This window comes from bacterium (genome assembly GCA_020444325.1).
GTDB lineage: Bacteria > Bacteroidota > Ignavibacteria > SZUA-365 > SZUA-365 > BM516.
In genome coordinates this window covers 1-115,343 of record JAHLLD010000010.1, presented here as the reverse complement: position 1 = coordinate 115,343, position 115,343 = coordinate 1, and the positions used below count along the sequence as shown (strand labels likewise).

Genomic DNA, 115,343 nt, shown 5'->3' with positions numbered 1-115,343 from the left:
GGATTCTTCTGACGCTGTGCGCTGCCTTTTTTCTCTGCTACAGCGGTATCGGGAGCGGTTTTCCGGGATTTCGGCGCCTTTTTCGGCGTGCTCGTCCTGGTCTTGGCCATGAATGTACTCCGGTTTCAGGATTTGTTTAGACTCAGTTACTAAACCGTTTCAGGGTGGGAAAAATTCCCTGTTTGAGTACCGGAAACGGTCGTTCCGGATCGAGAATGTCTGTCTGTGAGAACTCCGGGAGAACATAAAAGATAGGACAGGGGGATTACATCCGCAATCGAGCTTCCTGATCAGCTTTGATTCGTGTGCCGGAGCGGAGCGGGACGGGGTTGCGTATCACGTCATGACAAAATCGTAATGGAAAAATCTCCCATTCGTACTTGACCATTCCTACGGGGATTTCTATTATTGAGACAATCTGATACAACACCATGTATCTGACGGGTTATCGCCGATTGCGGTGCGGAAGATACACCATCTTATACGGAGGTTCTATGAACGAATTCAGTTACGAATACGGCAATTCTGGCGGATTCGAGATGATTGGAGTCGGTTGGATTATCTTCTGGCTGCTCATCGTCGTGCTGATGATTGTCAGTATGTGGAAGATTTTCACCAAGGCGGGACAGCCCGGGTGGGCAGCAATCGTTCCATTTTATAACCTGTTCATTCTGCTGCGTATCACAGGAAGACCGGAATGGTGGATCATCCTCTGGCTCATCCCGTGCGTGAACATTGTCATACAGATACTTGTGTATATAGACCTGGCTCGGGTGTTTGGCAAATCGACCGGTTTTGCTATCGGACTCATTCTCCTGCCATTCGTCTTTTTCCCTGTACTCGCCTTCAGTGATGCGGAGTATGGGGGCTGACCGGACTGCAGTTCGACGGGGTGCGGCCATGCGCCGCGCCCCGTTCGAAGCACTCGGCCGTCTTCTCGGTCCGCGTGGTACCGTTCTCGTTTTGCTCCTCGGTATGCTCGCCGCAGGCGCACTCTGGCTCTACATCATCGTTCCTTACACGCCTCTCACCACCATCCCCTGTCCTTTCGAATACGTCACAGGCTATGAATGCGCGGGCTGCGGACTGCAGAGTTCGCTGATGAATCTCTTCAGTCTGCGCTTCAAATACGTGCTGATGGCGAATCTCCTCAGTCCCATACTTCTGCCGCTGTTTTTCATAATGATCGTATCGTGGACAGCAGAATTGCTATTCGGACAGAAGGTGTGGCACATGCGCATGCCTCGCCCTGTCATAGCGGGACTCGTTGTTGTGCTTCTGCTCTATACCGTTCTCCGCAACATTCCCTCGCTGCACGTCTGGTAGGTGGCACGTGTTTGCGCTGCACGAATGGTGGCGCAACACACGTGATGGTGCGGCACGTACCGCGGTGTCACTCCCCATCCGGGGACTTCTCGCCAGCGCTTTTCCCTTCCGCGAGTTTTTTCAGTTCATCCAGGGTCTTCCAGGCGTCGACAGGACTCAGACTGTTGATATCCAGTGCACGCAGGCGGTCTTTGAGTTCCATATCGCTGGCTTCAAACAGACTGATCTGGTACTGTGAACCTCGCTGTGAGAGCTTTTGCCGGGCCTCCTCTTCGGACGACGCGGCGAGCACGGTGAGATCCTGCCCCTCCAGCGATTTGAGCACGGTGCGTGCACGGTCGATCACGGCCTCTGGAAGCCCGGCCATCTGGGCGACCTGTATGCCGTAGCTGTGATCCGCAGTGCCGCGTGAAACATTGCGCAGGAATATCACTTTGTCCTGATACTCGCGGACCTCCACCTTGTAATTGCAGATATGAGGGAAGATATCCGCCATTTCGTTGAGTTCGTGATAATGCGTGGCGAACATCGTTTTCGAACGGCATTCGGGATTGTCATGAAGATGCTCGGTTATTGCCCATGCGATGGAGATACCGTCGAAGGTCGAAGTGCCGCGGCCGATTTCATCGAGCAGAACGAGGGACTTGGGGGTGGCATTGTTGAGAATATTTGCGGCCTCATGCATTTCGACCAGGAAGGTACTTTCTCCGGCCGCAATATTGTCGGATGCGCCGACACGGGTGAATATGCGATCGACGATGCCGATCGATGCTTCGGAGGCCGGGACAAAGCTGCCGATCTGCGCGAGGAGCACAATCAGACCTGTCTGTCGCAGGTACGTGCTTTTCCCGCTCATGTTCGGCCCGGTAATGATCATGATCTGCTCGTCGGTATTCAGCAGAACATCGTTGGCGACGAAATGCTCGCCGGGTGGAAGCATGCGCTCGACGACGGGATGCCGTCCCCCGCGAATAAGGATCTCGTCACTGTCATTGACAGTGGGACAGCTGTACTGCAATTCAAGCGCGGCGACCGCGAGCCCGTTCAAACAGTCGAGCACCGCGATGCCACGGGAGAGCGATTGAATACGCTCTGCCGTCGCGGCCACTGCCAGCCGCAGCTCATTGAACAGCTCCGTCTCCAGCGTGAGAATCTGCTCACGCGCGTTGAGCACTTTGTCCTCATATTCCTTGAGCTCGGGAGTGATGTATCGTTCGGCGTTGACCAGGGTCTGACGTCGTATGAACGTATCGGGCACCTTGTCAAGATTTGCTTTCGAGACATTCAGATAATACCCGAATGCCTTGTTGTACTCGAGCTTGAGCGAACTGATCCCCGTTTCCTGGCGCAGTTTTTCCTGGTAACTGCGCATCCACTCCTTGCCATGCAACGCGATGTCACGAATCTCATCGAGCTCAGCGTGAAACCCGGGGCGGATGACGCCACCGTCCACAAGATTGAGGGGAGGATCGTCTACCAGGGTTTCATCGATCAGCCTTGCGACATCTTCCATAGGTTCGATTTGTCCATGCAGCGAGCGCAGGAGGGGGGCGTCCCGCTCGCCCACGGCGTCGCGAAGCAGCGGAATGCGCCGCAGACTGCTGCGCAGCGCCCCGAGTTCTCGAGGTGTGGCACGGCCGGTGCATACGCGTCCGATCAGACGATCAAAGTCCACGATTTCCCCGAGCAGCGCCGTAATCGTTTCGCGCTGTTCATGTGCCGCCGTCATTTCCCGCACCGCTGCGAGGCGCTGCTGAATGGCGTCAATGCGCTTGAGCGGATGCGTCACCCAGTATTTGAACAGTCGTCCGCCCATGGACGTCGACGTATGGTCGAGAATGGAAATCAGCGTGCCGTCTTTCCCGCTGTCACCGATTGCAGTCAGGATCTCGAGATTTCTTCTTGTGGACGCATCGAGAGTGATGTATTCGTCGATCGGATAGTGCCTGATGCTGCGCAAATGGGGGAGACGTGCCTTCTGTGTTTCCCCGAGATAGTGTACCGCCGCACCGGCAGCGATAATGCCTGCATTCAAATCCTCGATGCCGAAACCCTTGAGTGTCTGCGTCCGGAAGTGTTCAACGAGAATCTCATACGCGGTATCGCGGCCATACAGCCAGTCGTCCATTTTTGTGATCGGCACACGAAGCGGATTGCGACCGAACAGATCGTGAAAGTGTTCGATATCGCCCTTGGCCAGCAGCACCTCGCTGGGTGCGATGGTCTCGAGCTGATCGCGAAGCATGTGTTCATCCATCTCCGCCGTGAAAAAATCCCCGGTGGATGCGTCTACGAACGCCACGCCTGCATTCCCATCCTTGAACGCAATAGAGGCGAGGAAATTGTAATGTTTGTGATCGAGCAGTTTGTCAGTAAACACCACACCAGGGGTGACGACCTCAACGACATCCCGCTTGACGATACCCTTGGCTTTTTTGGGATCCTCCAGCTGCTCACACACCGCGACGCGGAGTCCCGCCCGTACGAGTTTCGGCAAATAGCTATCGAGTGCATGATGGGGAAAACCTGCCAGCGGCACTTCACTCGCCCCGCCATTCGACCGCTTCGTCAGCGTTATCCCCAGCACCTTTGCGGCCGTCAGCGCATCCTCCTCAAAAGTCTCATAGAAATCGCCCATACGAAACAGCAGTATGGCATCCGCATACTCCGCCTTGATCCGCTGGTACTGTTTCATCAATGGTGTGGGCATGGGGTTATCTTGGGGGCACTAAGACACGAAGACACAAAGACACAAAGGGTTTTATAATATAACGCGTTTTATTCCATTCTTCAGAATGGGGACGTTGAAGTTCATCAGAAAGCCAAGTCGCAGCTGCATGAGTTTCAGGTATGTGAGGAGTTGTGAGCGATGGACCATCAGCAATGTATCAACGGATTTAATTTCGACGATCACACAGTGCTCTACCAGCAGATCGAGTCGGAAGCCGTAGGCGAACTCCTTTTCTTTGTAGCGCACTGGAATGATGACCTGTTTTTCAACTTCCAGGCCACGCTGTTCAAGTTCAAACGCAAGACTGCGTTCGTAGATAGATTCGAGCAATCCCGGCCCCAGCGTACGGTGTACCTCAATCCCTGCATCAACAAGCTGCGTTGCGACTCGTTCCACCGCAACATCAAGCTTGGTGTACGTCTTCATAACATTTCTCCCTATAGTATTTTAATAATTCCCCTTCGTGTCTTCGTGTCTTTGTGCCCCCAAGATCAAATGAACAATGACGTCAGTTCGAATTTTTCGGCGTCGACCAGGCCGCGGTCAGTGACTTTGAGCGCGGGGATGGGGGAGAGAGCGAGAAACGACAGCGTCATGAACGGATCAGGGAGTCGGCAGCCGAGCTGATGCGCAGCGCTGTTGAGCTGGTCGACTTTTCCGCGAACGAAATGCAGCGGCTGATCGGAGACGAGCCCGGCCACGGGAAGAGCCAGTTCCTCGAGAACGCGTCCGTCATTGACGATACATTGTCCGCCGCCGAGTTGGACCAGGCGCAGTGTGGCGATATACATATCGAGATCATTTGTGCCGACGACGATGATATTGTGCGCGTCGTGCGCAACGGTGGAAGCCAGCGCACCACTCTTGAGTCCGAAACCGCGCACGAAGCCGATGCCGATGTTGCCGGTGGCATGATGTCGCTCGATGACCGCGAGCTTGAGAATGTCGCGTGCCGGATCTGCGAGAACCATGTCGTCTTCGATCCGGGGGGTATCGGTGGCGGCGGTGGTTATGATCTGCCCGGGGACGAGTTCAATGACTTTAATCCTGCTGTGCGGTACCTGGTACACGCCGAGATGTCCCGGTTGGAAGTCGGCGTCGACATGCATGCTGTCTTTCATCTTCTCGAGTTCAGGCGCGGCTTCCGGTGTGAACAGCGTTTCCCCGTCGCGTGCTACCAGCCGGCCGCCGTAATACACGGATCGAGCGCGGAAATCCTGGAGGTCGTCAACCACAACGAAATTGGCGCGTCTGCCTGGAGCGATGGCGCCGTGTTCGCTGAGCCGATAATGCCGCGCTGTGTTAATCGTCGCCATCTGCAGAACCGTCATCGGATCAAGTCCGACACGTATGGCTTCGCGGACATGGTGATCGATGTGTCCCTCATCTTCGAGATCCGCAGGATGTTTATCATCCGTCGCAAATGAAAACTGGGCGGCGTTCTCACGGGTGACGAGCGGGAGGAGGTCATGGAGATTGCGTTCCGCCGTTCCTTCCCGCAGCAGAATATGCATGCCGCGACGCAGCTTTTCACGTGCTTCGTCAATCGTCGTGCATTCGTGATCACTGCGCACCCCGGCGAGGATGTACGCATTGAGCATGGGACCGGTGAGCCCGGGTGAATGTCCGTCCACCGGTTTCCCGCTGGCTGCTCCGATTTTCTGCAGTTCGCTGTCCATCCCGAGAAAAACGCCGGGAAAATTCATCATCTCCGCAACCCCGGCCACATGGTCCTTGCGCGTGTACATGAGTATGTCCATCGGACTGATTTTCGCCCCAGCGGTTTCCAGCGGAGTGGCAGGGACGCAGGATGACATCATGACGAAGAGATCGAGCGGAAGTCTGTCGGCTGCATGGAGCACGTAATCAATGCCATCGAGTCCGACAACATTCGCGAATTCATGCGGATCAACAACCGCGCCCGCTGTCCCACGTGGCACGACGGCGCGGCAGAATTCCGCCACCGTAAGCATGCTGCTTTCGACATGAATATGACCGTCCAGCAGTCCCGGCACCAGGTAGCTGCCGCCGAGATCGATGATTTCCTTGCCCTCGTATTCTCCAATTCCCACGATGATGCCGCCTGCAACGGCGACGTCGCCCTGGTGAATTTCTCCACTCAGGACGTTAATGATGTTTCCGTTGCGGAAGACGACGTCTGCGGGGGTCTCCCCACGGGCAACGGCGAGATTGTGCTTCAGCTGTTCCATTGGTACCTCCTTGGGAGTCTGTACTCAGAACTACGGACTTTTTGGTGAAGAAATCAATATCTGTGTGAAGCCCCATTCATACAGACCAGATGCGCATGCAGGAGGGACCAACACGGCGCAGCGTAGGCAGCGGCGTGAGAGTGTGCATCTGAAGCGCTTTACTCAGGTCGGGAGGACGATGCGGAACGTCGTTCCCTTGCCGGGAGAGGTCTCCTGCACGAAAAGTTTGCCGCGATGATAGTCCTGCACAATGCGGCGGGCAAGACTCAGTCCCAATCCCCAACCCCGTTTTTTCGTACTGTACCCCGGCCGGAAAATATCTTTCTTCATGCGCGTGTCCATGCCCTTGCCATTGTCGTGGACATCAATGACGATATGACGCGACGTCGCATTGACACGATATTCAATGCGTCCATCAGTCGATTCCATGGCATCCAGCGCATTTTTCATCAGGTTTTCAAACACCCATTCGAGCAATTCCCCGTTGTAGCGTGCGGAAACAGCGTCGATTTCCGGGACAATGATTTCCACTTTCTTTCCGAACTGTGGTGTCCTTCTACGATAGTACTCGGCGCTTTTCCTGATGGTATCCATCAGATTCTGCTCCTCAAGCTGGGGACGGGAGCCGATTTTCGAAAATCGCAGGGCAATGCGATTGAGCCGGCTGACATCTTTCTCCATTTCCGAAAGCGTCTGCCGCATGGCCTGGGGATCGTCTTCCTGCTCCCTGAGCAGCTCGAGCCAGCCGAGGAGGGATGAGAGTGGTGTCCCGAGCTGATGGGCGGTTTCCTTCGACATTCCCACCCAGATATTCGCCTGTTCGCTCCGCTTGATATAGCTGAAACCCACGTACCCGATGAGGATGAACATCGCGGCCACGAGAATCTCAATGTAGGGCAGGAGGCGAAGCTCCTTGACGAGATCGGATTCATCGTAATAGATGTAGTTGCAGATCGCAGTATCGCCATAACTGACGATCAGTGGATCATTGGAGGCCGCCATGGCCTGGCGCTTGTCTTCGAGAAAGATCTGGATTTCATCAGGCGTCATCGTGCTCGAATCGACCTCGATGTTCCGAATGCTTGCAACCGCGTTGCTGGTATCGGTCAGCATCATCGGGAAATCCAGCTTGCCCACTTCCCCTGTCACGATATTGTAGGCAAAGGTGAAATCACCGTTCTCGGAGGTCCCGTTCGCCACAAAATCCAGTGCCTGGATATAGACATCCCGTGCCGCGATTTCCCGCTCCTGGAGTTTTTCGACGATGCTCTGCGTGTAGAAGAGCACGGCAATGACAATTCCCATCGCCAGAACGACGAGTACAATCTTGAAATTTGCGGAAACGGGCCTGCGCTGCATGTTTTGTCCTGTTCGTGACAAATTCCACTTACACTACGAAACTCGGAAGGCCAATCAAAGGGCAAAAAATGCGACCGCACCAGGCTGGAACTTCCTTGATTTTCAGATGATTTCAATATATGGTGAACAACCCACATGAAGATAGCAGACGCGTATGGCACAACCTCTCGTTTCCATCATTATCGCGACATATAACCGGGCTGACCTGCTTCCCCGTGCGCTTGAATCCGTCATGCTGCAGTCATGGCAATACTGGGAACTCTGCATCATCGACGATGGGAGCACGGACGATACGCCGAAGCTCCTGAAAGAATTTGGCACAGGTGACGGTCGCATCAGGGTGTTCCGGCAGGAAAATGCAGGACCGTCCGCAAGCCGAAATCTCGGATTGCAGCACTGTTTTGGCGATTACATTGCCTTTCTCGACAGCGATGATGCCTACGCGGTCGATCATATCGCGCTTCGCGTCCGCGAAATGCGCATGCATCCCGAAACCGATATGCTATACGGGGGCTTCCGGGCTATCGGAAACGATACGCAGCTGATGGTTCCGGATATGTACAATCCCGGCAGGGAAGTGCCAATTGAGAACTGCATCGTGGGTGGGACATTCTTCGTCCGTCACGGCGTCATCGAAAAGGCAGGTGGCTGGCAGGATGGCTATGCCGAGGATGCCCAGCTCTTCCAGCGTATTCGCGCGCAGTTCCGCGTCCGTCATGTCTCCTATCCCACCTACCTGTATCATCGTGACAGCATTGACAGCCGCTGCAGTCAACTCCGGTAGTGCGCAGAAACGGGATGCGCAGAAACGGGATGCGCAGCGCAGAAGCCGCTCGCATCGGCAGGGGGACTCCACATTACCTTTGAATACGACGCGAGTACTCCGTATATTTAGAGTTCGTAATGAGTTGCGGCAAATCAGCAGCAGGTTTTCATGCTCATCAGTATGACAGGATATGGAACGGCAACCATCGTCAATGGCAAGACCAGTGTGACGGCGGAATTGCGTTCAGTCAACAGCAGATTTTATGAATTCAGCGCCCGGCTTCCCAAGTATATCCAGACACGGGAACTGGAACTCAAGGACGCGGTGCGTGGAAGAATCAAACGCGGCAAAGTGAACCTCTCGGTCGCCATCGACAAGCATGCTGATGGGGAACTTCCATTGCAGGTAAATGAAGAAGCCGCGCGGGGCTATGTTTCGCTGCTGAAAACCCTGCAGGAAACGACCGGCATCAAGGAAGAACTGCGCCTTGAAAACCTGCTGAAGTTTTCCGACATCTTCACGACGGAGGAGCAAGCCGAGCTCAGTGATGATGAGTGGGATCTCGTGCTGCAGGCAGTGGACGGTGCAGCCGAAAACCTGTTTGCCATGCGCTCACAGGAGGGACGTGAACTTGCGGAGGATCTTCGTCAGCGTATCGTGGTCATGGACAAAGCGATGGACGAGATTGAGACGCTGAAAGCCGGCCGCAGCGAGGTGGAATATCAGCGCCTGAAAGAGCGCCTTGGCAACCTTATCACGGACGAGAAGGTGGATCGTGACCGCCTGGAAATGGAAATCGCCTTGCTGGCGGACAAGATGGATATCACCGAAGAACTGGTGCGCTTTCGCAGTCACACCAAGTTTTTCCTTGAAGCACTCAATGCGGATGAATCAGAAGGACGCAAGCTGTCATTTCTGCTTCAGGAGATGAATCGCGAAGCGAATACCATCAGCTCGAAGAGCTACGACGCCGGTATTTCACATATCGTGGTCTCCGTCAAGGAAGAACTCGAACGCATTCGCGAACAGATACAGAACATCGAGTAGGCTCCATGCTCTTTGTCCTCTCCGCTCCGAGCGGCGCTGGAAAGTCTACAATAGCGCGCCGCATTCTGCGGGAATTTCCGCAGCTTTCCTTCAGCACGTCCGCAACGACGCGGGAGCGCAGGCCGAAGGAAAAGCATGGAAAGGAGTATTTCTTTCTCTCCCGTGATGAGTTCGAACGCCGCATTGCGACAGATGATCTCATCGAATGGGAAGAGATTTACGGCAACCTCTACGGCACGCTCAAGTCGGAAGTCGACAGGGTGCTCGAGGGGAATGGACATCTGCTCTTTGACATTGACGTCAAAGGAGCACTGTCCATCAAACAGCGCTACGGTACACAGGCGGTGCTGATTTTCATACAGCCCCCAAACCTTGACGTTCTCCGTGAGCGCCTCATGCGCCGCGGAACTGACAGCGCCGAAGTGGTAGAACGGCGCATGCAGCGCGCGGAATGGGAACTCTCCCAGTCCGGCGCCTTCGATTACAGCGTTGTCAATGACGATCTTGCCCGCTCCGTACCGGAAGTCATGGGCATCATTCGTCGGCATCTTCAGGATATACAGCAATAATTCGTTTATACAGGAGGACTCATGTCACTGCAACCTCTGGACCTTACCGCCATCGATTCGCACGCGGAGAATATCTACGAAGCCATCGTCGTGCTCTCGAACCGTGCACGTCAGATCAACGAGGAGATGAAAATTCGTCTCAACCAGGAACTCGAAGCGTTCACGCCGCGTGGCGATTCTGAAGAAGAGATCGAATCGAACCCCGAGCAGACGCGTATCAGCATTGAATTCGAAAAACTGCCGAAGCCGACGCAGAAAGCAGTGGAAGATCTCATGGCTGACCGCGTTTCCTACCGTTACAAGGAAGAGTGAATCTCGCAGGGAAACATATCATCGTCGGAGTCACGGGAAGCATCGCCGCCTACAAGTCGGCACTGCTCGTTCGTGAGCTGGTGAAAGCCGGGGCCGAAGTGCGCGTTGTCATGACGCCTTCGGCCCGCGAATTCATCACGCCGCTGACGCTGGCCACGCTCAGTGGCTCGGATGTCGTTCTCGACATGTTTCCCGCCGATCCCGCACAGGGCACCTGGCACATTCATCTCGGTGTCTGGGCAGATCTCATGCTCATCGCACCGGCTTCCGCAAATACGCTCGCAAAGCTTGCCCACGGATTTGCGGACAACGCGCTCACCTCGCTCGCGCTCGCTATCCGCTGTCCTCTGGTCGTGTCTCCCGCCATGGATACCGACATGTATGTGCACACTGCAACGCAGGAAAACATCGACATTCTGCGCACACGTGGCGTGGGCATTATCGAACCGGAAAGCGGAGAACTCGCCAGTGGTCTCACCGGACCGGGACGCCTGCCGGATATTCCCGTTCTTGTGGAAGCAGTGCAGGCAAGCATTGCGGACCATAAGGCGCATCCTGAGGGAAACGCTGACCTCGAGGGACGCACGGTGCTCGTAACTGCGGGTCCCACGCAGGAAGCCCTCGACCCTGTCCGCTATCTCAGTAATTACAGCTCCGGGAAAATGGGCTTCGCCGTCGCCGAAGCCGCGGCGCGCCGTGGCGCGACCGTGTATCTCGTTGCAGGTCCCGTTTCCCTGCCGACTCCCACTGGGGTGAAACGCATCGACGTTCGCAGTGCCGCAGAGATGTACGATGCTGTCATCGGGCGTAAAGATGTGGTGGATATCGCGGTGCTCGCTGCGGCCGTGGCGGATTACACCGTGGCCGAACCTGCGGCGCAGAAGATCAAGAAGTCGTCGGAGGCGGACCAGGGCATGCAGCTCGAACTGGTGAGAACCAGGGACATCCTGGCAGCACTCGGTGCGAAGGGATCAAGCGGCGTGCTCGTTGGCTTTGCCCTCGAAACGGAAAATGAAGAAGCCAATGCGGAGCGAAAGCTCCGGGAGAAAAACGCAGACATTATTGTGCTCAACAATCCACGCACCGAGGGAGCGGGGTTTGGTTCGGACACCAATGTTGCATCTCTTCTTTTCGCCGATGGTCGTGCCATGGAAAAGAGCGGCCTGCAAAGCAAGCGGCAGCTGGCGGATCTCATTCTTGACCGGGCACGGGCCTTGCTGGACTGACACCGCGAACTTCGACTATCTGCTGGATTTTTTGCCCGACAATCGTAATATTTTCCCTCCAATGTCATTCTGAAAACCGTGTCAGATATTTCCCGCTATTTTCGCCAGCAGAAAGAACGCTACGGAGAGACCCTCTATCTCGAAGATCAGGTTCTCCGTGACGCGGAACTTGCTGCGCAGGGACTGACAGAAGAAGGAGGCGAGGTGACCGAAACCTGGACCACCGCACGCAGCATCCCTGAACTCAACGACATGATCTGCAACTGCATGAAATGTGCCCTCGGCGAGACGCGGAATCAGTTCGTCTTTGGTGTGGGGAATCCGCAGGCCGATGTCGTGCTGGTGGGCGAGGCGCCTGGAGCGGAAGAGGACAAAAAGGGAGAACCGTTTGTGGGACGGGCCGGGAAATTGCTGGACAAAATTCTCGAAGCGGTTGATTTCAAACGCGAAGATGTCTTCATCTGCAACATTCTCAAATGCCGTCCCCCCAACAATCGCGATCCCCTCGCCACGGAAGTCGAGCAATGCGAACCCTATCTGCACAAGCAGCTTGAACTGCTGCAGCCCAAGGTCATGCTCGCTCTGGGACGCATCGCGGCGCAAACGTTGCTGCGCACAAACGATTCACTTACAAAGCTTCGCGCAGGGACGCACACCTATCATGGCGTCCCCCTGATCGTCACGTACCATCCCGCCGCATTGCTCCGCAACCCCAACTGGAAGCGTCCCACCTGGGAGGACGTGCAGAAATTCCGCGCACTGTACGACGAGTTGTCCGGGAAGCAGAGGGGAGGCGGCAATGGCCAGTGATGTTCCTCCCCCGCAGGAGCCGCAACACGGAGGTTTCAATACATCTTCGGGACAGGGTGATTCGCGGGCCTTCACGGGGCGGAAAGAACGGGACGGCAGTGGGGCGCAGAAAGCTGGACGTGTGCCGCCACAGGCGGTCGATGTCGAGATGGCCGTGCTCGGTGCCATGCTTCTGCAGCCGGAAGCCACCGTTTCGAACGTGTTTTCACTGCTGACGCGTGAAGCGTTCTACAAGGAAGCGCATCGCACTATTTTCGACTGCATCAGCCGGCTCTTCGAAAAGCAGGAACCCATCGATTTGATTACCGTCGGTGAGGATCTGCGCCGGAATGATCAGCTCGAGGGCATCGGCGGGATGTACTATCTGACCGAGATGACCAATGAAGTCGTCTCTCCCGCACACGTCGAGCATCACTGCCGCATCGTGCTCGAAAAAGCGATCAAACGCAACCTCATCGAAATCAATACCGGCATTGTCAGTGACTGCTATCTCGACAGCAGCGACGCGTTCGAGCTGATTGATCAGGCGGAAGAGAAAATCTTCAAGCTCTCCGAACAGCATATCAAGCAGAGCTTCACGCAGGTGCGTACCATTGTCAAACCACTGCTGAACCGCATCTGGAAGATTTCACAGGAACATACAGGGGTGACGGGCGTCCCTTCGGGGTATGATGTGCTGGACGAAAAAACCGGCGGTTGGCAGCAGACGGACCTTATCATCCTCGCGGCTCGTCCTTCAATGGGAAAAACCGCTCTGGCACTGTCCATGGCGCGAAACGCTGCCATCGACAACGGTGCTCCCGTCGGCATCTTCAGCCTGGAAATGGCCAGCGAACAGCTTGCGCTTCGTCTGCTGTGTGCCGAGGCCAGGGTAAACATGCAGCTCGTGCGCACGGGACGCATCCGTGAACAGGATTTTCAGCGGCTCGCCAGCTATGTCGGGAAACTCGAGCGTGCGAATATTCTTATCGACGATACTCCCGGCATTTCCATTCTCGAGCTGCGTGCCAAAGCGCGTCGCATGGTGCATGAGCATGGTGTCCGTCTGATTATGGTCGATTATCTGCAGCTCATGTCCGCTCCCATGATCCGGGAAAGCCGCGAGCGTGAAATTGCGAGTATCAGCCGTTCACTGAAGGGACTCGCGAAGGATCTCAATGTCCCTGTCATTGCGCTCTCACAGCTCAACCGCAGTGTCGAACAGCGGACTGGAGGAAAACCCATGCTGGCCGATCTTCGTGAATCCGGTTCCATCGAGCAGGATGCCGATGTCGTCATGTTCATCCACCGCAACAAGGATCAGGATGTTCCGCCCGAAGAGCAGGGGAAGGCCACGGTCATTATCGCAAAACAGCGTAACGGTGAGATCGGCGAGGTGGACCTCGCCTGGGTCTCTGATTACGCCCGCTTCGAAAACCTTGAGACCCGCATCCCCCACGACGCACTCCCGCCGCCGGAAGAAGAAGTGAAATTCTGAGCGGCAACGTCAGGCTCAGGAAATCCATGATCGGTTTTTCCCCTTGTACGGTGCGCATTCCATTCCCAATTTGCGTCATAGTCATTACAGGTAGAGTATTCATGCGTCACATCCTTGTTTTCCTCGTCCTTCTCACCGGCACATTGCATGCCCAGCCACGGCCCCCGTATTGTGCGGAGGAACTTCCCGGAATTGCTGCCGATGCCTCGCAGCAGCCTGTATCGGTCATGCTGGAAATGAAAGGATACGGGACGGGGAAGGCGGTGCAGGATAATACGCAGCCCTGGCAGTCTCAGCTGGCACTCCCGCCGGCCGAGAGTGTGTATTCGAAGAAATCTCCGTTTCTTGCCGGACTTTTTTCCGCGGTGATCCCGGGTGCCGGTGAGCTCTACGCGGAGAGTTACTGGCTGGCGGGACTCTTCGCCGCCATTGAAGGGGGACTCTGGTATTACAGCATTGATCAGAACAGCAAGGGGGACGATCAGACCGGGGTGTTCGAGTCGTACGCCGACCAGCACTGGAGCGTCGTCAAATACGCGGAGTGGCTGAACGAAAACGCAAAGGATTTCGAAGGAGGCGAAAATGCCGTGCATATCGCCATCGATCCCGACGAAAGCCTGCCGCCCTGGCAGCGCGTAGACTGGGATGCCATGCACACGACAGAGCTTGCCGTACCCGTGTTCTCGCACAAGCTTCCGCCGCATGGCGACCAGCAGTATTTCGAGCTCATCGGGAAATACGATCAGTACTCTTACGGCTGGGATGACAAGGTTTCCGGGTACTACCGGGATCCGTCTTCGAACTTCCTGTATTACGCTGACCTTCGCGGACAGGCGAATGACTTCTACAACACGGCGGATACCATCGTCAATCTGATCATTCTCAATCACCTGCTCAGCGCCATCGACGCTGCCTGGGCAGCCGCGCGCTTCAACGACTTCGTGGACCTCTACGCACACGCACAGCTGCTGCGGCTTCCAGGGGGACAGGCGGAACTGCAAACCCTCGCGCAGTTCAGCGTGCGATTCTGAGGCACCAGGGTGGCAGCGAGTCTTCGTCGTTTTCTTCTCTCATGCATTGTGGTTGGCTTCGGACTGCAGGTGGGCGTGGTGCTCGCGCAGGACGATGACACCCCGTCCCCACCATCAGCTCCCGTGATCACAGGCTTCGCTGTCATGGGCAACCGCGTCACAAAACCGGAAATCATCCTCCGGGAAGTGACTCTGCAGGTCGGCGACACCATCGACACCGCGGAGATCGAATTCGCGAAATCCCGCATCTACAGCCTCGGACTGTTCAACCGCGTCGAAATTACCTGGCCGCCGATGGACAGCACCATACTCCTGATCGAAGTGGACGAGCGATGGTTCCTTTATCCCGTTCCACTTGTCGGTATCGTCGACCGCAACTGGGATCACTGGTATTACGGACTCGGCGTCAAGCATGAAAATTTCCGTGGACGCAACGAGAAGATCTTCGGCGGCTTCGTGCTCGGGTACAATCCATGGGTTTCTCTGAGCTATTCCAATCCGTGGATTTTCGGCGACGATCAGCTTTTTACACAGACAGGTTTTTCCTGGTCCAAAGTCGTCAACAAGAGCAGGGAATCGAAAGGGGAGGGGCCCAACTTCGATGAAATCCATTACTCCGCCTCGCAGATGTTGGGCAAACGTCTCGATGCCTTCCGAAGCATCTGGCTCTTCGCCGCGTACAATTATATCGAAGTCACGGAGAACCGCACCGGACGCACCATCAACGACATGGGCATCGATCGCTACCTGACCGTCGGTTTCGGCGCGAGTCATGACACCCGCAACCTGATTGAGTATCCGACCAGCGGGATCTACGGTTCTGTTTACATCGCGAAGAAAGGCTTCGGTATCGGCATGGTCGACATGCTCTCATACCAGGCCGATGCGCGCGTGTACAAACTTCTTTACGGCGATCTCTCCCTCGCCATGCGCGCCTTCGCCCGGCTCAACAGCGGTCCCGCCATCCCCAATTACGAACACCAGTATTTCGGATTCTCCGAACGCATCCGTGGACATTTCTACGAGGAAATCGAAGGCGAGAACTCCGCCGGTGCCTTCCTCGAATTGCGCATCCCCATCCTCCCGCGCTTCTACATCCACGTTCCGCAAGTCCCCATCCGTCAGTTTCAAACCTGGAAACTCGGTATCTACGCCGCACTCTTCGGTGACGTCGGCACCGTCTGGAACAAAGATGAACGTCCCGAGTTCAGCGACATGCCCCGTGGCTACGGCGCCGGCCTCCACTTCCTCTTCCCCTACGGCATCGTCCTTCGCATCGACCGCGCCTGGTCCGAATCCCGCCGCGGCGAATGGATCATAGATGTCGGTACGTCGTTCTAATGCTCTTCCTGCCACGCTTGGCATATTCTGTGATGGGATTAATGCCTTGAACGAAGTATGGAAAGATGGAATAATGGAATAATAGAAATATGATCGGGGTGGGGGAGGTAGGATTTCAGATTACAGATTTCAGATTACAGATAACAAACCCGGCAGGAGCGGGGATTGCTTCCCGTGAGGTGTCCCCGAAGTCTGTCAGCTTTTGGGAAGCAATCCCTGATTCCAGATCGCAGATTTCAAGTTTCAGGATCGATTATTTGGGAGGTGCAATGTATAGGGAGTTTGAAGAATTGCCAGTATATCAGGCCGGTATGGAATTTTGTGATCAGATTTACACCCTTTCGGAGACTGCTCGCGTTCGGAGGGATTTTGCATTTCTGGACCAGATACGCAGAGCAGCAACATCGATAACAAATAATATTGCTGAAGGCTATGAGAGGGATTCAAAAAAGGAGTTTCGTTATCTTCTACGTGTCGCCAAGGGATCCGCTGGTGAGGTGAGATCCATGCTCCATCTGGCGAGACGCTTGCAGTACATTTCTGATACCGAGCATAAGGACTTTGTCGAGAGAGCGAAAAGCATAAGCCGCCAAATCGCAGGCTTCATCCGCTACCTTGACACCTGCGCATTGTAGTGCGCAATCTGTAATCTGTAATCTGCAATCTGCAATCTGCAATCTGTAATCTGTAATCTGTAATCTGTAATCTGTAATCTGTAATCTGCACCCCATGCACCTATTCCACACCCAGAGCCTGTCCACCCCCGTGCTGCGGGATGAGGAGCATAAGCATTTGAGTCGCGTGCTGAGGCTGCGTGAGGGTGAGCATGTGCTGCTGTCGCAGGGAGACGGGCGTGTCGCTGAGGCGGTGGTCGAGGTCATAGGGCGGGACGAGACTCACTGCCGTATCACGGAACTGCACGAAGAATATCATGAACCTCCGGTGCAAGTGACGCTGTGCCAGGGGATTCTGAAGAATCATCATAAAATGGACTGGCTGGTGGAGAAGGGCACGGAACTGGGCATGTTCTCCTTTGTCCCACTGCATACGCAGCGGACCGTGGCGAAAAGCGTGAAATCCGATCGCCTGCAGAAGCTTGCGGCAACGGCGGCGAAACAGTGCCAGCGTGGACGCATTCCCTCCGTGCGCAATGCAACCCATTTGAGCAGCGCTACGGCAGAGTATAAAGCGTCAAGGCTTGTCCTCTTGCATGAAAGCGCTGATCCTGATGCCAGGCCGGAAACTCTGGATTGGGACCACACTCCCATCGCCCTGTTTGTAGGACCCGAAGGCGGCTTCAGCGAAGATGAAGTCGCACTGCTGCGCGATCACGGAGCGGATATCCTCAGTCTTGGTCCCCGTCGTCTCCGCGGTGAAACCGCTGGCATCGTCGCCCTCGCCCGCCTCCTCCCCCTCCTGGGCGAGTGATCCGTTTCTGCATCGAAAAATGGAAATATCGAAAGATGGAAACATGCTGTCCGGATATGATATTTCCATCTTTCAATTTTTCTATCTTTCCATGGCCAATCAGGGATTGCCTCCACCGTCATGGTAAGCACCCGGGTACACACCAGGGGATGCAATCCCCGCTCCAACAACACTTGCGATCTGCCATCTGTAATCTGTAATCTGCAATCCATATGAGCTACTCCCAGATCCTCCGCCGTCTCAATCGTATACTCAAGAGCCGCATCAATGATGTTGTGGACTCATTTTCAAAAGAGGATCAGGATCTGCATGATTTTGATGAGGAGCTGCGGAATGCAGAACGAGGGGAGGCAGGGGAAGAGCAGTCGCGGCAGGATACATCAGGAGACAGGCATTCAGGTTCCGGGGGAGAGCAGCGTCGCCAGCGCAGCCACAAGGAAGGAAAGCACAAGCCGGGGGAAAAGGATGATGTGTATTATTTCGGTGTGCTCGGACTGACACCTGATGCGACGGAAGCAGAAATCAAGAAGGCCTACCGCAATCTCATGAGGCAGTACCATCCGGACCGTGTTGCTACACTGGGACCCGATCTCCAGGCCGCGGCCTCCAAAAAATCCATGGAGATCAACGAAGCCTACCACATCATCGAACGCCGCCGCGGCTTCAAGTAGATATCAAATGGCAAATTGCAGATTACAGAAAGACAATCTGCCATCTGCAATTTGCAATCTGCCATTTGTAATTTGAGATCAGCTTTGCGGGGTGATCTTGCGCACAATCTCCTCGGCGACTTCGAGCGCCTGCTGGGCGGCGAGTCCGTCGACGATCGGCTGCGTGCCGTTGCGAACGGCGTCGACGAAGAGCTGGAGTTCATACTTCAGGGGGTTGTGATCCTTCGGCACCGGGGGCTGCTCGTACACGATGTTGCGCTTGACCGAGCCCTGGTCAATCATTCCCAGCATGTAGGTGGGGGAGACATCGGCGTCGTCGACGTCTACGAGCCGGAAGACTTCAGCCAGTCCCTGCAGAAAATCAATGGAGAGATACGCGTTCTTCTGGAAGAGCCGCATTTTTCGCATGCGATTCTGCGAAATGCGGCTCGCCGTGATGTTGGCGACACAGCCGTTGGTGAAGGTGATGCGCGCGTTCGCGATGTCGGCGGATTCTGAAACCACGGCAATACCGCTCGCGTCGATCGATTTCACTTCACTCTTCACCAGGGAGAGAATGATGTCGATGTCGTGAATCATCAGGTCGAGTACGACGGCGACATCGGTTCCTCGCGGATTGAATTGCGCCAGGCGATGGGATTCAACGAACAGCGGGGCAATGTTGTAGTCGTCCAGAGCGACGATGGCGGGGTTGAAGCGCTCGATATGTCCCACCTGCACGATGACCCCATGATCAGCGGCGAGGGCGTTGAGGTCGCGCGCCTGCGTGACGGTTTCCGTGATAGGTTTTTCGAGAAAGACAGGAATGCCGCGACGGATGGCGACGGAGGCAATATCGAAATGTGTTGATGTCGGTGTGGCGATGCTCAGCGCATCCACGCTGTCGAGAAGGTCTTCATAGCTGTCGGCTGCCCGCGTTCCATACTCGGTGGCGATGGCGGCGGCCTTTTCAGTATCGGTATCGAAGACGGCGGTGAGGTTTGCCCCCTCCGCCTGTGCAAGCATTTTGGCATGCAGGGCGCCGAGGTGACCGAGTCCGACGACGCCAATGTTCAGCAGAGACATGGAAAATTCCTGTGAAATGAAGCGGGCAGTGCCCGCAATGATGTATCAGCGAAAGGGGCGTGGTGTTACCGCACGGTTCCGGCAAAACGGAGAATGCCCCGATTGCTGTTGGCAATGAAATCGGTGATCAGACGGACCTCAGGGATATCCTCGATGTTTTCTTTCACCCACTCAACGGCCTGGGATACGTTCATCCCCTGGCGGTAAATGGCCCGGTAGGTGCGGTCAATTGCATCGATGGTGTCACGCGAGAAACCGCGGCGGCGCAGCCCGACGCTGTTGAGTCCTTCGAACTTTGCAGGCCATGAACCGGCGAGCGCGTACGGTGGAACATCCTTCACGACTTTAGTCCCGCCTGCGATCATGCAATGCGCACCCACATGTGAGAATTGATGCAGGGCCACAAGCCCGCCGATAATCGCCCAGTCTCCGATAATGACATGTCCGCCCATTTGCGCGGAATTTGCGATAATCACTTTTTCGCCGATCTGGCAGTCATGCGCGACATGCACGTAGGCCATGAGCAGACAATCGCTTCCGACTACCGTTTTCCACGAATGCGTCGTGGCGCGGTTCAGCGTGCAGTATTCACGCACGGTGCAGTTGTCACCGAGATGGAATTCCGTCTTTTCGTTCGCGTATTTCAAATCCTGTGGCGGCGTGGAGACGACGACACCCTGGTGGATATGGCAGTTCTTGCCGATGCGTGCGCCGTTGTCGATGCGCACATGAGAATCAATACGTGTTCCCTCGTCAATGAAAACATCTCCTTCCACGGTAGTGAAGGGACCGATGACGACATTGTCCGCAAGCTCAGCCTTGCTGTCGACGATTGCACTGGGATGAATGGTTGGCATAAAACTCGTATCTGGTTTGCGTTGTGAATGCGATCAATTCGAATTGGATTTTTTCTTCTGCTTGTCCACCACGGCGGCCATCATTTCCGCTTCTGCGGCCAGTTCACCTTCGACAAAGACCTTTCCACGAAGTTGAATCAGATTCCGCCGCTTGTTGATCATTTCAATTTCCATGACCAGCTGGTCGCCGGGGACGACGGGACGACGGAACTTCGCTTTGTCGATGGTGGAGAACAGTGCAAGCTTGTCTTTCACGTCACCGATGCTGTTGAGCATGAGTATGCCGCCACACTGCGCCATGGCTTCGATAATGAGAACGCCGGGCATGACGGGCTGACCGGGGAAATGTCCCTGGAAAAACTGTTCGTTCATCGTCACGTTCTTGATACCGACGATTTTCTTGTCGATTTCCAGGCTGACGATTTTATCGACGAGCAGGAAGGGATACCGGTGCGGGAGAATCTCGGAAATCGCGTTGATGTCGAACACCACGCCCTGTTTTTTCTCGTGCTGATATTTTTTCACCAGCTTTTTCTCGAGATAGAGTTTGCGAATCATTTTCGCGAACTCGACGTTGCTCGCGTGGCCGGGACGCGCGGCCAGAATCTGTGCCTTGAGTGGGACGCCGACGAGTGTCAGGTCACCGAGCAGATCCAGAAGCTTGTGACGCGCCGGTTCATTCTTGTACCGCAGGTTGATGTCGTTCAGGAAACCGTGATCATTGAGATGCATGCTCTGATCCAGGTTCAGCTTCTTTCCGATGGCATCGAGGTCCGCTTCCTCTACCTCGCGATCGACGATGACCACTGCGTTGTCGAGGCTGCCGCCCTTGATGAGTCCGGCATCATGCAGCGCCTCAACTTCGGTCAGGAAACAGAAGGTGCGTGAGGAGGCGAATTCGCTGACAAATTCGTCGAGATTGAACATGCCTGTATGCTGGCTACCCAGGGCGGGATTTTTGTAATCCACCATCACCGTCATACGGAAATCGTCGAGTGGCAGTGCCACGATGTCGATTTCCTTATCAGGATTTGAGAATTGAATGGCGCGGTCAATGATCAGGTAGTCTTTCGGCGCTTCCTGCTTCTCGATGCCTGCACGCTGCAGTGCCTCGACAAAGGGGATTGCCGAGCCATCACCAACAGGGGGTTCGATGCCGTCGATCTCGATGATGAGATTGTCGATCTGCAGTCCCGCCACTGCGGCAAGGACGTGTTCGACGGTGTAAACCTTGATGTCGCCGTGTCCCAGCGTCGTGCCGCGGGAGACATCCACGACGTAGTCGACGATGGCCGGAATCTCGGGATTCCCGCCGAGATCGATGCGTACGAAACGGATGCCGTAATTCTCAGGAGCCGGTTTGAATGTGATGGTGCACTGGGCGCCTGTGTGCAGTCCGGTGCCCGAGTAGGAGACCGGTTCCTTTATGGTGCATTGATGAACGAGCATGGGATAGTGTCAATGATGGATAAAACAATGGAATTTTCTAAAATCGGCACAATCCGGTGAAAAAACAATCAGGACCAGCAGCGGGAACACGGATGTTACGGATTCAAACGGATTTTCGCGGAGATAATTGCGATTCAGTTGCCGTGAAAATCAGTGCTGTTGGAAATGCGTGTTTCAGGGATCCTGCCTGTTAGATACGTGTTAGGGGCTGACAAGGGTGGGAAATTTTGTTATGTTTCAATAATTGACCAAAAACGGACGAACCTGACGATGAGCGAGACTTCGACAAGAACGAACATCCATCATCTGCATGCGCAGGCGCAGGACGAGGCGACGGACAATCGTTTGCAGGAAGAAGAGGCGCAGGGAAAAGACGCACCACGTGAGTATGACCTCTATGCACCCGAAGTATATTTCAACCGGGAACTGAGCTGGCTGGATTTCAACTGGCGTGTGCTCAACGAGGCGCTGGACAAAAGCATCCCGCTTCTGGAGCGCCTGAAATTTCTCGGCATCACCGCGTCGAATCTCGATGAGTTTTACATGATTCGAGTTGCGGGACTCAAGCAGCAGATTGAACTCGGCGTGACGGACCTCCCGCCGGATGGGATGACACCCGAAGAAGTTATCGAGGCGATTCGCAGCAGCGTATGCCGCATGAACAGCGAGATGTCTGCCTGTTTCCTGGGTGAGATTCAACCCGGGCTTGAGCAGGAAGATGTTTTTCTCCATCGCTATGAGAAGCTCGATGCGAAGAGCCGCAGCTGGTGCGAAAATTACTTCATGGAGCATGTCTACCCCGTGCTTTCGCCGCTGGCCATCGATCCGGGCCACCCGTTCCCGCATCTGCTCAACCGGTCGCTCAATCTCGTCATCACCGTCTTCGATTCCATTACGCAGGAAGAACGCATCGCCGTCGTCCAGGTTCCACCTGTGGTCCCACGCCTCGTGAGCATCCCCGTGCAGAAGGGGGGCTATCACTACGTGCTGCTCGGTGAAATTATTGCGGCGAATGCCAACGCGCTGTTCCCCGGACTGCAGGTGCGTGATGCGTGGCGTTTTCGTGTTACACGGAATGCCGATCTCGAGATCGCGGACGATGAGGCCTCGGATCTGCTCAAGACCATCGAAGAACAGATTCGCCGCCGCCGCTGGGGCGCCGTCGTTCGCCTCGAGGTCGATCACGACATGCCCCAGGGCGTCTGCCGCATGTTGCAAAACGCCATGCATCTGCAGGACAGGGATGTGTATCGCGTCGAAGGACCGCTCAACCTGGCGGATTTCATGGATCTGGTCAAGCTTCCCAAGAAAAACCTCAAGGATACACCGTTCACCCCACGCATCGTGGAAGAACTTCGGGGCGATCACAATATTTTCTCACGCATCCGCGAGCGGGATATTTTCTTCCATCATCCGTATGACTCTTTCAGTTCAGTCGTGGAATTCATCGAGATGGCTGCCGACGATCCTGACGTCCTCGCCATCAAGCAGACACTCTACCGCACCAGCGGCGATTCCAATATCGTCAAGGCGCTGGCCCGTGCGGCAGAAAACGGGAAGCAGGTCACGGCCTTCGTCGAGCTGAAGGCGCGCTTTGATGAGGAAAACAACATCATCTGGGCTCGGAGGCTCGAGCAGTCCGGCGTCCATGTCGTGTATGGCATTATCGGACTCAAAACGCATTGCAAACTGGCCCTCGTCGTTCGTCGCGAACGGCAGGGACTCACCACGTACGCGCATCTGAGCACCGGCAATTACAATGAAACCACGGCGCGTCTGTACACCGATTTCGGTATTCTCACCAGCCGCGACGATATGGCGTTCGAAGCCACGAACGTATTCAACTATCTGACCGGCTACTCCCATCAGACGCAATGGAACAAAATCATCGTGGCGCCGATTTCCCTGCGCCAGAAAACGCTCGCCCTTATTCAGCGGGAAATGGAGAATCAGCGCGCCGGGAAACCCGCACGAATCATCGTGAAGATGAACGCACTCGTTGACGCCCAGGTAATTCGGGCCCTCTATCGCGCATCCCAGGCGGGGGTGCAGATCGATCTCATCATTCGAGGCATCTGCTGCCTTAAACCCGGTGTACCCGGACTCAGCGACAACATCCGTGTCACCAGCATTGTCGGTCGTTTTCTCGAACACACGCGCGTCATGGTATTCGAAAATGCCGGACAGCCCGAAGTCTACTTCAGCAGTGCCGACTGGATGCCGCGCAACCTCAATCGCCGCGTTGAAGCCATGTTCCTCGTCGAACAGGATGTAATCAAGGACCGCATCCTCAATCACATCATCCCGACCTATCTCGCGGATAATGTGAAAAACTACATCCTCCAATCCGACGGCAGGTATGTGCGTCGTCCCCAACCCGAGGAAAACAAGGCCGTCAACAGCCAGGAGCATTTCATTCGCTATGCGGAAATCGCATACCGCGAACGCAACGAAGACGAAGAAGAGTAGTGGGGAGTCCGCGCCAAAACGAATTATGCAGAAAGTGCATAAACCCTGGCATAGGAATATGCAGAAAGTGCATAATCTCGAGTGGAAAGCGTTTCAGAGAAGGAGGGAAGCAGCACCGAGCATGCCGGCGTCGTTACCGAGTTCGGCGGGGAGGATAATGAAATCGTCGCGGTGTACTTTGAGCGCGCGCTCGGCTGCACTTGCGCGGATGGCATCGAAAAGCAGGTCACCGGCGGCTGAGATTCCTCCACCGATGATGAACACGGTGATGTCCAGCAGATTTGCCGCACTGGCGATGGCGACGCCGAGACGTCGTCCCGCCCGCCGCAGTATTTCTGCACTTACCTCGTCTCCCGCATCCGCCGCGGTGGAAAGGTCGTGCGGCTGCAAATCCGAATTTTTCTCCAGGGCACGATGATGCAGCGGAGAATGCGGTGCCTGGCGAAGGAGGGGAATGGCCTCGTGCATCATGTAGTGGATACCGACATAGGCCTCGATGCAGCCGAAGTTGCCGCAGTTGCACTGCGTGCCATTGTAGTCGATGCTGATATGTCCGAACTCACCGGCAAAGCCGCGCTGCCCGTGATAGATGTGATTGCTGAGAATGATGCCCGATCCCACGCCGGTACCGAGCGTCAGTCCGATGAAATCCGTATGCGCTTTCCCCGCTCCGAAATGCGCTTCGCCGAGCGCGGCGCAGTTGGCGTCGTTATCGACGCGCACCTCGAGATCCCATTTTTCACGGAGAATCTCTGCAAGCGGCACTTCCTCCCATGCGGGGAGATTGGGGGGATGATAGACCACACCGGCTGCAATGTCTATGGTCCCGGGCACGCCAACCCCGATGCCCTGCACATCAATGTCGCGTGCGGAAGCTTCTGAGAGCAACTCTTCAATGCATGCGTTGATTTGACCAAGCGTTGCGTCACGATCACCGTCGGCCAGTGTGGGTCGACGGGTATTCGCGATGACGGACGCACCGGGTTCGGTCAGCGCCGCCTTGATGCTGCTGCCACCGATGTCGATGCCTATGGTTGTCATTTCTTTTTCTCTTCCTCCGCGGGCAGAATGCGGTAGACGATTTCACCTTTCTTGATCATGCCATGCGCCTCGCGCGCGACATGCTCTATCGTGGCCTTGTCGTCATGCAACAGATCGCGCTCACGCTTCAACCGCTGAATGTCCCTCTCGAGCTCAATCACCCGCGCTCGCTCGTCCGCCAGGTCACTTTCGATATTCATCCTGCTGATGAAGCCCTTCGTGCTGAACAGGAAGTAAAGCACGATCACCAGAACAGCAGCGACAAGGATGCTCGACGTCCTGCTTTTGAGGACACGGATCAGTTTTGGCTGTCGTCGTTGTCGTGGTGAGGCATACGGTGGCATGCCGCAAAAGTAATGAAAAATAAGGGCATTGTAAAGTACCCTTTAAGTGAAACTTCAATTCAAATGATGATCAGCGGAGACGGACGCCTTCGAGAATTTCCATGACGGTTTCGATGCGTCCGAAGGGAGCGGATACCTGCACGCCCGCAATCTGGTCGAGGATCTGTTCGAGGGTTTCATGTGCGATCGCGATGCCCTCGGCGCGGCCGGCTTCTTTCTGATCCGCGTATTTGCGCAGGCGCTCGATGATGTAGTCCGGGACGTCGCAGCCGGGAACCTCATTATTCATGAACTCGGCATTGCGGAGTGAGGCCAGCGGCCATATCCCGGCAATAAGAGGAATGCCGATATGTTCGATGCGCTTTTTGAACGCATAGAAAACATCGAGATCGAATACCGGCTGGGTGATGATGAATTCCGCCCCCGCTTCGACCTTCCAGTCTAGACGGCGCAGTTCCTGGTCCATATTCAGGGCGCCCGGATTCGCGGCCACGCCGATATGCATGCCTGCGGCGGGACCAATGGGATTCCCGGCGATATCGAGTCCGTGATTGAGCCGGTTGATGATATTCACCAAACCGATACTGTCGACATCAAACACTGCTGTTGCATCCGGATAATTTCCGAGCTTCGGGGGATCACCGGTGACAGCGAGGATATTGCGAATACCGAGGGCCCAGGCACCGAGCAGATCCGATTGAATGCCGATGACATTGCGGTCGCGGCAGGCGTAATGCAGCACGGTCTCGATGCCGACCTCGCGCTGAATGCTGGCCGCGAGCGCCATGGCCGACATGCGTGCGCTTGCGCGTGGACCGTCGGGAATGTTGATGACATCGACGCCATAGTAAAACAGCCTCTTGGCCTTGTCGATTTCCTTCTCGGCCGAAATGCCGCGCGGCGCGACAAGCTCCACCATGCTGATGAAATGTCCATCAGCCAGCCTCCGCGCGAGACGCGACTTCTCCGCCTGCGGGGTGACATCCACATCAACAGGAGCGGTAACGTCTTCCTTGCGCTCGACCTTGTCGCTGTCCTTGAATCCATAGGCACTGATGGCGTTGCGCATCGCGCGGATGTGCTCCGGTGCCGTACCGCAGCAGCCCCCGATCAGGCGTGCGCCGTATTGTACGAAGCGCTTTGCGTACGTGCCGAGATATTCCGGCGATGTCAGGTAAATGTTCCGGCCGTCGACGTTCTTCGGTTTGCCGGCATTGGGCATGATGGAAATGGGGACGTCCGTCATTTCCCGCACCCGCTCGAGCCACGTGAGCATGACGCTGGGTCCCACCGTGCAATTCACGCCGAGGGCGTCAGGTTTCATCGCCGCCAGTTCAGCCACCAGCACTTCGGGACGCGCGCCGGTGAGCGACGTGCTGTCATCATTGATGGTGATGTGCGCAACGACGGGTTTGTCGCAGACTTCACGCACGGCCAGGATGGCCTGCTGCAGTTCTTCCGGGTAGATGAAGGTCTCGAGGACGAAAAGATCGACGCCGCCTTCGCACAGTGCGCGGATTTGCTGCGCGAAGAGATCACGCGCTTCTTCACGGGAAAGGGGTCCGAGTGGTTCCATCTGTACGCCGAGGGGACCGATACTTCCTGCGACATAGTGTTCGTCGCCCGCAACGCTACGTGCAATTTCCGCACCCCTGCGATTGATCTCCGCCATGCGATCGAGCAATCCATGCGCACGCAGTTTGGTCGGATTCGCGCCGAAGGTGTTTGTTTCGATGACATCGGCACCGGCCTCGATATAGTCTCGATGCACCTGTTCGACCAGGGCAGGGTCGCTCAGATTAAGTTCGTCGTAGCACTTGTTGATGAATACGCCGCGGCGGTAGAGCTCTGTCCCCATGCCGCCGTCGAAAAGGATGACGCCACTGCGCAGGCGATCGAGAAAAGGTTGTCGCATAGTGGAAACTTCCTACCCGAGACCGAGCTGGACGAGGTCATGCATGTGCACGATGCCGCGGGGAATGCGCTTGTCGTCGGTCACGATAAGCTGGGTGATTTTGTGCTGTTCCATCAGTTCGAGTGCGGAGGAGGCGAGGGTGCGGGGCACAATCGTCTTTGGCCTGGAGTTCATGACATCGACGGCCAGCAACGCGGTGAGGTCGGTATCGCGCTCGAGCAGACGGCGGAGATCACCGTCCGTAATCACGCCAACCAGCTGTCCATCATCATCTACCACGCAGGTGGCGCCGAGACGCTTGCTCGTGATTTCGAGTATGGCGTCTTTGAGCGCCACGGCCTGATGCACGACAGGCAGATTTTCTCCAGCCGTCATGATCTGATCGATACGCAGGAGCAGGCGCTTGCCGAGACTTCCGCCGGGATGAAAGATGGCGAAATCCTCAGCCGTGAATTCCCGCTTGTGCAGCAGGGCCACCGCGATGGCGTCGCCCAGTGCCATTGCCGCCGTGGTCGACGCTGTCGGGGCGAGGTTGTGGGGACAGGCTTCCTCTTCCACTCCTGCATCGAGCACGATATCAGAAACCTCAGAGAGCGTGGAAGGTGACAGCGTGCCCAGGATGGAAATCAGCTGCACGCCGATGCGCTGGAAAATGGGGACGATCTGCTTGAGTTCTTCGGTGTTGCCGCTTTTCGAAATGAGAAGGACGACGTCTTCGCTGCGTACCATGCCGAGATCCCCGTGTATGGCGTCTGCCGGATGCAGATAGATGGCGGGCGTGCCCGTGCTGTTCATGGTTGCGACGATCTTGCGCGCGATCAGTCCGCTTTTTCCAATCCCGGTGACGATCACCCGGCCGGGACTCGCGTAAATCATTTCCACTGCGCGGGCGAAATCCTCGTTGATTTTATCCTGCAGCGCTCGTACGGCCTCCGCTTCAATGCGGATGACTTCCCGTCCGTGTTCGATAATCGAGTTCTGTGGCATGCCGCCTATTCTCCGGTGAATTGCACGACCAGTGAGCGGGATCGCGGTCGGTTGTCGTAGTCGATGAGGATGATCTGCTGCCAGGTGCCCAGCATCATTTTCCCGGCATCGAACGGTATGGCCAGGCTCGGACCGAGCATGGACGCTCGCACGTGTGCGTGTCCGTTGCCGTCGTTCCAGGTCTCCTCATGGAAATAGCGTGCATTCCTTGGCACGAGACGATCCATGAGCAGCGTAAAGTCTTTCTTCAATCCCGGCTCATACTCGATGGTCGTCAGCGCCGCTGTTGAACCGGGCACGAACACCAGCATGTGCCCGCGTTTCATTTTCTGCTTTTGCAGAAGAAGGGTGAGGCGGTCGGTGAGGTCTATCATGTCCCCATCGCCACGGGTTTCAATGTCGAGTGAATCATTCACTACGGTCATGAGGGTACTCCGTTCAGGTCGTGTGCGGTAAGAATACGCCTGTTCTTGATATACATCAGCTGCGAATCCTTGAGGAAGAAACTGTCCATCCCCGGCGCGTCCGCGTGGTCGAGAATGATGTCTTCGAACAGGGTCTGTTTCCCGTCAAGGGAGACAGCACGAAACTGCTGTCGGAGAGCAGCATCAGAGCCATTGTCCGCTGCTCCCTTCGATGGTGCTTTGGCTTCATGCCATGCAGCGAGCAGCAGGTTGTCTTCGACCAGCGCATCGAGCGTCCCGATGACACGCGACGGATCGACGAGTTTCTGCAGCGTCTTGCGGGCGTCCTCCGAGCCGGGATGTGCAGCAGTCATCGGCTCGGGATAGCGGTAGCCTCTGAAGTCTTCCTCTTCGTTGAGCAGGGCGCGCAGCACGTTTATGCTTTCCGTGTCCTGTCCCATGTCCTCAATGACGCTGCCGTCTTCAGGGGAGAGGCGGAAAAACTCCAGTCCCCCGAAGCCTTCGCGCGTGGCATACACCGCATCCCCGCGGGCGAGCACGAAGGCCAGGTCGTCGTTGCGCCAGAGCAGTGCTCCGGTATCAAGGTCATGCGCTCTGATCCCAAGATGCTGCGGCATATCGGGTTTGCGAAAGCCGTGCAGGTAGAAGCGGCTGCCTTCCACTGCTTCGAAGCCGACCCACCATTCCTCATCACTGCGCAATTTCTCGAATACCACCGAACCATCGGCCTCGCGGAGGCAGAAAAACGTGGTTGTGCGCGCATCGGTATCCCGGGCCTCTCCGAGCAGTCGTCCATCGCCGGTGAAGACAAAGCGCCATACATGCGCGCCGGCGTCATAGGTCCATGCCGGTTTCCAGCGCTGACGGGATGTTGAGAAGAGTCGCATAGAGTTGGATTTCCGCAGTGCAAACAACATTTTACAACGAGAAAGGAAAAAATCAACTTATCAGATATTCCCACGACGCGCAAGCCCCGCTTGCGTCGCAGGCGCACAGATGGACAACAATACCTCCCGTCCCTACACCAACACCATTGGCAGCATCGTCAGCTGGGCGATCTTCCGCGCAGCAATTGTCATTGTCGTTTCCTACTTCATCATCGAAAACGTGCATTGGCTGCGTCTCGAATCCTGGTGGTGGATCGTTATCGTCTTCCTGCTCTACGCTGTCGTTCTTCACCCGATGCAGGTGCAATACCGCATCTACAGGGAGGAAACGGCCAGTGTGATGGAGGGGACACTGTGCTCCACCTGCCGGTATTTCGAACCGACGGGCGTTCTCTGCTCCAAGCTCGATGAGCATGTGAGTGCGGACCATATTCCCTGCGAGGGCGAACTGTGGGAGCCGAAATAAGATTACAGGAACTTGATCGCAAGGTTAGGAGGCGATATGAAAACACCGCTTTTTCTGATGGCAATGCTTCTGCTGTTTTCCGCATGCGGATCACAGAAAAGTGACAGTGAAGGCAGCGGCGAGGGCATGGACAGCGCGTCGCAGGAGGAACTGGCGGCAAAGGGACAGGAGATTTTCCGCAACCGCAGTTACGGAGAGGTGGAGATCGCATGCATCGATTGTCATGCCGATTTCGATGAGTCTCTCGCGAATGACGACCGGATTCGTCCCGGACACAGCATCCTCGGTGCGCATCAGCGTGTCGAAGCGTGGAATGGGGAATTCAGCGGCGATGGCCTGCGCCGTACCGCCGCCGGTGCCGCAAAGTGTGCCTACCTCTACCAGGAAAAGGGCAGCGGTATCGAGGATGCAATTTCAGAAAGCGATGCCCGGGCGCTCATGGCGTATTACGCCTACGTGTCCCCCGGAAACGAACCTCCGAAGCTGAGCTGGGAAGCGGTGACCTGGCCGGGCGATGCGGATTTCGACGAGGATACATTTGAAAAAGAACTCGAGGGAATTACAAAACTCCGCGGTGATGCCGCCAGGGGCGAAGTCATGTTCGACCGCGCCTGTGGTCCCTGTCATGATACCGGACTCGGTCCCGCCGTACGCATCGTCAAACGCAAAGCCGAACACGTTCCTGCCGCCGTTCGTGGTGGCAATGATTCCATGCCGTTTTTCTCGCGGGATAAACTGACGGATCAGGATATCGCCGACATCCAGGCGTTTTTGCAGAAATAGGAGAATGTGGCATGCGGGAAACTCTGGTCATTGGCATCGCGGGGGGGAGCGGCTCAGGCAAAACCACGCTCTGTCACCGCATCATCGCGGAAATCGGCGCCGAGCATGCCATGCTCTTTCAGCATGATGCGTATTATCGCGACCTCGACGACATGCCCGTATCAGATCCCGCCCGCATCAACTACGATCACCCTTCGTCACTCGAAACCCCACTGTGTGCTGCACAGCTGGCGGATCTCTATCACGGACGCAGCGTCGCACAGCCTGTCTATGATTTTTCCACGCACAGGCGTACGGTGGAAACGCGTCCCCTGCAGCCCCATCCCGTGATTCTTGTCGAGGGTATTCTCGTACTCGCGGAAACGGCGCTGCGGGAGCACATGCAACTGAAGGTGTTCGTGGATACCGAAGCGGATGTGCGCATTATTCGAAGGATGGAGAGGGATATCGAACAGAGGGGACGCACCCTGGCCTCCGTGCGCGAGCAGTATTTCAGTACCGTGCGGCCCAGCTATGAACAATTCGTGGCTCCGAGTCGGCAGCATGCGGATCTCATCGTTCCGCACGGGGGCGAAAATGCTGCCGCGGTTGATGTCATCGTCTCCTTCATCCGCGCGCACCTCCAACTGTCCGGCAGCGACGCGGGAGCATAGCAACATTCGTGTGCGAGCAGAGACCTTTCCAGTGAGCGCTCAGGATTCTTCTTTCGGGGGCGGGGTATCATTCTGCGCCGGGGAATCATTCTGCGCCGGGATTTCATTCTGCGCCGGGATTTCATTCTGCGCCGGGGTATCATTCTGTGCCGGGATTTCATTCTGTGCAGGGGAATCATTCTGTGCTGGGATTTCATTCTGTGCTGGGAGTTCATCCTTTGCAGGGTCTTTCTCCTGGGCGGGCGCGTCGCGGCGGCATACGACGCTCAAATATCCCATGTAGCGGTCGCCACCATGCCGGTGGTAGACATCGATTTCATGCTTGTAGTGTTTGATCAGTCCCTTCATGTGCTTCATCCCCTCGAATCCGCTTTTCGCGATTCCCTTTACCGTACTGTTGAACTGGTTGTAGAACGAAGCGAGCACGGAGGAACGGTCCTCGATGTTGACGATGCGCAGTCCCTTTTCTTCCAGCGTTTGCTGCATGCCGCCGGAATCGAGCAGCTTGTGATCCGGTGATTCCCAGATTTCACGCACATAGGTCGGAATGTTGTCCTCGAGCCAGCACGAATCCGAGATCAGCAGCCAGCCATCGGGTTTGAGCACGCGCAGTGCCTCTTTGAGTACGCGCCCCGCAGGATAGCCTGACAGCAGTCCCTCGAGCATGACGATGTCAAAGCTTGCGTCCGGGAAATTCGTCTGTACCGGAGTCATGAACTGCGCGGAAATCTGCTGCGATTTCCGCATTTCAGCGATGGCCATTTTTGCATAGAACACTGTCTCTGCATCCTCGTCGATGCCGACGATGCGTCCTGAAAAGAGCTGACTCAGGGCGAGGAGATGTTCCCCCATGCGGCAGCCTTCGAGCAGGAGACGAGCTTCCGGGTTTTTGCGCAGGTCTCTGGGACACTGTGCCAGCATGGCTTTGCTGAGCTGGGGTCCCCCGGGCGTGAGATGAAACGGGTAAAGTGATTTCGAGCTGGCCATGATTGCTATTGTGCCTTTGCGGAAGGGAATGGTGATGAGGGAATGGAGATTATTGCTGAACCAGCGCTTCCTTGAGGAAGCGTCCGATGGAAAACAGGGAGCCGAGCAGTCCGAGAGCGCAGCCACCGAGAATGAGCAGCAGGTAATACGTGAAGCTCACACCGATATTTACAAGCAGATCTTCCGACAGTGGCTGAATGAAGAAGGTGAAGACGATATCGATCATCACCGAGGCGATAATACCGCCGATGAGTCCGTGGAACATTCCTTCTATCAGGAAGGGCATGCGAATGAACATCGTCGTCGCACCAACGAGTTTCATCGTGCGGATGATATGCCGTTTTGCATAGATGGTCAGTCGAATCGTGTTCGCGACCAGGATGACGGCGCTCAGGGCGAGAATGATACCGATGAAAAGCGTGGCGTAGCTGAACGCCCGGGCGCGGCGGTCGATCAGTTGCAGGAGCTGCTTGCGATAGTGTACGCTCTCCACGAGCTGCATGCGCTCGACTTTATCGGCGATGAGACGGACGCTGTCCGAGTTGTCATATCCTTCCTGGATGGACAGCCGGAAGCTCTGCGGGAGGGGATTGCTCTCGAGAATATCGTCGAAACTTTCCCCGAAATCGCGTGTGAAAATCTCGGCCGCGTCTTCCTTGCTGATGAACTCCACCTCATCGACTCCCGGCATATGCGAAAGAATGTCGGTCATTTCCTCCTGCTGACGCTCATTGATGTCAGAGGCAAGAAAGACTTCCAGATCCACACGTGAGCGAATCTGGTTGACGAACGTCGCGAAATTCAGGGTGATAATGGCGAACACTCCCAGCAGGAGAAGGGAGATGCTCACGGTAAACACCGTAATGAGCGACGCGGACCTGTTCCGGTTGAAGCCCGCAAAACTTTCTTTCAGCGTGTAAGAAACACTCATACTGCCACAGTTTGTCCGCAACCAAGCTAGGGATAACGTTCGGAATCTGCAAGATAGCGCCCGGAGCTCAGATTGCAGATCCCAGATCCCAGATTCCAAATTCCAGATTCCAGATTACAGATTACAGATTCCAAAATCGATAGGAGCAGGGATTGCTTCCCATGGCGTGTACCCGGGCACTTGTCGACTTCACGGAAGCAATCCCTGATTATAAGCGCTCATCGTCCCCACGCAGAGCATGGGGACGATAAACATCTGCCATCTGTCATCTGCAATCTGAAATCTGCCATCTGAAATCTGCCATCTGAAATCTGCCATCTGAAATCTGCCATCTGAAATCTGCCATCTGCAATCTGAAATCTGCCATCTGCAATCTGAAATCTGCAATCTGCAATCTGAAATCTGCAATCTGCAATCTGAAATCTGCAATCGTGTACGAAGTCCGCCAAAACCCCTATCTTAACGGATTACCACACAGCGGAACATCTATGACCGACTATACATTCGACCATCTTCTCGCCATCATGAAACGTCTGCGCAGGGAATGTCCGTGGGACAGGGAGCAGACGAATGACAGTATCAAGGGACATACGATAGAAGAAGCGTATGAGGTAGTCGAGGCCATTGATCATGGCGACGACACAGAGCTGCAGAGCGAACTCGGGGATCTGCTTCTTCATGTCGTTTTCCACAGCGAGATTGCGGCGGAAGGAGAACGCTTCAGTATCGACGACGTCCTTCGCGCCATCATCGACAAACTCGTGCGACGGCATCCGCACATTTTCAGCGATACCGAAGTCGAGAACTCCGGTGACGTCATGCGCAACTGGGAACAGATAAAGATGGATGAGGGAAGGGAATCGGTCATTGATGGCGTTCCTCGTTCACTGCCCGCCCTGCTCAAAGCCTATCGCATGCAGGATAAGGCCTCGAAGATCGGCTTCGACTGGGAACGCGGAGAGGATGTCTGGTCAAAAGTGCATGAGGAAATCGATGAACTGCGCGCCGCCGTCGAGAGCGGGAACGGCCGTGATATCGAGGATGAGTTCGGTGACGTTCTCTTCTCTCTCGTCAACTACGCCCGCTTCGTGAAAATCAATCCTGAAGACGCCCTGCGCCGCACCATCGACAAGTTCGACCGCCGCTTCCGCCATGTAGAGAAGCGCCTCCGCGATCAGAACCGCACACCCGGCGACGCCACCCTTGCCGAAATGGACACCTACTGGGATGAAGCCAAACGCGCGGAAGACAAATAGCAGATTGCAGATAGAAGATTACAGATTACAGATTACAGATTGCAGATCGCAGATTACAGATTGCAGATCGCAGATTGCAGATCGCAGATAGATATTTCCATTTTTCCATCATTCCATCTTTTCATGCGCAGCCTCCGGCTGCGCTTCCAGCAGGGGCTCGACGGCTTCGAGGATGCGCGTGGTGGCACCGCAGCGTTGGGAGACGAAGCTGCCGGCACGGGCACCGCAGTCACTGCGATGCGCTTCGTCGTCGATGAGCCGGCGCATGCTGCGATAGCATTCCTGTTTGTTGTGTACCAGCATGCCGCCGCCGGCGTCGACCAGTTCCTGCGCTTCCTGGCTGTTGGCGATTTTCGGTCCGAAAATGACGGGGATGCCATACGCGGCGGGTTCGAGTGTGTTGTGTACGTTCGAGCGGAATCCTCCTCCGACGAAGGCGATATCCGCTGCGGCGTACAGCGGAAGGAGAATACCGATGCTGTCGACGATGATGATGCGTTCACCCTGCCAGGCGTGCAGGTAGGAGAAACGGATGGAAGAGAACTTTCCGTTGAGGCGGTATTCGAGGAATTCGAGATGATCGATCGTCGGCTCATGCGGCACAATGATACACTGCAGTGAGGAATCATGGTCGAGCAGCTTGAAGAGCACGGGGAGCAGCACCTCCTCGTCCTCCGGCCAGCTCGAGCCGATGACGAGTGTGCGTCTGCCTTCGCGCAGGGCGGCCGGAAGCGGCATGCGCTTGCGTGATTCCACAGCTTTCCCGGCGACACGGTCGTAGCGCGTGTCGCCGACGGCTTCGATGCGTGGACGCGAGAGCCTCAGGCGACGGAAACTGTCGGCGTCCTGTTCCGATACCGTGAGTATCACATCCATCGCATTGTATACCGCGCGGTGGAATCGGCGCATCCCGGGAAGCAGACGGCTGCTGTTGGGACGCATCGTCGCGTTGGCGAGCATGACCGGAATGCCCATGCGTCTGCAGGTCCACACATGATTGGGCCACACATCGTAGCGGATGAACACGGCCGCCGTCGGCTGCAGCAGCGTCAGGAAGCGCCGCGCTTTCCACGGCGTATCGAAGGGGATGTAGGCGATGGCATCAATGGACCGGTAGCGCAGGTTGTTGTCGTAACCGGAGGGAGAGAAAAAGGTGGCCACCACCACGAGGTCCGGCATCTGCCGGCGCAACTGCTCAATGATGGGTTTTGCCTGCTCGAATTCCCCCATCGAGGAGGCGTGTACCCACAGCCGCTGCCGCGCGGGATTGTTGCGGATGAACACCCGGAGGCGCTGCCATGAACCGGTTCTGCCCCGTAATCCCCGGCGTACCTTGCGGTTGAACGGCCAGAGTACGCGGAATGCCGTCCAGAGGACGGGCAGGACCAACACGGTGTACAGGAATTTCCACATGGATATTGACGGCTGCATGGAGAGCGGTGACTGCAGATGCAAGCGGCAAGGTAACATTTTTCACCATCGCGGCGAAATACACAGGGCGGCGGCGCATTTCCGACATTGCATATCACGCCTGTGACTGATATTTTTCATTTTTTACTATCGGAAGGACTATTGCAGACAACGCAGGAACATCCCATCAGCACGGAAACACCGCAGACCGCTCCCGCCGCACACGACGCAGAGGAGTATGCGCTGGATGTCTCCGTCGTCATTCCTTCCTATAATGAAAATGAATCCCTCCCGGAACTTTCGTCCCGTCTGAAGGAAGTGCTTTCCGCCCGCAGTGCGCTCTGGGAAGTCTGGTTTATCGACGACGGCAGTCATGACGGCTCTGTCGAAACCCTGCGCCGTCTCCATGCCGAGGACCCGCGCTTCAAGATGGTGCGCTTTCGCCGGAATTATGGGAAATCCGCCGCGCTCGCCGTCGGTTTCGAACGCGCGGCGGGGAAATACGTGATTACGATGGATGCCGATCTGCAGGACGATCCCGCAGAAATTCCCGCATTGATCGCGAAAATCGATGAGGGGTGGGACATGGTTTCGGGCTGGAAGAAGAAACGCTTTGATCCCATCTCCAAAACAATCCCATCGAAATTCTTCAATTTCGTGACCGGCAAGCTCTCCGGTATCAGCATCCATGATTTCAACTGTGGACTGAAAGCCTATCGCGGTGAGGTCATCAAGGCGGTGAACGTCTACGGCGAGATGCACCGCTATATCCCGGTGCTCGCCAAAATGGCGGGATTTACGGTGACCGAACTGGTGGTGCAGCATCATCCCCGCAAATACGGCAAGACGAAATTCGGGCTTTCGCGTTTTTTCAAGGGCTTTCTCGATCTGCTCACCGTCATGTTCACCTCGCGCTACACACAGCGTCCCCTTCACGTATTCGGGACAATGGGCAGTATCATGCTGTTCGCCGGCTTCTTCATCAATGTCTGGCTTACTATCGAATGGCTGATGGGCTACCCGGTGGGCAACCGTCCCATGCTCCTTCTCGGTATCCTCCTCATGCTGCTCGGTATTCAGCTGATCAGTACGGGACTACTGGCGGAAATGGTGACGAAGTCGGGCACGAATGTGCGGGACTACACCATTCGCGAGACGCTTTCTTAGCTACGAAAATCAATATCCAGGTTTCATGACACAACGCATCGTCTACAAGGCCGACTGCCGCCATTTCCGCGGCGACATCCCCTGCGCACCCCACAAGCGGGAGGGCGTGCACTGCGCCGACTGCGCATATTACGAGCCGACCGACAGGAACATCCTCATCATCAAACTTGGCGCCATCGGTGACGTCATTCGCACGACACCGCTGTTGCACAGACTCCGCAAAGAATATCCGGGCGCGAGGATCTGGTGGCTCACGCTGACGCCGGACGTGGTGCCGGGAGATGTGGACCGGGTGCTGAAATTCGACATGGCCGGGGTCATCTCGGTGCTCGCCGTCAACTTTGACCTGGTGATCAACCTGGATAAGGACCGCGAAGCCTGCGCACTCGCCGACCGCCTCGAAGCCAGTGTAAAAAAAGGCTTTACCATCGTGAACGGCATCTGCGCTCCGATCGATGCCGACGCCGAACACAAATTCCTCACCGGACTCTTCGACGACCTCAACAAGGCGAATACGAAACACTACGTCGAAGAGATTTTCGAAATCTGCGGCTACGACTGGCAGGGCGAGGATTACATCCTCGAGGTTGACACACCGTTCGATATCGACGCCACGCTCCTCGCGCAGGGCATGCCGGCGTTCGAAGGGAAAAAACTGATCGGACTCAACACCGGCTGCGGGGGACGATGGACGACGCGTCTCTGGGCGGAAGAGTACTGGATTGAACTCGCACGCAAGCTGATCGCTGCGGGAATGCAGCCGCTGTTCCTCGGCGGCGAGCAGGAGCATGAGAAAAACCAGCGCCTCGCCCGCGCGAGCGGGGGACTGTATCTCGGCCATTTCCCGCTGAAAACCTTCATCGCCTTGCTCGACCGCTGCGATGTCATCGTTTCTGCCGTCACCATGGCCATGCACCTGGCGATCGGACTGCACAAGCCGCTGGTGCTGTTCAACAACATCTTCAATCCCAACGAATTCGAGCTCTACGGCCGCGGCGAAATCCTGCAGCCCTCGCGTGAATGCACCTGCTTCTTCATGCCGACATGTACGAACAAAGACTATGTCTGTATGGAACACCTCGAAGTGGATGATGTCTTCGCTGCCGTGCAGCGCTGGGCGGCGGTGGAGGCCGGCAGCACATCATGAACATCGTGCTGATCGGGACAGCCTTTCCCCTGCGGGGCGGCATAGCCCACTATGTCGGTCTGCTCTGGAAATACCTTTCCCGCAGCCATGACGTGCGCATTGTCACGTTTTCCCGTCAGTATCCGAAACTGCTTTTCCCCGGAAAATCACAGGACGAATCCGGCGATGCCGGCGTACCCGTCGAAAGTGTGCAGTGGATCGATTCCATCAATCCCTTCAACTGGGTGCGCACGGGCTTCCGCGTACGCGCAATGCAGCCCGACCTGATCGTTTTCAAATTCTGGATGCCTTTTTTCGCACCCTCCTACGGCACGATTGCCGCTATCGCGCGGGTGGGCAGGAAGACGCGCACCATGTTCATCTGCGACAATGTCATTCCACATGAGCGCAGACCCGGCGACAAGCTGCTGACGAAATTCGCGTTTCGCTTCATCGACAGTTACGTGGTGCAGTCCCGCGCCGTCGAGCGCGACCTCAGGCTCTGGAAGAAAAATCCCCTCCTGAGCTATCTGCCGCACCCGGTGTATGAAATCTTCGGTGAAGAGAGCAATCGTCACAGTGCCCGTGTCGCGCTCGCACAGCGGGCGGATGGTGTGCAGCTCGCGCAGGACGAACGCGTACTCCTGTTCTTCGGTTATGTGCGTGATTACAAGGGACTCGATGTCATTCTCGACGCCCTGCCGCGTATTCTCGAACGGATGAAGGTGCGCCTGCTGGTCGTCGGTGAGTTTTACAACAATGAAGAAAAGTACCGCGAACAGGTGCGCCGCCTCGGTGTGCAGGACTACGTGCATTTCCATTCGGACTACGTACCGAACGAAGAAGTGGGGATGTATTTCTCCGCCGCGGATCTGCTCACCCTGCCGTACAAGTCGGCAACACAGAGCGGTATCATTCAGATCGCTTACAACTTCCATCGTCCCGTCATCGCCACCGATGTCGGGGGACTCGGAGAAGTCATCGTCGACGGGAAAACCGGCGCCATTGTGCCGCCTGAACAGCCCGCAGCGCTCGCCGAAGCTGTGGTCGACTTCTTCACGCACGACCGATTTGCGCAGTACCGCGAGAACGTCATCGAGGAGAAGCGCAAGTATTCATGGGAGCACATGGCGGAGGGAATTGAAGAACTGTATCATCGCAGCCTCAAGCAGACACGGAGCTGAGACACCATGGCAAAGACAAAACAGATGAAAAAGAAGGGAGGGAAGAGTTCGGAACAGCCGACCATGCTGTCGAACTTCAACCTCGACGAGTTCACGGACAAGTACATCTGGCTGCTCATTCCGCTGCTGGTACTGCTTTACTACTGGTTCAGCGCAGGTTCCACCGGCTTTTACCAGGACGATGAGATCGGGCATTACCGCAACATCCGTCAGTTCTGGGGTGATCCTTTCAGCATCATGGGCAATCAGCCCAAACCAGGCTGGAAAATACTCATGGTACTTCCCGGACTGTTCGGCTTCACGGGCGTCGCCCTCGCGCACTGCTTCATTGCCGCGCTCACCGTGGTCATGACATACAAGCTGGGCCGTTCCCTCAAAATCAAAAATTCCACGATGGCGGCGGTGTTTTTGGCCGCGCAGCCTCTGTATCTGCAAATATCCTTCCGGGCATACAGCGAGATTACCGCTGCGCTGTTCATCGTGCTATCCCTGTACTTCTATTATCGTGAACGATGGGTGTGGGCAGCGCTGGCATCATCCTACGTCTTCGCGATCAGACAGGAGTTTGCCCTGGTGAGCCTGGGACTCGGTGTGATATTCCTCATGCGCAAGCAGTGGATTCCCTTCCTGCTCCTGGCATGGACCCCGGTGACCCTTGCATTGATCGGCTGGATACACACCGGCAATCCCACCTGGCTGCTTGATGACATGCAACGCATCGGACTCGGCGTCGAGGTGCCGCACAAACCCTTCTGGCATTATTTCGGCACGTACATATACATGGTGGGACCGGTCATCCTCTCACTGTTCGTTCTCGGTTACTGGAAAGAGTTTCTTCCCTTCGAGAGGGCGAAAGAGCAGATTAGCCGGCACGGATTCTTTTTCTTCACCTTCACCATCATGTTCGCCTGGGCCGTGATTTCGGCGTGGGATGTCCCGAATTTCGGCGCGAATCCGGGACACTGGCGCTACCTGCTGTCCATCGCCCCGTTGACGGCGATCTATGCTGCCATGGGACTCAACACGCTGTTCGAATCCCGCAACCGGAACATCGGTCTGGCGCTGCTCGCCGTGGTCGCGCTGCTGGGAGTGCTGTTCCTCGCAAGGGATACCAACGGACTCATCCTCACCGACCAGCCGCGCTGGGATCATGTGGGAATGATGATCGCGGTACTTGCCCTCGCCGCCGCCTTCGCCGGTGCCCGTATGCTCAGCGGTCCCGTCTTCGTTACGTTTTTACTTGTCGGCACCGTCGCCTTCACGGTATATGCCGAAAAGCCGCGGACCCTCGACAAGGAGGCCTCGACAGTGAAGCAGGCGGCTGAATGGTATCTCGAGCAGCCTGAGGAGTTTCAGCAGCGTCCCCTTTACGGAAATCACGTACTCTTCCGCTATTTCTCGGATATCGATATCAACGACAGCAACCGCGACCGTTCGCTGCAGCTCGAAACGCTGAAGACAGCCGAAGCGGGATCCGTCATCGTGTGGGACAGCCATTACGGCAACAGCCAGTTCGGTGGGGATGTCCCCATGGAGTTCTTCCAGGGGAATCCGACGTACAAACTCCTGCAGCAGTTCATCGCTCCGGATCAGACCTTCGGCGTGCTCGTTTTCGAGAAACTTTCGAACGCGGACGCGCGTAGGCAGTCCGACGCACGTTCGCAGGCAGCGCCTCCCGATGCGAATCCTGCAGTGTCCGGTCAGCCTGAAACTGGTGAAACCGCCCCGGATCGGGACATGCAGGGGACAGAAACAGCGCAATAGCAGAGGCTGCATCAGTATTTATTTTCAAGATGTTAGAGCAATCATTTCATTGATTTTATCAAGTCGACTTCGTAGTTTTCCTGTTGGGTCTCTCTCAGGCGGCATGCACGTCGCATACCGTCAGCCCGAGCTCCACCATCGTGTTTTTTCGATCCGAGGTTCTATGATTCTGCGCCGCGATTATCTTCGTTCAGGGATTTCCAGATCACTGCTCATCATTTTACTCGCGGTTGTGGTTTCCGCATGTTCCTCGCAGAAAGAACTTTCTCGTGAGGATGCCGCACTGCAGGGCGATGGACTCGCGCTGGCAGATTCCCTGATGCCGGCCGATGGCGAGCCGCTGCTGCCACGTCCCGCACTGGATATCGAAGACCTTCCTCCAGCGATTGAGGTCAGCGCCGCGGAAAAGGAGCCGCTCCTCGACCGGGCGCGTCTGCACGTGCTGCTCTCGAGCAAGGCACTCGCCGGGGGTGACACCACGACGGCCATTGACCAGGCCATTCTCGCTTCGGAGAAACTCGATCGCGCAAGTTATCTGCCTGAAATTGAAGAGGATCCTACATACGTCGATCTCAGTGGACGGCTTGCCGCCGTGTATCGTACCTGCGAGGATGCAATTGGACGCAGCGATGCCGAGATCCCGATCTCCGCACTCACCATGCTTGCGGATAACAACGCGGAAGCCGACACCGCCGATCTCACTCCGCTGCATTTCAAGGAACCACCAACAACGACGATCCCGCTTCCCATCAACAGGGAGGTAGAAAAGAACATCGTCTATTTCACGACGAAGATGCGTAAGCATTTTGTGAAATGGCTGGAGCGTTCGGGACGCTACTTCCCCGTCATGCGTCCGATTCTCAGGGAGGAGGGCATGCCCGAGGAAATTATTTTCCTCACGATGATTGAGAGCGGGGTCAATCCCGTCGCGCGTTCCTGGGCTGCCTGTGTCGGTTTGTGGCAGTTCCTCAAATCGACCGGGGAGATGTACGGGCTCAAGGGAGATTGGTATACCGACGAGCGCCGTGACCCCGAAAAAGCCACACGCGCCGCTGCCCGCCATCTCCGCGACCTCTACAACCGCTTCGGCGACTGGCATCTTGCCCTGGCTGCATACAATGCCGGGGCGGGTCGCATCAGCCGCGCCATTCGCAAGACCGGAGAGGAGAATCCGACCTACTGGGAGGTGCGCCGCTATCTGCCGCGCGAAACGCAGAACTATGTGCCGCGCTATATCGCAGCATCCATCATTGCGTTGGACAGGGACGAATATGATTTCTCAGACATCGACATGCAGCGTCCCCTTGAGTATGAAACGATTCAAGTAGACAAGCCCTATCACATGAAGGACCTCGCAGGCTGCGCAGGTGTGTCGCTGGAAGAACTTCAGCAGTACAATCCCATACTGCTGCAGCCGATTACGCCGCCGCGCGCCTTCAACCTCCGCATCCCCAAAGGCAGGTCGAGAACCTTCGCTTCGAATCTCGCCAGTTGTCCGATTCGCAAGACTGAAGAGATCGTCATGGTTGAGCACAAGGTGCGCAGGGGCGAAAGCCTCTATCGCCTTGCGAAGAAATACCACGTTACGGTCGGACAGATTGTCAAGGCGAATGAGATGAGCAGTGCGCGTCACCTGCGACTTGGCGAAATCCTCCGCATCCCGCACAAGGAAGTGGTCGATCCGGGATCCTACGCGGTGGCGATGGACAATCTGACGAACAAGGACAGCGAGCGTGATCCGACAAAGCGCACGAACGGGCGCATCAAGCGTGCCGTGCGCATTGAAAAGGGAATGACGCTGGGCGGCATCGCGCAGAGTTTCGATGTCACCGTGCATGACCTGATGAACTGGAACGGCATGGAATCGAATGACAAGCTCATCGCCGGTTCGACTCTCGATATCTGGCTGCGTGAAGAAACACTCGAAGAAAAAGACAGTCTTACGATAGAAAATTCCGCCCTGCTGGCCGATGCCTCAGCTGTGTCCGCCAACGCGAAAGGCAGCGCTTCATCCAACAGAACGATGGACGCCACTGCGGCTGCCGTTCATGGTGAATACACGGTGCAGAGCGGCGAAACGCTCGCCAGCATCGCTGACGCCTTCCATGTCACAATAGAGAATCTGATCGATTGGAACGACCTGTCGTCGACCGACATCAAATCCGGCAGCACCCTCAAGGTTCGCAGGGAAGGAGGCCGTTCCGGCTCAACCGCGAAGAACGCCGAATCCGCCAGGAACAGCGAATCAGCGAAAATCGCCACGCGACAGGAAAAACCCGCTGGCGCTTCCGCGCAGCAGGCTGAGAAAGACACGGTTCATGTGGTCCGGAAAGGTGAGACGCTTTTCCGCATTTCCCGTCAGTACGGCGTAAGCGTTGAGGATGTGATGAAGTGGAACAGTCTGCCCGATCCCGGCATCCAGGTCGGTCAGAAACTGCGTATCGTCCGTCATACCGCGACGGCGGCAACTCCCGCGAAGACAGTCGCCCCCGCAAAAACGACGACGCCATCAAAGACGACGACGCCTGCAAAGACGGTAGCGCCCGCAAAGACGGTAGCGCCCGCAAAGACGGCAGCGCCCGCGAAGACGGCAAAAACGGAAACACCCGCCGTTGCGTCCGACGGGGCAGCGCAGAGCGCTCCTGCCTCCGCTTCGAAAGAGCAGGCAAGGGACCTGTACACCGTGCAGCCAGGTGACAATCTGTACAGTATCTCGCGTGAACACAATGTGAGTGTCGATGATCTGCGGAAGTGGAATGAGATGGATGGCACGATGCTGAAGGCCGGTCAGAAGCTGCGTGTCAGCGCCCCTTCCGCCGCCCCGGCAACTCCCGCGCAGCCTGCAAAGGCCGCACCTGCAAAGGCCGCGCCTGCAAAGGCGCAGGATGTGCAGCTGGACGGACAGAAAGTCAGCACTCCCGCAAAAGCTGGCAAGCCTGACGAAACCGATGAAAAACCTTCCATGCAGGCAGCGACGACCGCGAATGGGATTCCCACTTCGGATACCACGGTTATGCTCAACGGCAAGAAAGTTGTCATCAGGCGGCATACCGTCGCAGCGGGTGAGAGTCTGAGCAGCATCGCACGAGATTACAACGTTTCCGTCGCCGACCTTCGCATGTGGAACAAACTTGCGAGTGACGATCTGAAGATCGGGCAGGTGCTGCTGATCAACGCCTCCGGCGAGGAAGCCGCAGTAAAGACTTATACCGTCCAGGGGGGTGATGACAAGAATGCTGCAGAAAAGCAGCCGATGAAGGAACAGAATGCCGCGCCTGCGGAAGCCGCGCCTGCAAAGGCAGCGCCTGTAAAGGACGCGCCTGCAGCCGAATCCGGCGTCAGCGGCAAGTCGGAAGCTGCAGAACAGACCGGAGATGCGAGTGAAACAGCACAGGGCGTACGCCATGAGTACACCGTGCAGAAAGGGGAGACACTGTACTCCATCGCCAGGAAACTCAATGTCAGCGTCACACAGCTGAAAAGCTGGAATACGATCGGCCGTTTTCTCGACATCGGACAAAAGCTCGTATATTACACCGACAAGTAACCGGTATGTTCACGATGTGCGGGGTTCCGGCGGACTCGCTCTGCAATGAATACGTTCGAACGGCACAGGCAGTATCGCCTGCGGCGGCACCGCTCCCGTCTTTTGCGGCGCCGTGTGTTTCTTTTCGCAGGCGTCACGGCAGTCTTTCTGACTGCCTGGTCGCTATTCGCACGTTTCCATCAGAACCCTCTGACACCTCCGCCACCTGACGTTCTCGGTGCGCGTGCGGTACGCAGTATCGCCCACGGCGCACTCGATTCCTTCAACCAGATGTATCAGCGTTTCTACCCGGGCAGGCGCGACAGTGCCCTCGCGGCGGCGCGTACGCTGTTCCCGCGCAGCCCTCTTCCGCATGCAATGCTGCAGGAGCGGGGCACGGCGTATCCAGTGAACCTCTCGGCTGCTGAAAAGGGTGGGCTTCTCGATTTGCTGCTGATCGGACTCGATTCCAGGCTCGGCGAAGGGAAGGGGAGAGCCGATGCTCTGCACCTGCTTTCCATTGATCCTTCCGTTCCCGAAATCCAGATAACAAGTATTCCCCGCGGCACATTCTCGTATCTCGGATATGAGGACGACGCGTATAATATTCTTGCCAACGTCCGTGCCGAGCGCGGGAGGCAGGAGTTGCTGCGCCGTGTCGCGAGGCTCTGTGGGCGTGACAGCATCCGCTACTATATGGAAATTGGATTTTCCGACGCACTCGGGTTGCTGTCGCTTCTCGGCTACCCTGATCCCGGCATAGCGCTGCAGGAACTGCGACATCGGGAAGGATACCAGTATGGCGACCATGATCGATCGTACAATCAGGGGCAATTCATACGTCATGCTCTGCTCCGTGCCCTGCCGCTGCTGGAGGGTGTGACCGGAGAGGTGATATTGTCGGCAGGACAGGATTTGCTGCACACCAATCTCAGCGTACTGCAGTGCCGCGGGCTCGTCTGTCTCCTCAACGATGCCGGCCTGACCGAACGGCCCGACCTTGTCCGTGTCCATTTGCGCAGCCGCTTCCGGAAGCGCATCGAACAGCGTCACGCCCTGCGCGGCAATTCGCTCTTCGTGTCTTCCGATGCTGACATGCAGTCTCGGACCATAGGTACCGGCGCGCACGTCGCTCCCACTCCCGCCGAACGCATTCTGCGGCGACATATTGCAAATGCGGAGAGCAGCAGATCTGCGGCAGAAATGTACACGACGCTGTGGACTCTCTTCGAGCAGCATGCCTGGCTGCAGGTACAGGACGAACCTTCCCGGCGCGCCTTGCGGGATACCATGGCGCAGTTGCTGATCGGCGTCTGCCAGCGTCTCCAGCGCGTTGATGACATCGCACACATCAGGCGCACGCTGAAGGCAGACGAGCTCCTGTTTTCCCCTCCCGTTCCCGTCAATGCGCACGAATCGGCCCTGCTGCAGCTGCCTGCAGGAAATCGTCCCGAGTGAGCTGCAGGTTGGAACTTCACGTTTCGCCCGCTATTTTTAGGGCATCATACTTGCGTTGAAACCGGGAGTACCAACTGCACGGATTAATTGCGGCGCCGGGAACCAGTCCCACCGCCGGAACCGTTGAGCAGTAGCGTGTTCCTGAGTACCGGGATACCTTCCATCGAACAGTCCAAAGAGGCCATATCAATGAACGCCACGTTTATGCAACGAACATCCGCCGCGATCGAAGGGCTGCACAGGCTTGCCTACAATTTGTGGTGGACCTGGAATCCACATGCTCAGGATATTTTTCACGCGCTGTCAGAGCGAAAATGGCGTTCCTCGAACCACAACGCAGTTGCAGTACTGCGATCAATCTCCCGCAATGAGCTGCAGGCGCGGCTCTGCGAAAAAGAATTCCTGGTGAGCATTGAAACCGTACTCAACGATTTCGAGGCGTATCTCTCAAAGTCCGACACCTGGTATGCGGAAAACGCCACCAACGCGGACAACGAACTTGTGGCCTATTTCAGCGCGGAATTCGGTCTGCATGAGAGCCTGCCGATTTATTCGGGCGGACTCGGTGTGCTGGCCGGCGATCACACGAAATCCGCCAGCGATCTTGGCGTGCCTTTTGCCGGCGTCAGCCTCTTCTACCGCGGTGGCTACTTCCAGCAGACACTCGGTCCCGATGGCTGGCAGCACGAAAGCTATCCGTTGCTTGATACCAAAAAACTCCCCGTCGAACTGGTAATAGATGACGAGGGGAATGTCGTCACCGCTTCGGTTGAGATCGGACACAGCACCGTATTCTTCCATGCGTGGAAGGTCAATGTCGGCCGCGCCACGCTGTACCTGCTCGATACCAACAGGGAGGAAAACGATCTGCATTACCGTGAGATCACGGCGCGCGTGTACGGAGGCGACAGCACCACGCGTGTGATGCAGGAGGCGATTCTCGGAATTGGCGGCGTACGTTTTCTGCGCAAACTCGGGCTCGCTCCCACCGTCTTCCACATGAATGAAGGCCACAGTGCCTTTCTCACCGTCGAACTTCTCCGTGAGCAGCTCTCGCAGGGGAAATCCCGCGAGGACGCGGAGGGCTGGGTGCGCCAGCACTGCGTATTTACCACGCATACTCCTGTGCCTGCCGGGCATGACCGTTTTACGCCCGATCTGCTTGATCACCTGCTCTCCCGTTTCAGGGAGAATCTCGGCTTCGATCATCAGGCCTTGCTCGCATATGGACGGGAGCGTCCCGATGACGAGGAGGAGACATTCTGCATGACCGTGCTCGCACTGAAAATGTCGCGCGCCGCGAACGGCGTCAGCGAACTGCACGGACAGGTCAGCCGTGACATGTGGAAGGGATTGTTCGGAAAGGATAATGCGGATGACGTGCCCATCGGCCACATTACAAACGGTGTGCACATCCTTGGCTGGATGGCAAATCGCACACGGCAATTCTGGCACAAGCATCTCGGTGCGAAGTGGATTTACTATCTGAAGAAGGAAGCGATCTGGGCGCAGGTGTCTGATCCCGACCTCATTCCCGACGAAGACCTCTGGGCGCTGCGCTACGGGCTGCGCAGGGATCTGGTGGAGTACGTGCGCAGGATGATGCGGCATCAGTTTCAGCGCGCCGGGACGGAATACAATACGGTGCAGGACAGTATCCTCAATCCTGACGCCCTGACCATCGGTTTCGCCCGCCGCTTCGCGACCTACAAGAGAGCACCGCTGTTTTTCCGGGAATTCAATCGCGTGATCGAAATGATCAACGATCCTGATCGTCCCGTACAGCTCGTCTTCGCCGGTAAAGCGCACCCGCGGGACGACAACGGGAAACGCTTCATCCAGGAGATCGTCGGCTACAGCAAGAATCCTGCGCTCTTCGGCAAGGTGGTCTTCCTCGAGAACTACGACATCAACGTCGCGCGGCACATGATCAGCGGCGTGGATGTATGGCTGAACAACCCCCGTCGTCCGATGGAAGCCAGTGGAACGAGCGGCATGAAAATTATCATTCATGGCGGACTCAATCTCAGTATACAGGATGGCTGGTGGCGGGAAGGCTACAACGGCGAAAATGGCTGGGGTATCGGTGACGATACGAACGTCGATGATACCGATCAGCAGGACGAGCATGATTCCCGTCTGCTGTACGAAATTCTCGAGCAGCAGGTCATCCCTGAGTTCTATGACCGTGACGAATTCGGCATTCCCCGGAAATGGCTGCAGCGCATGCGCAAATCGATGGAGACCCTGATCCCCGAGTTCAACACCGATCGCATGGTTTCAGACTACGTCCTGAAGTACTATAATCGCAACGATTAAACCCGGGAGGCGGAACGCCGCCGACCGTTTTCATGTTATTTCCAATACACCAGAGGAGCTATCATGGCATCTGTTTTTGAGTACAAAGAAATCGTCGGCATCTCGACCGAGAACATTGAAGCCGCCATTCAGGAAGGCCTCAACGACGCATCTGCAAACTATCACGTCGCATGGTTCGAAGTTGTATCCGTTCGCGGGCGTATGGTCGATGCCACGACGACGGAATATCAGGTGACACTCAAAATCGGCTGCAAGGCCAGGTAACTTCTCTGGCAGAGCTTCGTCGCCCTTGCGGTGCTTTTGCCACATGAACTGTATCTGAGTTCACGCACAGTGCTGAAGGGGTGGACAGTATCCGCCCCTTTCTTTTGTTTATCCCATCGAGGAATTGATATGCTGGAAACAGGGAAAAAAGCTCCCGCATTCAGCCTCCCGTCCACCAGCGGAGGCACGGTTGCACTCAAGGATTTTGCGGGAAAACCCGTCGTCCTCTATTTCTACCCGAAAGACAATACGCCGGGCTGCACCAAAGAGGCCTGTGATTTCAGGGACAACTTCGCCCGTCTCAGTGCAGCGGGAGCGGTTGTGCTCGGGGTGAGTGCCGACAGCATGAAATCACATGAGAAGTTCCGCGACAAGTATGAATTGCCGTTCGAACTGCTGAGTGATGAGTCCAAGGGAATGCTCGAGAAGTATGGCGTCTGGCAGGAAAAGAAGAATTACGGGCGGACGTATATGGGAATCGTGCGGACCACCGTTCTCATAGACAGTAAAGGTGTTGTACGTAACATCTGGCCGAAGGTCAAGGTGAAGGGGCATGTCGACGAAGTGCTCGCCGCCCTCGAAGAACTTGCCTGATCAGGCAATCGACAGTTCGCGTTCTAACCCATTCTGAATGTCTTGGATACATGAAACCACTCGAAGTACAGGAAATCCTATCTCTGCAGAGCTACGAGCAGCAGCGTGACGTCCTCCGCCGTGAGGCGACCGCGCTCCGCAAGTTGCGTCGGTTTGAGTTGAGCGACGCCTGTGTGCTCATTTTTGAAAACCGGAAAACCGTGCAGTACCAGGTGCAGGAAGTCATGCGTGTCGAACGGGATGATTCGCCTGAACACATCGCGCTCGAACTGAGCTGCTTCAATCTCCTGATACCGCGAGATCGTGAATTGAGCGCAACTCTGGTCATTCGCGTTCCAGAGTATCGGGAAGTCGACAATGCGTTGCAGCGTCTCAACGGTATCACGCGTGAGTGCATCAGTCTCAAAATCGGTGAGGAAAAAGTGTATGCCACCTTCGATGTGGATGAGGATACACTGGTATGTGACAGCGATGTGTTTTACATTCGTTTCACACTGACAGAAGAGCAGGTGGCCGCGTTCTGCAACCCATCCGTTCCAGCCATGCTGGAGTCGGTGCATGAAAAATGCAGCGCGGAAGTTCCGATCCCGCAGCAGGCCCGTGTAAGCCTCATCGAGGATATCTCATCATGACGTATGTGACACGACGCGAACATTTTTCCGCCGCGCATCGGCTTTATAATCCCGCATGGGACGATGCCAGGAATGAGCGTGTATTCGGGAAATGCAATAATCCGGCGGGACACGGTCACAACTACTATGTGGAAGTTACCGTCGTCGGGGAAATCGATCCGGAAACGGGGTATGTCGTCGACCTCAAGGAACTCAAAGAGGTGATCCTCGAATATGTCATCCGCAAAGTCGACCATCGCAATCTCAACACCGACGTCGATTTTCTGAGCGGGAAAATTCCAACCGCGGAAAATATTGCCGTGGGCATTTGGGAGCAGCTTGTCAATCGCATCCCACAGGGGAAGCTCTATCAGGTCAGGCTGTACGAAACTGAAAAAAACATCGTCGATTACAGGGGTGAATAATGAACGCCAGCGCACAGAATGCGGACAGCCTCAAAAAACTTGATGACAGGGAACCGGAGTTCGAGGGGAATATCGCGGAGATTCTTCGTCACATCGGTGAGGATCCGCAACGGGAAGGGCTGATCAAAACACCCTATCGCGTCGCCAAGGCGTGGCGCTTTCTGACCATGGGCTATGAACAGGAGGTCGACGACGTTCTCAACGGCGCCATTTTCGAGGAAGATTACAATGAAATGGTGATCGTCAAGGATATCGATTTCTATTCGCTGTGTGAGCATCATATGCTGCCGTTCTTCGGGAGCTGCCATATTGCCTATATCCCGAACGGCAAGATCGTTGGCCTCAGCAAACTGCCTCGCATCGTCGAAGTGTTCTCGCGCCGATTGCAGGTGCAGGAACGCATGACGCAGCAAATCGCGGAGGCGCTGCAGGCAGCCCTCAATCCGCTCGGGGTTGCGGTGGTATGCGAAGGCCGGCATATGTGCATGATGATGCGTGGCGTCCAGAAGCAGAATTCCGTTGCCACGACCAGTGAAATGCTCGGTGCCTTTGAAGCCAACTCCAAAACGCGGGAAGAATTTCTACGTCTCATCAATACAGGGTTTTGAGTATGCGATTTGAGGGAAAAACCATCTGGGTGACAGGTGGCCGCTCAGGAATCGGAAAAGCCATTGCCGCGTCTTTCATGAACGAAGGTGCTGATGCGTATCTCAGCAGCCGTGATCCTGAAGGATTGCGAGCAACCGCCTCCGAACTCGGCGCGAACGCCTTCGCGGTACCCTGCGATGTCACCGACGCGGCTGAAGTGCAGGCGGCGTACCGGAAAATCATGGACAGAACGGGGCATATCGACATCCTGGTCAATAACGCCGGGACGACGGTGTTTCAGCCCTTTACGGAAACCGATATCGATGCATTCGACGATCTGATGACAACGAATCTGCGCGGACCATTTCTCACGACGAAAGCCGTGCTCCCCTCAATGTTGGAGAGGGGTGAAGGACATATTGTCATGATAAATTCCATGGCTGCACGGCAGGTATTTCCGAACAGCTCCGTGTATGGTGCAACAAAAGCGGGGCTTCGCATGATGGCGGACTGCCTGCGCAGTGAGGTGCGCTCTTCCGGCATTCGCGTCCTGAATGTGTACCCGGGGGCGACCGATACCGCGATCTGGCCTGACAGGGTGCGGGAAAAACACGCCGAACGCATGATGACTGCGGACGATGTCGCTGCCGCGGTCTGCGACGCATGCGCAGCTTCGTCGCGAACGACGATTGAAGAACTGGTTTTACAGCCAATTGGTGGAGCACTCTGATGTCATTTGAAGGAAAAACCGCACTCGTGACCGGTGCCAGCAGCGGTATCGGCAGGAATCTCACCCTGGAACTGCTGCGTGACGGTGCTAACGTTGCCGCCTGTGCCCGCTCCCAGTATCGCCTCGATGAATTGCGGGAGGCTGCAAAAGCCCTGCCCGGAAAACTCGTGATTGGCAGTGTGGATGTCTCCGATGAAGATCAGCTGCACGCCTTCGTCGAAAAAGCGGAGATGCTGCTGAGTCCTATATCCATCGTCATCGCGAATGCCGGCTTCGGCGTGTTCAAACCACTCACGGAAATGAAAACTTCCGAGTTCGATGCGGTGATGGCCACGAATGTCCGTGGTGTCTGGGTGACATTGCATGAGACGGTGCCCGGTATGGTCGAACGAAAGGAAGGGGATGTCGTTGTCGTCGCATCGCTGGCAGGGAAGAACGGCTTTGCCGGAGGCACGGCCTACAGTGCAAGCAAATTTGCCGTTCGCGGGATCGCACAGTCACTCATGCATGAGGTGCGCGAGCATAACGTACGTGTTTTCAGTGTGTTCCCCGGCTCTACTGATACCAGTTTCTTTGACGGCACACCGATGTCTCCGAACCGGGACCGCATTCTCCGTGCTGAGGATGTTGCGGATTCCATCCTGCATGCATTGCGGGCCCCGCGGAGAGCACTGTCGAGTGAAATCGACATTCGTCCCGCAAACCCACGCTAGTCCCAGCAGAAATCCAGCCCGTTTTCCCGAAAAACGGGCTTTTTCCTTTCCGCCATCGCTTTTTCCGCCGGAAATCGCCGTCCGGTTGTTTGTTATTCCTTTTTCCGTTACAATGATTTTCGATGTCCGCTTCTAGGGAAGCTGGCACATCATGCGCTCGTCCGTGAGGATGTCACCATCATCGAGAAGGAGCCCCCATGTTGAAATGCACCGGCCACTATGGAACACCGGACCGCGTCGCGGCGGATATGTACGCGATACCCTTTCCCAGCGACAAAACGCTCTTCAATAAAACCCTGAAACAGATTTGCCCCGATCTCAAGGCAGCGGTGTCAGATCTGCTGGAGCGCGGGGAATTCACCGGGAAAGCGGATGAGATCAGCACCCTGACCACCGCGGAAGGGCGATTTGTGCTTGTCGGACTCGGTGATACCGATGCGATGGGTGTCGAACGTGTCAGGCGCGCGGCGGCGCAGGCGATGAAGATCGCCATGAATTCGGTCGCCCCGACTGTCGCAATCTATGTTCCGCTCGAGGAAATCGTCCGTAAAATCCTTCCTGTCTCCTTCGAGGTCACGGTCAGCGCCATGGTCGAGGGGGCGCTTCTGGCAACCTACCGCTATGACCAGTTCAAGAAAAAGAAGAAGGACGATACCAAGGGCGTCATCAAGGAAGTGAAAATGGTGACGGCGGACGAAGGATATCAAAGCCGGATGAAAAACGGGATTCAGGAGAGCCAGCTTCTCGTCGAAGCGGTACAGTACGCCCGCGATCTCGTGAACGCCCCCGCAAATGCTCTTGGAACGGATGCCCTGGCAAAGGCGGCAGTGGCTCTCGGAAAAAAACTGAATATCAAGACCGTCATCCTGAACAAGAAGGAAATTCAGGCCAACAAAATGGGTGGCCTGCTTGGCGTCAATCAGGGCAGCGCAGCCGAGCCGCGCTTTATCGTCATGGAGTATAATGACAAGCGAAAACGACTGAAACCCTACGTGCTTGTGGGGAAAGGCATCACCTTCGATTCGGGCGGACTCTCGATTAAACCCGCGAGTGCGATGGAAGAGATGAAGTCGGATATGGGCGGGGCTGCCGCCGTGCTCGGAACGATGTTCGCCATCGCAAAACTGAAACTCCCGCTTCGCGTCGTGGCACTCATTCCGGTGACCGACAATATGACAGGTGGCGGCGCCATGTGTCCGGGAGATGTCATCACCATTTCGGATGGCACCACGGTCGAAGTGAAGAATACAGACGCAGAAGGACGACTCATCCTCGCGGATGCGCTCGTTTATGCACAGCGCTTCAAACCGGCTGCAATTGTGGACGTTGCCACTCTGACAGGCGCTGTTGTCGTCGCACTCGCTTCCCATGCGACAGGCATGATGGGGAACGATGATGACCTGAAGGCCGCCATGAAAGCAGCTGGCGACGGTACCTACGAACGTGTCTGGGAATTACCGCTCTTCGATGAGTACAAGAAAATGATGGAAAGTGATATCGCCGATCTCAAGAATCTCGGTGGCCGCTGGGGTGGCGCTATCACCGCAGGCATCTTTCTGCAGAATTTCATCGGCGAATATCCCTGGATTCATCTCGATATTGCCGGAACGTCCTTCCTCGATGCGGCGACGGATTACCAGCCCAAGGGCGGCACAGGTGTCGGAGTGCGACTCCTGACTGAATTCCTGAGGAATATCGAGAGTTGACAACGAAAATTGCATGCTGATCAGTATTTGACCGGTGATGGATGACCTTCAAGGCTGTTTTGCCTTCAGTCATTTGTAGAACTGGCCAGTCAATTACAGAACTGGTCAGTCAAGCTCGACGCCGATGGAAAAATAGAGGTTGAGAGGACCCCAGCGCGCAGGGGTGGAGGGATTGTTGCGCAGGAAATAAAAACTACGTCCAATGGCAAAGTCGGCTGGACCGATGGGAGTGTCCAGTCCGAGTATGAGTCCTGCCCCATGACGCAAATCTTCAATCTTGATGAGTTCAGGATTCGCCCAGGTGCGTCCGAGATCATAGCGGAATGAAAGGTAACTGTCGAAGAGGATGGCGATGGGCAGCTGATAGCGGAACTCCAGGCTGCCGACGGCGAGCTGTCGCCCGTTGTATTCATTCTCACGCATGCCGATGAAGGAGGAGAGCCCTCCCAGCCGGAATTCCTCGCTTCTGGGCATGGTCTTGTCGCCGTACCCGAACATGAAGCGCGGGTGGACGACCAGGCTGTGCTCGATGAGAGGGACGTAAAGCTCGTAACTGCTTTCTATGCGTGAAAACGCGACTTCGCTTCCCAGCGGAATCTGTGCAGAGCGATACTCCGCCGTAAAAAACAGTCCCTGACATGGATACGGATAGCGATCCTGCGTGTCAATGGTTGAACTGATGCTCATGGAGACGACGAGGTTTTTCTCATCGACCATATCCGCATCCATGCGGCGAATCTGATCCGTCCGTACATTCTGCTGTTCATAGCGGAACGTAGCGAGCAAATTGCCGATGCGCTCGACGTTCATGCCCAGCGAAGCGGCGCCACCATAGGTGATATGGCGGGTGACGGAGGCAACTTCACGTTCGAAACGGTAGGAAGGCAGGTCCGTCACATCCTTGTAGTTGTTGAAGTCCTTGAACCCGTAATAGCCTTCCACCCTGAGCGTGAACGGCGAGTAGAACAACCGATTGGTATTGTATCGCAGTCCATAGCGGCGATTCTGGTCGCCGGAGAAGAATGTCGATGCCAGCTCAGTGCCCGTACCGAAAAAGTTCGCATCCCGCAGTACGAGGCCGATCTGCGCGTTGCGTTCGTTGTCGACCAGGAGTCCCACCTGCAGCATCTGCGAGGGACGCTCGATAACACGGATGATCAGGTCTGCCGCCTCCTCGTTCGGGACGAGATCGAAGGTGACGTAGTGGAAGAGATTGAGTCCGGCGAGATTATCCATCCCCCGCTTCAAATCATTGATACGGAAACGTCCACCTTCCTTCAGGGGGAGTTCCCGCAGAATCACCACCCGGTCTGTACGTGTGTTGCCCTGCACAAGGATGTGGCCGATTCTGCCTTCGCGGATGTATACATGTACGCTGCCGTCGCCATGTCGCGCCATCGAGTCAATTGCCGCAAGCGAATATCCACGTATGCGGTAGTCTTCGAGTACATATCGTTCAAATGAACTGCGGGAAACAGCCGTCCACGGTGCCCCGACCCATCGGGATTCGATGCCGGAGATCGCGGCCTCCGGAAGTATGGTATTGCCATGCAGTACGATGCTGCCGATATGCATGGCAGACCGCACTTCAAGATGCACGGTGTTGCTGTTGTCGTAGGTGAGTTCGACACCGAGAACATCCGGTCGCAGCTGCAGCTCTACCGCTTTGCGCTGGATATCTTCAACCGAGTGACTGCTGGAGAACCAGCTGTCGTCGCTGCAGAGTGGTGATGTGCACACGACGGCACGATACCCCTCAGCAGAGGAAGGAACAGGCATTGCCGAGATCATTCTGCTGAAGATCGTGTCGCGAAGCGCAGGCAGCATCGCACGACCCGCCTCGTAGCCGAGCAGGAGAAGGGAGTCGATGTGATCAAAGTTGGTCCCGCCGAACCCATCAAGCGGCGGCGAAATGATGAAGTCTGCCGGCGCGAGTTCCTCATCGATCCGGTTCTGCATCATGACGTTGAATACCTGATCGAGCGTCTCGAGCGGATTGGTGATTTCGTCGTTCCGCCGCAGCGGACTGGTGGTGTTGACGGCGATGATGATGTCGCACCCCTGATCCACGGCGACGTCGACAGGAATGTTCGAAAGCAGTCCGCCGTCGACAAGTGCCATGCTGTCCATGGTCACCGGACTGAACATCACCGGGATGGTAGAGCTCGAACGCATGGCTTCCGCGAGGCTGCCGCTGCTGAGGACGACACGCTTCCCACTGTAGAGATCCGTCGCGACGGCACGAAACGGGATCTGCAGATCATCAAAATTTCTTGCGTAATGCGTTCCCTGCAGCGCGAGCTCGTTGAGCATGTTCGTCAGGCGCTGACCGTTCGATACAGCCAGTGGTATCACGGGCTGCAGTCCATCGAGACGCATCGTGAGAATGGAACGGTCGGATACGGGTTTCTGATCGACGGTCAGAAGACTGCGGTCGGCCTCATCCCGCAGCTGCAGCACATTGTTCCAGTCGATAGTTCTGATACTGTGTTCGAGTCGATCGGCGCTGTAACCGCATGCATACAGTCCACCGATAATACTGCCTACACTTGTCCCGACGATGAAATCCGGTACGATGCCGGCATCTTCCAGCGCCTTGATCACGCCAATCTGGGCAATGCCGCGTGAGCCCCCTCCGCTGAGCACCAGTCCTATTTTCGGGACTCTCGGATGCGCAGATGTCGATTGTGTGGCTGTAGCTCGTGCAAACATTGCCCTGCTGCCACTGCTCTGCTGCGAGCGTGCGCGAAGCTGCTGTGTGATCAGATTCGCGCGATTGGCATCCGGCACCTGCCCGGTTTGCCCGAACAGCGTCCATGGGAGCAGAAAAAGTGCGATAACCGCACCGATATGAGGGCGCCCGAATGAATGCATTTTGAAAAATTACGGACGGAAAAAAGGACATGCAAGCCGGGAAGGCTTGCATGTCTTGGCCGGGGACCGAAATCCCCGGCCCGGAAGTAAGAGGAAGGGAAGTAGGGTATGGTATCCCGGACCGGAAACCGGGGTCTCCGTTCCGGAATTTCTTAGATATCCCAGTGGGAACTGACGCCCACTGCTACCGCGGAGAACGAGTCGTTCAGATGCGGAGTGATGTCCATCGTCCCGATATCGAGCTTGAAATTGTCGGCGATGAAGCCGACTCCTGCGCCGAAAATAATGGGTTCGACGCCGCCGACGTTTACGCCGAAGCGGAACGCCACGTTGTAAAGGAGCTCGATTTCCGTGCCCACGCCAATACGCGGATGGGTGCTGTTGCCTGACATGTCGTTGAAGCCCTGCCTGTAGGCGAAGGTGAAATGCCAGTATTTGCCCCTGCGTGGCATATCGGGGAGGCTGAGAACACCGGATATGATCATTGCTGACGGGAGGGGGGTAGAGAATGAAGGTATTTCATACTCCGTCCCGTTGAGTCGCGATTGTATTTCATCCACCTGGTCGGTGGAGGACAGATCGTCGATGACGAAATCTTCGTTCGCCGTAATTTCATGTGCACCGCGGTCCCAGCTCACCGAACCGAGATCGACGAGACTGAAGCCGGCGCTGAACATCCTGGTGAGCTTCATGTGCGCACCGATGTCCACACCGAAACCGGTGCCGACAGGCGTGGGAAACAACGAGTAATGAAAATCATTATTGTTCCCGATCCAGTCGCTGGTGCCGGCATATCGCGCAACCATGTCAGCGGTGCCGCGCACCTCGTAGGTTTCCGGGTCCGTGACGAAGCTGCTGTTGAAGCGATCGATCCCGAAGTAAGCATAGCCGTGTACCAGTTTGAGACTGGCACCGACGAGAATGGGAATTCGGCGATACAGTCTGAATTCCTGTGCGACGGTCAGACTGTAATCCCGTGTCCACGATGACGAGACTTCGGTATTGCTGAAATCGAAGGCCTTGCCTGGCTCGTTGCCGAAGAACATGAATTCGGCGAATGAGCGGGGAAGTGCGACATTGCTTCCGGTGCGTTCCGTAATGCCCACGGCGACAGTCATGGCACGCGTTGAAAGCATGGCGTTGAACAGCGTGTACCGGATATCGTGTGTGAAGTGCCCGGTCTCGCCAGAGAATGTATTCAGTATGGCCTGTTTGTCGGCGGAGGTGAGATAGGTCGGCGTGCGCTTGCCCTTCGCGTCTGGGGTGCCGGTGAAGTATTGATTGTACGTGCTGTAATCCATGAAGTCGGCACCGGCCTGCGCTCCGAAGGGAAGGACGCCGAACGAGACGGTGACACCGTCATCCGGGACAAGCTGTGCAGGATTGACGTTCAACGCGTCGAGTCCGCGCACGAGTCCGGCACTGCTGTTTCCCATGCCGGTCAGACGGGCGCTCGTTCCGATCGTCTGCGCCTCCACTGTCGCATAGCCGCAGAGCAAGGTGAGGATCAGCGCAGCGCCTGCGGCGCGAATGGTATTTCCTGTATTCCTGCGATGCATACTATTTCTCCGTGATAGTGCTGCTGACGTTCAGACGGGCATATCCGCGGATACGCACGTAATCGGTACTGCGGAAGGCAGCGCTTGCCTGCTCCGAGGCGGTGAAGGAGAGGCGGAAGCGCAGCGCGGTCGATTCCGCCAGCCGGCTGAATTCTTCCGCACTGAAGTGCAGTGAGAGCTTCTCCGTTCGTGAACTGCTGACATATCCTGATGCGTCCACCGGGGCGGCCGATACCTGCAGGGGGGTGCCATCGAGCGTCGTGGGAACCAGGATTACATTGCCCCTGCTGTCGAGGAACTCCGGTTCAACCATGACGGTGGTGGGGAGATGGTTCTCGACCGTGAAGCTGAGCAGTCCTTCATTGACTTCCGTCATTTTGCGTCGCGTCGTCTCGTCGATGACCAGATCCACCGTGTCGACGACGCTTCCATTCACCTGCGTGAAGCGGAGGGGGAATTCGACGAAAAGATCGCCCGTGATGGAGTCGGTCCCCGCGATGCTGGCCTGGGCTCCCTGGGGATTGAGGACGAACTTTCCTTCCATGCCGAGGCTGTCAGGGTACGCGGGTGAGAAACTGTTCAGGAAATTCACCACCTGCGACTGCTCAAAATCGACCCGTGCATCGGATTGTCCTGCCAGATCCATCGGGATGACACGCAGGGAAGCACTCGATCCGGAGAGGTTTTTCCCGAGCACCGAAGCATCTTCGATGCCGACCGGGAGAACAGACCGGTTTGAAAGTGCAGCCCACATCCTCGCCTCCGAAAGGTGTATTGCGCCGGAAATGGTTTTATCGAGATTGAAATCCGAGTATTTCATATCGCGCACATTCAGTGCCGTCGGAGGAAGCGTGCCGTTCAGGGAGGCGAAATGCACGTCCTTCAACTGTCCCGTCACCGAAACGCTGTCGCTTTTACGCACAAGGACGGTACGGTCAGAGGCATCGTCTGTGACAATATGTGCCTCGTAGCTGAGTTTCGTCTGGTCGCTGAGAATGAGCGCGGCGTCGGCGAGGTCGAGAGCGATGATTTTCGTACTGTTGGGCGCTACGTAGGCGCCGGCGGTAATCGGAGCACCGCCGCGGGTCGCGCCCGGAAGGGAGATGCTGAACTGTCCGCCGACTGCGAAATAATTCTTGACTGTGAACCTGAGCTCGCCACTGTGCACCAGTGCATCCGAGACACGCAGTCCGTTGGCTTCCGTGATGTTCACACTGCGGTTGTACAGAAGTTCCTGCGAGGGAACATATCCACGGACCGAGCGGATGTCGGTGTCACGCAATGCGCCCTGCACACCTAGACTCATGCTGCTGTTGAGATCGACGCTGGCGCCACCGCTGCCGGGGGAAGAGATGTCGAAGGCCAGCTTCATGTTGTTGCGCAGAGTGAGTCCATCAAGCTGCATTGTCGGCAGCGTGATGGTCTGCGTAGGCTGTACCAGTTCGTTCGTATTGACCTGGGCGATCGGATTGCCCTGCAGGTCGAGCAGCCTGATGGCCTCCAGACGGAGAGGGATGGGAACATGATTGGTAAAACTGAGTGCGAGTTTCCCGCGATCAAAAGTCATTTCCTCGAAATACTCTCGCGTATCTATTGCGATGGCGATTCCCAGGTCATTTGAAACCGGGGAAACCACCTGCTGCCCCTTCGGCAGGGACGGAAAGAGTGTGAAGACGTCCAGGTGCTGGTTGAGATAATCCGGCAGTTCAAAGCGCACGGCGTCAAACGTTTCCGATGCGCGGAACTGCAGATCTGACACGGCGAGGTGATCTCCGACGCAGATGGATTTGAGTGGGTAGCGCTGCGTGACGACGAGTACCTGGTCACCGTCTTCGGTGATGCGAAGGATATCGTCGTTGCTGAGCATCTCTTCCATCGTGTACGTGTGGTTGACAATGGGCACGTTGGCGTCGACATCCCACTCCGGCAGCACCGGTGCGAGGGGCTCGGTGCAGCCGCTGAACAGCGTGGCGGCGAGAACGAGCGCGGTGAACGCGAGCGCCCAGGCCACTGGCGGCTTGGATTGGTATGAATGGCTGATCATGATATCCTGCTCCTCTCTATGAACTTCCTGTATATGTATTCTCATGTTCTGCATTACCTGATGACGAATCGACGCATCACCGCGGTGTGAGCGGTCGAGAGTTTGAGGAAATACACGCCCGGCTGCAGCTGCTGCAGCGGCAGGGACAGGACATGATTTCCTGCGGAGTGATTTCCCATGCGACGTCGCACGACTTCTCTGCCAAGCATGTCGTTGACGGAAAGTGTAACGTGATCCGCAGTAGCGAGCGTGCAGGGAACATTGATGTGTCCTGCGTCAGCACGCAGAGGCTGCGGATATGGGCTGCCGAGCTGCAGCGCACGCGGGGATGCATGCGTATCCGGAACGCCGGTTGCGGCGCCGTCGAAGTATGCCGTGATATCGGCATTTCCCCCGGTGATCTCGAGCAGCAGCATGCCATCAACCATGCTCCAGCTTCCAATGCCGTCGCCGGTCAATCGCGTGACTGTCTGAGGAACGGCGATGCGCAGCGTTCCCGCGGCGTCGCTTCTGATGGAAATGCGCAGGCATTCATCGTGGGACCAGACGACCCGCACGGGCATCGACGAAGACAGCAGCTCCACATCGTCTCTCAGGACACTCCTGCCTTCGTCGCACATCCATGACTCCGGCCTGCCAGCGGGATCGAGGATGCAGTGAAACGCGAGCGCGTCAGTCGTGAGCGCACCGAATACCGGTGCATCGACGGTGACAGCGCATGTGTTGATGTTGATCAGCGATAGAAGCTGATCGTCGCCCGTGCGGAAATCGATAAGAGTCGTGCCCGGAGCGGTGACCGGGATATTCGTGGAAACCTGCTCGCCATCGCGGGCAGGGTACAGGACGGTATGGAATACGGCATCGGCGGCACGCAGGCTGCTGTACAGCGCGTCATGCTCGGCGAAACGGCCGGAGGACGGTGCGTGCCGGCGACGCACGAGCGCCTGTGTCAGGGTACCGGAAGGACTCGCGCTGACGGCGTGCAATGTCATGGCGCCACGTGTCCAGGACGCATACTGCTTCCCGGAATGCAGCGTGCAGGTCCCGTCTTCGACCAGCCCGTTCCCGTGCAGCTGCTGCGTATATGTTCTCGGGAATGCCGAACGCGCAGCATCGCGGAGTATGACGAAGCGCCCGCCAAGCACGGTGCTGCGCCGCTCGATGTCCGCGTCCTGATAACGTGTCGTTACTGCGGCCATGCCGCTGCTGCCCTGCGTCAGTGTGTCACCGATCCAGGCGTCGACGCCGAACAGATTGCTGCCGTAGCTCGTGCTGTCGGGGCCTGAGCCGTCGACGAGCATGATATTGTGGTGATCACTGTAGACCAGTGCTTCACGCTCACCACTGCTGTGATATCCCGGCTCGAGCAGCAGCATCTCTCCGCCCGCGGCCAGCATGCAGGCACTCTCATTCGCCTGTTTATGTCCGCTGCCGACGGGAGAGCGATGCGTGCGTGCAATGCCATGTTTGCCGATCAGTGCGAAATACAATGCCGTTTCGTCCCAGCTGCTGCGAAATACACTGTAGCCTGCGTTCGGCATGTGCCGCACGAGTGGCTGATCGCTGCTGCCTGAAGGGAGGGTGGACATGCGAAGGAGGTATTCCACACGTCCGTCGAAACTGCGTGCAAGTTCAGATGAAAGTCGAGCGGGATTCGCGGGTTCGGCAGCGGCCGTGAAATTTTCCCAGGCGAGATTGGAATAATCCGGGATTCCGCCGAGTGTGGCCAGCTCGGGGAAGAAAGTATTCATGTAGCTGTCTTCAAACGGCGGAAGCATGCCCGAGGGCATGCGGATGGTGGCGATCCAGTCGAATAAACGCTTGTAGCGGCTTTGCCGTAAGGGACTCGCGTAGTCCTGTCCTTCAGCACGAATACTCCCGCCACCCGAGGTTTCATCGAAGGTGACGAAAAAGGGCAGGAGGTTCATCATGGCGTAGCGGAAATACCAGGGACCTTCGCTGTATCCGTACATGCCGTCCGGATCACTCTGGTATTCCCACAATGTCTTTTCTATATGTGCCATGCTCACCGCAAGCCAGTGTTCCCGTTGCGCGCCGGTGACGGCGCTGCTTCCCTGCAGGATGAGCGCTGCGTATCCGGCCGAAGCGGCAAGCTTGAGGCTGAGATTGTTTTTGATGACAAAGGTCTGTTCGAGCTGTGTCGTCGCCGAAGAAGCATAAGATGCGAGCAGGGCTTCGATCACCCCGTCTTCGGTGCCGGTGTATGCGCGATAAAAATCATACGCCGTACAGAATTGCATGAGCTGCACGGCATGCCATTGATATTCGTCTACGGTGCATCCTACCTCTGTCCGTATCTGCAGGAGCAGTGATTGGAGCGCAATGCGCTTCTGCTCAAGCGACGATTCGGAAAGTGTCTGCAAATCGCTGTCGAGTCCGACAAGCAGCACAAAGCCCAGGGCTTTGGCCACCGCCGATGCTTCGAGAAGGGAGGAGGGCTCAGATCCGGCAACGTGATAGAGGTTCTGGTACAGGGTTTTCGCGAGGTCGTCTTGTGAAATGGTAGTAATGGCGTTCACAACATTCTGAGGGTTGCCGGACCTGAGCGATGCGAGCTTTGCGACCTGAGTAGGATAGCCGGTCTGAGCCGAGACCGGCAGAGGTGGGATCGAGAGGAGGAGACCCGCGAAAAAACCCAGTATGACGACTGTTGCTTTCATACAATTGTGAGACTGGCGTCTGAACCTGACCTCAGATATTCATTCCTGAGAGTGAAACTCTGTTACTTCAACGGCCAAGTTAGAATGCCCAGCTTACAGCGGACTTAATCACGGCTTACAATTTTGTCAGGGAGGGGAAGAAAGGGAGGAAAAATGCTGCGGAAAGGAGGATAAACAGCCAAACCAAGTGAAATTCAGCGTTTATTTCGGGTCTGTAATACCCATGGCGTCGAGGAAAAACTGTGGGGGACGCGCGGGACGCTGACGGTGGACGTCGAAGAACACGTGAACGGTGTAGCCGGAGACCAGGATATCATCGCTGCCTTCACGCATTATTTCGTACTCGATGCGAAGGGAGGAGCGGGGAAGCTCCTGGACGATACTGCGAACTATGAGCACATCGTCGTAACGTGCGGGGAGATGGTAGCGGCAATGCGCCTCGACCAGTGGGAGCCAGATTCCCTGTTTCTCAATTTCGGCGTAACTGAGTCCGAGCGAGCGGATGAGCTCAGTACGGCCCACTTCAAAATACTCAAGGTACTTCCCATTGTAGACGATCTGCATCTGATCCGTATCCGCATAACGGACCCGGATGGATGTATCATGTGAATTGATCACCATGTCAGCTTGAGAAATCCCCCATCTGGCCGAATTTCCGGATGCGGTTCCGAAGCAGCTGTTCGGGACGCTGTGACCGCATACCCTTCAATTCCTCAAGCAGAACGTTTTTGAGTGTGTGCGCCGCTTCCGCATGGTTGCGATGTGCGCCGCCCAGTGGCTCGTCGACGATGCGATCGATAATGCCCTGCTCGAGCAGGTCGGGGGCGGTCAGACGCAGCGCTTCCGCGGCCTGTTCCTTGTATTCCCAGCTGCGCCAGAGAATGCTGGAACAGGATTCGGGCGAAATCACATTGTACCAGGTGTTTTCCAGCATCAGGATGCGATCGCCCACCCCGATCCCGAGTGCGCCGCCCGAGGCACCCTCACCGATGACGACGACAATAATGGGAACGGGAAGCCGTGTCATTTCAAAGAGGTTGCGGGCGATAGCCTCCGCCTGTCCCCGTTCTTCTGCTTCCAGCCCGGGATAGGCTCCCGGAGTATCGACGAGCGTAATCACGGGCCGGTTGAATTTGGCGGCGAGCTTCATCAGGCGCAGTGCTTTCCTGTATCCTTCCGGGTTCGCCATGCCGAAATTCCGGTACAGGTTGCTCTTCGTGTCCCTGCCTTTCTGATGTCCGATAATCATCACCGAACGATCTTCGAGTGTCGCAAACCCCCCAACGATGGCGTGATCGTCGCCATGGCCCCTGTCACCGTGCAGTTCCATGAAGTTTGACGTCATCAGCCGGATGTAATCTAGCGTATAGGGCCTGTCGGGATGACGGGCGAGCTGTACTTTCTGCCAGCGCGTGAGATTCGAATACACGGAAGCCCGCAGATCATCGACCCGCCGTTCGAGCGCATCGATTTCGTCGGTCAGCTCCAGATCGTCAATGACGCTGCGCATTTCGATGATTTTCTGTTCGAGTTCTACAATGGGACGTTCAAAGTCCAGGACAGTCTTGGCCATTTTTATCGCGTCTTGTTTCGTCTCATGAATGATAACATCAGGGTTCGTATCAGAATTTCCATATCGAGGAAAACCGAATAATCACGAACATACTGTATCACCGAGCTGAGTATTTCATCTTCTGAAAGCGTCTTTCCGCGGAGCTGGGCAAGACCGGTCAGACCGGGCTTGCCGAGATAGACCTCGGGGAGCGTGTCCGCATGGTCGGGATCGTATCCGACCAGGCTTTTCGTCCCGCGAAGCACGGAAGGCAGCCCAAGAACGAAGCGAGCTGCAGCTCCGGGGTTCTGTTTGTCCGTCAGCAGAGCGGTGAAAGGATAAATTAGCAGGATTCCGGGGAAAGACAAAGCAATATCCATCAGCCGCTTGAAGAAGCGATTCGAGGATTTCATGAGATTGTACTCGAAATCGAGCAGTGGAACGCTGGTCAGCTGATCGACCCGCGCCTTGCCGATAATGAACTCCTTCGTGCGCGGTACGATGCGGTAGTGCACGGCCTTGCCGCGGGTGCGGCTGATCATCGAAAGGATGGCTGTGTAGCTCAGGACACCGGGACCGATAATGACGTCGGTCACATTGTTCTCATCGATGACTTTCCCGATGTTTTCCACGCTTCCGATGACTTCGACGCCAAAATACCGATTGCCGATTTCGCGCCGGTGCAGATCGATCAGACCGACAATGTCATAGCTCTGGTTGTCGAGCGATTTCAGCTTGTTGAGCACCTCGAGCGATTCTTCGTTGCGTCCCACGAGCAACGTGCGCCGGCCCGTCACGGGTTGTTCGCGCATGCCCGGTGAAAAAATCCCCGCGAGAATCCGCCTGCCGGGAATGAGGGCGAGATTGAGTCCGCCCGCAATGAGTACCACCATGCGACTGAACTGCCAGTCCTTGAAAAAGTAGGTAAGCGAGGAGAGGATGAGGAATGCAAGGAGGACGCCGAGTCCGGAACGAACAATTCTGTGCTGCTCCCTGGTATATGAGCCGGCGATGAACATCCCCGTCCACATGATGGCGACGACGGCGATATACACGGTGGGATACGCGTAATCGGGAAAGCGGAAGAGCCCGCCGAAGCGCAGCAGCTCGGCTGCCATCATGGCGAGTATCGTCGTGACCGCATCGGCGAGCAGGGGCATGGTCCGCTCAACGGCGTAATGCGAACGGCTGAACAGCAGGCGCAATTTGATGCCGGCCTCAATCAGGATACGCCAGACGGGAGAGAGCCCAAGGTTGTTTTTGGCGAACACCTGCATTGCGCGGTAGAATTCAGCTGTTGCATCGATACTGCTGCGTTTGGTGCTTTCTCCGCCGTAGTGAATGATCTTCGTGCTGTGCACGTAGTAGAGTTTCCACCCGGCCTTCTGTGTTCGATAACACCAGTCGAGATCTTCGCCGTACATGAAGTAGCTTTCGTCGAGTCCTCCGATCTCTTCATAAACCTCCCGCCGGAGCATCATGAAGGATCCGGAAATGGCATCGACTTCATAGGTTTCATCCTCGCTGAGGTAGGTCAGGTTGTAACGTGCGAACAGTGAGGAATGCGGGAAGAGGGAACTGAGTCCGGCAAGTTTTGTGAACGAGACCCAGGGGGAAGGAAAGCTGCGCCGGCATCCGGGTTCAAGGCTGCCATCGGGTTTGATGATCTTGCATGTCGCCATGCCCACATCGGCGTTTTCCCTGAAGAAGTCCAGCATCGCGGTGATGCTGTCTTCCTGTACCAGGGTGTCGGGATTGAGCAGCAGAAGGTATTTCCCCCGTGCACGAGCGAGCGCGAGGTTGTTTCCTCTTGCGAAGCCGAGGTTTTCCTGGCTGGCGATCATCTCCACGTCCGGGAATCGCTGCCGCACCATGTCGACCGTTGCGTCGGTACTGTCGTTATCCACGACGAAAATCTCATGGGAAATCCCCTCCAGCGCCGAATACAGCGAATAGAGGCAATTTTCCAGGAGATCGCGGACGTTATAACTGACGACAACGATGGAGATATCCGGAGTGCTCACCGACACGTTCGATCCCGATTTGTGAAATGAGCCGTTCGCGACTGTCAGATCGGCTGATTGATGCGCGCCAGTTCATCAAGCGTGATGATGGGGAGGCGGAAGCGCGCGGCGTACTTCTTTTCAGCTTCGACAGGGAGTCCTTCATTGTCTATCCCTGTCACGACAACTTCGATCTCGCCGACGGCATTCATGACATCTCTGGACAAACCGAGTGCATCATCCGCGGGCTCGGTCTTGAGCATCGTCAGCGAGCCTTCGATCATGCCGGTTTCCTTCATCACATCCTGATCGCCCTTCATTCCGAAAATCCAGAAACCGGCATCAGGACTGCCTGCGGTCAGGTCGAGAACGGTACCGGCGGCGAATGCCGGCATGGCGATGGCAAGCATTTCCGTAAAGCTGCCGTCCGTTGACTGCGTACGCAGAATCATGACACTGCCCGGACCCGAGCTGAGTTTCATCATGCCTTTGACGCTGTACTCCGCCTGCTCATCGCCTTCCGTCAGACGGGCGTTTTCGACGATGTAGCCCATATCGGCGCTGATGATTTCGGAGGATACTCCTGCGGTGACATTTCCGCTCTGCTCTTCATTCGTTTTCTGCTCCTGTTTCCCGCAACCAGCGGCAAGGAGAAGGAGGGCAATAATCAGCATGTGTCGCATGGTGTGACCTTTCAATTGAATCCGGTGTTGTTTCTATCGTATGGCAACAACATGCCCATGCCGCATTTCAGATGCAACATGCAGGCAGTGTCGGAGTCATGTTGTCAGCGCTCGAGAATCAGCTGACCGTTATTGTAAATACCCAGTGCCTTGCCCGTGAGCGTCCTTCCGTTGTAAGGACTGTTGCGGGATTTCGACTTGAAGGTATTGACGTCAACGGTCCACTGCCTGGCGATATCCAGGAAGCTCAGGTTTGCTTTTGCGCCTGCCTCGATGCGGATTTCAGGGAGTCCGAGTATGCGTCGGGGATTCGTTGACAGCTTTTCAATGAGCTGCGGCAGTGTCAGCCAGTTTTCGAGCAGCAGCTCGGTGATCGAAAGCCCCACCGCTGTTTCCAGTCCGATAATGCCAAAGGGCGCGTATGTGAATTCCACTTCCTTCTCGAATCCCGCATGCGGTGCATGGTCGGTGGCGATGGCGTCTGCCGTGCCGTCCTTGAGCGCTTCCTTCATAGCGATGACATCCTCCATCCGTCGAAGCGGGGGATTCATCTTGACGTTGGTATCGTAGGAGCGCACTTCCTCGTCCGTAAGGGAGAAGTGATGCGGGGCGACTTCGCTCGTGACATTGAGGCCCCTGGCTTTTGCGCCCCGGACCGCCTCGGCCGAGCCGCTCGTGCTCATATGCGCGAGATGGTAGCGTCCGTTGACGTACTCGGTGAACATGATATCGCGCATCACCACCGCGTCCTCAGACAGGCGGGATATCGGCGGCAGACCGAGTTCCGTCGAGACGATGCTCTCATTCATCGCGCCGCCGGTGAACAGGTGAGGATCTTCGGCATGCTGGATGATCGGGACATTGAACATGGAACCGTATTCAAGGGCAGTGCGGAGGATTTTCGTGTTGTACACCGGAGATCCGTCGTCGGAAAAGCCGACAGCGCCGGCCTCACGCAGTTCCACCATCGGCGCGATGGCTTCGCCCTTGCGTCCCTTGGTAATCGCAGCGATGGGATAGACATCCACCGCAAGTCCCCTGGCCTTGTCATAGATGAAACTCACAACCGACGCCGTATCGATCACGGGATCGGTATTGGGCATGCACGCTGCAGCCGTGAATCCACCTGCGGCGGCGGACGCTGCTCCGCTGCGAATGTCCTCCTTGTGTTCAAAACCGGGCTCGCGAAAGTGCACGTGCATATCGCAGAGACCGGGAACGACATGGGCGCCGCCGAGATCGATTTCCTCGGCACCGCTGGCGGAGATGTTTTCGCCGATATTCTCGATGTGCTCGTCTATGACATGCACATCCTTGACTGCATCGAGTCCGGTGACGGGATCGACGATATGGGCGTTTTTGAAGACAAACGATGCCATGTATTACTCCGCTCTGGTTCCAATGAGATAGAGGACTGCCATTCGAATGGCCACACCGTTGGTGACCTGGGGAAGGATAACGGAATATGGCCCATCGGCCACTTCCGATTCAATTTCGACACCGCGGTTGATGGGACCGGGGTGCAGGACGGTGATTTCACGTCCCAGCTTGTCGAGCCGGCGGCGTGTGACGCCGAAGGCGTTGTGGTATTCGCGCAGCGAGGGGAAGTCCGCACCCGCGTCGCGTTCGAGCTGGATACGCAGGACGTTGATGACGTCGCTGAAATCGAGAGCGGCGTCAACGTCGGAAAAGACGCGCACGCCAAGCTGCTCGAGGTCGTACGGGATCATGCTCGGGGGACCGCAGACGGCGACGTTGGCGCCCATGCTCAGCAGTCCATAGATATTCGAGCGCGCCACACGGGAATGCGCGATGTCACCGATGATGGAGACATTGAGTCCTTCCAGCGTCCCGTGCTTCTGGCGGATAGTACACATGTCGAGCAGGGCCTGTGTCGGATGTTCGTGTGCGCCGTCTCCCGCGTTGATGAACTTGCTCGTGCAGCGTTCGCTGAGGAAATGTCCGGCGCCCGCGGCACTGTGCCGCATGACGACGATGTCAACTTTCATGGCCTCGATGTTCCTGGCGGTGTCGAGCAGCGTTTCTCCTTTTTTTACACTGCTGCTGGCCGCCGCGAAGTTTACGACATCGGCCGAAAGCCGTCGTTCGGCGAGTTCAAAGGAAATACGCGTGCGTGTACTGTTCTCAAAGAACAGGTTCACCACCGTTTTTCCCTGCAGGGTGGGCACTTTCTTGATGGGCCGGTCCAGAATCTCGAGGAAGGAATCCGTACTGTCGAGAATGAGGGTGATGTCTTCCTTCGGGACATTCTGCAGACCGAGCAGATGCTGAATGCTAAGCGATGACATAATGCTCCGGCTTCTGGGGAGTGTATTAATCTTCGATGGATACGAGATCGATCGCGTCGTGGTCATCCACTTCGCGAAGGCGGACATGAATTTCCTGTCCACGGGAGGTCGTGACGTTCTTGCCGATGAAATCGGCACGGATCGGCAGCTCGCGATGGCCACGATCAACGAGCACCACGAGCTGTATGCTGCGTGTGCGACCGATGTCCATCAACGCGTTGAGCGCCGCCCGTACGGTACGGCCGGTGAAGAGCACGTCATCGACCAGGATGACATGCTTGTCGGCGATATCGAAGGTGATTTCGGTGGACTTCACTTCCGGTTGGCGAAGGTGCTGCCGCACGTCGTCACGGTACAATGTGATATCGAGCACGCCGAGATCAGGCATACTGCCTTCGATGTCGCGGATGCGTTCCGCGAGCCGGCGGGCGACGAATTCACCACGTGTACGCACACCGATGATGGCGAGGTCTTCCGTACCCTGGTTGCGCTCGAGGATTTCATGCGCAAGCCTGGAAAGCATGCGGTCGAAACCGTGTTCGTCGATGATGTTCTGTAAGATTTTCATGATGTTTCCGTCATTATCGATGGTATCGGGGGAAATGCGAGTAATTGTCTGCGCACGAGATCCAGCGCTGTCTGCGCCGCCCGAAGTTTGGTTCGCATACGATGCTCACCGAAATAAAAGTCCTGCGCCACAGTGCCCTCCGGGCTGCTGACCGCAATCCAGACGAGCCCTACCGGTTTTTCCGCGCTGCCGCCTGAGGGACCCGCGACTCCGGTGGTGGCGATACCGATGTCGGTTCCCGCACTGCGGCGAATGCCCTGCGCCATGGCCTCGGCCACTTCCCGGCTGACGGCGCCGTGCGTTTCGATCAGCTCTGCGGGCACGCCGAGCAGCTGCGTTTTGCTTTCGTTGCTGTAGGTGACCACGCCGCGTTCGAAGCAGGTGGAACTGCCGGGAACATTTGTGAGCTTGTCGGCGATGAGTCCGCCGGTGCACGACTCGGCAACAGCCAGTGACTGCCCCCGCTCAACGAGCAGGGCCTCCACCACCTCCTCCAGTGTCTGCGTGCCGCTGCCGAACAGGTATTCTTCCGCCCGGGAGGTGACAAAGTCGCGAACTTCCCGGAGTGCTGCCCCGGCTCCAGTCTCGTCGGCAGCGCGGGCGGTCAGCCGGATGCGGACCCCGAGCGGGGAGGGAAGGAAGGCGACGCGCACATCTCGGTGTCTGGTGTCCACCCCCTTCAGGAGGTCTGCCAGTGAACTTTCGGGTATCCCGGTTGTGAGCAGCGTCACGGAAGCGCGTGCACCCTGTACCGAATCACGCAGGGCAGGGGCAACATGTTGCGCAAACATCGCATGCATTTCGTAAGGCACGCCGGGTGTGACGAAGAAGTGCTTGCCGTTCTTCTGCAGATGGTACCCCGGTGCCGTTCCCTCACTGTTGCGCATCACCCGTGCGGCCTGCGGAACCATGGCCTGGTCGCGGTTGACTGCCGTAAGGGGACGCCGCCGATCAGCGAAGAGCCGTTCGATATCGGTGAGGACATCCGCATTGTGCACGAGTGTGGTATCAAAGAAATCACAGAATGCCGCCCGCGTCACGTCGTCGTGTGTCGGACCGAGTCCCCCGGTCGCAATGACAATATCCATTTCCTCCCATGCCCTGCGGAACGCAGCGAGAAGCACTTCATGATCATCCCCGACGGCCGTGATGCGAGCAACCGTGATTCCGAGGAGATTGAATTGCTCACCCAGCCAGGACGCATTGGTGTTTACGACCTGGCCGATCAACAATTCATCACCGATAGAAAGGATTTCCGCGTTCATCCTGATCATTCAAATTCCGGGAAATATATCGACTATGTCTTGCAAAACCAAAGGGCAACGCCAGCGGACGGCAGCAGACGGTGAAATTCAGCAATACACGATCAGCACCCCTTGAATTATTTGCAAGTTAGCCCACCCCGGCATAAATTTATGGATTGTACGATGACGAAAAAGACGTTCTTTTATACGCTTATCGCAAGGAGGACCTTTTGAAAGAATTCACCCCCGACAAAATCAGGAATGTGGCGCTGATCGGCCACGGAAGCTCCGGAAAAACCATCCTCGCGGATGCGATGCTGCTCACTTCCGGTGCTGCAACCCGTATTGGCAGCATTGAGGACGGCAGTACGGTTTCCGATTATCATTCTGACGAGGTTGATCGACAGATATCCATCAACAGTACGCTGCTTTCGACGGAGTTCATGAACCACAAACTGAACATCATCGATACGCCGGGATACTCCGACTTTATCGGCGATGTGATTTCCAGTCTTCGTGTCGTCGACAGCGCGCTGCTTGTTCTCAAGTCGGTGGAAGGTGTTGAAGTGGGGAGTGAACTGGTCTGGAAGTATGCGGAAGAGAACAACGTGCCGGTTGTGATCGCCGTCAACAAGATGGACAACGAACACGCGGATTTCGATCGCGTGTACGAGGAAGCCAAAGCCCGTTTCGGCACGGATCTCGTCATCGCACAGTTCCCCGTCAACAAGGGGCCCGGTTTCAACACGTGCATCGACGTCGTGCGCAAGAAGCAGATGACGTTCAGCACCGACGGTTCAGGCAAGTACACCGAGAGTGAGGTTCCCGCCGAATTCCAGGAACGTATTGAAGCCGAGCATCAGGCCATGCTCGAGAAGGTCGCCGAATCCTCAGAGGAACTGCTCAACGCATTCTTCGAGAACGGCACACTGTCAGAGGAAGAACTGGCGCAGGGCTTCAAGGCAGCAATTCGTGATCGCAAGCTCTTCCCGATCTTCTGCATGGCCGGTGAGCAGAACATCGGCGTGGGACGCATGATGGAATTCATCATCAACTACGGTCCCGATCCGATCAGTGGCAGGACCTTCAACGTTCTCAAGGCCGGCACCGACGAAGCCATGGAGCTGAAGCCGGATGTCGCGGGCAAGGACGTTGCAGCCTTTATTTTCAAGACCATCTCCGAACCGCATGTCGGTGAACTTTCCCTGTTCCGCGTGTACAACGGCACGATCACTGCCGGAATGGACCTGGTCAACCAGAACAGCGGACAGAACGAGCGTCTCAATCAGATGTATGCCCTGCGCGGCAAGGAGCGCATGGAAGTGGGCAAGGTGTGCGTTGGCGACATCGCAGCTGTCGTCAAGCTCAAAGACACGCACACCAACAACACGCTGGCCACCAAGGGCAGCGATACGTTGATTCCGCCCATCAAATTCCCTGAGCCGGTCATGACCAGTGCGGTCAAATCCAAGGCAAAGGGCGATGAAGACAAGATCGGTACCGGCCTGCATACCCTGCATGAAGAAGATCCCGCCTTCATGGTGAAAGTGGACACGGAAACCGGTGAGACGGTGGTCATGGGACAGGGTGAAATTCACATCGACATCATGTGCAAGCGTCTCAAGCAGCGCTTCGGTGTCGAAGTGGACCTCAAGCCGCCCCGTATTCCGTATCGCGAGACCGTACGCAAGCATGCCGACGTTTCCTACCGCCACAAAAAGCAGACTGGCGGCGCAGGACAGTATGCGGAAGTGTATATCAAACTCGATCCCCAGCCGCGAGGCGAAGGCTACGAGTTCGTCGATAATATTGTCGGCGGTGTGATCAGCGGACGTTTCATCCCCGCAGTTGACAAGGGCATCCAGGAGCAGATGGCCAGGGGCGTGGTCGCCGGATACAACATGGTCGACCTCAAGATTACGCTTTACGACGGAAGCCAGCACACGGTGGACTCCAACGAAATGGCATTCAAAGTCGCCGCCCAGCAGGCATTTCGCAAGGCAGTCGCGGATGCGAACCCGATGCTGCTCGAACCGATTTACGAAATTACCGTCACCGTGCCCGATGAGTTCATGGGCGACGTGATGGGCGATATTTCCACGCACCGCGGCAAAATCCAGGGCATGGACGCGGAAGGTCCCTTCCAGATCATCCGCGCGAAGGTCCCCCTGGCAGAGCTGTACAACTATGCCACCCGCCTGCGTTCGATCACGCAGGGACGCGGCATTTACCGTCGCGCCTTCTCGCATTACGAGGAAGTGCCGCACGATGTGCAGCAGAAAATCGTCGCCGAAGCGGAAGCCGCAAAGGAAGAGGACAACTAAATGCGTTTGCATTTCGCAGGCATTGTTCTGCTCGTCATTCTTGGATCTGTGCCCCTGCGGGCACAGATCCTCGATGACGGCGGAACGCTGAACCAACCGAGTTTCATCAATCAGGCCGGTTCGTACTACAATTTCTCGTCGAACAGCGGTTGCGATCTCATGGTCAGCGTCTGGGGGTATGTCGGGAATCCGGGTCGATATAAAGTCCCCTGCGAGACCAATCTGCTCGATCTGCTTTCCTATTGCGGGGGACCGCTCTCCCGTGGCGGTGCTGAAGCCTATTTGTTCAAAATCAAGATTGTGCGGAAAGGCGGCGCGGATCGCGAAAATGAAATCGCGGAGGTGTTCGAGATCGATCTCGAGAAATATCTCGAGCTGCGCGACACCCCCACGCAGACCTCGGAATTGTTGCTCTTTCCGGGGGATTTGATTATTGTTGATGGACGTGAAGAAAGCAACGTGGTGCTGCGTGTCGCGCAGATTATCGTTGCCATCGCATCCATCGTCACCTCGACAGTGGCGGTAATCAACCTCACGAAATGAGGTGAGCAGTGAGAGAGAGGAACTGTTCCCCCAATCGCCTGATATGACGGGGCACATACGTGAGGATGTGTCGCTTGACATCCTAACATTCTACGCATCCCGATGACAGCAAGAGACGATTTCAATAAACAGGTGCAGGAATACCTGCGGATAGCCTTTGAAGGCAAGTGGGTCATTCTCGCCATCTTTGTCCTTGTCGTCACTGCAACATGGTTGTACACCATGCAGCAGGACGATATCTACGCGGCGTCCGCGACCGTCCGCCTCAAACCTTCGAAAGACCTTCTGAGCGGCCAGGCCGGCCAGCAGGGGGGGCTTGAGGGACTCGGATGGGGCGGCGAGCGCATTCTCGCCAACGAAATCCACATGATACAGAGCGATGACATCGCACAGCGCGTCGCTCATACACTCTATTCGAGCACCGACGATCTTGCCGCGCTCGCCGATACGCTGCCCATTCTCAAGGCGCGTCAGCGTCCCTCGACGCTTCGGAAAATCGCCCGGTCGATCGGTCTGGAAGATTTTTTCGTTTCCATGGGGATGGCGAAGCTCGATACATCGTCGCGTCTTGCCGACGAAGCGGTCGTTGCCGCTCGTGCCCGCGGTCAGATGAGCGCCGAGCAGGTTCGCGGAGTGGATTTCATTCAGATCGGTGTCCAAAGTACATCACCTGTTGAGGCGGCGACGATCGCGAACCTGTTCGTCGATGCCTATCAGCGGCGGAACCTCGAATCGGCCCGTGAAAATATTACCACGGCGCGCAGTTTTCTCGAGAACCAGCTCGACGACAAGAAGGATTCACTCTCGGAGATCGAGAATAAGGTTCGCGGCTTCCAGCAGCATCAGGGCTTTGTCTCACTTGACGCAGAAACGCAGAATCTCATTGAGCAGCTGAGCACCTTCGAAGCGCAGCGTGAACAGGCGCGCATCGATCTCGAGTCGGTGGAAAAAATCCGCAATGAGCTGAACATGCAGCTGAAAGCCATCGAACCCAATCTTGCAAAGCAGATCAAAGAGGGTGTCGATCCGCAGATGCGCAAGCTCATCGAGAAAAAGACCGAACTCGAAGCTACCATCCAGACAATGGAGTATAACCGCAAGCAGACAATGCGGATCCGGCCCGAGCTCGAACCCTATGCGCGCAAGCAGATCGAGGAGAAGAAGAAACAGCTCGACGAGATTCTCAGCCAGATCGATGCGGCGAGCGCAAACATCACCAGCTCCGACAACATCACCGGTGCTCCGGTGGAGTATGCCCGGCAGCTGCGGCAGAAAATCCTCGAGAAGGATGTGGAAATCGAATCCATCCGCTCACGCATTAATACGCTGACCAAGACCATAGAAGAATACAACGTCGAGTTCGAAGCCATCCCTGCCCAGACCATCGAATTTGCCCGGCTTGAACGCCGCAGGCAGAGTTACGACAAGTTGTACGGCTTGCTGGATGAGAAATACCAGGAGGCCATGATCAACGAGCAGACGACGACGGGAAATGTCGACATCGTCGATCGCGCCAAAGTTCCGGGCCGTCCGGTGAAGCCCAATCGTCCCATGAACATGATTCTCGGGATTCTGGTCGGACTCGGACTCGGTTTCGGTGTGGCTATCCTCCTGCGCTACCTCGACACGACCATCCGCAGTCCGGAAGACGTGGAAAAGCTCGGTATCCCCGTGCTTTCATTCATTCCGACTTTCGGGGCGGAAGACAATCAGCTCGACCGCAACCAGACCCTTGTGACACTGACGGCGCCGCAATCGCCGCCGAGTGAATCCTACCGCACGATGCGGACATCCATCGAAAACTCGCTGCCGAATCATGGGAAATCCATGGCCGTGGTGTTTTCCTCGCCTGCACCGAAGGAGGGAAAATCCACTGCTATCGCAAACCTTGCGGTGAGCGCCGCGAACAGCGGCCGCAAGGTGCTGCTTGTGGACGCCGATCTTCGCCGCCCTGTCCAGCATCAGATTTTCGAGGTTGAACGTGAACCCGGGCTGTCGAACGCACTGATAGGCGAAGTTCCTGTCAACCAGTGCATCAAGAAAACGATGGTGCCCGGGCTGCATATCATTCCCTGCGGCAACATCCCGAGCCATCCCGCCGAACTGCTCGGTTCGGCCAAGATGGAGAAATTCGTCAAACTCGTGCGACAGTATTACGATCTCGTGCTTTTCGATGCGCCTCCGGTCATCGCCATGGCTGACACGCTCGTGCTCGCCAAATACACCGACGGCACCGTCATTATCGTCTCCGCCGACCAGACAAAATCTCTCGGACTCGAAAAAGCGAATGAAATGCTGTCGGCAAACAATGCGAATATCATCGGTGTGGTGGTAAACCGCTTCAACGCCAACAAGGTGTACTACAGCTACTACCGCTACTATTACCAGAACTATTACTACTACTCCACCGACGGCGAACGGAAGTCGAAGCGCGTGAAGAAACGCAAAACGTCGGATGCCGAGAAGCAGGAAACCGCCTGACGGCAGGTTTCCCTGCCTGCGAAATTGTACACCCCCGGACACTGTCCGGGGGTTTTTTATAGCTCCCGTGCATTGGGTTTCAGATGAAAAAGGCCTATTTTTCCTTGCTCATGCCGGGGTAACCCGCCTGGACAGTAAACCCAACCATAACACATGCATAACGTACAATGATCCGAGACAGCTATATCAAGACGGTCATTGAGCCATTCAAGATCAAGACCGTGGAACCCATCAAGTTCACCACCGCTGAAGAGCGCACCCGCTACCTGGAGGAAGCCGGATTGAACCCCTTCCTCATCGACGCGGAGAACGTGCTGATTGACCTGCTGACCGACAGTGGCACGTCCGCCATGAGTTCGAAGCAGTGGGCAGGCATGCTTGACGGAGACGAATCCTATGCCGGTTCACGCAGCTTCTTCCGCATGCGCGACATGGTGCAGAAGATCACCGGGATGAAACACATCATTCCGACGCATCAGGGACGCGCCTCCGAGAAAATCCTTTTCTCCATCGTGGGTGGAGAGGACAAAGTAGTTCCGAATAACACGCATTTTGATACGACGCGCGCAAACGTTGAATTCTCCGGCGCCAAGGCAATCGACTGCCTCAACGCGGAAGGGAAGAACCCGGAAATCATTGCGGATTTCAAGGGCAACATGGACATCGAAAAGCTCGAGTCCGTCATCAAGGAATATGGCGTTGAACGCATTCCCGTCGTCATGATCACCGTGACGAATAACAGTGGCGGCGGACAGCCGGTGTCGATGGAGAATATCCGTCAGACCCGCGCCGTCTGCGACAAGTACGGCCTGCCGCTGTTCATGGATGCCTGCCGCTTCGCGGAGAACGCGTATTTCATCAAACTCCGCGAGGAAGGATACGCGGACAAGTCACCGCTGGAGATTTCCCAGGAGATGTTCTCCCATGTCGATGGCGTGACCATGTCGGCCAAGAAAGATGCCCTGGTGAACATCGGTGGCTTCCTTGCACTCAATGACGACGAGCTCGCCCTGCAGTGCCGCAACCTGTTGATTGTGACCGAAGGTTTCCCGACGTATGGCGGACTCGCCGGTCGTGACCTTGAGGCGATCGCACAGGGACTCGAAGAAATTCTCGACGAAGATTATCTGCAGTATCGCATCAAGAGTACTGAGTACCTCGGCAAGAAACTGATGGACCTCGGCGTGCCCATCCTTATGCCGCCGGGCGGACATGCCATTTACCTCGATGCGAAACGCTTCTGTCCGCATATTCCGCAGGAACAGTTCCCTGCGCAGGCGATTACCTGTGCACTGTATCTTGACGGCGGACTCCGTGCCGTCGAAATCGGCAGCGTGATGTTCGGACGGACCGAGGATGGCAAATTCGTGGCACCGGATCTGGAACTGGTGCGCCTTGCCATTCCTCGCCGCGTGTACACGCAGAGCCACATTGATTATGTCATCGAGATCGTGAAGCACGTTTACGATCGCCGCGACGAGCTCAAGGGTCTGAAACTGACCTACGAAGCTCCCATGCTGCGCCACTTCACCGCGCGCTTCGCCACGGTTGACTGATACACCCGTTCTCGAGGCCGTCACCGGAAACGCAGTCCGTTGGCGGCCTCATGATTTTTATCCGGAGCAGTGCTGCACGTGAGGAGGATACTGTACGTTCATCACGGGAAGGGTATTGGCGGTGCACCGCTGAGTCTGCTGTATATGATTCGCGGACTCGATCGCACACGCTATACGCCCGTTGTGCTCTGTATCCACGATGGAGAAGCGGCTGAGCTGTTTCGCGACGAAGGGATCGAGACCATCGTCGACACGAAGCTGCACGACTTCAGTCACACAAACGTGCTCTGGTACCCCCTCTGGCAATTCCCCAAAATTCTGCTGCGCCTCCTGCAGTGGCCACTGAGCCGAATGCGTTTCGCGCAGCTGCTCGCGCGTGTGCAGCCCGATCTGATCCATCTCAACACGTCGACGCTCACCGCCTTTGCTCTCGCAGGGAAGAACGCCGGAATCCCTGTAGTCTGGCATATCCGTGAACCCCTGCAGAAGGGCTATACCGGATTGCGGCGGGCTGTCATCCGGAGGATCATCGATCACACAGCGACACGCATCCTTCCCATCTGCCATTATGATGCGGAACAGCTGCTGCCTTCACCCGCAATTCACGTGGTCTACAATTTTATCGACTTTTCGCATTTCGACGCTTCATTGAGCGGAGCCACCGTGCGGGAAGAACTCGGGATCAGTGCCGATGCCTGCGTGGTGCTCATGCTTGGTGGAGTGAATCCCATAAAGGGCACGCGCGAATTCGTTGATGCCGCCGTCACATTGCTCGACACGCAGCAGGATGCATATTTTTTTGTCGCGGGACCGCTGCCTGACGACGGATTCAGAAACAGAATCAATGGGATGCGCGTATACCGGGAAGAAATCAGTTCTCGCATTCCAGAAAAGTACCAGGAGCGGATACGATTTCTCGGTGTTCGCAGCGATGTGCCGCAACTGCTCGCGGCGTCGGACGTTCTCACTTTTCCGTCCACCGTGCCGCACTTTGCACGTCCCGTTATTGAAGCGAGTGCCATGGGACTGCCGGTTGTCGCGTCCGATCTCGGCGGACCACAGGAACTCGTCGTGCACGGCGAAACCGGTTTCCTGACAGCTGCGGGCGACAGCGATGCGCTTGCACAGGCTCTGAGGAAACTGCTGCAGGATGCATCCCTGCGCAGGCGCATGGGTGAAGCCGGCAGGACATTTGCCGCGCAGCATTTCGATGCGAAAAAGAATACTGCACAGGTGCTGCGCATCTATGATGAAATCCTTCACGAGGAAAAAGCGTGATATGACCCCGCAGATTTTGTGCAATTGACCGACTTTAACGTATTTTATGCATTACCATTACCACAGCAGGAGATACAATGCGCTTCGTAACCCCTTTATTGATCGGCCTGTTTGCCTTCATCACCGTGCATGCGCAGCAGATGGAGCAGTCTACCTGGATTGAAGATGATTTTTCCGGGGAAAGCCTGCGTGCAGACTGGAAGCCGGTATCCGGAACCTGGTCCGCTGACGGCGAACGCGTCATGGTCACGGGTGGCGGGGAACAGTTCGCGATGCTGCTCGACAAGTACATCATGTACACGAAATCTTTCGTCATCGAAGCAGTTATCGACAAACTCGGCGGCGGACTGGTTTTCAACGCCGAACATCCCGACGCACTGAAGAGCTGCCACGTCGTTCGCATTGTTGACGGTGGCGTTACGCTGGGGTACATGGATTTTCTCGGCCAGTATTTCGAGACCCGCGCAATTTCGCTGAAGGATTTTACCGCACCTGTCACCATGCGTATCTACGTTGACCAGAAGAATCGTAATTACTCGGTGCTTCTCGGTGACCGCAACGTGGCGCTTGAGGAGCTGCGCTTCAATTCCGGTTACGCCGGCCTTTACTCCGGCAGCAATCGCGTGACCTTCGACTCGTTCCGCGTTTCCGGTCCCGGTACCATGGATACACCGGCATTTTTCATGAAGTCGAATCAGCGCCAGCTCAACGATCTTGCGTACATGTGCATCAAGGATGACGGGTTCCTCATTGTCAACCCTGTCGTTGGTATCGTTCAGCGCATCACCAGCGTCGGCACGTATGTCAGCGAAATCAGCATCGAGGAAAAAACGCAACTCCGCGGCGTCGCGGCCGGCGATGGAGTCTCCTACGTAGTCGACGCCGAATCCAACGCCCTTCGCGCGTTTGACACGGATAACCGCGTACAGAAAGTCGTGACTTCCGATCTCAGCGATCCACGTGATGTGGCGATTGATGACAATAACGTGTATGTACTCGACAAGAGCGGTATCGCGGTGTTTGACAAGAAATTGAATCTCATCGAGCGCAAGGCAGGCGGGCTGTTCCGCGATCCGCGTGGAATCGCGGTGCACGGCGACAAGGTCTATGTTGCAGACTTCGGCAACGGCCAGGTGCAGGTGCTCGACAAGTCTGACATGTCCGTCGACCAGGTGATCAAGGAAGATCTCATGAATCCCTGGGGTGTCGGCATTGATTCCAAAAACGGAGACATCTACGTCGCCGATCCCGGTGCCGTAGCAGTGCTGCACTACAGCGAGGACGGAGAATTCATCGAACGTATCGACCCGATTACCATTCGCGGATTCGTTTCCCCGCGCGACGTTCTCGTGCGCGATGACATGGTATATGTGGCCGATTTCGACCGCATCCTGGGCTTCAAAAAAGGTGTGCTCACCATTCGTCCCAGCCTGCGCATAGAGTAATACGATGAAGGACACAGCGTCAGTACTGGAACTCCCCTACGGCTCCGGTGTCCAGCGCGCTGAAGTCCCGCACTCCTGGAAACTTCGAACGCTCAGCAGCGTCCCCCATGCAAAGGGACGCGCTGAGCGTTCGATCGTTATGGATACGCTGGACGCCCCCATCAATGCGCCCGCACTCGAAGATTTTGTGCGTCCCGGAGAACGCGTCCTCATCCTCGTCTCAGACAAAACACGCCGCTGCAGAACCGATCTGTTCCTTCCGATACTGCTGGAACGTCTCGCCCTCTCGGGTGTGAAAGACGACGACATCACCATCCTGTTCGCCACGGGCACGCATCCCGCGCAGTCGGAGGAGGAACAGCGCGCAATTCTCGGAGACGAGGTATATCGTCGCTACACCATTCGTGAGCACGACGCACGCGATATCTCTGCATGCGTGCATGTCGGAACAACCGCAGCCGGTACGGACATTCACATCAATCGTCTTGTCGCGGAGGCAGATCGCGTAATCGCGACCGGGACCATCGTGCATCACTATTTCGCGGGCTTTGGCGGCGGGGCGAAGCTCTTTGTGCCCGGGGTGGCCTCTTACGAGACTGCAGTTGCCAATCACCGGCGAACGATTACAGCCGAGGGAAGCTTCCATCCGGGCTGCGCTGATGGCCGCATCGAGGGAAACCCGGTTATCACCGATATTCTCGATGCCTTTCGTTTCATGCCACCGACCTGGTACTTCGCGGCATTGCTCGACGAGCAGGGCAGTATCGCGGATGCTGTGTGCGGTGACCTGTTGTCCGCCCATGACGAAGGCTGCCGCCGCGTCGAAGCGCAGTACGGAGTTCCGCTCGATTCGCGGGCCGATCTTGTCATCGTCAGCACCGGTGGATTTCCAAAGGACATCAATTTCATTCAGTCACATAAGTCTCTGCATCACGCGTCATATGCCACGCGCAAAGGTGGGCATATCGTATTCCTTGCGGAATGCCGTGAAGGCATTGGGAATGAAGCGCTGCTGCCGTGGTTCGACATTCCGGCCGGCGAACAGCTGCGCAATGCGCTGCTTGAGCGCTATGCCATGAATGCGCATACCGCCCTCGCAATGCGGGAAAAAGCTTGGCGCTTTGGAATCCGGATGCTGACTGCGATGGATGGTTTGATCGTCAGGCGACTCGGTATGCAACCCGTAAACAGCCTGCAGCAGGCTATCGACGTGCTGAAAGAGGAACTGCCCGACGACGCCGATGTCCTGATTCTCCCCAACGGATCACTTGTTGTTCCGAGGCCGGTGAACGCATGAGTGCCGATACCACTTTCAATTTCTCGGGACATCTGTTCCTCGCCGTCGGTTGGGTGGCCTGGTGTGTGATCCACAGTCTGCTGATTTCCTGCACGCTGAAGCGCAAGCTGCATCACTGGCTCGGGGCGAGGTACGCATACTTTCGTCTGTTCTATGTGCTGCTGAGCGTTGTGACACTGCTGCCTCTGCTGTGGCTGCAGTGGACGCTCGAGTCGCCGATGCTATTTGTGTGGAGCTTCCCCGCATCGATCGTGCGGTGGGTTGGACTCGGGCTGGCGCTGATGATCCTTTATCTCGGTGCCCGGCAATACGATCAACCCTTCTTCTTCGGCATCAGGCAGATACAGCAGCATCTCAACGGGGAAAAAGCCGAATTCTCGGATTTCACGGCGCGTGGGATTCTTGCGCGCATGCGGCATCCGTATTACAGCGGCGGTATCCTATTCCTGCTGTTCTGGGGAAACTTCTCCGTTGCCTACGCGATCACCGCCGGCATCGGTATCGCATATCTCATTATCGGGGCGTTCATTGAGGAAAGGAAACTGATACTCGAATTTGGGGACGCTTACCGGGAGTATCAGCGCGACGTCCCGATGTTCATTCCCCGCCTTCGAATACGGCGATAAGCAGATTTCCATGTCATCCCGCCGGGTTGTCCTCTGCGAAATATGCAGTTTCTGCATATTCTTTCCGTCGCATTATGCAGTTTCTGCATAATCCGTCAGCCGAAAATATGCAGTTTCTGCATATTTCAGCTTCTGCGCATGCGCGCCATGAAAAAACCGTCAGAGTCAAGCACGGAAGGAGGCAGGGTCAGCATACCGTGATCTTCAGGGAACAGGGGCAGGTCGACGTTCTGTTTGCGAAATGCGGGGGAAATGTTTTCGAGAGAAAAGTCACTGTGCGTGGAAAGGAATGCGCGGACGATATGCGCGTTTTCTTCGGGCAGCAGTGAGCAGGTGGCATACAGCAGGATGCCGCCACTGCGTACATACACCGCATTACGCGAGAGGATACCGCTCTGTCGCGATGCGAGACGGTGGACGGTGCGTTCCTGCAGTCGCCATTTGAGGGCGGGATTGCGCCGCACGGTTCCGAAGCCGGAGCAAGGAGCGTCGACAAGCACGCAGTCAAATGATCCGGGATCAGGTTTGTGTTCATCGGGGTTCTGGGGATCACCGAATGGTGTAACGGCCAGCAGCTCGATGTTCGTCAGCGCCAGGCGCTTGGCTCGCTGTCGCAGTCCACGCAGCTTGTTGCGCTCGATGTCGCTGGCGAGTAGCCGGCCGCTTCCTCCGAGCTGATCACACAGGTGGATGCTTTTTCCACCACCACCCGCACAGGCGTCATACACCGTATCGCCTTCCGAGACCGCGCATGCATGACCGATGAGCTGACTGCCTGCATCCTGCACTTCAAAGCGTCCCTCGCGGTACAGCTCGGATTCGGTGAGGGGCAACCTCTCCTGTACGACGATGGCAGCGGGCAGCAGACTGTGAGGCAGCGCGGGAACGTTCTGCTCCGCCAATAGCTGCAGGAGTTCTTCCCGCGAGTTCCGCATGAGGTTGACGCGCAGCGTCAGGGGTGGCGCTTCACAGAGCGTCTGTCCGAGATCATGAATTTCCTGTGCCGCCATTCCCTCCGTGGTGAGCGTGTCGTACGTCCAGTCCTGCAGTGCAGCGTGCACTGCGGGAACAGTGACAGCATCCAGCGTCGCCGAGAGCGTATCGACGGATACCACTTTCCCACTGCTGTAATGTGCGATGATTGTCTGCGCCGTGGATGACATTTCGTCCTTTGTCCAGGGACTGACACGAAGTTCAAACGGGAGAGGGAATCCGGGGCGCTGTTCCAGGGCCAGCAGAAGGGCGGTTGCTGTCACCGCCTCCGCCATGTCTCTGTCGATGCGATGATCCACATCCCCGGCATCCCCGGTAAGGGCAGCGCACGAGGGACGCCAGCAGCGCAGGGCGTGATGCGCCAGCGAGGATATGCGTCCCTTGTCCTCGGAGCTGAAACGTTTGCGTGCGTGGAGGAATTCGGAAGTAAGCGCCCGCGGCGCCTGAGGAGATTTCAGGAGCAGGCGCGCAAGTTCACCAGACTGTTCGAGCAGTGCGCGAAACCGGTCGGTCCCGTGCGCATCGGCTGAGCTTTCATCCTGTATCACTGTCCTTTCCCTGCATGAGAAAAACCGAGTTTTGTGCGCAATTCATCCGGTAGAGACGGCAATGCGTGCCGGGGAATGAGGAAGGTCGAGAGATTTGTGAGATCACGGAAAATGCGATGGCTTTCAGCAGTGGATTTCAGGTAGTGATAGCCCGAGCTCCCTCCGGTACCGATTTTTGTCCCGATCATCCTGTGCACCATGAGGGCATGCCTGTATCGCCAGGTTGTCATGAGTTCATCGACATCCACGAGCGTGGCCAGCAGGCGATAGGGCTGTGTCAGTATGGGCTCATCGCGATAGAGGCTGATGAACAGCGCAGCGAGCGTTGCACGATGTCTCATACGCCGTTCCCCTTCATCACGCAGCGAATCGTGTCGCGTCTGATCAAAAATCGCTTCGAAGTGTTCCACCGTCCCATTCTGCTCTTCGAGCTGGGCGGCTTTTTCCTCCTCGGTGAGCGTCGGATTGCCCTCGATGACCGCGCGATCGCGTGCCAGCATGTCCTGCACCGCACTGCGGTATTCATCCCAGAAACGGTACGACCCCGTTTCGAGGAAAGGCGTACGCTCGAGCCAGTTCTCCAGCGTGTTGAACAGCGACGGCTGCTGTTCCGCCGCAATCAGTTCTTCCCGGTGTGCCGCGGAGACCCGGCTGTGATACGCTGCCTGGTTGTAGCGCAGCCGTTTGTCCGACTGCAGGCCGAGCCGGATTTCCAGCATGCGGAACTGTATGCTCTGGAAACCGGAAGCGGGAAAAAGAAAATCCCTGAAATCCAGGAAATCCAGCGGCGTCATGGTTTCCAGGATGCGAAGCTGATCGATGAGTACTTTCTGAATCTCGATCACGCGTTCGAGCCGCGCGACACAGATGCCGATGTTTTTTTCATCCACATGATCGGCGGAGAGGAGGGTGATGACGGAATCGACCTCGAACAGAATCTGCTTGAACCACAGTTCGTATGCCTGATGGACGATGATAAAGAGCATTTCATCATGTGCCGGCTGGCCGTACTCTTCGCTCTTCCGATCCTGCGCATTGAGCAATGCATCGAGCTGAAGATAGTCTGTATAGTAAAGCGGGGGATAAGGTTTATCCATGTTGGTTCTCTCCTTGTGTCAGTACAGTCCGGCCGCTTCTTCGGCGTAGGGACGGAGCTTTGCCTCGATCAGGGATCCGGCGCGTGTGAAATCGACTCCTTCAGGGTCGTGGACGCCGCGGGTGATCTCTTCGAGGATTTCCTGCTGCATGCGTCCCCGTTCCCGCGCAACGGCGTATGGTGTGCGGTGAAAGGTCACCATGCTGTAGAGCGGGATGAAGTACTCGGGGAAACGCGCTTCCAGGGCGAGGCCGACCTTCTTCATGAGCAGGAAGCGGTCATCGGCGACGCGGTCACGCATCTCGATGAAGTTTTCGATGGCGAGATCCGCAATGGCATCCGCATTGGCTTTCCGCCGTTCCTGGTAAGCCCTGAATACCCGCTCCCACTGCAGTCCGAATTCTTCAATGCAGGTATTGAGTACCGTACAGTCTTCGAATGCGCAATTCATTCCCTGTCCATAGAATGGAACGATGGCATGTGCGGCATCACCGAGCAGCGCCGCCTTTCCACCGACATGCCAGGGGTAGCTGCGGACGGTGCCGAGCGCGCCCGTGGGATTGCTGAAGAAATCCTCCTCCAGCGTGGGCATGAGTGCGAGCGCGTCAGGGAACTCCTTCTGGAAAAAACTGCGCAGCGCTTCCGGCGTCTGCAGGGAGGAAAAGCCGGGCTCACCTTCTGTCTGAAGGAAGAGCGTGCAGGTGAAGCTGCCATCAAGATTTGGCAATGCGATGAGCATGAATGCGCGCCGTGGCCAGATGTGCAGGGCATGCTTTTCAATGCGGTGACTGCCGTCATCATGCGGCGGAATATGCAGCTCTTTGTAGCTGTGCGCGAGATACTCTGTGCTGGCGCTGAACGCCTCGAGCGCCTCCATGCTGTGACGGACGGGGGAACCGGCGCCGTCGCAGGCGATGACGGTTTGCGGCTGAAGGGTGTACTGTCCGCCGCCGCGTTCATCGGTGAACTGTACGCGACCGGTGCTGAAGTCCATCCCTTCGCATCGCTGCTGGAAGGAGAGCGATACATGCGCATGCTTTTCGGCGAGCGTCATCAGTCGTTTGTTGAGTTCACCGCGTGAGACGGAGTAGATGACCTCGCTCTCGTCCTTGCCGTAAGGCTGAAACGTCAGGCTGCCGTCCACGGCATGCATCATGCGGCCGCGCATGGGGATGGCCAGCTGCATGATTTCATCCGCAAGCCCCACCTCCTGCAGCGCATGTATGCCGCGGGTGGACAATGCGAGGTTGATGGACCGCCCGGCGCTGATATCTTCACGGCGCATATCCGGCCGGCGCTCGCGCATGTCGACGTGCAGACCCCGCTTCGCGAGATAGACGGATAACAGGCTGCCGGCGAGTCCTGCACCGGCAATGAGAATATGCTGTCGTTCTTCAGTCATGGATGCTCTTGATTCAGGGACGAGTGAAAAAGTCGTGGAAGAGAGAGACGAAACGTGCGACGTCTTCGAAACTGTTATACAGTGGTACCGGCGCGATGCGTATCACATCAGGTTCCCGCCAGTCGCAGATGACATCGTTGGCAGCAAGATGATCAAAAAGTGCGCGTCCGTTCTCACGAATCCGCAGGGAAAGCTGACAGCCGCGCGCGTCTGCATCCTCAGGAGTGATGATGCTCCACTGTGGATGCTGGCGCTGCTGAAGAAGGTAGGAGCAGTAGCCGGTCAGCGCTACGCTCTTCTCGCGCAGCGACGCCATACCCGCTTCCGCGAACATGGCAGTGGAAGCCCGGAGTGCGGCAAGTGGAAGGATGGAGGGATTACTGAGCTGCCAGCCTTCGGCCCCGGTGATGGGCGTAAACGTACCTGGCATCTTGAAGCGGCTCGCCTTGTCATGTCCCCACCATCCGGCAAAACGGGGCAGTGACGCATCCTTCGCATGCCTGGCATGCACGAAGCAGCCTGCGGTACTGCCGGGACCTGCATTCAGGTATTTGTAGGAACACCAGGCGGCGAAATCCACACCCCAGTCGTGCAGATGAAGCGGGACATTCCCAGCAGCATGTGCAAGATCCACACCGACAGTAATCCCCGCAGCATGCGCCTGGTCGGTGATTGCGGCGATGTCGAATAACTGTCCGTTATAGTAGTTGACTCCGCCGAGCAGGAGCAGAGCCGCGGAGTCACGGTTGGCTTCGATCGTCGCATGTATCGCATCGGCTTCAAATACTCCCGCATTGTTCATCGGAATTTCAACGATGGCATCCCCGGGATCGTAGCCGTGAAATGCGGCCTGCGATGCCACGGCGTACTGATCGCTGGGGAAAGCCTTTTCTTCGATGATAATGCGGTAGCGCTGAGATGTGGGACGATAGAACGAGACCATCATGAGGTGCAGGTTCACGCTGAGCGTGTTCATCACCACGACTTCTTCCGGCTGGGCGCCGACGATGGCTGCCGTCTGCTCTGTCAGCAGTTCGTGATACTGCATCCAGGGATGGCGCGCCCTGAAGTGTCCCTCAACACCGTAGGTCGCCCAATCTTTGAGTTCGGCATCGATGTAAGCACGTGTTTCCCGTGGCTGCAATCCCAGGGAATTCCCGCAGAGATACACCGAAGGCCTTCCGCTCTCACCTTGCGGAATATGGAAACGGGGACGGAAATCCCGCAGCGGGTCCTCCGTATCGGCACGTGTGACGAAATCTGGTTCTGAAAAACGAGAGTGGTCAGGCTGCATGGTTTTCGATTGCTTGAATGGGGAAAAGGACAGGACGGCTTGGGGCGGCGTCTGATACAAACGGCGCGATCTGCAGGTCAAGCATGTATTTGCCGTCCTTCACCGTATCGGGTACGAAGATCATTTCCGTGATACTGCGCCTTGAAGGCGAGGCAGGATCCACTTCGTGGCTGCCCTGTGGGACATCCCAGAAGAGATGATGAGCACTGAGTCTGCCTTCATCCATCGCACGATCGAGCGAGGGAATGTCTACCAGCAGGTGCTCTATCCCGAAGGCGTTGAGCGTGTGCACCGCCTCGATACTGAGGAATGGCGGTGGCTTTTCCGTGTAACGCCTGCTGCATTTCGATGCGTCATTTGGCAGTGTACGTATCACCAGCGCTTCCAGAAAATGTGGATCGGCATGTGCCAGTGCACTGCGCAGCGCATGTGCGGTGATGATGAAATCATCTTCTTCTTTGAGCAGGAAATATGAATCGCTGCTGAACAGCGCCTGTTCGGGTGTGACCGAGATCAATGTGGCGGGGAGGAGTCCGGGGGGCACCAGCTCTTCTACGGAAAGCCGTGCATCGGAAATGTGTCCCACACATTCGGTATGTGTACCATTGCAATGCGGCGTGAGCTGCACGGTCTCGAAATTACAGCCGCCCCCGCGGCGGGTATCACCAATGAATCCACCGTCTTCGTACGCCCGTGATGTCGCGTGCGGAACATCGTAACTGTTGGGCTGAGGTCCGTCGAAGCGCAGCGGGATGCTTATCGGCGTTGCACGATCCATGAAGACGGCGAAGCTCTCGTTTCCAAAATGCACGGTGCATTTCATGCGATGAATCGCTCCTTCTCGATGTTCAGCCAGGTCAGCGCATTTTCCCCGAGCAGCAGGGCTTTGCGTGCGTCGCTGAAATCGCTCATGGACTCAATCAACGCGCCGGGATGATGTTCACCGAGCGGGAAGGGGTAGTCCGATCCGAGTGTAATGCGGTCCTCGCCGACGAGGTCGACGATGTAGCGCAGCATGGCCGGATCGTGCACCAGCGAATCGAGCCAGAAGCGCCCGAGATATTCACGGGGATTGACGGAATTGTCGATGGCGACGAGGTCGGGGCGCACGTTGAAGCCATGCTCAATGCGTCCGATGGTCGCCGGGAAAGATCCGCCGCCATGCGCGAAATTCACACGAAGATCGGGCAGGCGTTCCAGCACACCGCCAAAAATCATGGAGCATATCGCACGAGACGTTTCTGCGGGCATGGAGACCAGCCAGGGCAGCCAGTACCGCTGCAGGGCTTCCTTTCCCATCATGTCCCATGGATGCACGAATACTGCGGCACCAAGATCCGATGCAGCTTCGAAGAACGGGAACAGCTGCTCGTCATTGAGATTCATTCCGTCGATATGTGTGCCGATTTCCACGCCGGCCAGGCCAAGTTCCTTCACCGCACGTTCGAGCTCACGAATGGCCAGGCCGGTATCCTGCAGAGGCACGGTCGCAAGGCCGATAAAACGCCGTGGGTTGTCAGCGACAGTGCTGGCGATGTGATCGTTCAGAATGCGGGACAGTGTGGCTGCATGTTCAGGATTTGCCCAGTAACTGAACATGACCGGCACCGTCGAGAGCACCTGTACGTCGACACCGGTTGCGTCACACTCCCCGATACGTACCGCAGGATCCCAGGAGTTCGGCTGAAAAGTCCGGAAATGCTTGCAGTTCACGATCATATTGGCGGAACCGTCTGCCTGCGCTTCGAACGATGGAAAGCCCGGTGTGCCGAAGCGTTCGTTCAGGTCCGGCCATGACGGAGGAAGAATGTGTGTGTGGACGTCGACTTTGAACATGCGTGTCTGGTATCCGCTTTCTGATGATTAGTTGGGTTTCTCCATGACATGCCCGCATTTCGCGCATGTGCGATGCTCGTCTGAGGTAAAAAATCGTTCCATGATGGGCGGCAGCTGCGTGACAATATTCTCGAGCGGGAAATACTCTTCGTACAACTTGTCGCCGCACTGTTCGCAGAACCACATGAAGCCGTCCTGCTCACCGGGCAGACGCTTGCGTTCGATGACGAGTCCGACCGTGTTTGCGGGACGCTGAGGGGAGTGTGGCACACGTGCGGGCAGCAGGAAAATATCGCCTTCCCTGATCGTGACATCCCGCGGTGTGCCGTCGTCCATGACTTTCAGCGTGATGTCGCCTTCGATCTGGTAGAAAAATTCCTCGCCCTCATTGTAATGGTAGTCTTTACGGGCGTTCGGTCCGCCGACGACCATGACGATGAATTCCGCGTTTTCAAAAACCTGCTGATTCCCGACAGGCGGTTTCAGCAGATGCCTGTGTTCGTCTATCCATTCCCTGAAATTGAATCCTTGCGTTGTATACATGTCCTGTCCTTTCTCAGATGGTCGCAATGCATTTGAGTTCGATGGCAATAGGGGTGGGCAGTGCGTTGATTTCCACTGTCGTTCTGCAGGGCCGGTTGTCCGCGAAATACTCGGCATACACCCGATTGTACGTACTGAAATCGTCCTTCATGTTCGTGAGAAAGACGGTGACATCGACGAGCCTGTCCCAGCCTGACCCTGCATCCTCGAGAATAGCGCGCACATTCTTGAACACCGAATGACACTGCGCCTCGATATCGTAAGAGACGATGTTTCCTTCACCGTCGAGCTGAACGCCGGGGATGATTTTGCTGCCGCGCTCGCGGGGTCCCACGCCGGAAAGAAAAAGCAGGTTGCCGACGCGGCGGGCATGAGGATACATGCCAACCGGTTCCGGCGCCTTCCCCGAGTCAATGATTTCCCGCGATTCGATTCCGTTCGCTGTTTCGTTGGTCTTGGTTGTATCGCTCATAATATCCTGTCAGAGTTTTACGCAGATATTTTTTGCTTCGGTGAAAAAATGCAGCGCGTCCCAGCCGCCTTCGCGCCCGACACCGGATTGCTTCATGCCGCCGAACGGTGTGCGCAGATCCCGGAGCATCCAGCAGTTGATCCAGACGATACCGGTCTGCAGTGCGGCGGCCACACGATGCGCGCGGGTGAGGTCCTGCGTCCACAGCGATGCGGCGAGTCCGTAAGGAGTACTGTTCGCCTGGGCAATTACTTCCTCCTCAGTGTCGAAGGGAAGCAATGTCGCGACAGGCCCGAAAATCTCTTCCTGATTCGTTCTGCAGCTGAATGGCAGTCCCTCAATCACCGTGGGAGAAATGAACCAGCCGTTTTCACACCGTCCTTCAGGTATGACGCGCGCACCACCACAGAGGACGCTGCCTCCTTCCTCACGTGCAAGGGAGACATAACTGAGCACTTTCTCCATGTGTGCTTCGGAGACCACCGCGCCCTGATCCGTCGCTCCGTTGAGCGGGTCGCCCACCTGCAGCTGTTGCACACGCGCCACAAACGTATCGCGAAATCTGTCGTAGAGCGGCCGCTCGATGAAAATGCGTGAACCGCAGAGGCAGATCTCTCCCTGGTTGGAGAATGCGCTGCGCAGCACGGTTTCTATCGTCTGATCGAAATCACAGTCTGCAAAAATCACCGTGGGATTTTTCCCGCCCAGTTCGAGCGATAGTTTTTTGAACATCGGCGCGGCGGTGCGCGCAATGGCTTCACCGGTCGCCGTTCCACCTGTGAAGGAAATGGCCGGGATATCAGGGTGCTCCGTAATGGCGGCCCCCACTTCCGATCCCCGTCCATGCACGATGTTGAGCACCCCGGGAGGGAGCCCGGCATCCATGCAGATCTGTGAGAGCCGGAACGCCGTCATCGGCGTGATTTCACTCGGTTTCGCGACGACGGTATTGCCCGCTGCGAGCGCGGGAGTGATTTTCCACGTAAAAAGGTACAGCGGGAGATTCCACGGCGATATACAGCCTGCGACCCCGAGCGGCTGACGAAGCGTGTAGTTTATCGCTTCTCCGTCGGTGATATGCGCATCGGTGGAACTGTGCAGAATCGCCGTGGCAAAAAAACGAAAATTCTGCGCTGCTCTCGGGATGTCGACCGACCGGGCGAGATGCAGCGGCTTCCCGTTGTCGCGGGATTCCGCGGCAGCAAGATCATCGAGGCGTTCCTCGATCAGTTCGGCGATGCGCAGCATGTAAGCCGATCGTCGCTGAGCGGGCAGGGCGGACCAGGCAGGAAAGGCCTCTTTCGCAGCCTGTACCGCATCGTCAACGTCCGCCGGAACCGAATCCGGAATGCGCGCATAGACCTCTCCGGTCGCGGGTTCAAAATTGGGCATCCAGGCGCCGCTGAGTGAATCACGCAGCTCACCCTGTATGTAATTGCGGATGTGTTCCATAAATCAACCTCCCCGCCTGACAGCAATCGTGTCACACGCTGCTGCACGCGGGCGTAAATGTCTCGTGGGTTTCCAAAAGAATAAAATACACCCGGCCGGGGAAATCACAAATGCAGGGGGTTGCTCGTTCCGCAAGCGGAACTCGCGCTTGAGCTCGGCTGCGCCTCGCGCTTGAGCTCGGCTGCGCCTCGCGCTTGAGCTCGGCTTCGCCTCGCGCTTGTGCTCGGCTGCGCCTCGCGCTTGAGCTCAGCTTCGCTTCGCGCGGGAGCTCGGCTGCGCCTCGCGCGGGAGCTCAGCTGCGCCTCGCGCGGGGGGAGTCAGCTGATGAAGCGGATGGTGAGGGGGTAGCGGTAGCGTTCTCCGCGGTAACTGCGGACCGCCGCGATGATGACGAGTATGAGGACGCCGAACGCGATGACAATCAGTCCGACGCCGATAGCGATGAGGGCGCCGAGAACGCTCGATTCGTTGTCGCCCGCGGCGAATGAGAGCAGCAAAACGACGCCGACGATGGTAAGGATAATCGTGTAGATGCTCATGCTGATCTGGAAGTTCAGCGATTCCTTCCCCTGGTCGTCCACGAGGGGATACTGATCCCGCTTGATCAGCCAGACGATGAGAGGACCGAAGATATGGCCGAAGGGGATGATGCCGGCTGAAAAGACGGCAAGGTGCGCAAGCATGGCCCACGCCCGCTCGTCGTGCCTGCGGCGGTATTCGTCATGCGCTTTCTGCTCGGCGGACATTGCCTCCGGGGTGGGATCGGAAGCGGGGTCGTTCTGCTGCGTCGTTGTTGCATCCATGTCTTCATTCTCCTTGCTGCTGGATGGTGCTTCGCTGCTGTCCAGTTCCTTGCTGCTGGATGGTGCTTCATTGCTGTCCGGTTCCTTGCTGCCGGACTGCTGTCACTCCATCAATCCGTCTCCAAATTCTTCAATCCAGCTCTGCACGATGGCTTCGAACGGTGCGCGAAGCGGAGAGCCGGCCTGTTCAGGTTCATCGAGCAGACGTGTGGAGCCATGGTAGAGGAATTCGTGCATTCCCGCCGTATTGGCCCAGTAATACAGTCCCCAGCGTTCGAGCGACCAGGCTGGCTGATAGGGATTGAGTTCGTAGTCGATATAATACAAACGACCGCTGCGTATGACAAAATTGGTAGGAAAGTAGTCGATGTTCAGTCGCTCCTGACGGCAGAGGGCACTGAATTCAAAGAGCTGGCGAAGAATATCGGTGGAAGGAAGCGCTTCCGCCACCATCTCCGCCGCGGTCATGCCAGGAATGAACTCCTTGATCAGGTAGCCATGCCTGTGATCGGTATTGAGCAGATCGGGGACGGGAAGACCGATTTCTTTCAACCGGTGATAATCGCGTTCCTCAAGGGCTGTTTTCGCGTCGTCGAAGCGGTAGAAATCGCATGTCTCATCGTGCATGCACTTGAATACGACTTCTTTGCGCTCGTGTACGGCGTGGAAGGAGTATCCGGATTTCCCTTTGCCGAGAAACCGGTGAAGGCGCAGCGGTCCCTCGGGCAGCTCAAGGAGCGCCGGATATTCCAATCGCGCGGGACCGCGCTGACGAAGCACGGAAAGAGTGGTCATCATATCGGAGATAATGTTGCGGCAAACTGCGTCGCATTCTCTGACCGGTCCGGCCGTGGATCCGGGCATGCAGCATCATACGGAGCGTTTCGCGGCATGTTTCACTATCTTCGGAAGATGCTACGGGGAACTGGATTCTTTCCTGAAAAATGATATTTTGATATTTCCCACTACAGCTCTATATTTGCTAATGCTCTAAATGGAGGAAGTTTTCCTCCTGCGCCGCATCGTGCGGCACATGCATGTGAAATGAGGATTCTTAAAGAAATAAAGGTCTTACGGAGCAACCCAGTATGAAGTACAACGGCCCCAAGGTCAAGCTTTCCCGCCAGCTCGGCGTCCCCCTTTCCCCCAAGGCATCCAAGTATATGGAGCGCAAGCCGCATCCTCCCGGTGCCCACGGTCTTTCGCGCAATCGCCGTCAGAAGATTTCGGACTACAAAAAGCAGCTTGTTGAGAAGCAGAAGCTGCGCTGGCAGTACAACATCAGCGAAAAGCAGATGCTGAACTACTACAAAAAGGCGACGAACAAAGCAGGGAACACGTCTGACAACCTGGCAGCCATGCTGGAAACACGCCTCGATGCCCTTGTCTACCGTGGCGGTCTCGCGCGCACCATCTTTGCCGCGCGCCAGTATGTCACGCATGGACACATTGAAGTCAACGGCAAGCGCGTGAACATCCCTTCCTATCACGTGAAGGTCAATGATGTTATCACCGTGCGTCAGAAGAGCCGCAAGATCGATATGTTCAATGACGCGGTCAAATCTGCGCGTCCCCCCGAGTATCTCTCGATCTCCAAACCCGAACTCTCCGTGTCGCTGCTCGCCGAACCCGAGCGCGAGAAGATCCCTGTGGTCTGCGAGTTCTCCCTGGTCATCGAATACTACTCCCGCTAGACACAGAATTTTTTCTCTCGGCGAAAACGGGTCCTTCAGGGACCCGTTTTTGCTTCCATCCCCTGCGCCTCATCCCAAGATTCCCGTGCTGCTGTCCGCCGCAGTTTGAACAGCGCGACGACGAAGGCGAAAGCGCTGCTCTCGTCAGATTCCCGGATTTTTACTATACTTCGAGAACCGCGAAGCCGCGCCCACCAATTGAGTCTCGTGTAACAGCAGGTATTTGTGATGAAGCAACGACTACATGGATTGTTCCTGGCGATATTCTCAATCGCCTTTTTGGCGACTGCAGCATATGCGCAGCTCGACAGCAATCATTACCGTCTCATGGCAGCCGGTGAGCCGGAGGATTATCCCGGCCAGGATGTCGTTGTGGCGTACGACAGTACCGATGTCGATGTAATGGACAGCGGACTGAGCCACGTTCGCATGCACCGCCTCGTGAAAATTCTGACCGAGGAGGGGGCGCGCAGTATGCGTCAGGTGACCTATGACTATGATCCGCTATCCGCGGATGTCGAGATCAGGAGCGTGCGCATTTACCGGAAAAGCGGACTGGTGGAAAGTGTACCGATGGACAGGGTAGTGGATTATGCTGCTCCTGCACGGGCGATCTACTGGGGCGCGCGGCAGAAAATGGCTCCTGTCGGCTGGCTGGAAGTCGGCGATGCCGTCGAGATCGTGGCATTCCGCAAGGGCTTTACCTACGCGCTGCTGCAGGACGGGGATGACGAAAGCCGGTTTATCCCGCCGATGAAGGGGCATTTCTACGAGATCGTGGAATTCTGGTCATCGGTACCTGTCGTCGAAAAGGTGTATCGCGTGCTGGTTCCGGAGAACAAGCCCCTGCAGTACGAGGTGTACAACGGTGAGCTTTCCTCCTATGTCCATTTTCATCCGAAAGACAGTCGCCGCGTCACCGTGGAGATGAATCCTTCCGCGGCACAGCATGAAACGCCGCCCGATCAGCTGCATCCGACGGCGGGAATGTACACCAAACCCGGAAAGATTACGTATTGCTGGTACAAGCGGAATATCAAACCGTTCGAGCGGGAGCCGGATATGGTTGCGCCGTCCGACGTCGCAACGAAGCTCCTCATGTCGACGTCGCCTGACTGGTATGCAAAGTCGGTCTGGTTCCATGGCGTAAATGAGGATTTCGGGAGTTTCGAAGTGACCTCGGAGGTGCAGGATAAGACGGATGAACTTCTCGATGGCGTCGATGACGAACTCGAGAAAATTGCGATCCTCAACCACTGGGTGGCCGAAGAAATTCGTTATTCCGGCATCTCGATGGGAGAAGGGGAAGGTTATACGCTGCATCCCGGTGCGATGACATTCAGTGACCGCTGCGGTGTGTGCAAGGACAAAGCCGGTATGCTGGTGACCATGCTTCGCGCTGCGGGATTCGAATCGTATCCTGCGATGACCATGGCAGGTTCGCGTATTGAAAGGATCCCGGCCGACCAGTTCAATCACAGTGTCGCCGTCGTCAAACGCAGCAACGGATCATGGATGTTGCTTGATCCAACATGGATTCCTGGCGTGCGGGAAATGTGGTCCTCCGCCGAACAGCAGCAGCAATTCCTTCTCGGTATCCCCGGTGGCGCCGACATCATGTCCACACCGGTTTCCCCGCCGCAGAATCATTACTGGAAGGCCACGAACAACGCGACGCTGGAGAATGACGGCACGCTGGCGGGAACGGTCGTGATCGAGGCGGAAGGACAGAGTGACGCGCTCATGCGCCGTGCTTTCGCACGATCACATCGCAGTTCCTGGGAGGATGTCTACACGCAACTGCTGGCAAATGCTTATCCCGCGGCGGAACTGCTGCATCAGGAAATGACAGACGTATACGATCTGAGTAAACCCTTCTCCGTCACACTGACCTATCGTATTCCGCACTTCGCCCGTGTGATCGGCAAACAGATGTATTTCACCCCGATGCTTCTGCGCAATCCGTTCGATGACTACAGCAATGCTCCGGAACTGCGTACGAATACCAGTCTCGAGCAGAGGAAATACGGCTTCCGTCAACGCTGTTCGCGCCTGGTGGAACTGCAGGATAATATCACCCTGCCGGGCACAATGACGCCGGTCAAGGTACCGGACGACAATATGATAGAAGGAGCGGTCGCGGGGTTCCGCAGCAACGTGCGTCTGGAAGGAAACATCCTTCGTTCCAGTCTCACACATCGCATGGAGAAGCGGGTGTATGAGGCAGGGGAGTGGCCACTGTTCCGAAGCTGTCTCATGGCGCGTAAGCAACTTTCCGACACCCCCGTCATTCTCAGCAAATAAGGAGGCAGCCATGATCAAGCGTATTGCACTCAGCATTCTGATCCTCGCGGCAGCTTCCTCGGCACTCCGCGCGCAGGATACAACCGACGCCGTGTACGAAAATATTCAGCATGAATACCTGCTTCGTCCCGACGGCTCGACGCTCTACAGTTACAGCAGCAAACTGAAGCTGCTCACCCCGTTCGCCTTCACGCGCGAGTACGGGGAGTCGTTCATCACCTACAATCCCAAATGGCAGACGCTGGACGTAACGCGATCCGAAACCACGATGCGCGACGGCAGCGTCGTGCCATCCCCGGTGAATGCATACAATGAGGTGCTGCCGCGGTCTGCCGCGCACGCGGTTCCTTTCAACCATCTGCGTGAGATGGTGGTGACGCATACCGGACTCGAGGCCGGTGCGGTTGTCGATTTCGCGTACACGCTGGAAAGCAAACCGGGGATGTATCCCGGACTCATGGGACGCGTGGTGTGCGGCAGCAGGAATCATGTGGTGCAGATGAGCATTCGCGTCGTCGTTCCCGAAGGCACCGAACTGCAATGGGGATTCGCCCGCGACGATATCCAGCCCGTGATTACAACGGAAGCGGGAAACACCGTGTATACATGGACACGGAAACATATCCCGCAGTATGAGACGGAAGCCCATCAGTCCGCGCCCCAGAGGGTGCTTCCCGTACTGTACTTCAGCACGAGCAACTATGATGCAATCGCCCTGCATGTGTTCGGACCGGAGGGACCGCGCCCCCTGCCGCCACATGTGCTCGAACTCGGGGAAATGATCAACAGGCAGCATGCGACGCCACTGGCAAGTGCGCTGGCCTTGCGCGACTGGGTTGCAAAGCGCGTTGGACGCTGCAGCGTCCCGCTCGATCTGATCGGGTATCGCGCTCGTCCCGTTGAGGAGATTCTCGAATTCAACGTCGGCTCGGATCTCGACAGGGCTGTGATGCTTGCGCAGCTTTGCCGCAGCATCGGACTCGAAGCATCCCCGGTGCTTTTCAGCCATGATGTTACGACGCGCGGCATGCGTATCGTGCAGATGCCAGGTGAGCAGGGTCCCGTGATCACGGAGATCGGCCCCGAAGCCACACCCAACGTGCCGGCACTGCAGCTGTTCACGCATGCGGGGGTCATTTGCCAGGGACTCGGTGAATACCCGCTCATCGTACTTGATCCATCCCTGGATACGCAGGGAGGTCCCTGTCCTTCCCAGTACACAACCGGGTATTTCATGCCGATCGAGGGACTCCCTCCTCAGATCTGGCATTATGCCATCGGACCGAGTTACAGTACCTCGTCGATGACATCAGACTGGTCCCTCGGCGGTGACGGTTATGTTTCAGGGCGCAGCAGTATTTCCGTCAACGGCGTGCACAGTGCAGTGTTCGACTCATCGGGATTCCAGAAGTCAGCTCGCGCCTCGCTCGTAAATGCGGCGCAGGGACTCCATGCCGAAGCGGGTCCCATGACCGTGCAGCAGGGGACGACGTCGGTATGCGAAGTTTCCGTTGACGCAAAAGATCCTTTGAAAGGCATCGGAGGTTATTTCCGCTTCCAGATTCCGCTTCCGCCCGAAGGAATCAGTGCGTTGCATCTCCCGATCGGGGACTACAACCGCATCACCCCGGTTTCTCTACCGGGACGCATGAAGGAAGAGACGCGGCTGGTGCTTCATCTCGAAGGTTACCATGCGGTGGATGTCCCTTCTCCTGTGGAATTTCAGAACAACATCGGCAGCATACGCAGCGTGATCAAAGCGGACGCACATGATGTGGAAGTTACGCGAGTGCTTACCATTGATGTCGATGAGGTCAAACCCGAGGGATATGTGGATCTGCAGGCACTGCTACGCGCCTGGCGGAATCCCTCACACAATACACTGCTCTTCAAACAGAATTAATACTACACATGCGATGGCCGGTTCATACCCGGCCATCGTCTCGAAATCATGGCCAGAATCAAAATCCACATCCCATCGTCTCTTCCATTTGAGACGGAAATCGGTGTCAGAATCACCGATGCCAACTATGCCGGACATCTCGGCAACGACTCCGTGTTTACGCTGGCGCACGAGGCACGCGAACGCTTCCTCCATTCACTTGGCTTCAGCGAGAGCGATGTCGACGGCATAGGTATTGTCATGAATGACGCTGCGGTAATGTACCGCAGCGAGGCGTTTCCCGGTGAGCGTCTTCGCGTCGAAGTCGGCGTCAGTGACATCTACCGCAAAGGTTGCGATATTCTCTATCGCTTCAGCTGCATTGCGGATGGACGTGAGGTCGCCCGCGTAAAGACCGGTATCGTCTTCTTCGACTTCGAAACACGGACCATGGTGTCGACACCAGAAGCGTTTCTCGAGGCTGTCGGCGCACAGCAGCACTGATGCTGTACCTGGCGCTCTCCGTACTCTGCAGCGTCGGCATCGCGGTAACGTTCAAATACGCCGACCGCATGCGACTGCCCACGTTCGCGCTCTTTACGGTGAATTATCTTATTGCTTCTGCCAGTGCCGTTTCCGGCGCCGGTGGTTTCACCGTACTGGATTTGCGCATTGAAGTGGTCCTCTTCGGCATTCTACTCGGCGCGCTCTTCGTCTGGAGCTTCTATCTGTTCATGCACACGGTCGGCAAGCTCGGGATGGTTATCCCCGTCACGCTGATGCGGATTTCCATCGTTCTGCCTGTCCTCGGTTCAATTCTGCTTTTCGCCGAGCGTCCCACCACACTGCAGTCCGCCGGCATCCTTCTCGCTTTCGTCGCACTCCCGCTGTCTTCGAGGGAAAAGCTCACGCGTGAAACGCTGCGTCCCCTGCTGCGTGAGGGACTGGGGTGGGGACTGGTCCTCTTTGTCTCCTACGGCATCACCGACTTCCTTTTCAAGGTGCAGAAGGAAATGCTTCCCGTGCGCGATGCGTATGATCTGCTCGTCGTAGTCTTCGGAACCGCGGTGGCAATTACCGCCACTGCTGCCGTCCTCCGACGGGAACGGATTTCCACACGCCTGGTCGGTATGGGCACCGTGCTGGGCTTGCTGAACCTGTTCAGCACGTATTTTTTTATCCGCGCCCTTGCGGATCTCCCGGGGATCGTCGTGTATCCGGCGAATGGAATTGGGATTATCCTGCTTTCGTCACTCGTCGGCGTGCTCATGTGGCGTGAATCTCTGCCGCGACGCAATCTTGTCGCGATTTTCATGGCCGTCGTATCACTGGCACTGCTCGCCTGATCCTGTATGCCAACACCCACATCCATAGTGATCCCCGTGCACAATGCCGCTTCGACCATAGAAGGCGCAGTGCAAAGCCTCGATACCTGTGAGCTTGAGGACGTGGAAATCATCGTTGTGGATGACGGAAGCAACGATGAGACTGCCGCACGCCTCGATGCGCTCGTGAAGGAAATTGAGCAGCTGCATGTATTCCGGCAGGACCATCTTGGTATCGTACAGGCGCTGCAGCGCGGGCTGCGTGAGGCCTCCGGGAATTACATTGCACGCATGGATGCCGATGACATTTCCCTGCCGGGACGCATCGAGCGGCAACGACGTTTTCTCGACGAACATCCGCAGGTTGGCCTGGTGACGGGAAAAGTACGTTTCGGGGGAAACAGGGAAGCGGCAGGTGGATATGCGGCGTATGTGGATTGGATCAACACCCTGCGAACGCCTGAGCAGTTCTCTCGCTCCCGATTCGTGGAATCTCCGCTGGCCCATCCCGCCGTGATGTATCGTGCACAATGCGTGCGGGAGCATGGCGGGTATCGTGACGGTCCATTCCCTGAAGACTATGAGCTGTGGCTGCGATGGCTGGAGGGAGGAGTGCGCTTTGCCTCTATCCCGGACGAGGTGCTGCTCTGGAATGACAGTCCTGAACGCCTGTCCCGCACCCATGCACGCTACGATGTCGATGCCTTTTATACCGTGAAATCGCGGTACCTCGCACGCTGGTGCGTTGCGCATGTACGGAGCTGGCCTGAAGTTGTTGTCTGGGGTGCAGGAAGGATCACGCGCAAGCGTGTGCGTTTACTGGAGGCGGAAGGGGCGCGCATACGATGGTGGGTAGATATTGACGCGAAGAAAATCGGTCAGAGAATCGATGGTGTCGAAGTCATTGCACCGGAAAATCTCCCGGCGCCGGGGAGCTGTTTTGTCCTGCCCTATGTCGGCAGCAGGGATGCACGCGCCCAGATATGTGACTGGCTCGAAACGAACGGGTATGTGGCGGGACGCGATTTCCTGCCCGCCGCCTGATCACAGGAGAGGCATCAGGATCCCTCGGATTCTCCGCGACGGAGCAGATGAAATGCGGTGTCCCTTCCAAACCCGTGCTTCATCGCCATTTCAATCCACAGCATGGCCATGGGTTCGAGATAGCGTGCGTGCTGCAGGGGACCGGTAATCACTGCATCGAAACCGATATCCGCGGCCATTTTTCGAACCGTTTCGTTTGCCTTCTTGTTGTCACCGCAGAGAAACATCGTTGCGGCCGTCCCATTGAAATCGGGCTGCTGCATACTTTCCCAGCCCATGGTATTGAATGCCTTCACGACCGGTGTATCGTTGACCCAGCGCGCGAGCTGCTCTGCGCCTGAACTCGAGTGTCCGACAGCCAGGCGGAGTCCCGGCGCGATCGGGTTCGTGCAGTCGACCAGGATATTGCTGCGCAGATTTCCCATTTGCTCTGTTATAGCACGGAGAGCGGAATGTGGCGTCGCGAGAAGTATCACGGAAGTGTGTTTCGCAATATCGTCAATGCTTTCCGTGCAGGCATTCGATCCGGCCTCCTCAAGCAATCGACGGACTTTCTCCGCGTTCGGGTCCCGTACGCCGAAAAGTACATGGTATCCGGCCTGGGCCCAGCGTTTTCCCAGCGTCGCTCCCACATTCCCCACACCGATAATGCCGATGGTCATGAATTCCTCGTTTCTTGTTCTGCATTGTTACCAACACCGCTGACCCTGAAGCCGTGCCCTCGAACGTCATTTTTATACGAGTGCCGCCGCATGTACATTTCAGTATACAAAGAAGGAAAACAAGGCGCAGATGCAGGATTCTCCACATATGAAGGATTTCTCCGACACCGAGCCCACGAGTGATACACAGGAATCCCGCGATACACAGGAATCCCACAATATGGATGAGCCTTTCGATATGGGGGATTTCCCTGCGGCCAGGGATATTGAGCGGGCGGCGGAGCGTATCCGTCCCTACATTCATCACACTCCGATACACAGCTCCGATACGATTTCGGGTATGGTTGGTGCGGAAATTCTCTTCAAGTGTGAAAATCTGCAGAAAGTGGGTGCATTCAAGTACCGTGGCGCTTCGAATGCCGTACACGGACTCGATGAGGCCACCGCGGCACGCGGCGTGGCGACGCATTCCTCCGGCAATCACGCGCAGGCACTCGCGCTGGCGGCGCGTGTCAGGGGTATTCCGGCATACATCGTCATGCCTGAAAATGCTCCTGCAGTGAAGATTCGTGCCGTCGAAGGTTACGGTGCGCAGATCACCTTCTGTCGTCCCACCCTTCAGGCGAGGGAAGACACCCTCGCTGCCGTGGTAGCACGCACGGGGGCGGTTTTCGTTCACCCGTACGATGACTGGAGGATCATCACCGGACAGGCGACTGCGGCAAAAGAAATGCTCGAAAACAGACCGGATGTGGATTTGATCCTGGCACCCGTAGGCGGCGGAGGACTGCTGAGCGGCACCGCGCTTGCAGCGCACTATTTTTCCTCCACAGCGGAGGTTATCGCCGCGGAACCCGAGGGAGCAGACGATGCGATGCGGTCGTTCAGGGCGGGACATATCGTTCCCTCCGTGCAGCCGGATACGATTGCAGATGGACTGCTGACATCGCTGGGCAAGCGAAATTTCGCTGTTATCAGACAGCATGTGCGCGATATCGTGTCCGTCGATGACGACGCGATACGACAGGCGATGCGTCTGGTGTGGGAGCGTATGAAACTCATCATCGAACCGAGCGCCGCTGTGCCGCTTGCTGCCGTGCTCGAGGGACGGATCGATGTGCGGGGCCGCGTTGTGGGCATCATCCTCTCTGGGGGCAACGTGGATCTCGATGCACTGCCATGGCAGAAAGGAAACACATGACACAGCCGTACCGGGCGATTTTTTTCGATGCGGACGACACCATTTTTGACTATCGCAGCGGCGAAAACGCCGCATTTGCTGCGACGGCGAGGGAATTTGGACTGCAGGACAGGCTGGAGGACGCGCAGATGCGATACCGCAAGCACAATGCGGACGTGTGGCGGGCACTCGAGGAGGGACGCATCACACAGGATGCACTCAAGATCGAACGCTTCCATCGTGTCCTGGCGGATCTCGGGGAAAATGTCTCCCGTGCCCCGGAGATGAGTGTGTATTATCTGGACCGGCTTTCCGAACAGACCATCCTACTCGACGGGGCGGAAAACGTGATCGCAAAAGCGGCAGAGCACTTTCTGCTGGTGCTGGTGACGAACGGACTCACCTCGGTGCAGCGGAGGCGTTTCGCTGCAGCACCGGTGACCGGGTATTTCAAAGATATTCTCATTTCCGAGGAACTTGGTGTGGCGAAGCCCGATCCCGCCATTTTCTCACCGGCAATGGAGAAGCATGCGCTGTGCCCGGAGGAAGTGCTCATGGTGGGTGACAGTACGACGAGTGATATGCCCGCAGCACGCAACGCGGGAATGGATTTCTGCTGGGTGAACCCGGCGGGGGAAGAAGTCCCTGACGGATTTGCGCCCCGCTGGGTCGTACGCGACCTTCCGATGCTTGCATTCGAACTCGGGCTTGATATTTCCCGGGGATGAGACAGACACCGCGGTCGCCTGCATTATGCAGTTTCTGCATATTTTTCGCGGCGGATTTATGTATTTTCGCTGACATCTGTTCTTCATGTTACATCACCACGCAATCTCAATGAGGAAGTGTTTATGAAACGTACGATTGTTGCCATGCCCGGCGACGGGATCGGAAAAGTCGTGCTCCCGGAAGCAATTCGCGTTCTCGAAGCGGCCGGTTTCGAGGCGGAGTATGTCAACGGCGATATCGGCTGGGATTTCTGGTGCAAGGAGGGGAATCCCCTGCCGCAGCGCACCGTGGATCTGCTCGCCGAACACAAAATTGGTCTTTTCGGCGCCATCACATCCAAGCCCAAGGCGAAAGCCGCCGCGGAGCTCAGTCCGGAACTGCAGGACAAGGGACTTGTGTACTACAGTCCCATCGTCACCATGCGTCAGCATTTCGACCTGGATATCTGCGTTCGTCCCTGTCAGACGTTCCCGAACAATCCGCTGAATTTCATTCGAAAAGACGCGAAAGGCGGATTCGAGGAGCCACTGGTGGATGTCGTGATTTTCCGGCAGAATACGCAGGGACTCTATGCAGGCGTGGAATGGACCAATCCTCCGCAGAACGTGCGTGAGGCCCTCGCCTCGCACCCTCGTTTCAGGGCCTTCCTCGACGTCCCGGGTGAGGATCTCGCGGTGTCGACTCGCATTTTCACCCGCGAATACTGCAGACGCATTGTCACGGCGGCATTTGAATACGCGGAGAAGCACGGGTACAGGTCCGTCACCATATGTGAAAAGCCCAACGTCATCCGTGAGACGTCGGGAATGATGGAAGCCGAAGCCGCTGAGATCAGCAAGCGCTTCCCTGACATTCAGCTATGGTCGACCAACATTGACGCACAGATGATGTGGCTTACGAAAAATCCGGAAGATTACGGTGTGATTGTCGCGGGAAACATGTTCGGGGATATCGTTTCCGACGGATTTGCCGGACTCGTTGGCGGACTCGGTTTTGCCTGCAGCGCGAACATCGGCAAGGATGTGGCGGTATTTGAACCGACACACGGTTCCGCGCCGAAGTATGAAACGCTGAATCCTTCAATCGTCAATCCCATCGCCATGATGCTCAGTGCCTGCATGATGCTCGATCATATAGGCGAAACGGAGAAATCCGAGCGGATACGCAAGGCGATCTCCACCGTCATCGCGGAGGGCAAGGTTCGCAGTTATGACATGATGAAGCTGCCGGGTGGCGCGCAGGTGATCGAACAGGGTGCTGCCAACACGCAGCAGATTACCGACGCCGTGATCGCACAGCTCTGAGCACGGCGCATGAAATGAAAAAAGGATCCTTCGCGGGATCCTTTTTTTATTTCGTACATGCAGTTCGGGTTACGTGGATGTGCCAGCCAGCATTTCCGCCTGTTTGATGCCGTCGATGAAATTGTCGGCGAGGATGTCTACATGTTCACTCAGGATGGCACGTACGGACGGGATATGCATGCCGCCCAGCATGATTTTCGTACCGGGGAGGTCGCGACGAATCGCAACGAGGAGCTGGAGTGTGGATTCAAGGCAGCCGATGGATTTCATGGTCAGGCAGATCAGGTCGGGTTTCATGTTCGTGGCCGACTTGACCAGTTCCTGCTGAGGTACGGAACTGCCGTACAGGTATACTTTCCAACCCTCCGATTCGAGCATGTTCGCCAGAAGCATCGATCCGATCTCATGGTGCTCGTTCGGCACACAACCGACCATCGCCGTTTTTCCCAGGTCACGTCTCGGAGTCAGCGTGACGGCCTTGCTCGCCACGATCGATTTGATGATCTGGGTGGCGACATGTTCTTCGACGATCCCATGGCGGTTGCTTTCCCAGGCCGTACCGATAAAGATCAGCGAAGGGATGAGGATATCCGTGTACAGCTGTTCATCGGAGAGCTTCTGCTGCTCCCATTCCTGGATGAGCCTGAAACAGCGCCGCCGGTCACCGGCTTCCAGACAATTGATGAACGTTTCCATTTGCGGTTGGACACTCATGCTGCTTCACCTCCCATAAGTTTGCTTTCCCTGCGCCGCAGATCCGAGATGACAGCGGCAATGTCATTGCAGTTGTTGTGTTCCATGAAGGCATGCGTCGCGATTTTCAGTGATGCAAGCATAAGCGGAAGAAAGTTTGCCGGGAATTCCCTGCTTGCAAGATACCCCCGAAGCCAGTCGAGATACTCAAGCAGCGCGGCGGGAAGGCGGTATTTCGCGGTCGCATAAAAATTCTCGATGAATATGCGCACGCTTTCATGCGCGATCCGGGTCTTCACCGGGTCAGTGGCAATTTCCTCAAAATTCGATGCGTGTGCGATACGGTCACACACGGCCGTGGTCATTTTCTCACGATTGCGATGAAACGCTGCCAGATCGGCGTCCGCAATGGCGTCGAACGATAGTGGTTCTGCGACGGCTTCCATGGGCATGGTGTTTTGCATGATTGTGAGCAAAGTTCACTTGAAGAACAATGTTGCCGTGGTAAAAAGTTTCGCAAAAGGGGCTCACCCGCACAGGGAAGGGGATAAGAGCGCTGTTGCGTATATTGCAGGGGCATATGACGGGCCGGAGGGAGGTCACCATCGCCACCAATGATCGGAAGGTAGCATGAACAGAGCTGTAGCAGGACGATCGGGCCGGGGAGTGCGCTCGGATTGTCTCGTCGAGATCACAGAGACCGGAGGGAGCGGTGTCCGCATTGAAATGCAAAGCAAGGTGGATGTGCTCTACGGACGTGCGAACCGGGCGTTGCTCGAGGAGCTGATCAGTTTTTTCAAGCTCGACGGCGTTAATGTTCGTGTGGAAGACAGCGGTGCGCTGCCATACACGATTGCCGCACGCTTCGAGACTGCAATCCGTCGTCTGAACGGCGTTGATGGAACAGGCTGGCTGCCGCCGGCCAGGGTGCAGGGGACGGGGTCGGTCCGGGACCGCTTCCGGAGATCCCGACTGTATCTCCCGGGCAATGATCCGAAACTCGCGATCAATGCCTGCGTGCATGGCGCAGATGGACTCATTCTCGATCTCGAAGACTCCGTTGCCTCGTCGGAAAAGGACGCAGCGCGCATCCTCGTGCGGAACGCACTGCGTGCGGTGGACTTCGGGGCCGCCGAGCGGATGGTGCGTATCAACCAGTTGCCGCTGGGACTCGAGGATCTCGATGCCATCGTCCCGCAGCATCCGGATCTTATTCTGCTCCCGAAAGTTGAGAGCGCTGCCCAGGTGACCGAAGCCGCCGCGCATATCCGGAGACTCCAGGATGGCGCCGGGAGCGCATACGAAATCTATCTCATGCCCATTATCGAAAGCGCAAAAGGTGCGATCGAAGCATACAGTATTGCATGCGCTTCACCCTCGGTTGTTGCTCTGGCCATCGGACTCGAGGATTACACAGCCGACATCGGAGCGGAACGGACGCTGGAAGGGAAGGAAAGCGCCTGGATGCGGGGTGCCGTGCTCAACGCTGCACGAGCGGCGGGAGTGCAGGCCATTGATACCGTGTTCAGCGATGTCACGGATATGGACGGACTTTTCACCAGCGTACTCGAAGCGAAGGCGCTGGGATTCGACGGCAAGGGCTGCATCCATCCCCGCCAGATTCCCGTCGTGCACCGGGGCTTCGCCCCCTCCGACGCGGAGATAGAGAAGGCGAAGCGCATCGTTCTCGCTTTCGACGATGCCGAGCGTCAGGGACTCGGTGTGGTTTCCCTGGGATCGAAGATGATCGATCCCCCTGTGGTCAAACGGGCTCAGCGCAGTATCCGCCTCGCAATCATGTCCGGCTTGCTTGAAAATGACTGGAAGGAGACGCCTGATGAGCAATGATCTGCAGCGCAATGCAGCGGGACGCCTGGTCCCGACTCAGATTAACGGGGAGACGGCCATCCCGTACAAGGGTGTGGGCGCACATGTGCCTTCAGGACGCAAGACCGCTCCTCTGATCAGCCGCTGCGCGGATTACCCCGCGGATGGCAACAAGGTCGTCGCAGATTTGAAGACCGCGCTGGAGCGTGCCGGACTGCGCGACGGTATGACCATTTCTTCGCACCACCACTTCCGCAACGGCGACCTCGTGGCCAACCAGGTGTTCGATGCCGCCGCGGAACTGGGAGTGAAAGACCTGCGATGGTTCCCCTCTGCATCCTTCCCCTGTCACGAACCCATGATTCGCCATCTCGAGAGTGGGGTGCTGCATCACATCGAGGGTTCCATGAACGGTCCCCTCGGCGCCTACGCCTCAGAGGGGAAAATGCGTGGAACCGGGGTGCTGCGTTCCCACGGGGGACGTTACCAGGCGGTGCAGGACGGAGAAGTGCATATCGACATCGCCGTCATTGCGGCACCGACATCCGACCCTTTCGGCAACTGCAATGGCGTCCAGGGTCCTTCCGCCTGCGGGGGACTCGGTTTCGCGCTGGCCGATGCGCAGTATGCGGACCGCGTCATCGTGGTGACCGATAATCTCGTGCCGTTTCCCTGCGTACCCTGGCAGATCATGGGTAACCACGTTGACTATGTCGTCGTGATGGATAAGATCGGCGAGCCGGAAAAAATCGTGAGCGGGACGACGAACATCACGAAGAGTCCCGACCGCCTCCTGATTGCGGAACTGACCGCGCGTTTTGTCGAAGCAGCAGGCATCCTGAAAGACGGTTTTTCATTCCAGGCCGGTGCCGGTGGCACATCGCTGGCATTTGCGATATTTCTGCGCGACATGATGCGCGAGAAAAATATCCGCGCGCGTTTCGTGCGCGGTGGAAGCACGCGCTATCTCGTTGACATGCTCGAGGAGGGACTCACTGACTACATCCTCGATGGCCAGACTTTTGATCTTGCCGGCGTAGCCTCCATGCGTGACAATCCGCGACACATTCACACCAATCCCTTTGTTTCGTACAACTATCACAACAAGGGGAACATCGCATCCATGCTCGACGTCGTCGTACTCGGCGCGACCGAGGTCGACACACATTTCAACGCGAACGTCGTCACGCACAGTGACGGACGACTGCTGCACGGGATTGGTGGATGGCAGAATTGCCTGTTCTCGAAATGCACCATCCTCCCGATTCCCAGTTTCCGGGATCGCATTCCGGTGATTGTCGATGAGGTTACGACGCTCTGTGGTCCCGGTGAACTGATTGATGTGATCGTCACCGAACGCGGCATCGCCATCAATCCACTCAGACAGGATTTGATCGAGGCCACAAAAAATTCTGGGCTGCCGATTCGGAGTATCGATGAGATCAAGGAAGAGGTGGAAGGCATCTGTGGCGGTGTGCCAGACAAGCCGCAGTTCAATGACAATATCATCGCCGCCATCAAATGGGTTGACGGCACCGTGATCGACGTCGTGCGTCAGGTTGCTGAATCGTAGCCGCTGCAATCCGAGCAGATGATATCGTGCTTTGCTGTCTGCGTTGGGCGACGTCCCATGTCGCTACTTGATAATCATGCGTCCGCCGGCATAGTGACGCCGGTAGTAGCTGTCCTCCAGTGACGAGATAATGACACCGGAACTGGAGGAGGCATGAATGAAGCGATCGCTGCCGAGATAGATCCCTACATGTGTGATACCCTTCCCGGCCGTGTTCGCAAAGAACACCAGATCTGCGGGGGCGAGGTCGCCACGGTCACGCTTGCGTCCCTTATGATACAGGTCGCGTGCCCGCCGCGGCAGCTTCACACCGAACTTCCCGAATACGGCATTCACCAGTCCCGAACAATCCACCCCGCGTTTCGTATTGCCCGCATAGCGGTATGGCACCCCCAGCCAGCGATACGACTCATAGACCACCGCGCGCCGTCCACTGCTGATGTCCGCAGGCAGCTGCGGCGCCCCCTTCACACCGGCACCTCCTCCCGATTTCACAGTCGGAGCGGACGACCCGCACGCACTCATGAGCAGCGCCGTAAGCAGGATCACCGGTATTGACACGTTTCGCATCATGGCATAACATAATAATTCCGCGTGAAGAATGCCGTCTTCCAGTAGTCGGCCGATCGCGAATGTCAGTACCCAGGTACCGCAAGCCGGTTGAGAATTGCAGATTACAAATTGCAGATAGCAAATTTCGCCGGAGCAGGGATTGCTCCCCGTGTCGTCTCCCCGGATGTCTGTTGCCATTACGGAAGCAATCCCTGATACTGATGCGGATGGAAAGATGGAATAATCGAAAGATGGAAATCTGACGTCACGGTGTAATAATTCCATTTTTTCATGTTTCTATCTTTCCATTGTCTGCAATTTGAGTAACATTTAGAGGAGTTGGGGTCTGTTGAGGAGTCGAAGCGGACACGAAGCTTGTGAGATAAAGGCATGATGATGCGAAAGGACAGCATTCAGAAGGGACGTTGTACGCTGCTTGTCTGCTGGGTTCTGTTTTCTGCACCAGCCATGGTTGTATGGGCGCAGGGGGTACACGGGGCAGCAGCGAATGCGTCTCCGCAGGTTACGATTCTTCGTTCCGTGAATGATTTACCGGAAGTACGACTGTACTATGTGATTGAGTGCGATGGTGTCAGGCAGTTCGATATCGATGTTTCGCAGCTCAGCGTGACTGAAGACGGACTCTCCCGCACGATACTGGAACACTGCTGCCCCGATACGACGGTGGATTGTCCCATGTCTGTTGCCATTGTGGCCGATGCGGGTGGCGAGATCAGCAGCGTGGCGGGAGAATTCAAGGAAGGATTGCATGCATTCATCCGTGATCTGCATGCCGGTGAAGATGCATCCGTGTTCTACTACAGCCAGGCTCCCATGCTCGGGCAGGGGAGGACCAGCGATACGACGCTGTTGCACGCTGCGATAAACAGCATCCCCGGAAATGTACAGCGCGCTTTCTACGATGCGGTATATGCTGCTGTGGAAGAAGTTGCCGCGAACGGATCCGGAGGATGCAAGTCCGTAATCGCGTTCGCGGGAGGACCAGACAACGCATCGCAGCTGCACTACCGGGACGATGTCATAGAGCTGGCGAAGTTACACAACGTCCACGTGTATGTGGTAGCGATAGGATCTGCGTTCAACACCAACGATATGCTGCTGCTTGCGTCCAACACCGGTGGACTGCACGAATCTCTTTCACCTGCCGGTGTCACCTCGCTCCCAGGGATACTCGCAACGTTTGCCGGGCATACCCGGCGTGCTTTCGAAGAATGCCGGCTGGTAATCGATGCCGGCTGTGCCGACGGAAAGTCACACAAGCTTTTTATCACTTGCGATGAAATCTGCGGGTCGTCCAGGTCCTGGTACTACTCGTACGGTGTGGGGTTGGATTCTTCGTCGCTGACAACGCTGCCGATGCATCTGGGAGAATATGACGTCACGGGGAATTCGGAATTCATCGTGCAGTTGCAGCTCGATAGTCCGATTCTGGGGGGACGGTTTGAAGCATTCGACTTTTCCCTGGTGTATGACAGGGCCAGACTCACACTGACAGAACTTTTCGCTCCGCAGGGAAGCATGCTCGAAGGGGTGAACCTGCAGTACTTTGGCAGGCCGTATGGGACGGAAGTTCACATCAACAATCCTGCCCGTTTCAACGGCGCAGACCTGCTGGCATTTCGGTTCGAAACGCTCATCACGCCGTATGACACCGTATCGACTGAAGTGCGCATCGAGGAAGCCAGTTTCCGCAAGGGGTGCCTGCGGCCTGTGATCCAGCCAGCGGAGGTGCGTATTCGCACGGGAACGGCGTCGGTCATCTGCGATGCGGCCGCACCCGACGCGCTTACCTGGCAGGTGAGTTCACAGCACTATGCGCCAGACCCCTTTGTGGCCACGTTGAATGTGCAGAATATCGGGGACGGGGGTGCGACCGGAATGCGTTTCCACATTGACTACGATACGGCTGATGTCATGCTGGTGTCCCCGGCTGCGGATGTGATTCCCGTCGATGACGTGCTTTTCCCGTCCAACAGGGATGGAGCTTCCTGGCAGCTTTCTGCGCGTCCCCGCACCTCAAATGACACCATCGTCCTGCGCATGACCGCGGAATTCGACAATGCCGCACCGGTCACCTGTACCCGGCGCATTCATGTGCCTGCTTCCGCGCGGACAATGTACTGCGGACTCGATGTCCCCACGCTCATTCCTGACACCGCCCTGCGGCGATATGATCCGATGCCGTTGCCGGTGACACTTACCGTCCACAATCCTGCCGGCGATACACTTCGCAACGTACGTGCCCGACTGGTGCTGCCTTCACAGCTGAACCTGGCAGCTCCCGATGCACCTGACGGTTACGAGAAGGACGTATTGCCACCACACATTCCACCCCTGCGCAGTGGAGTACAGACCTGGATGCTCGAACATCCACTCACCCCCACGAAACTGCAGTACATCGTCGGCGTCTGGGTGTACGCCGGGAACGGAGATTCCACTTTCTGCCAGACGCTTGTAACCATACCCGCCATTGCAGCACCCATTCTCAAGGCGACGTGTTCAGTTCCGCAATCCATCACTTTCGACACGGGGCACGGCGAGTACATGCCCAATCCCTTCAGTGTCTCGTTGACCTGCAAAAACGAGGGGTCGCGCAATGCGGTAGGAGTGTACGGTGAGCTGATACTACCGCCGGATTTTATTCTTGAGAACCAGTTTCAACCCCTCAAAGAGCGCTTCTCTCCCTCAACGGTGATACTTCCACAGGAGGAGCGCTCGCTCTACTGGGCCGTGCGTTATACCGGGAATGCGACCATCCCGGAGTATCCCGTGTTTGCGTTTCGTGTATACGCCGTAGGCGGTGCCGATCTGGCGCTCGATACCATGGAACTCTCCCGTGTCCTGCGCATTGTTCCCGAGCTTCCCTCCTGGGCCTGCGGACTCGAAATGCCCGACACTCTGCATCTCGACAGCAGTGGAACAGGTATTGAGCCGAATCCCTTCACGCTGCGTTTTGCGGTGGGCAATACCGGGACACTGTCCGCAGCACTGCATCGCGTCCGCCTGACCCTGCCGCTGCAGGAAGGAATCTCCCTGCATCCATCTTCACCGATGGGACTCGATGACAGTGTCAACGTGGTTATCGGCAGCGCATCCACCGCGAGGTTCGAATGGCTGATCAACGTGCAGCACAGCAGCCGGACCCGGGATCTCTCCCTGCGCGCCACTGCCTGGGACGATCTGGGAGGACAGATAGAATGCGTGCAACCGCTGCATATTGATCCCGTTCCCCATCAGCTTGCCTGCAGCGATCTGCGTACTCCAGGGATGCTGTGCGGGAAGGAAGGGGAGACCTTCAGCGTTCGCGCTTCGCTGAGAAATTCCGGAGGTGTCAACGTGAATACACCTACGGCACTGTTGGAATGGTCCGACAAAGACGACATCGCCCTGCTGTCACAGCCGGGCAATGAAAATCCACAGAGCCGCAGTGTCATTTTCCCGGGTCAGGAGATGGAGTTTACCTGGCAATTCGAACTGCTGCGCGGTAATACGGGTCCCACTCCTGTCAGCATTCCTTTCACGCTGCGCTACAGCGGGGAGGGGATACCCGTCAGCAGCGGGGGCCATGCCTGTGCGGACTCGCTGCGTATTCTCAGCAGAATGCATGCGCCAGTACAGATCGTGGGAAATCCGGTCGCATGCGTGGGCGACACTGTCTTGCTCGATGCGGGCGATGGATATGCACATTATGCATGGAATACTGGAGACACGCTTCGCTGGCTGTACGTCACGGAGAGCGGCACATACTTCGTCCAGCGCATGACACCCGGTATTCCCTCATGTCCCGTTTCGTCCGACACCGTGGATGTGCTGTTCCATCCGCTGCCTGCGCAGCCCGTCATCGCACGCCACGGCGATACATTGGTGGCGCCGGATGCGAGCAGCTGGCAATGGCTGCTCAACGGACAGATCATCCCGATGGCAACCTCGCGGGAATATCTCGTGATGGTAGACGGAGAGTACAGCGTGCGCATCGGTAATGAATTCGGATGCAGTGCGCTTTCCGATGTGTTCACGGTCATCCTGACCGGGACCTCCCCGCCGCAGCCCGGCGAGCTCTCGCTACAGGTTTTTCCGAATCCTTTCAACGCCAACTGCACCGTGCAAATCAGGGGAGGAACAGCCCGGGTTCTGCAGCTGACAATAACCGATCTGCTCGGAAGGGAAGTACTGAACCGCGATATCTTCTCTGACGGGAAACGTACGAGCGTCCTTCTCGATCTCTCAGCCCATCCCCCGGGCATTTATCTGCTGCATCTCGCAGGTGTCCCGGAGGGATACACACAACGCCTGTTCCATATCGGCGGAGAATAGAAGGATGGAAAAATGCAACGATGGAAACATCACGGCGTGATGTCATATTTCCATCTTCCATTTTCCATTTTTCCATAGCGTGCCCCATCAGGGATTGCTTCCTCGAAGCCAACAGGCATCCGGATACACGGCCGGGGGAAGCAATCCCCGCTCCTGCCCAGTTTGCATCTGCCATCTGTCATCTTCATCTGTCATCTTCATCTGTCATCTTCATCTGTCATCTGTCATCTGTCATCTGCCATCTGCCATCTGCCATCTGCAATCTGCAATCTGCAATCTGGAATCTGGAATCTGGAATCTGGAATCTGGAATCTGGAATCTGGAATCTG

General features: G+C 56.6%; 98 protein-coding genes (1 of these 98 running past the window's edge). 54 read left to right on the top strand and 44 right to left on the bottom strand.

Features of this window, described 5'->3' with window-relative positions:
- A protein-coding gene (locus KQI65_13390; protein ID MCB2205733.1) for a tungsten formylmethanofuran dehydrogenase crosses the window boundary here: on the bottom strand, positions 1-110 show its start. Its footprint begins 2,020 nt before the window's first position; only the first 110 of its 2,130 coding nucleotides appear in the window; it begins with the start codon at positions 108-110; its stop codon lies beyond the left edge, outside the window.
- Between the two features lie 429 nt (positions 111-539).
- Between KQI65_13390 and KQI65_13385 the strand changes: the two genes are divergently transcribed.
- A complete protein-coding gene (locus KQI65_13385; GenBank protein ID MCB2205732.1) occupies positions 540-872 on the top strand; it encodes a signal peptidase I in 333 nt (110 codons plus the stop codon).
- Between the two features lie 28 nt (positions 873-900).
- A complete protein-coding gene (locus tag KQI65_13380; protein MCB2205731.1) occupies positions 901-1,326 on the top strand; it encodes a DUF2752 domain-containing protein in 426 nt (141 codons plus the stop codon).
- A gap of 67 nt (positions 1,327-1,393) precedes the next feature.
- Here the strand turns inward: KQI65_13380 and mutS are convergent, their stop codons facing one another.
- The 4 genes from mutS to KQI65_13360 form a co-directional block, all read right to left on the bottom strand.
- Positions 1,394-4,021 (bottom strand): DNA mismatch repair protein MutS, encoded by a 2,628-nt coding sequence (mutS, locus tag KQI65_13375; protein ID MCB2205730.1) that lies wholly within the window; start codon positions 4,019-4,021, stop codon positions 1,394-1,396.
- A 66-nt stretch (positions 4,022-4,087) separates the two neighbouring features.
- Positions 4,088-4,483: a GxxExxY protein gene (locus KQI65_13370; protein MCB2205729.1), complete on the bottom strand. Its 396-nt coding sequence runs from the start codon at positions 4,481-4,483 to the stop codon at positions 4,088-4,090.
- 65 nt (positions 4,484-4,548) lie between these two features.
- Positions 4,549-6,267, bottom strand: a complete 1,719-nt coding sequence (ade, locus tag KQI65_13365; GenBank protein MCB2205728.1) for an adenine deaminase — start codon at positions 6,265-6,267, stop codon at positions 4,549-4,551.
- Positions 6,268-6,429: 162 nt separating this feature from the next.
- Complete coding sequence (locus KQI65_13360) at positions 6,430-7,626, bottom strand: HAMP domain-containing histidine kinase (GenBank protein MCB2205727.1); 1,197 nt, start codon at positions 7,624-7,626, stop codon at positions 6,430-6,432.
- A gap of 154 nt (positions 7,627-7,780) precedes the next feature.
- On the opposite strand from KQI65_13360, the gene KQI65_13355 reads away from it, so the two are divergent.
- From KQI65_13355 to KQI65_13300, 12 genes are all read left to right on the top strand, one after another.
- A complete protein-coding gene (locus tag KQI65_13355; protein MCB2205726.1) occupies positions 7,781-8,410 on the top strand; it encodes a glycosyltransferase in 630 nt (209 codons plus the stop codon).
- Between the two features lie 150 nt (positions 8,411-8,560).
- Positions 8,561-9,439, top strand: coding sequence for a YicC family protein (locus KQI65_13350; protein ID MCB2205725.1), 879 nt, complete (start codon positions 8,561-8,563; stop codon positions 9,437-9,439).
- 5 nt (positions 9,440-9,444) lie between these two features.
- On the top strand, positions 9,445-10,008 hold the full coding sequence (gmk, locus tag KQI65_13345) for a guanylate kinase (protein MCB2205724.1): 564 nt from the start codon (positions 9,445-9,447) through the stop codon (positions 10,006-10,008).
- Positions 10,009-10,029: 21 nt separating this feature from the next.
- A complete protein-coding gene (locus KQI65_13340) occupies positions 10,030-10,320 on the top strand; it encodes a DNA-directed RNA polymerase subunit omega (protein MCB2205723.1) in 291 nt (96 codons plus the stop codon).
- Complete coding sequence (coaBC, locus tag KQI65_13335; protein ID MCB2205722.1) at positions 10,317-11,546, top strand: bifunctional phosphopantothenoylcysteine decarboxylase/phosphopantothenate--cysteine ligase CoaBC; 1,230 nt, start codon at positions 10,317-10,319, stop codon at positions 11,544-11,546. Before KQI65_13340 ends, coaBC begins: the two co-directional genes overlap by 4 nt.
- Positions 11,547-11,798: 252 nt before the next feature.
- Positions 11,799-12,356 carry a uracil-DNA glycosylase gene (locus KQI65_13330; protein MCB2205721.1) on the top strand — a complete coding sequence of 186 codons (558 nt, stop codon included), beginning with the start codon at positions 11,799-11,801 and terminating at the stop codon, positions 12,354-12,356.
- Positions 12,346-13,833 (top strand): replicative DNA helicase, encoded by a 1,488-nt coding sequence (gene dnaB, locus KQI65_13325; protein ID MCB2205720.1) that lies wholly within the window; start codon positions 12,346-12,348, stop codon positions 13,831-13,833. Before KQI65_13330 ends, dnaB begins: the two co-directional genes overlap by 11 nt.
- A 101-nt stretch (positions 13,834-13,934) precedes the next feature.
- Positions 13,935-14,864, top strand: coding sequence for a hypothetical protein (locus tag KQI65_13320; protein MCB2205719.1), 930 nt, complete (start codon positions 13,935-13,937; stop codon positions 14,862-14,864).
- Positions 14,865-14,873: 9 nt separating this feature from the next.
- Entirely contained in the window at positions 14,874-16,205 is a 1,332-nt protein-coding gene (locus tag KQI65_13315; GenBank protein ID MCB2205718.1) for a BamA/TamA family outer membrane protein, read from the top strand.
- 89 nt (positions 16,206-16,294) lie between these two features.
- Positions 16,295-16,840 (top strand): four helix bundle protein, encoded by a 546-nt coding sequence (locus KQI65_13310; protein MCB2205717.1) that lies wholly within the window; start codon positions 16,295-16,297, stop codon positions 16,838-16,840.
- A gap of 94 nt (positions 16,841-16,934) precedes the next feature.
- Positions 16,935-17,633: a 16S rRNA (uracil(1498)-N(3))-methyltransferase gene (locus tag KQI65_13305; GenBank protein ID MCB2205716.1), complete on the top strand. Its 699-nt coding sequence runs from the start codon at positions 16,935-16,937 to the stop codon at positions 17,631-17,633.
- Positions 17,634-17,845: 212 nt separating this feature from the next.
- Positions 17,846-18,304, top strand: coding sequence for a J domain-containing protein (locus KQI65_13300; GenBank protein ID MCB2205715.1), 459 nt, complete (start codon positions 17,846-17,848; stop codon positions 18,302-18,304).
- 78 nt (positions 18,305-18,382) lie between these two features.
- Here KQI65_13300 and KQI65_13295 read toward each other — a convergent pair whose 3' ends face one another.
- The 3 genes from KQI65_13295 to KQI65_13285 form a co-directional block, all read right to left on the bottom strand.
- On the bottom strand, positions 18,383-19,369 hold the full coding sequence (locus KQI65_13295; GenBank protein MCB2205714.1) for a Gfo/Idh/MocA family oxidoreductase: 987 nt from the start codon (positions 19,367-19,369) through the stop codon (positions 18,383-18,385).
- A gap of 65 nt (positions 19,370-19,434) precedes the next feature.
- Positions 19,435-20,226 carry an acyl-ACP--UDP-N-acetylglucosamine O-acyltransferase gene (gene lpxA / locus KQI65_13290; protein ID MCB2205713.1) on the bottom strand — a complete coding sequence of 264 codons (792 nt, stop codon included), beginning with the start codon at positions 20,224-20,226 and terminating at the stop codon, positions 19,435-19,437.
- A 33-nt stretch (positions 20,227-20,259) separates the two neighbouring features.
- A complete protein-coding gene (locus KQI65_13285) occupies positions 20,260-21,675 on the bottom strand; it encodes a bifunctional UDP-3-O-[3-hydroxymyristoyl] N-acetylglucosamine deacetylase/3-hydroxyacyl-ACP dehydratase (GenBank protein MCB2205712.1) in 1,416 nt (471 codons plus the stop codon).
- A gap of 270 nt (positions 21,676-21,945) precedes the next feature.
- Here KQI65_13285 and ppk1 point away from each other — a divergent pair, with 270 nt between their 5' ends.
- On the top strand, positions 21,946-24,144 hold the full coding sequence (gene ppk1, locus KQI65_13280; protein MCB2205711.1) for a polyphosphate kinase 1: 2,199 nt from the start codon (positions 21,946-21,948) through the stop codon (positions 24,142-24,144).
- Positions 24,145-24,237: 93 nt separating this feature from the next.
- Here the strand turns inward: ppk1 and KQI65_13275 are convergent, their stop codons facing one another.
- The 6 genes from KQI65_13275 to KQI65_13250 form a co-directional block, all read right to left on the bottom strand.
- Positions 24,238-25,185: an ROK family protein gene (locus KQI65_13275; GenBank protein MCB2205710.1), complete on the bottom strand. Its 948-nt coding sequence runs from the start codon at positions 25,183-25,185 to the stop codon at positions 24,238-24,240.
- The gene (locus KQI65_13270; GenBank protein MCB2205709.1) at positions 25,182-25,529 is read right to left on the bottom strand and encodes a septum formation initiator family protein; all 348 of its coding nucleotides are present in this window, start codon (positions 25,527-25,529) and stop codon (positions 25,182-25,184) included. Before KQI65_13270 ends, KQI65_13275 begins: the two co-directional genes overlap by 4 nt.
- Before the next feature lie 70 nt (positions 25,530-25,599).
- Positions 25,600-27,444, bottom strand: a complete 1,845-nt coding sequence (locus tag KQI65_13265; protein MCB2205708.1) for a bifunctional homocysteine S-methyltransferase/methylenetetrahydrofolate reductase — start codon at positions 27,442-27,444, stop codon at positions 25,600-25,602.
- A gap of 12 nt (positions 27,445-27,456) precedes the next feature.
- Complete coding sequence (locus KQI65_13260) at positions 27,457-28,431, bottom strand: KpsF/GutQ family sugar-phosphate isomerase (protein ID MCB2205707.1); 975 nt, start codon at positions 28,429-28,431, stop codon at positions 27,457-27,459.
- A 5-nt stretch (positions 28,432-28,436) separates the two neighbouring features.
- Positions 28,437-28,856 carry a secondary thiamine-phosphate synthase enzyme YjbQ gene (locus KQI65_13255; GenBank protein ID MCB2205706.1) on the bottom strand — a complete coding sequence of 140 codons (420 nt, stop codon included), beginning with the start codon at positions 28,854-28,856 and terminating at the stop codon, positions 28,437-28,439.
- Entirely contained in the window at positions 28,853-29,743 is an 891-nt protein-coding gene (locus KQI65_13250; protein ID MCB2205705.1) for a DUF4905 domain-containing protein, read from the bottom strand. Before KQI65_13250 ends, KQI65_13255 begins: the two co-directional genes overlap by 4 nt.
- Positions 29,744-29,852: 109 nt before the next feature.
- On the opposite strand from KQI65_13250, the gene KQI65_13245 reads away from it, so the two are divergent.
- The 3 genes from KQI65_13245 to udk are packed head-to-tail and all read left to right on the top strand — an operon-like array spanning position 29,853 to position 31,645.
- On the top strand, positions 29,853-30,209 hold the full coding sequence (locus KQI65_13245) for a hypothetical protein (GenBank protein MCB2205704.1): 357 nt from the start codon (positions 29,853-29,855) through the stop codon (positions 30,207-30,209).
- A gap of 36 nt (positions 30,210-30,245) precedes the next feature.
- On the top strand, positions 30,246-30,992 hold the full coding sequence (locus KQI65_13240) for a cytochrome c (protein MCB2205703.1): 747 nt from the start codon (positions 30,246-30,248) through the stop codon (positions 30,990-30,992).
- 11 nt (positions 30,993-31,003) lie between these two features.
- Positions 31,004-31,645 (top strand): uridine kinase, encoded by a 642-nt coding sequence (gene udk / locus KQI65_13235; protein MCB2205702.1) that lies wholly within the window; start codon positions 31,004-31,006, stop codon positions 31,643-31,645.
- A 39-nt stretch (positions 31,646-31,684) separates the two neighbouring features.
- Here the strand turns inward: udk and KQI65_13230 are convergent, their stop codons facing one another.
- Positions 31,685-32,632: a methyltransferase domain-containing protein gene (locus KQI65_13230; protein MCB2205701.1), complete on the bottom strand. Its 948-nt coding sequence runs from the start codon at positions 32,630-32,632 to the stop codon at positions 31,685-31,687.
- A gap of 49 nt (positions 32,633-32,681) precedes the next feature.
- The gene (locus KQI65_13225) at positions 32,682-33,563 is read right to left on the bottom strand and encodes an ABC transporter permease (protein ID MCB2205700.1); all 882 of its coding nucleotides are present in this window, start codon (positions 33,561-33,563) and stop codon (positions 32,682-32,684) included.
- A 488-nt stretch (positions 33,564-34,051) separates the two neighbouring features.
- On the opposite strand from KQI65_13225, the gene mazG reads away from it, so the two are divergent.
- Positions 34,052-34,819: a nucleoside triphosphate pyrophosphohydrolase gene (mazG, locus tag KQI65_13220; GenBank protein MCB2205699.1), complete on the top strand. Its 768-nt coding sequence runs from the start codon at positions 34,052-34,054 to the stop codon at positions 34,817-34,819.
- 108 nt (positions 34,820-34,927) lie between these two features.
- Here mazG and KQI65_13215 read toward each other — a convergent pair whose 3' ends face one another.
- Positions 34,928-36,250 carry a 3-deoxy-D-manno-octulosonic acid transferase gene (locus KQI65_13215; GenBank protein MCB2205698.1) on the bottom strand — a complete coding sequence of 441 codons (1,323 nt, stop codon included), beginning with the start codon at positions 36,248-36,250 and terminating at the stop codon, positions 34,928-34,930.
- A 222-nt stretch (positions 36,251-36,472) separates the two neighbouring features.
- Between KQI65_13215 and KQI65_13210 the strand changes: the two genes are divergently transcribed.
- From KQI65_13210 to KQI65_13140, 15 genes are all read left to right on the top strand, one after another.
- Complete coding sequence (locus KQI65_13210; protein MCB2205697.1) at positions 36,473-37,396, top strand: glycosyltransferase family 2 protein; 924 nt, start codon at positions 36,473-36,475, stop codon at positions 37,394-37,396.
- 25 nt (positions 37,397-37,421) lie between these two features.
- Positions 37,422-38,543: a glycosyltransferase family 9 protein gene (locus KQI65_13205; GenBank protein ID MCB2205696.1), complete on the top strand. Its 1,122-nt coding sequence runs from the start codon at positions 37,422-37,424 to the stop codon at positions 38,541-38,543.
- Positions 38,540-39,706 (top strand): glycosyltransferase, encoded by a 1,167-nt coding sequence (locus KQI65_13200; protein MCB2205695.1) that lies wholly within the window; start codon positions 38,540-38,542, stop codon positions 39,704-39,706. Before KQI65_13205 ends, KQI65_13200 begins: the two co-directional genes overlap by 4 nt.
- A gap of 6 nt (positions 39,707-39,712) precedes the next feature.
- Positions 39,713-41,470, top strand: a complete 1,758-nt coding sequence (locus tag KQI65_13195) for a hypothetical protein (protein MCB2205694.1) — start codon at positions 39,713-39,715, stop codon at positions 41,468-41,470.
- A 163-nt stretch (positions 41,471-41,633) separates the two neighbouring features.
- Complete coding sequence (locus KQI65_13190; GenBank protein MCB2205693.1) at positions 41,634-45,017, top strand: LysM peptidoglycan-binding domain-containing protein; 3,384 nt, start codon at positions 41,634-41,636, stop codon at positions 45,015-45,017.
- Between the two features lie 45 nt (positions 45,018-45,062).
- On the top strand, positions 45,063-46,454 hold the full coding sequence (locus tag KQI65_13185; protein MCB2205692.1) for an LCP family protein: 1,392 nt from the start codon (positions 45,063-45,065) through the stop codon (positions 46,452-46,454).
- A gap of 204 nt (positions 46,455-46,658) precedes the next feature.
- Positions 46,659-48,773 carry an alpha-glucan family phosphorylase gene (gene glgP / locus KQI65_13180; GenBank protein MCB2205691.1) on the top strand — a complete coding sequence of 705 codons (2,115 nt, stop codon included), beginning with the start codon at positions 46,659-46,661 and terminating at the stop codon, positions 48,771-48,773.
- 63 nt (positions 48,774-48,836) lie between these two features.
- Positions 48,837-49,037 carry a dodecin domain-containing protein gene (locus tag KQI65_13175; GenBank protein MCB2205690.1) on the top strand — a complete coding sequence of 67 codons (201 nt, stop codon included), beginning with the start codon at positions 48,837-48,839 and terminating at the stop codon, positions 49,035-49,037.
- A 129-nt stretch (positions 49,038-49,166) separates the two neighbouring features.
- Positions 49,167-49,631 (top strand): thioredoxin-dependent thiol peroxidase, encoded by a 465-nt coding sequence (bcp, locus tag KQI65_13170; protein ID MCB2205689.1) that lies wholly within the window; start codon positions 49,167-49,169, stop codon positions 49,629-49,631.
- A gap of 50 nt (positions 49,632-49,681) precedes the next feature.
- Entirely contained in the window at positions 49,682-50,263 is a 582-nt protein-coding gene (locus KQI65_13165; GenBank protein MCB2205688.1) for a DUF3501 family protein, read from the top strand.
- Entirely contained in the window at positions 50,260-50,667 is a 408-nt protein-coding gene (locus tag KQI65_13160; protein ID MCB2205687.1) for a 6-carboxytetrahydropterin synthase, read from the top strand. Before KQI65_13165 ends, KQI65_13160 begins: the two co-directional genes overlap by 4 nt.
- Positions 50,667-51,275 carry a GTP cyclohydrolase I FolE gene (gene folE / locus KQI65_13155; protein MCB2205686.1) on the top strand — a complete coding sequence of 203 codons (609 nt, stop codon included), beginning with the start codon at positions 50,667-50,669 and terminating at the stop codon, positions 51,273-51,275. The genes KQI65_13160 and folE overlap by 1 nt, the downstream gene beginning before the upstream one ends.
- A gap of 2 nt (positions 51,276-51,277) precedes the next feature.
- On the top strand, positions 51,278-51,985 hold the full coding sequence (locus KQI65_13150) for an SDR family oxidoreductase (protein MCB2205685.1): 708 nt from the start codon (positions 51,278-51,280) through the stop codon (positions 51,983-51,985).
- Complete coding sequence (locus tag KQI65_13145) at positions 51,985-52,698, top strand: SDR family NAD(P)-dependent oxidoreductase (GenBank protein MCB2205684.1); 714 nt, start codon at positions 51,985-51,987, stop codon at positions 52,696-52,698. The genes KQI65_13150 and KQI65_13145 overlap by 1 nt, the downstream gene beginning before the upstream one ends.
- Positions 52,699-52,895: 197 nt before the next feature.
- Positions 52,896-54,404, top strand: coding sequence for a leucyl aminopeptidase (locus tag KQI65_13140; GenBank protein ID MCB2205683.1), 1,509 nt, complete (start codon positions 52,896-52,898; stop codon positions 54,402-54,404).
- Between the two features lie 105 nt (positions 54,405-54,509).
- Here KQI65_13140 and KQI65_13135 read toward each other — a convergent pair whose 3' ends face one another.
- From KQI65_13135 to KQI65_13080, 12 genes are all read right to left on the bottom strand, one after another.
- A complete protein-coding gene (locus tag KQI65_13135) occupies positions 54,510-57,278 on the bottom strand; it encodes a patatin-like phospholipase family protein (protein MCB2205682.1) in 2,769 nt (922 codons plus the stop codon).
- A 152-nt stretch (positions 57,279-57,430) separates the two neighbouring features.
- Entirely contained in the window at positions 57,431-58,837 is a 1,407-nt protein-coding gene (locus tag KQI65_13130) for a hypothetical protein (GenBank protein MCB2205681.1), read from the bottom strand.
- 1 nt (position 58,838) lies between these two features.
- Positions 58,839-60,881 carry a hypothetical protein gene (locus KQI65_13125; GenBank protein ID MCB2205680.1) on the bottom strand — a complete coding sequence of 681 codons (2,043 nt, stop codon included), beginning with the start codon at positions 60,879-60,881 and terminating at the stop codon, positions 58,839-58,841.
- Between the two features lie 53 nt (positions 60,882-60,934).
- Positions 60,935-63,562, bottom strand: a complete 2,628-nt coding sequence (locus KQI65_13120; GenBank protein MCB2205679.1) for a T9SS type A sorting domain-containing protein — start codon at positions 63,560-63,562, stop codon at positions 60,935-60,937.
- Between the two features lie 201 nt (positions 63,563-63,763).
- Positions 63,764-64,177 (bottom strand): acyl-CoA thioesterase, encoded by a 414-nt coding sequence (locus KQI65_13115; GenBank protein MCB2205678.1) that lies wholly within the window; start codon positions 64,175-64,177, stop codon positions 63,764-63,766.
- Positions 64,178-64,184: 7 nt separating this feature from the next.
- Entirely contained in the window at positions 64,185-65,135 is a 951-nt protein-coding gene (locus tag KQI65_13110; protein MCB2205677.1) for an acetyl-CoA carboxylase carboxyltransferase subunit alpha, read from the bottom strand.
- A gap of 2 nt (positions 65,136-65,137) precedes the next feature.
- Complete coding sequence (locus KQI65_13105; protein MCB2205676.1) at positions 65,138-67,144, bottom strand: glycosyltransferase; 2,007 nt, start codon at positions 67,142-67,144, stop codon at positions 65,138-65,140.
- 38 nt (positions 67,145-67,182) lie between these two features.
- Positions 67,183-67,800, bottom strand: a complete 618-nt coding sequence (locus KQI65_13100; protein ID MCB2205675.1) for a hypothetical protein — start codon at positions 67,798-67,800, stop codon at positions 67,183-67,185.
- 104 nt (positions 67,801-67,904) lie between these two features.
- A complete protein-coding gene (locus KQI65_13095; GenBank protein MCB2205674.1) occupies positions 67,905-69,179 on the bottom strand; it encodes a dihydroorotase in 1,275 nt (424 codons plus the stop codon).
- Between the two features lie 3 nt (positions 69,180-69,182).
- Complete coding sequence (locus KQI65_13090) at positions 69,183-70,109, bottom strand: aspartate carbamoyltransferase catalytic subunit (GenBank protein MCB2205673.1); 927 nt, start codon at positions 70,107-70,109, stop codon at positions 69,183-69,185.
- 25 nt (positions 70,110-70,134) lie between these two features.
- Positions 70,135-70,677, bottom strand: coding sequence for a bifunctional pyr operon transcriptional regulator/uracil phosphoribosyltransferase PyrR (pyrR, locus tag KQI65_13085; protein ID MCB2205672.1), 543 nt, complete (start codon positions 70,675-70,677; stop codon positions 70,135-70,137).
- Positions 70,674-71,951 (bottom strand): competence/damage-inducible protein A, encoded by a 1,278-nt coding sequence (locus tag KQI65_13080; protein MCB2205671.1) that lies wholly within the window; start codon positions 71,949-71,951, stop codon positions 70,674-70,676. The genes pyrR and KQI65_13080 overlap by 4 nt, the downstream gene beginning before the upstream one ends.
- A 200-nt stretch (positions 71,952-72,151) precedes the next feature.
- Between KQI65_13080 and fusA the strand changes: the two genes are divergently transcribed.
- The 8 genes from fusA to KQI65_13040 all read left to right on the top strand — a co-directional run bounded on the left by fusA (position 72,152) and on the right by KQI65_13040 (position 83,471).
- Positions 72,152-74,245 (top strand): elongation factor G, encoded by a 2,094-nt coding sequence (gene fusA, locus KQI65_13075; protein ID MCB2205670.1) that lies wholly within the window; start codon positions 72,152-72,154, stop codon positions 74,243-74,245.
- A complete protein-coding gene (locus KQI65_13070; protein ID MCB2205669.1) occupies positions 74,246-74,788 on the top strand; it encodes a hypothetical protein in 543 nt (180 codons plus the stop codon).
- Between the two features lie 102 nt (positions 74,789-74,890).
- Complete coding sequence (locus KQI65_13065; GenBank protein MCB2205668.1) at positions 74,891-77,269, top strand: polysaccharide biosynthesis tyrosine autokinase; 2,379 nt, start codon at positions 74,891-74,893, stop codon at positions 77,267-77,269.
- A 167-nt stretch (positions 77,270-77,436) separates the two neighbouring features.
- Entirely contained in the window at positions 77,437-78,825 is a 1,389-nt protein-coding gene (locus KQI65_13060) for a tryptophanase (GenBank protein ID MCB2205667.1), read from the top strand.
- Between the two features lie 78 nt (positions 78,826-78,903).
- Positions 78,904-80,103 (top strand): glycosyltransferase family 4 protein, encoded by a 1,200-nt coding sequence (locus tag KQI65_13055; GenBank protein ID MCB2205666.1) that lies wholly within the window; start codon positions 78,904-78,906, stop codon positions 80,101-80,103.
- Positions 80,104-80,180: 77 nt separating this feature from the next.
- Positions 80,181-81,548, top strand: a complete 1,368-nt coding sequence (locus tag KQI65_13050) for an NHL repeat-containing protein (GenBank protein ID MCB2205665.1) — start codon at positions 80,181-80,183, stop codon at positions 81,546-81,548.
- A 4-nt stretch (positions 81,549-81,552) separates the two neighbouring features.
- Positions 81,553-82,845, top strand: a complete 1,293-nt coding sequence (gene larA, locus KQI65_13045) for a nickel-dependent lactate racemase (GenBank protein MCB2205664.1) — start codon at positions 81,553-81,555, stop codon at positions 82,843-82,845.
- The gene (locus KQI65_13040) at positions 82,842-83,471 is read left to right on the top strand and encodes an isoprenylcysteine carboxylmethyltransferase family protein (GenBank protein ID MCB2205663.1); all 630 of its coding nucleotides are present in this window, start codon (positions 82,842-82,844) and stop codon (positions 83,469-83,471) included. Before larA ends, KQI65_13040 begins: the two co-directional genes overlap by 4 nt.
- Before the next feature lie 125 nt (positions 83,472-83,596).
- Here KQI65_13040 and KQI65_13035 read toward each other — a convergent pair whose 3' ends face one another.
- The 11 genes from KQI65_13035 to KQI65_12985 form a co-directional block, all read right to left on the bottom strand.
- Entirely contained in the window at positions 83,597-85,012 is a 1,416-nt protein-coding gene (locus KQI65_13035) for a class I SAM-dependent methyltransferase (GenBank protein ID MCB2205662.1), read from the bottom strand.
- A complete protein-coding gene (locus tag KQI65_13030) occupies positions 85,009-86,109 on the bottom strand; it encodes a tryptophan 2,3-dioxygenase (protein ID MCB2205661.1) in 1,101 nt (366 codons plus the stop codon). Before KQI65_13030 ends, KQI65_13035 begins: the two co-directional genes overlap by 4 nt.
- 18 nt (positions 86,110-86,127) lie before the next feature.
- A complete protein-coding gene (locus KQI65_13025) occupies positions 86,128-87,510 on the bottom strand; it encodes an FAD-dependent monooxygenase (protein ID MCB2205660.1) in 1,383 nt (460 codons plus the stop codon).
- 13 nt (positions 87,511-87,523) lie between these two features.
- Positions 87,524-88,804, bottom strand: a complete 1,281-nt coding sequence (gene kynU, locus KQI65_13020; protein ID MCB2205659.1) for a kynureninase — start codon at positions 88,802-88,804, stop codon at positions 87,524-87,526.
- Entirely contained in the window at positions 88,794-89,627 is an 834-nt protein-coding gene (locus KQI65_13015; GenBank protein MCB2205658.1) for a cyclase family protein, read from the bottom strand. Before KQI65_13015 ends, kynU begins: the two co-directional genes overlap by 11 nt.
- Positions 89,624-90,640, bottom strand: coding sequence for an amidohydrolase (locus KQI65_13010; protein MCB2205657.1), 1,017 nt, complete (start codon positions 90,638-90,640; stop codon positions 89,624-89,626). Before KQI65_13010 ends, KQI65_13015 begins: the two co-directional genes overlap by 4 nt.
- 27 nt (positions 90,641-90,667) lie before the next feature.
- Entirely contained in the window at positions 90,668-91,183 is a 516-nt protein-coding gene (locus KQI65_13005) for a 3-hydroxyanthranilate 3,4-dioxygenase (protein MCB2205656.1), read from the bottom strand.
- A gap of 13 nt (positions 91,184-91,196) precedes the next feature.
- Positions 91,197-91,655, bottom strand: a complete 459-nt coding sequence (locus tag KQI65_13000) for a RidA family protein (GenBank protein MCB2205655.1) — start codon at positions 91,653-91,655, stop codon at positions 91,197-91,199.
- A 9-nt stretch (positions 91,656-91,664) separates the two neighbouring features.
- Entirely contained in the window at positions 91,665-93,107 is a 1,443-nt protein-coding gene (locus KQI65_12995) for an aldehyde dehydrogenase (GenBank protein MCB2205654.1), read from the bottom strand.
- Positions 93,108-93,424: 317 nt separating this feature from the next.
- Positions 93,425-93,853: a DUF4870 domain-containing protein gene (locus KQI65_12990; GenBank protein ID MCB2205653.1), complete on the bottom strand. Its 429-nt coding sequence runs from the start codon at positions 93,851-93,853 to the stop codon at positions 93,425-93,427.
- Between the two features lie 159 nt (positions 93,854-94,012).
- Positions 94,013-94,705, bottom strand: coding sequence for a hypothetical protein (locus KQI65_12985; protein MCB2205652.1), 693 nt, complete (start codon positions 94,703-94,705; stop codon positions 94,013-94,015).
- Positions 94,706-94,998: 293 nt separating this feature from the next.
- Between KQI65_12985 and rpsD the strand changes: the two genes are divergently transcribed.
- The 6 genes from rpsD to KQI65_12955 all read left to right on the top strand — a co-directional run bounded on the left by rpsD (position 94,999) and on the right by KQI65_12955 (position 102,159).
- Positions 94,999-95,604 carry a 30S ribosomal protein S4 gene (gene rpsD / locus KQI65_12980; GenBank protein ID MCB2205651.1) on the top strand — a complete coding sequence of 202 codons (606 nt, stop codon included), beginning with the start codon at positions 94,999-95,001 and terminating at the stop codon, positions 95,602-95,604.
- A gap of 228 nt (positions 95,605-95,832) precedes the next feature.
- Entirely contained in the window at positions 95,833-97,908 is a 2,076-nt protein-coding gene (locus KQI65_12975; GenBank protein MCB2205650.1) for a DUF3857 and transglutaminase domain-containing protein, read from the top strand.
- A gap of 10 nt (positions 97,909-97,918) precedes the next feature.
- Positions 97,919-99,811 carry a DUF3857 domain-containing protein gene (locus KQI65_12970; GenBank protein MCB2205649.1) on the top strand — a complete coding sequence of 631 codons (1,893 nt, stop codon included), beginning with the start codon at positions 97,919-97,921 and terminating at the stop codon, positions 99,809-99,811.
- Between the two features lie 48 nt (positions 99,812-99,859).
- Complete coding sequence (locus KQI65_12965) at positions 99,860-100,294, top strand: thioesterase family protein (protein ID MCB2205648.1); 435 nt, start codon at positions 99,860-99,862, stop codon at positions 100,292-100,294.
- The gene (locus KQI65_12960; GenBank protein MCB2205647.1) at positions 100,294-101,136 is read left to right on the top strand and encodes a hypothetical protein; all 843 of its coding nucleotides are present in this window, start codon (positions 100,294-100,296) and stop codon (positions 101,134-101,136) included. Before KQI65_12965 ends, KQI65_12960 begins: the two co-directional genes overlap by 1 nt.
- 6 nt (positions 101,137-101,142) lie before the next feature.
- Positions 101,143-102,159 carry a glycosyltransferase gene (locus tag KQI65_12955; GenBank protein ID MCB2205646.1) on the top strand — a complete coding sequence of 339 codons (1,017 nt, stop codon included), beginning with the start codon at positions 101,143-101,145 and terminating at the stop codon, positions 102,157-102,159.
- Between the two features lie 14 nt (positions 102,160-102,173).
- Here KQI65_12955 and KQI65_12950 read toward each other — a convergent pair whose 3' ends face one another.
- On the bottom strand, positions 102,174-102,821 hold the full coding sequence (locus KQI65_12950) for an NAD(P)-binding domain-containing protein (GenBank protein ID MCB2205645.1): 648 nt from the start codon (positions 102,819-102,821) through the stop codon (positions 102,174-102,176).
- 238 nt (positions 102,822-103,059) lie between these two features.
- On the opposite strand from KQI65_12950, the gene KQI65_12945 reads away from it, so the two are divergent.
- The 3 genes from KQI65_12945 to KQI65_12935 all read left to right on the top strand — a co-directional run bounded on the left by KQI65_12945 (position 103,060) and on the right by KQI65_12935 (position 106,034).
- Positions 103,060-104,022, top strand: a complete 963-nt coding sequence (locus KQI65_12945; GenBank protein MCB2205644.1) for a pyridoxal-phosphate dependent enzyme — start codon at positions 103,060-103,062, stop codon at positions 104,020-104,022.
- On the top strand, positions 104,019-104,729 hold the full coding sequence (locus tag KQI65_12940; protein ID MCB2205643.1) for a YjjG family noncanonical pyrimidine nucleotidase: 711 nt from the start codon (positions 104,019-104,021) through the stop codon (positions 104,727-104,729). The genes KQI65_12945 and KQI65_12940 overlap by 4 nt, the downstream gene beginning before the upstream one ends.
- A 123-nt stretch (positions 104,730-104,852) precedes the next feature.
- A complete protein-coding gene (locus KQI65_12935) occupies positions 104,853-106,034 on the top strand; it encodes an isocitrate/isopropylmalate dehydrogenase family protein (GenBank protein MCB2205642.1) in 1,182 nt (393 codons plus the stop codon).
- A 69-nt stretch (positions 106,035-106,103) separates the two neighbouring features.
- Here the strand turns inward: KQI65_12935 and KQI65_12930 are convergent, their stop codons facing one another.
- The gene (locus KQI65_12930; GenBank protein ID MCB2205641.1) at positions 106,104-106,748 is read right to left on the bottom strand and encodes a cobalamin-dependent protein; all 645 of its coding nucleotides are present in this window, start codon (positions 106,746-106,748) and stop codon (positions 106,104-106,106) included.
- Positions 106,745-107,191: a hypothetical protein gene (locus KQI65_12925; protein ID MCB2205640.1), complete on the bottom strand. Its 447-nt coding sequence runs from the start codon at positions 107,189-107,191 to the stop codon at positions 106,745-106,747. The genes KQI65_12930 and KQI65_12925 overlap by 4 nt, the downstream gene beginning before the upstream one ends.
- Before the next feature lie 166 nt (positions 107,192-107,357).
- Between KQI65_12925 and KQI65_12920 the strand changes: the two genes are divergently transcribed.
- Positions 107,358-108,575 (top strand): HpcH/HpaI aldolase/citrate lyase family protein, encoded by a 1,218-nt coding sequence (locus tag KQI65_12920; GenBank protein ID MCB2205639.1) that lies wholly within the window; start codon positions 107,358-107,360, stop codon positions 108,573-108,575.
- On the top strand, positions 108,565-110,127 hold the full coding sequence (gene citF / locus KQI65_12915) for a citrate lyase subunit alpha (protein ID MCB2205638.1): 1,563 nt from the start codon (positions 108,565-108,567) through the stop codon (positions 110,125-110,127). Before KQI65_12920 ends, citF begins: the two co-directional genes overlap by 11 nt.
- A gap of 63 nt (positions 110,128-110,190) precedes the next feature.
- Here the strand turns inward: citF and KQI65_12910 are convergent, their stop codons facing one another.
- Positions 110,191-110,697, bottom strand: a complete 507-nt coding sequence (locus KQI65_12910; GenBank protein ID MCB2205637.1) for a C40 family peptidase — start codon at positions 110,695-110,697, stop codon at positions 110,191-110,193.
- 372 nt (positions 110,698-111,069) lie between these two features.
- Here KQI65_12910 and KQI65_12905 point away from each other — a divergent pair, with 372 nt between their 5' ends.
- Positions 111,070-115,014 carry a T9SS type A sorting domain-containing protein gene (locus KQI65_12905; protein MCB2205636.1) on the top strand — a complete coding sequence of 1,315 codons (3,945 nt, stop codon included), beginning with the start codon at positions 111,070-111,072 and terminating at the stop codon, positions 115,012-115,014.
- The last annotated feature ends 329 nt before the right edge of the window (positions 115,015-115,343 follow it).

What these genes read in the sequence shown, in the direction of transcription:
- KQI65_13385 (MCB2205732.1), top strand. Translation starts at nt 540, where the DNA reads ATGATTGGAGTCGGTTGGATTATCTTCTGGCTGCTCATCGTCGTGCTG.
- KQI65_13380 (MCB2205731.1), top strand. Translation starts at nt 901, where the DNA reads ATGCGCCGCGCCCCGTTCGAAGCACTCGGCCGTCTTCTCGGTCCGCGT.
- mutS (MCB2205730.1), bottom strand. Translation starts at nt 4,021, where the DNA reads ATGAAACAGTACCAGCGGATCAAGGCGGAGTATGCGGATGCCATACTG.
- KQI65_13370 (MCB2205729.1), bottom strand. Translation starts at nt 4,483, where the DNA reads ATGAAGACGTACACCAAGCTTGATGTTGCGGTGGAACGAGTCGCAACG.
- ade (MCB2205728.1), bottom strand. Translation starts at nt 6,267, where the DNA reads ATGGAACAGCTGAAGCACAATCTCGCCGTTGCCCGTGGGGAGACCCCC.
- KQI65_13360 (MCB2205727.1), bottom strand. Translation starts at nt 7,626, where the DNA reads ATGCAGCGCAGGCCCGTTTCCGCAAATTTCAAGATTGTACTCGTCGTT.
- KQI65_13355 (MCB2205726.1), top strand. Translation starts at nt 7,781, where the DNA reads ATGGCACAACCTCTCGTTTCCATCATTATCGCGACATATAACCGGGCT.
- KQI65_13350 (MCB2205725.1), top strand. Translation starts at nt 8,561, where the DNA reads ATGCTCATCAGTATGACAGGATATGGAACGGCAACCATCGTCAATGGC.
- gmk (MCB2205724.1), top strand. Translation starts at nt 9,445, where the DNA reads ATGCTCTTTGTCCTCTCCGCTCCGAGCGGCGCTGGAAAGTCTACAATA.
- KQI65_13340 (MCB2205723.1), top strand. Translation starts at nt 10,030, where the DNA reads ATGTCACTGCAACCTCTGGACCTTACCGCCATCGATTCGCACGCGGAG.
- KQI65_13330 (MCB2205721.1), top strand. Translation starts at nt 11,799, where the DNA reads ATGATCTGCAACTGCATGAAATGTGCCCTCGGCGAGACGCGGAATCAG.
- dnaB (MCB2205720.1), top strand. Translation starts at nt 12,346, where the DNA reads ATGGCCAGTGATGTTCCTCCCCCGCAGGAGCCGCAACACGGAGGTTTC.
- KQI65_13320 (MCB2205719.1), top strand. Translation starts at nt 13,935, where the DNA reads ATGCGTCACATCCTTGTTTTCCTCGTCCTTCTCACCGGCACATTGCAT.
- KQI65_13310 (MCB2205717.1), top strand. Translation starts at nt 16,295, where the DNA reads ATGATCGGGGTGGGGGAGGTAGGATTTCAGATTACAGATTTCAGATTA.
- KQI65_13305 (MCB2205716.1), top strand. Translation starts at nt 16,935, where the DNA reads ATGCACCTATTCCACACCCAGAGCCTGTCCACCCCCGTGCTGCGGGAT.
- KQI65_13300 (MCB2205715.1), top strand. Translation starts at nt 17,846, where the DNA reads ATGAGCTACTCCCAGATCCTCCGCCGTCTCAATCGTATACTCAAGAGC.
- KQI65_13295 (MCB2205714.1), bottom strand. Translation starts at nt 19,369, where the DNA reads ATGTCTCTGCTGAACATTGGCGTCGTCGGACTCGGTCACCTCGGCGCC.
- lpxA (MCB2205713.1), bottom strand. Translation starts at nt 20,226, where the DNA reads ATGCCAACCATTCATCCCAGTGCAATCGTCGACAGCAAGGCTGAGCTT.
- KQI65_13285 (MCB2205712.1), bottom strand. Translation starts at nt 21,675, where the DNA reads ATGCTCGTTCATCAATGCACCATAAAGGAACCGGTCTCCTACTCGGGC.
- ppk1 (MCB2205711.1), top strand. Translation starts at nt 21,946, where the DNA reads ATGAGCGAGACTTCGACAAGAACGAACATCCATCATCTGCATGCGCAG.
- KQI65_13275 (MCB2205710.1), bottom strand. Translation starts at nt 25,185, where the DNA reads ATGACAACCATAGGCATCGACATCGGTGGCAGCAGCATCAAGGCGGCG.
- KQI65_13270 (MCB2205709.1), bottom strand. Translation starts at nt 25,529, where the DNA reads ATGCCACCGTATGCCTCACCACGACAACGACGACAGCCAAAACTGATC.
- KQI65_13265 (MCB2205708.1), bottom strand. Translation starts at nt 27,444, where the DNA reads ATGCGACAACCTTTTCTCGATCGCCTGCGCAGTGGCGTCATCCTTTTC.
- KQI65_13260 (MCB2205707.1), bottom strand. Translation starts at nt 28,431, where the DNA reads ATGCCACAGAACTCGATTATCGAACACGGACGGGAAGTCATCCGCATT.
- KQI65_13255 (MCB2205706.1), bottom strand. Translation starts at nt 28,856, where the DNA reads ATGACCGTAGTGAATGATTCACTCGACATTGAAACCCGTGGCGATGGG.
- KQI65_13250 (MCB2205705.1), bottom strand. Translation starts at nt 29,743, where the DNA reads ATGCGACTCTTCTCAACATCCCGTCAGCGCTGGAAACCGGCATGGACC.
- KQI65_13245 (MCB2205704.1), top strand. Translation starts at nt 29,853, where the DNA reads ATGGACAACAATACCTCCCGTCCCTACACCAACACCATTGGCAGCATC.
- KQI65_13240 (MCB2205703.1), top strand. Translation starts at nt 30,246, where the DNA reads ATGAAAACACCGCTTTTTCTGATGGCAATGCTTCTGCTGTTTTCCGCA.
- udk (MCB2205702.1), top strand. Translation starts at nt 31,004, where the DNA reads ATGCGGGAAACTCTGGTCATTGGCATCGCGGGGGGGAGCGGCTCAGGC.
- KQI65_13230 (MCB2205701.1), bottom strand. Translation starts at nt 32,632, where the DNA reads ATGGCCAGCTCGAAATCACTTTACCCGTTTCATCTCACGCCCGGGGGA.
- KQI65_13225 (MCB2205700.1), bottom strand. Translation starts at nt 33,563, where the DNA reads ATGAGTGTTTCTTACACGCTGAAAGAAAGTTTTGCGGGCTTCAACCGG.
- mazG (MCB2205699.1), top strand. Translation starts at nt 34,052, where the DNA reads ATGACCGACTATACATTCGACCATCTTCTCGCCATCATGAAACGTCTG.
- KQI65_13215 (MCB2205698.1), bottom strand. Translation starts at nt 36,250, where the DNA reads ATGCAGCCGTCAATATCCATGTGGAAATTCCTGTACACCGTGTTGGTC.
- KQI65_13205 (MCB2205696.1), top strand. Translation starts at nt 37,422, where the DNA reads ATGACACAACGCATCGTCTACAAGGCCGACTGCCGCCATTTCCGCGGC.
- KQI65_13200 (MCB2205695.1), top strand. Translation starts at nt 38,540, where the DNA reads ATGAACATCGTGCTGATCGGGACAGCCTTTCCCCTGCGGGGCGGCATA.
- KQI65_13195 (MCB2205694.1), top strand. Translation starts at nt 39,713, where the DNA reads ATGGCAAAGACAAAACAGATGAAAAAGAAGGGAGGGAAGAGTTCGGAA.
- KQI65_13190 (MCB2205693.1), top strand. Translation starts at nt 41,634, where the DNA reads ATGATTCTGCGCCGCGATTATCTTCGTTCAGGGATTTCCAGATCACTG.
- KQI65_13185 (MCB2205692.1), top strand. Translation starts at nt 45,063, where the DNA reads ATGAATACGTTCGAACGGCACAGGCAGTATCGCCTGCGGCGGCACCGC.
- glgP (MCB2205691.1), top strand. Translation starts at nt 46,659, where the DNA reads ATGCAACGAACATCCGCCGCGATCGAAGGGCTGCACAGGCTTGCCTAC.
- KQI65_13175 (MCB2205690.1), top strand. Translation starts at nt 48,837, where the DNA reads ATGGCATCTGTTTTTGAGTACAAAGAAATCGTCGGCATCTCGACCGAG.
- bcp (MCB2205689.1), top strand. Translation starts at nt 49,167, where the DNA reads ATGCTGGAAACAGGGAAAAAAGCTCCCGCATTCAGCCTCCCGTCCACC.
- KQI65_13165 (MCB2205688.1), top strand. Translation starts at nt 49,682, where the DNA reads ATGAAACCACTCGAAGTACAGGAAATCCTATCTCTGCAGAGCTACGAG.
- KQI65_13160 (MCB2205687.1), top strand. Translation starts at nt 50,260, where the DNA reads ATGACGTATGTGACACGACGCGAACATTTTTCCGCCGCGCATCGGCTT.
- folE (MCB2205686.1), top strand. Translation starts at nt 50,667, where the DNA reads ATGAACGCCAGCGCACAGAATGCGGACAGCCTCAAAAAACTTGATGAC.
- KQI65_13150 (MCB2205685.1), top strand. Translation starts at nt 51,278, where the DNA reads ATGCGATTTGAGGGAAAAACCATCTGGGTGACAGGTGGCCGCTCAGGA.
- KQI65_13145 (MCB2205684.1), top strand. Translation starts at nt 51,985, where the DNA reads ATGTCATTTGAAGGAAAAACCGCACTCGTGACCGGTGCCAGCAGCGGT.
- KQI65_13140 (MCB2205683.1), top strand. Translation starts at nt 52,896, where the DNA reads ATGTTGAAATGCACCGGCCACTATGGAACACCGGACCGCGTCGCGGCG.
- KQI65_13135 (MCB2205682.1), bottom strand. Translation starts at nt 57,278, where the DNA reads ATGCATTCATTCGGGCGCCCTCATATCGGTGCGGTTATCGCACTTTTT.
- KQI65_13130 (MCB2205681.1), bottom strand. Translation starts at nt 58,837, where the DNA reads ATGCATCGCAGGAATACAGGAAATACCATTCGCGCCGCAGGCGCTGCG.
- KQI65_13125 (MCB2205680.1), bottom strand. Translation starts at nt 60,881, where the DNA reads ATGATCAGCCATTCATACCAATCCAAGCCGCCAGTGGCCTGGGCGCTC.
- KQI65_13120 (MCB2205679.1), bottom strand. Translation starts at nt 63,562, where the DNA reads ATGAAAGCAACAGTCGTCATACTGGGTTTTTTCGCGGGTCTCCTCCTC.
- KQI65_13110 (MCB2205677.1), bottom strand. Translation starts at nt 65,135, where the DNA reads ATGGCCAAGACTGTCCTGGACTTTGAACGTCCCATTGTAGAACTCGAA.
- KQI65_13100 (MCB2205675.1), bottom strand. Translation starts at nt 67,800, where the DNA reads ATGCGACACATGCTGATTATTGCCCTCCTTCTCCTTGCCGCTGGTTGC.
- KQI65_13095 (MCB2205674.1), bottom strand. Translation starts at nt 69,179, where the DNA reads ATGGCATCGTTTGTCTTCAAAAACGCCCATATCGTCGATCCCGTCACC.
- KQI65_13090 (MCB2205673.1), bottom strand. Translation starts at nt 70,109, where the DNA reads ATGTCATCGCTTAGCATTCAGCATCTGCTCGGTCTGCAGAATGTCCCG.
- pyrR (MCB2205672.1), bottom strand. Translation starts at nt 70,677, where the DNA reads ATGAAAATCTTACAGAACATCATCGACGAACACGGTTTCGACCGCATG.
- KQI65_13080 (MCB2205671.1), bottom strand. Translation starts at nt 71,951, where the DNA reads ATGATCAGGATGAACGCGGAAATCCTTTCTATCGGTGATGAATTGTTG.
- KQI65_13070 (MCB2205669.1), top strand. Translation starts at nt 74,246, where the DNA reads ATGCGTTTGCATTTCGCAGGCATTGTTCTGCTCGTCATTCTTGGATCT.
- KQI65_13065 (MCB2205668.1), top strand. Translation starts at nt 74,891, where the DNA reads ATGACAGCAAGAGACGATTTCAATAAACAGGTGCAGGAATACCTGCGG.
- KQI65_13060 (MCB2205667.1), top strand. Translation starts at nt 77,437, where the DNA reads ATGATCCGAGACAGCTATATCAAGACGGTCATTGAGCCATTCAAGATC.
- KQI65_13050 (MCB2205665.1), top strand. Translation starts at nt 80,181, where the DNA reads ATGCGCTTCGTAACCCCTTTATTGATCGGCCTGTTTGCCTTCATCACC.
- larA (MCB2205664.1), top strand. Translation starts at nt 81,553, where the DNA reads ATGAAGGACACAGCGTCAGTACTGGAACTCCCCTACGGCTCCGGTGTC.
- KQI65_13040 (MCB2205663.1), top strand. Translation starts at nt 82,842, where the DNA reads ATGAGTGCCGATACCACTTTCAATTTCTCGGGACATCTGTTCCTCGCC.
- KQI65_13030 (MCB2205661.1), bottom strand. Translation starts at nt 86,109, where the DNA reads ATGGATAAACCTTATCCCCCGCTTTACTATACAGACTATCTTCAGCTC.
- KQI65_13025 (MCB2205660.1), bottom strand. Translation starts at nt 87,510, where the DNA reads ATGACTGAAGAACGACAGCATATTCTCATTGCCGGTGCAGGACTCGCC.
- kynU (MCB2205659.1), bottom strand. Translation starts at nt 88,804, where the DNA reads ATGCAGCCTGACCACTCTCGTTTTTCAGAACCAGATTTCGTCACACGT.
- KQI65_13015 (MCB2205658.1), bottom strand. Translation starts at nt 89,627, where the DNA reads ATGAAATGCACCGTGCATTTTGGAAACGAGAGCTTCGCCGTCTTCATG.
- KQI65_13010 (MCB2205657.1), bottom strand. Translation starts at nt 90,640, where the DNA reads ATGTTCAAAGTCGACGTCCACACACACATTCTTCCTCCGTCATGGCCG.
- KQI65_13005 (MCB2205656.1), bottom strand. Translation starts at nt 91,183, where the DNA reads ATGTATACAACGCAAGGATTCAATTTCAGGGAATGGATAGACGAACAC.
- KQI65_13000 (MCB2205655.1), bottom strand. Translation starts at nt 91,655, where the DNA reads ATGAGCGATACAACCAAGACCAACGAAACAGCGAACGGAATCGAATCG.
- KQI65_12995 (MCB2205654.1), bottom strand. Translation starts at nt 93,107, where the DNA reads ATGGAACACATCCGCAATTACATACAGGGTGAGCTGCGTGATTCACTC.
- KQI65_12990 (MCB2205653.1), bottom strand. Translation starts at nt 93,853, where the DNA reads ATGTCCGCCGAGCAGAAAGCGCATGACGAATACCGCCGCAGGCACGAC.
- KQI65_12985 (MCB2205652.1), bottom strand. Translation starts at nt 94,705, where the DNA reads ATGACCACTCTTTCCGTGCTTCGTCAGCGCGGTCCCGCGCGATTGGAA.
- rpsD (MCB2205651.1), top strand. Translation starts at nt 94,999, where the DNA reads ATGAAGTACAACGGCCCCAAGGTCAAGCTTTCCCGCCAGCTCGGCGTC.
- KQI65_12975 (MCB2205650.1), top strand. Translation starts at nt 95,833, where the DNA reads ATGAAGCAACGACTACATGGATTGTTCCTGGCGATATTCTCAATCGCC.
- KQI65_12970 (MCB2205649.1), top strand. Translation starts at nt 97,919, where the DNA reads ATGATCAAGCGTATTGCACTCAGCATTCTGATCCTCGCGGCAGCTTCC.
- KQI65_12965 (MCB2205648.1), top strand. Translation starts at nt 99,860, where the DNA reads ATGGCCAGAATCAAAATCCACATCCCATCGTCTCTTCCATTTGAGACG.
- KQI65_12960 (MCB2205647.1), top strand. Translation starts at nt 100,294, where the DNA reads ATGCTGTACCTGGCGCTCTCCGTACTCTGCAGCGTCGGCATCGCGGTA.
- KQI65_12955 (MCB2205646.1), top strand. Translation starts at nt 101,143, where the DNA reads ATGCCAACACCCACATCCATAGTGATCCCCGTGCACAATGCCGCTTCG.
- KQI65_12950 (MCB2205645.1), bottom strand. Translation starts at nt 102,821, where the DNA reads ATGACCATCGGCATTATCGGTGTGGGGAATGTGGGAGCGACGCTGGGA.
- KQI65_12945 (MCB2205644.1), top strand. Translation starts at nt 103,060, where the DNA reads ATGGGGGATTTCCCTGCGGCCAGGGATATTGAGCGGGCGGCGGAGCGT.
- KQI65_12940 (MCB2205643.1), top strand. Translation starts at nt 104,019, where the DNA reads ATGACACAGCCGTACCGGGCGATTTTTTTCGATGCGGACGACACCATT.
- KQI65_12935 (MCB2205642.1), top strand. Translation starts at nt 104,853, where the DNA reads ATGAAACGTACGATTGTTGCCATGCCCGGCGACGGGATCGGAAAAGTC.
- KQI65_12930 (MCB2205641.1), bottom strand. Translation starts at nt 106,748, where the DNA reads ATGAGTGTCCAACCGCAAATGGAAACGTTCATCAATTGTCTGGAAGCC.
- KQI65_12925 (MCB2205640.1), bottom strand. Translation starts at nt 107,191, where the DNA reads ATGCAAAACACCATGCCCATGGAAGCCGTCGCAGAACCACTATCGTTC.
- KQI65_12920 (MCB2205639.1), top strand. Translation starts at nt 107,358, where the DNA reads ATGAACAGAGCTGTAGCAGGACGATCGGGCCGGGGAGTGCGCTCGGAT.
- citF (MCB2205638.1), top strand. Translation starts at nt 108,565, where the DNA reads ATGAGCAATGATCTGCAGCGCAATGCAGCGGGACGCCTGGTCCCGACT.
- KQI65_12910 (MCB2205637.1), bottom strand. Translation starts at nt 110,697, where the DNA reads ATGCGAAACGTGTCAATACCGGTGATCCTGCTTACGGCGCTGCTCATG.
- KQI65_12905 (MCB2205636.1), top strand. Translation starts at nt 111,070, where the DNA reads ATGATGATGCGAAAGGACAGCATTCAGAAGGGACGTTGTACGCTGCTT.